This is a genomic window from Rothia sp. HMSC072B04 (genome assembly GCF_001813725.1).
In the GTDB taxonomy this organism is placed as follows: domain Bacteria; phylum Actinomycetota; class Actinomycetes; order Actinomycetales; family Micrococcaceae; genus Rothia; species Rothia mucilaginosa.
The window spans coordinates 263,335-378,677 of the sequence record NZ_KV813803.1 but is presented as its reverse complement, the minus strand read 5'-3'; the positions used below and the strand labels follow the sequence as shown (position 1 = coordinate 378,677).

Here is a 115,343-nt window from a genome sequence, read left to right as displayed (position 1 = left end):
CTCTGCGTCCGGCCCCTCCTCTCCCTGTCCCTAAGTCAGAGCGAGAGGAACGAAAGGAAGATTTCCCTTCTGTCAATTTATACTTATATATCCGTGGGCGTGGGAAAAAACCTAAATCGTATGGCCACGCTAGTGTGAACTGGGGTCTCCGTGAGAATCGTAAGAGCAAAGATGAGGCTTACTTCCAGGTTCCTGCAGAGATTGCGCGGTCAAACTTCTTTCCCAACAAAAACATGCCGTTTACGGTGTACTGCGATGATGGTGGAACCCTAACCATGCGTGTTGCCAGCGGCGATAAAAACAAACCTTATGGTAAAGATATGTCCACCCTTCCACGCAATAGCGAGCTTGGTGCGTATCTTCGTAAGCGTATGGGACTTCAATCAGGAACCAAGATTGGTATTCGTGAGTTACTTGACTACGGTCGCACCTACGTCACCTTTACACGAACCTCTGAAGGTAATTACTATATGGATTTCTCACCCGAGACTGCGGATTCCGATGAGGTCGCCATGCAAGCACCTGAGATTGTCAACGAGTTTTCCCACGAGGACAACTAGCGCCTCCCGGTGAGTGCTCCCAGATATGACGAAAGCCCTCTTGTCCTGGTTCTGTGCGAACCGGGGCAAGGGGGCTTTGCCGTGCCCGCACATTGTATCTTTCCTTGTCGAACTCTTTGTGGGGCGGCTCGAGGTTGTCTGCGGATGGGGCCGTTTTCCTTTACACTGGAGTGTGTGTTCTACGGTGAACACGCTTGTCCACTCACTTTTAAAGGAATATTGTGTTGAAAATTCACGCCGCGACCGCTGGTGTTCTTGCGGGTGCTCTGCTTCTGACTGGTTGCTCTTCGTCTGTTCGTGCTCCGAAGTCTACGCCGTCTGCGTCATCGTCGGTCTCTGCTTCGGCTAGCCCCTCTGTTTCGGCTTCCCCTACTGCTTCTTCGACGCCGAGTGCGTCTCCTTCGGAGTCTCCTACCCCGACGGAAACCCCGTCGCCTGTTCCGACGACGGAGGCTCCCGTGCAGGCTCCGTCCCAGGCACCGGCGGCTGAGGCTCCTTCTGTGGCGGCGCCGGCGGCTCCGGTTTCTGAGGCACCCGCACAGCAGGCACCGGTTCAGCAGGAGGCTCCTGTTCAGCAGGCTCCGGTAGCTACGGAGGCACCCGTCCAGCAGGCGCCGGCTCCAGCGGCTGAGGCTCCTGCTCAGCAAGCGCCCGCTCAGCCGGTGCAGCAGGCTCCGGCGCAGTCGAGTGTTTATTACAAGAATTGTGCTGCGGCTATTGCTGCGGGTGCGGCACCGTTGCATCGTGGCGAGCCGGGTTACCGTCCGGGTCTTGACTCTGATGGTGACGGCGTGGCGTGCGAGCCGAAGAAGAAGCATTAGGCTTCTGCCCCAGATATAGCGAAGCCCCCTTGTACCGAAAGTACAAGGGGGCTTCGTCATAAGCCTAGTCTGTTAGCTCAGCCGGTGAGGCTAGCGCGGCTGGTAGGCGCGGGCACGCTCCGCGCGGGCACGGCGCGCCTCCGCATCCTGCAAGACCGGCACCAGCATACGCACCACCTGGCCCATGCCACGCAGCACCAAATTCAGCCACAAACCCACAGACCACACCGCCGCCACACGCGGATGCCCCGTGCGCACCCACCGCACACCCAGAAAAGACAGCGAGTAATACAGCAGAAGCAACAGCGACTCACGGAAGCGGTGCACCTGCCGAAGAATAGGGTTCTGAGGAAGCTTCATCATGCCTCCCAGTATACCCACCGGAACCCCTCGCCGGGGCTCCCCCGCACTACCCGTAATAGTCGCGAATCGTCACCGTCTTCAACCCGCGCCGATCCAACAACGCCCGAATACGGTCCAGCTCAGACACCACACCCCGATAATTCAAATGCCCAATCACAATATGCTGAGCCAACGCATACTTCTCCGCATAGGCATACACCTCAGCCGAAGAAATATTAGACGAATCCGCCAACGACCCGTACCACAGAACCGGGCGCGTAAAACCACACGACGCCGCAGCCGCCAACACGCGCGCATCATAATACCCGTACGGCGGGCGGAAATACGGCTTCGAAGACACCCCAAACAGGCGCCTAATCTCCTCATCATTACGGGTCAACTCCTGAACAATCTGCTCATCCGTCAGGCTCGTCAACGCCGCATGACTATACGTATGGTTCGCAATCTGCAACTGGCCGCTCTTCACCAGCGGCAACAACAGGTCACGATGCTGCCTAAACGCCGGGTACTGACCGTTGATAAAGAAGGTGAGGCGCGTGCCGGTACGGCGGGAAAACTCCGCGTAGGCGCGTACCACCTCCGGGTCGGCGCCGTCATCGACCGTCCACGCAATGTACTTGCCCTCACCGGGCAGGCCGGTCTGCGGGCCAGTCCAGGCACGAGCTGCGGGAACCGGGTTCGACGAGGTCGCAGTCGCAGAAGCGGTCTTAGATGCTGCGGCGGTCGGGGATGGGGTACCCGTTGCGGAGCCAGATGCGGAAGGGGTAGCCGAGGCAGACCCACTAGCCGTTACCTCGTGGGTGGCTTCCGCCGCAGACAGGGTACAACCGGCGAGGCCAAGACCCAGCACACCGAAGCTCACCGCGCCCAGACCAAAGGTACCAACGTGTTGTAAGAGTTCCCGTCGCCCCATGGAGGCGCGGGCAGAGGCACCCGCCACCGCCCGGTCAGCGGTGGGATCAGTAATAGCGGATTGACGAGTAGTGATAGGTGTTTCTGAGTGTGGAACAGTGTTCATATTACGAGTGTATGATGAGATCGCCGTCAGCTATCGAAAAATTCAAAATATTACTTAATGATTAACAACGGCGCTATTAAAGAACCTTTATGCACTTTCAGTCCACTCACTCACCGAAGACCACGCTCAGTACACTAAGCTACCCGCACGCCAGATAATCCAGGTACAGCTACAACTCAAGGTACAGCTCTAGGTAAGCACAGCAAGGCCCCTCCCCCAGAACGCGTTCATAACGCGCCCGGGAAAGGGGCCTCAATATATAAGTTCACACAATCGTACAACCAAGTACGTGGAGAGAAACCTACTCCGACTCAGAAGCTTCCGACTGCTCCGCCTTAGCGGAATCCAGCGCGTTCAGCGCCTCCAGTGCCGCAGCCTCCGCAGCTTCTTCGGCGTCCGCCTCAGCCACACGCTCAGCATCCGACTCAGCAGAAGTCACCGCCGCCGGGTTCGTCAGAACCTTCACACCCATGCTGCGCAGCGCATCCGTGTTCGTGATCGTCTCGTCATTATCAATCAGGTACACCTTGTACCCGTCATTCCGCAGACGACGCATCAGCTCCAGGAGCATGCTCTGAGCGACCTCATCCACCGCGTACACGCGAGTCACATCCAGGGCGACCTTCGAACCCTCCATCGGGGATTCCACAATCTCACGAATCACGCGCTCCACACCCGCAAAACGGATACGGCCCTGCAACTGGATCAGGCGCATAGACTCATCGCCCGAACCAATCTGGTAGTTCGCGCGCAACGCCGAACGAGCCACGGTCGGCACGTTCATCACGTGCATGCCCATGTCATCAGAAAACTGCTCGAACAGCTCCACACCGCGCACACTGTTACCGTGACCGTCCAGACGCGGCGAGAACGTCGCCACACCCAGCTGACCGGGCACCGCACCAATAATGCCGCCGCCCACGCCGCTCTTCGCCGGCACACCCACCTGGGTCGCCCAGTCACCCGCAGCGTTATACATACCGCACGTGAACATGACGCTCAGCACCTGACGCACCACAGTCTTAGGAACCACCTGCTCACCCGTCACCGGATGCACACCATAGTTCGCCAAAGTCGCCGCCATCAACGCCAAATCCTTAACCGTCACCATCAACGAGCACTGGCGGGTATAACCCTGCACCGCCACGGTCGGGTCGCCAGTCAGGATGCCGTGGCCGCGCAGCATATGCGCAATCGCGTAGTTGCGGTGCGCGTGCTCCAGCTCAGACTCGTACACGCGCTCATTCACCGACAGGCGACGGCCCGCAAACGCAGACAAACCAGAAATGACGCGCTCCATGCGCTCGCCCTGAGTCGCGCCGGGAGGGCCCACCAGCGAATGGGTGGTAATCGCGCCCGCGTTAATCATCGGGTTCAGCGGCTTACCGGAGCCGTCCTCCAGGGACAGCTCGTTGAACGGCTCACCGGAAGGCTCCACACCCACCTTCGCAAGCACATCATCATAGCCGCGGTCCGCGAGCGCCAGGGCGTACACGAACGGCTTAGAAATCGACTGGATCGTGAACTCCACATCGGAGTCACCGGCGGCGTACTGCTCACCATCAACCATGGCGATAGACGCGGCAAGCTTGTCCGGGTCCACGGCGGCAAGTTCCGGAATGTAGTTTGCCAACTCACCGGAGGTATCAGAAGCGACCGACTCGAGGGTCTCGGTCAGGTAAGTGGCAATAGGTGAATGCATAGTGTTCCGTATCTGCTGCTAATCGTGGTTGTTCTCGTCAAAAATTCTAGGATGCGCCCGCCCGCTGTTCCGTTTCAGCTGGGCTGAGGCGCTCATCGTTGCAGGCTACCGCGGCTGCCAGACTAAAGAGCAACCAGCGGACCTGTCAAAGTGTGCGGGTGAGGAGCACCTTTTGCTCCCTAAAGAGTGTATCTTTTGCGTGTTGAAGCCACCAAATATAACGGTCACTACTCCCCCGCTATTTCAGGCTCTGGTACCTGTTCTGGTTTGCCGTTTTCTGCCGTAATTTACCGCGGCGGGCAGAACCTCCGGCGAAGCCCGGGCAAAACCTACGGGTGGCGAATCGAAGCCGGCTCGCGGCCACCCAACTCGGCAGTCTCCAGCTGGAACGTCGAATGCTCTACCGACACCTCAAAATGGCTCGCCACGCACGAACGGATACGGTCCAAAATCGTCACCGCAGACCCGTCATGGAAGCACGAATCGGCAACTACCACGTGCGCGGTCACCACCGGCAGACCGGTCGCCACCATCGAGGCGTGCACATCGTGCACCTCCACCACACCCTCAACGCGCAGCATGTGCTCACGCATCGCGTCCAAATCCAGACCGTCAGGAGTGAACTCCATGAGCACCGCAGTCGTCTGCCTCATCAGACGCATCGCACGCGGCACAATCAGCGCCGCAATGAACAGACCCGCCAGGGCGTCCGCCTGGTAGAAGCCGGTCAGCCAAATCACGATAGCCGCCACAATCACACCCAGCGAACCCAGGGCGTCATTGAGCACCTCCAGGAACGCGGCGCGCATATTGAAGTTCGCGTTCCTCGCCGTAGCCAGCACCGCAATACCAATAGCGTTCGCCACCAGGCCGACCACACCAAAGATCAGCAGCTCGGTGCCGGGCACCTCCGGCGGGGCGAACAGGCGATGCACGCCCTCCACCGCCGTGTAGATACCCACCGCCAGCAGCAGCACCGACTGCCCGAGGGCGGCAAGCACCTCAATACGGCGGAAACCCCACGTGCGGCGGGACGTTGCCGGGCGCGTCATGAGCGAAGCCGCCGTAAGCGCCACCAGCAGGCCCGAGGCATCCGTAACAGCGTGCGCCGTATCAGTCAGCAACGCAAGACTTCCGGTGACCAACGAACCAATCGCCTGCGCCAACACAATAACGACCGCCAGACTGAACGCAATCAGCAGGCGCGGACGCATCGAGGCGGCGTCCTCCGGGCTCGGGGCATGCGAATGGTCGTGGTGATGCCCGTGATGCCCGCCGTGGCCGTGATGTGCGTGCGCTCCCATGAGTGACTCCTCAACTATGAACTGTGTTGTTGACTATCGAGAGTTATCGGCAGATAGCAAAATCGCCCGATTCACAAGAACCGGGCGACAAGCTCCTCAACCGAGGAAAACGTGGAGATAAGGGGACTCGAACCCCTGACCCCCTGCATGCCATGCAGGTGCGCTACCAGCTGCGCCATATCCCCATATTCTGTTAGTGACCTCAACGAGGCAACATGAATATATTACACACACCACGGACAGCGATGCAAACCAGCGCACCCAAAAATCCAAAAAGTTCCCGGCGGGTAAGCCAAAGGCTAAGCAAGAAGGGCGGACCCCGCGGCACCATACAGCGCCAGCAGAGCCCACCCCTCATCAGCTAAAAATCAAGCAGAAGCCTATGCCTCATCCTGAGCGGGAATGATGCGTGCAGCATCTTCCTCAGTCTCACCCTCAATGTCGAAGGGAGCCTCGTTCTCAACGCCCAGCTCAATACGCGGAGCCTCAGCCCACAGACGATCCAGAGCGTAGAACTCGCGGTCCTCCTCATGCTGAACGTGCACGACAATATCGCCGAAGTCCAGCAGAATCCAACGACCCGAGGAACGACCCTCACGGCGGACCGGCTTCAGGTCAGCCTGCTCACGCAGAGCGTCCTCAACCTCATCCGCAACGGCGTTCACGAGGCGCTCATTGTGGGCAGAAACCACCAGGAAGCCATCAATCAGACCCATCGCGTCGGATGCATCCACAGCGAACAGGTTCGTTCCCTGCTTCTCCTCCGCAGCGCGGGCGGCAATGCGCAGAGCCTCAATCGAGGACTGTGCAGCAGTCATATTTTCCTTCCTTGCCGGCAGAACACCCACCGGCAGCACCCGCAACAGGGGTGCATTGTTCACGGCCTACTTAGGGCCAAAAATCATAATCAGACCAACAACGACCAGGGCGAGCAGCAGCACAATCCACAGCCACGCCAGGGAGGCCTTCTGCGCAGGCTGCAGAACCTCTTCAGCCTTCTCAACAGCGCCCTTAGAAGCGGACTCCTTGGAAGCCTCAGCGGAAGGTACCGGAGCAGACTTGGACTTAGCAACCTTAGAATCAGCAACCTTGGACTCTGCATCCTTCGCGGCTTCCTCAGACTCCTCAGCTTCCTCGGTGACCTCTTCAACCAGGGCAGCGGACTCTTCGGGATCCTGACGATCCACCATGCGCTGCAGCAGCTCCTCAACCTCATCCGGGCTCAGAGCAACAGTCGGGTCACCATCCACCGAATCCACGGTGTCACCGGCGGAGGCGCCATCCAGCACACTCAGGTCAAGACCCTGCGCGTTCACTGCGCTCACGCGGGTGGGCAGTTCGTCAGCAGACTCTTCAACCTCAGCAACCTCAGCAACCTCAACGGTCTCTTCCTCAACGGAAGCGACCTCGGTCTGCTCAGCCTCAACGTCAGAGCTGTCCAGCTCCTCAACCTTCGGCTCATCGCGCACCAAGTACTGGTGCAGCTCGGGTTCCGGCTTCTCCTCCTTGACCACGGCAATGACCGGGATCGAAGAAGTCATCGGGTTATCCACCGCGGAGGGGCTGGTCGCATCCACACGGTTCTGCGCGATCTCTTCGGGACGCAGAATACGCAGGCTACTGGTCAGAGGAGCAGGCTCGTGCAGCTTCTCCTCATCGTTCGCCTCAGTGTCAATCTTGCCCTGCGCCGCCAGCGCCGCAAAACGACGCTGAACAGCCAGAACCTGCGGGTCAATAGCGTCCGCATGAATCACGGAGCCCATATTCGCAACAGGCTTCGCGGGCTCACCGCGGCGGGCTGCACGCAGGTACTCGGCAACTTCTTCACGGTAGCGGGCAAGACGGCGCGGACCCATCACCTTAGTAGGCGGCGGCACCTCAATGCCGTCCTCGGTCACGTACGTCTCGTAGAGGTACGCTTCGTCCTCGCTATAGGGCTTCGAACCCGTAGCTTCACTCATGTGTTCCCTCATTATTCGTCGATTGGGGTGCCTGCCCAGACTCATCTTTCACGTGAGGCAAGCCGTCACGGTACGCCGTCAAAGCGTCCTTCTTGTACAGGCCGTACTTAGCAATGTACTGCACCACACCATCGGGCACCAGGTACCAGATGGGGGCGTCTTCAGCTGCGCGGCGACGAATATCGGTCGAAGAAATCGCCATCGCAGGAATCTTCAGGGTCGTAATATGACGACCCTCAGCCAGCGGCGGATCCAGATCGTGATCGGGGCGGGTCACGCCCACAAAAGTCGCCAAATCCCACAGCTTATGGGCATTGCGCCAGGTCATAATCTGGCTAATCGCGTCCGCGCCGGTAATGAAGAACAGGTCAGCATCCGGGCGCAGGGCGCGCAGCTCGTTAAGCGTATCAAAGGTGTAGGTGGCACCGCCACGGTCAATATCAATACGGCTCACCGTAAAACGCGGGTTAGACGCGGTCGCAATCACCGTCATCAGGTAGCGATGCTCAGCGTCGCTCACGTGCCGCTCCCCCACCTTCTGCCAGGGCTGACCGGTCGGAACGAACACGACCTCGTCCAGGTCGAACACGGCGGCAACTTCACTAGCTGCCACCAGGTGTCCGTGGTGAATCGGGTCGAAGGTTCCACCCATCACGCCCAGACGCACCCGACCGGGAGTGCGCGGGGGAATCGACTCGGTGCTCGGAGCACCAAAATCAAGGTGAACAGGCTGGTCAGTCACAAATGCCGTCCTTGCTGGGGACAGAGGCCGCACCACGGCAGCTAAAAAGCCACAACAGGCGCGGATGCGGGCAGGTACACAGAAGGTACGCAACACCGAAAAAGGTGCCCGCGTACATTCCCCTCTATGCTACCTTCTTACGGTCAAAAACATCGAAATGACGGGGGTGAGCTAAGCCGCCAGTGGAATACCCAGCCAGCACGCCCGACCACAGGCTCACCCGCGTGTTCCAACACGCACATCCGGCGCGAGCGGCAACCACAGAACCTACAAGAAAGCACCGCACACAAGAAAGCGCCGCGCACCGGAGCCAAACCCCGGTACGCGGCACCATTCACTGTCTAGGAAACAGCTGTCTAGGCAACAGCTACGCTTCAGCTACTAGTCGTCAATGTTCGGCATGTCGATATTCTCGTCGACCTTGCCTTCCTTCAACTTCTTGCGGTACTCAACCGACTCGGTCCACACGCCTGCAACACGCTCGGACTCCAGCTCGGCACGAGCCTCCGCCTTCGCGTCCATACGCTCCTTGTACTCCACACGCTTCTGCGCACGAGTCGGGCGAATGATCTCTTCCAGACGAGCGTCCGTACCACGCGGGGAGGACAGCAACTCAGCGCCACCGACCATGGTCGGCTCCCAATCGAAGATCACCGAGTTGTCGTTCTCACCAATCACCACGGCGTCACCGGCACGAGCACCAGCCTTGAACAGCTCATCCTCAACACCCAGGCGCGCCAGGCGGTCCGCCAGGTAGCCGACAGCCTCATCATTATTGAAGTCAGTCTGCTGGATCCAACGCTCAGGCTTCTCACCAATCACGCGGAACAGCGGCTCAAGGTTACGCTCCTCGCGGCGAATAACGAACTCTTGCTTCTTCTTACCGCGGAAGCCCTTCGGGCGAACCACAGGAGCCTCAACAACCACGCGCTCCGCTTCCTTCTCGGCAACGGCACGAGCCACACGGTCCTCTTCCACGAGCTTTGCCATCGCAAAGATCAGGGACTTCAGACCCTCATGGGAAGCAGTCGAAATCTCGAAGACCTTGAAGCCCATCTCCTCAAACTCGGGGCGAACAAACTCAGCCAGCTCACGAGCCTCAGGAACGTCAATCTTATTGAGCACCACAATCTGCGGACGCTCATGCAGCGGCACGGTCACACCCGCAGTCGGGTCAACCTCATAGTTCTGCAGCTCGCCGCGGATCACCTCAAAGTCACTAATCGGGTCGCGACCCGGCTCCAAAGTAGCGCAGTCAATCACGTGCACCAGAGCCGAAGAACGCTCCACATGGCGCAGGAAGCGGTGGCCCAGACCGCGGCCCTCCGAAGCGCCCTCAATCAGACCAGGAACATCCGCGACGGTGTAGCGAACATCGCCCGCCTGCACCACACCCAGGTTCGGGATCAAAGTGGTGAACGGGTAGTCAGCAATCTTCGGACGCGCCGCAGAAATCGCAGCAATCAACGAAGACTTACCCGCCGAGGGGTAACCCACCAGAGCCACATCCGCAATGGACTTGAGCTCCAGAACAATATCAGCCTCTTCACCGGGGGTGCCCAGCAGAGCAAAACCGGGAGCCTTACGCTTAGCCGAAGCCAACGCAGCGTTACCCAGACCGCCCATACCGCCACGGGCCGCAACATACTCGTCGCCCACACGCAGCAGGTCAGCCAAAACATTACCCTCGCGGTCCTTCACCACAGTACCCTGCGGCACGGTCAGAATCAGGTCCTCACCGTTAAAGCCGTGGTGCATATCGCCACGACCAATATCGCCATTCGGGGCGTGCTGGTGCGGGCTGTGGTGGTACTCCAGCAGGGTCGTGGTCTGGTTATCCACGCGCAGAATCACCGCGCCACCATTACCACCGTTACCGCCGTTAGGGCCGCCCAGGGGCTTAAACTTTTCACGTCGCACGGAGACGCAGCCGTTACCTCCGCGACCGCCAGATACATGCAAGACCACGCGGTCCACGAATTCTGCCACGGGTTCTCCTTATCTTGGAAAATCTTCACTTCGCCACCGCACGGCACACACCAATCATGCTGCGGATGCGGCGGCAGGCGCGACCGGGTTGGGGTGCGCCTCATCGTGGAGCCCAGCACGGGCGTCCACGGCATTCGAGGTCATAGCGAGAGGGGGTAGACTAACGCCTACCCCCTCTGCCCTAGCGGTGAGTATTACTCAGCTGCTGCCAGGATGTTAACGACCTTGCGGCCCTTGCGGGTACCGAATTCGACGGTGCCTGCTGCCAGAGCGAACAGGGTGTCGTCGCCACCGCGGCCAACGTTCAGGCCGGGGTGGAAGTGGGTGCCGCGCTGGCGAACGAGAATCTCGCCTGCGTTGACGGACTGGCCGCCGTAGCGCTTAACACCGAGGTACTGGGGGTTCGAGTCACGGCCGTTACGGGTGGAGCTTGCGCCCTTCTTGTGTGCCATTCTGTATTCCTACCTTAGGGTTGAATTCCGGTCGTTTCGATTACGCGTTGATAGCGGTAATCTTGACGGTGGTCAGCTCGGCGCGGAAGCCCTGACGCTTCTTGTAACCGGTCTTGTTCTTGTACTTCTGAATAACGATCTTCGGACCGCGCAGGTCCTCAACCTTCTCAGCAACAACCTTGGCGGAAGCCAGGGACTTTGCGTCAGCGGTGACCTTGTCACCGTCGACGAGCAGCAGCACGGGCAGCTCGATGGTGCTGCCGGGCTCGCCTGCAACACGGTCAAGGGTAACGAGGTCGCCTACGGAAACCTTCTCCTGGCGGCCGCCAGCGCGTACAATCGCGTATGCCACTATGGGACTCACTTTTCTCGACAACTTGCTTCTTGAATCTCACACGAATGAGCAGCCTGCGCTTTCATTGCTGTGCGCCCTCCCCCTCCAGTCGAATAACCGCGAACAAGGAGGAACGGCCCGTGCGTTCCGACGGGATTGCCCGCCGAAGCCAACACGCGAGGCTCACCGGTGGTGTCTCTCTCCCGCACGTTCCTAACTCAGCCGAATACTCGACCGCGCCGAAGACGATGCGGGTGGGAGCGGTGTCTCCCGCTGGCCCTGCGTCGATAGGGCTTCACTGAGATAAACACCAGTCCTTAAGGATACGGCATGATCTACGCGCCGCGCAATAGATAAATTTGCGGAACGCACGAAGTCGGCACGTGATGCTCCTCTAATACTGCACCGCACTCTTAGTAGCGCCTTTAAAATGACGCAGCACACGCACAGAAAAAAATAGCCTCGGTAGGGAAGTTCCGGCTCGCCCTACCGAGGCTATCTCATATACACACACCATCGGAATTCCGATGATCGGAAGCTAAAGACTAGTCGTCCTTACCTTCACGCTTAATGTCGGCAGCGGCAACGCCAATGCCGAACAAGACAGGAGCCGAAGCGTCATCAGCCACCGGAGCAACATCCGCAACAGAAGCGGAAGCAACCACGGAACCCTCAGCACGCTCGGATGCGTCCACGGTCACGACCTGAGCACCGGCACCAGCGCTCGAAGCCGCACGGCGAGTGCGACGCTTACGCGGGGTCGAACCGGGCACCTGAGCCGCAGGCTTCTGAGTCTCTTCAACCGGAGCCTCAGCCTCAACCGCTGCGGGAGCTGCGCCCACCACACCGGTCACAGCCGGAGCACCAATCACGCCGGTCACGACCGTGCGAGGCTCAGACTTCTCAACCTTATCAGCCTTTGCGGATGCCTGCTCAGCAGCCTGCGCAGCAGCCTTCTCGGCGCGCTTCTCATCAGCGGCGCGACGAGCACGGCGGCGGGACGCACGCGGAGTCTCACGAACATCCTCAATGCGCAGGTCCTCACGCTCAACACGCTTGGACTCCTGAGCCTTCTGCACACCCGAGTTTACCTCAGCGGAGGTTGCCTCAGCGTTCTGCTGCTCGCGGTTCTGACGCTTGGACGAACGACGCTCCTCCGAACGATCCTCACGGCCCGAACGGAACGACTCACCCTCAGTGCGGGCAAGACGGCCAGCCTTCTGAGAAGCACGAGCCTTCGCCTCACCGGCGCGAATCGCCTCAAAACGATCCGAGGAGCGGCTAAAGCGCGGGTCGAGCTCCGGGTCAACGTGGTGCTCGTCCTCCAGCGCACCCGCGCCGGAATCCTCAACAGCGGCAATATCCGCATCGGTCAGCTCACGGCGCTTACGGTTACGAGAAGACTTCTTCTCGCCACGCTTGGACGAACGACGTTCCTCCGAACGATCCTCCGAACGCTCCTGTTCAGAGTCCTTCGAGGAATCCTCAGCGGACTCTTCCACGCGGTCAAACGCGCTCGCCAGCTGCTCCAGGGAGAAACCGCCCTGCTCGCCAATCCAGTTGCCCTCGGTGACCTCAGCGACCTTGTCCTCACGCTGAGCAACCTCCGCGTGAGCCTGCTCGCTGGCGGCCTCGGCAATACCCTGAATCTCCTGCTCAAGCGAAAGCTCAGCGGTCTCCGCGCGGCGCGAACGCTTACGGCGCTTACGCTTCTTGCGGGTCGAAGCAGTCTCCTCCGAAACGTCCTCGCTCTGAGCGGATGCGGCAGCCACAGCAGCCATAGCGTTACGGCGCTCAGCCTTCTTCGACTCCAGAGCATCCTGCTTCTGCTGGTCACGAGAATCCTCGCGGGCAGCGGCACGGCTACGCTTACGGTCATTACGCTCATGGCGGTGGATGTAATCCGACGCGCCACCGCTACGACCGCTCAGCGGCTGATCGTGAACCACCAGGCCACGACCGGCACAATGCTCACAGGGCTCCGAGAAGACCTCAAGCAGACCGGTACCCAGGCGCTTACGGGTCATCTGAACCAGACCCAGCGAAGTCACCTCAGCCACCTGATGCTTGGTACGGTCACGGCCCAGGCACTCAATCAGGCGACGCAGAACCAGGTCACGGTTCGACTCAAGCACCATGTCAATGAAGTCAATGACGATAATGCCGCCGATATCGCGCAGACGCAGCTGACGGACAATCTCCTCAGCAGCTTCCAGGTTGTTCTTGGTGACAGTCTCCTCCAGGTTGCCGCCGCTACCGGTGAACTTACCGGTGTTCACGTCCACCACGGTCATGGCTTCGGTACGGTCAATCACCAGCGAACCACCCGAAGGCAGGTACACCTTACGGTCCAGTGCCTTCGCCAGCTGCTCGTTAATGCGGTAGTGGTCGAAGAGGTCGTCATCGCCGTCCCACTGCTGCAGGCGGGAAACCAGGTCCGGCGCCACGTACGTCACGTACGCCTCGATGGAATCCCACGCGTTCTCGCCCTGAACGATCATCGCGGTGAAGTCCTCGTTGAAGACGTCACGCACGGTCTTAATCATCAGGTCGGGCTCCTGGTAGAGCATTTCGGGGGCCAATACCTTGCGGGAGTTAGCCTTCTCCTGAATCTCTTCCCACTGCGCACGCAGACGGTTAATGTCGTGGGTCAGCTCCTCCTCAGAAGCACCCTCCGCCGCGGTACGAACAATCACGCCAGCACCCTCGGGCAGCTTGTCCTTCAGAATCTTCTTCAGACGCGCACGCTCGGTGTCGGGCAGCTTGCGGGAAATACCGGTCATCGAACCACCCGGCACGTACACCAGGAAGCGGCCGGGCAGAGAAACCTGGCTGGTCAGGCGGGCACCCTTGTGACCAATCGGGTCCTTGGTGACCTGCACCAGAACCGAATCGCCGGGCTTCAGGGCGTTCTCAATCTTGCGGGGTGCGCCGTCCAGACCGGTGACATCCCAGTTGACCTCGCCCGCGTACAGCACAGCGTTGCGGCCGCGTCCAATGTCAACGAACGCAGCTTCCATGGACGGCAGAACGTTCTGAACCTTACCCAGGTACACGTTGCCAATCAGGGAATCCTGCTGGGTCTTGGACACGAAGTGTTCGGCCAGCACGCCGTCCTCAAGCACACCAATCTGGATGCGGCCGTCCTTCTGACGAACCAGCATCTGACGGTCCACAGACTCGCGGCGAGCCAGGAACTCAGCCTCAGTCACGATGTGGCGGCGGCGGCCCAGGGAGCGGGACTCGCGGCGGCGCACACGCTTCGCCTCCAGGCGGGTAGAACCGCGCACACCGGTCACAGTGTTGGATGCGTGAGAGTCAGCCAGGCGCGGCGCACGCACCTTGGTGACGGTCTCAACCTCATCATCGACGCCGCCCTCAATCTCAATATCTTCGGTACCGCGGCGACGGCGACGGCGACGGTGGCTCGTCACCTCAGCCTCAGCGGCAGCCTCCTCACGGCGGCGCTCCATGCGCTCCTTACGCTTCTGCTCCTCGGCAGCGGCGCGGCGTGCTTCACGCTCCAGCTTGGCGGCAACAGCGAGCTCGCTCAGCTCCTCCGGCTCGGGTGCCATGAACAGCGGCATCGCACCCATGGGGGTACGCGAGCGCAGTTCCTGCAGCTTTTCGCGCTGCAGGTCGCTAATGGTCTTTACCGGCTCGGGAGCTACTTCAGGCTCCTCAGCTGCGGACTCCTCAGCAGACTCTTCTGCTGCGGGTGCCTCGGGTGCAGCTTCTTCGGTTGCGGATTCTTCAGCAACCGTAGCAGCCTCGGCGGGCTGCTCTTCAGCGGCAGCCTCGGTCTTCTCAGCTTCCTCAGCCTTTGCGGGGGTTACGACCTCAACCTTGGCGGTCTCTTCCTTCACCTCAACGGCAGACTCGGCAGCGGGCTCAGCCGCCTTCTTCTCAGCAACCGGCTCAGCAGACTCGGCGGCGGGGGCAACAATTTCCTCCACCTTTGCGGTCTTCTCGACGGTCTCGACCTTAGCGGTCTTCTCCTCAACAGCAGGCTCAGCCGCCTTCTTCTCAGCAGCCTCAAACAGGCTATCCAGAGTAGAAGCAACCTCGGTCTCAGACGCAGCGGGAGCGGCAACCTTCGGTGCCGGCGCGTGCTTAGCCTTAGCGTTACGCAGGTTGGTCAGGCCAGCAGCAATCGCCTCATCCAGGGGAACCTCAGGAGCCTTCTCCTTCTTCGGGCGACCCGGACGGCGGCGCTCAGTACCCTGCTGGGCGTCAGAGCTCTCACGAACATTCTTACGCAGAGTTTCACGGGTCTCTGCAGAGGCGTTCTTCTCCTCCGCGAGGGCGTTCAGCGCCTCAAAAACCCCAAGTTCGACGTTCTTCTCGTCAGACATTAATCTTCTTTCGTTACACCCTGCTCCGCACCGCAAGGATTTTAACAGCGCGCATACAGCGCAAAGCCTAGTTGCTGTCACCGCGGCTCAAGCCTCACCCTACGGCGCGCGTTCATCGGCGCTACCGGGCACTATCTCGTTCAGTGCTTCTGCCGTAGGGGGCGAGCGGGCGGAACGCAGAGCGCGCCGCGACGGTCACAGCCACCTCGCTCTCGAGCACGGCACGCTCACACCCTTCCTGGGTGCCCTGCCGGTCTTCGGGTTTCTTCGCCGAGGCGGGCGGCCCGCGCGGTGCGACAGTTATGCTCCGCGGCTTATAGCCGGCGCTCTTCGGGTACTCTCCCTCGATGCGTTGGTGGGGATCTTTATGCGCGTGCGGGGCGCACAAGACACCGTGTTCCATTATACCCGGTAGAGGGTACCTCTAAGCCACCCCGCCCATCCTATCTGGGCTTCACCTCCCGGCAGGATGCACGGGCACATTGCCGCGGGCACTCTGCGGCGGACGCATTGCGGGTACAGCAAAGCCGGGCGTGCCACTACGCACCACCCGGCTTCAAAAAACTTTCAGAGGAGGGGCTAGTCCAGACCCAGCTCCGCATCGCGCGCCTCACGAGCCTGCTGAGCAAGCTTCGGGTCGGTCGGCAGGTACTCCGGACCGGAACCGGTCGCGAACGGAACGCCCAGAATGAAAACAAACGGAGAAACAACCAGCAGAATCACCCACAGTAGCGAGAAGTGACCGGCGGTCAGCAACAGCAGAGCAGTCAGAAAAATAACAGCAGCAGCGCCCATTGCGGCAATTCCGGCAGTCTTCACGGTTCTCCTCGAAGGGGTATCAAGAATCTAGTGTCCAGCAGAACGGCAGGCAGTCAACGCCGCAGGCAAAACCCGCGGACGGCTCCAGCTGACGCCGCTCAAGAATATACCTGACCATTATACGCACCCGCGCCGCCTCCCCGCTGACCGCCGCCGGCAAAGTCACCGGCGCCTCCCCCGCTACCCGGCGCCCCAGCCCTGCGCAACCAGCCTGGCGTATTCTGCCCGACACATCAGCCCGGCATATTCTGCGCAGCCTCACCCGCCCGCAGACACAGCAACGCCCCGGCATCAACAGGTACCGGGGCGTTGCACGTTCGGGGCATCAGCCCTCAACTGCTTAGCGCATCATATTCACAATGACCTCAAAGAAGCGGATCACAATAATGCCGAAAATCAGGATCAGCCACAGGCTAATCGCAAACCACGACCAGCCGCGAGCACTCTCACGCATCGACTGCGATGCCGGAATAACACCCGCCGAAATATTGCGGACCGTAGTCTTCACAAAAAGCGTGATGGTCATAACCCACACGATCATGCAGAACAGGCACAGGGCGTTAATCTGGAACGTCGTTTGGTACCACAGCCACATAATGAATGCGGTCGCCGCCGCCAAACCAATGTCCATGCACACCCAGAACCACTTCTTGAAGCGTGCACCCGCCATGATCGCGGCACCGATAGTCACCACAATCGAGAAGCCCACCAGACCAATGAACGGGTTCGGGAAGCCGAAAGCTTCCGCCTGCGGGGTGCGCATCACCGTGCCGCAGCTGAGCAGGGCGTTGATATCGCAGACCGTGGAGTGGCCGGCATCAATGTAAATCTGCAGGCGCTCATACACCAGAATCGCTGAAGAAATGAGTGCGATCAGGCCGGCGCCAACCAGCCAGAATCCGAGCTGTCGGTCTGAGTAGCCGCCCGGGGTTCCCGCGTGCCCGTGCTGCGCTTCTTTTTCAGCGTGGGTAGGCTCGGTAGTACTCGATGCGGCGGTACTCATACGACTCCTTTAGATAGTGTTTTACGGTGGTACTGTCCCAGCAGCACCGTCTTAAGCTCTGTAGTGTTGAGGGGTGCATGCAACCGTCAACGCGGCAGACGCCGGGGACAGCTGAGGAGGTGCCGGTTAGGTCCCTCAAGGATGCGCCTCACCTCGTGCAGTAGCGGGTACGTATCGGCGCGGCATAGCCAGCACCCCGGAAGCGGTACCCCATTTATCCTAGCCTCTCACACCGCCAAATGGCACGCCATCAGCCTATATGTTCCGTTTTATGACGTGCTATTTTACACAGGTGGGCGCGTTTTCTGTGCACTTTCGGGGCATTTTCAGGGGCTCATTCCGGGCACTTTCGGGGCGTCTTGAGCACGCGAAACCCCCGGGAGGCGCCCGCAATTCAGCGGCGGGCGGAACCTTCCGAGGGTTTCAACGGGATATTTTCTAGGGCTTTATCCGGGGCATCACTTAGGGCGGTATTACCTAGGGCAGCGGGTGGGTGTACGACTCATCAAAGAACAGCTGCTCCAGCTCCACCGCGCGGCTAAAGAACTCGCGGGCACGCTGCGCATCCGACGGGCCCACACGGTCCAGTTCGCGGCGCAGGAAATCAACCAGCTCACGAAACTCCGGGTAGTCGTGAAGGCTAATCCACTCGTGGTGCACAAAAGATTCAGGACGCTTGGCGGGAGCCTTCGACGCCCAATCCAGGTACAGGCCCTCGCAAACCACCAGCACCGACAGGATCGCCGCGTAGCTGCCGCTAGCCGCCGCGTCGAGGAAGAGACGCTTGAAGCCGGTGGTCGCCTCCGTATCGGGCATGGAATCACGCTGATGCTCAGTCACGCCGAGAGTTTCAAAACAACGCAGGAAGTAGGTGTTCTCATCGCCCGCAATCTCGCCGGCAAACTGCGCCAAGCGCAGGCGACCCGCGAGAGTATCAGCGTTAGCAATCGCGCCACCAATCAGGGCGAGGAAGGTATCGAGGAAACGGTAGTCCTGCACCAGGTACCCCGCCATGACCTGCGGGGCGATCGAGCCGTCAAAAAGCTCAGCAACAAAGCGGTGATTCGTGGCGGAAAGCCAGGTGTCGAGGTTCTCCTGGCGCAGCGTCTCCGTGAACGAATCGGTGCCAATCAAATCGGTGAAGGGTGCGGGCATGATGGGTGCCTTTCACTATGTGGCATACCGTCGCTGGTATGCGTATGTGTGCGGGTGTGTTGGTGCGGCCTCAGGCGTTGGGGCCGGCGCCTCAGCGAATATAGCACCGTGACGCCAAGGCGTGCCCGGTTTTGCGCCCCGGTGCCCGCAAATTTTCGTTCTTTTCGATTTTTGGGTGGGTGAGGGCGGATGATGCCGGTCAAACTCGCGCGATTGGGGTTAGGTGAGAGCCTATGGGAACACGTGAGAAATCATGCGTTCGAGTGGGACTATGAGGGCAAAGGCATAAAAAGCGGGGGCACGAAAAAACGGGGTGCCACTCCCCCAGCCGGTAAAACCAACTAGGGGGCGGCACCCCGCCTCATGTCTGCAACCTCAACAGGTCACCTTAGTGATCCGCATCGTCCTCGGAATCATCGTCACCGAAGAAATCATCGGTGTACGAATCGCCCAGCGGCAGACCCAGCGAATCCTCCAACGAAGAACCCGCCGCCTCGCCACCCAGCTCAGCCATGATGCCGTCCAGCAGTTCATCCGGCTCAGCCGAGGCAGCCGCAGCCGCCGCGGCAGCCAGAGTCGAAGCCGACGCCGCACCCGCAGAACCCGCATAAGCACCCTCGGCGCCCAGCTCATCCGGCAGTTCCTCAGCCTCAGCGCCGGGGGTCTTCGCCTCCTCATGCGCCGCCAGCAGGGTACGCGCCTCACCAATGACCGTAATCGAACCGGTAATCAGCACACCCGCCGACTCCTGCTCAAAGAGGGCGTTCTCCATGGCGGTGGCAATCGCCTCGTCCAGGTGCTCAAACACCTCAATCGAGTCTTCGTCCAGACCCGCATCCAGCGCCAACTCGTGCAGACGCTCCGGCGCAATCGCACGCGGCGAATCCGACGCCGCCAAGTACAGGCGGAAGGTACCGTCCGAAGCGTCCACGTACTCTTCGCGCATGGTCTCAAACATGCCCAGAGCATCCTTCTCACCCAAAATACCGACCACGGAATGCAGGTGGGACAGCTTGAACGCCTCAGTCAGCGCAGCCGCGGACGCACGCACGCCGTGCGGGTTGTGGCCCGCATCCAGGATGGTCAGCGGCTCGGTGCGCACAACCTCCAGACGGCCCGGCGAGCGCACCGTCTCAAACGCGGTACGCACCACGTCCTCGGGCAGCTGACGCTGACCGCCGAAGAACGCCTCCACGGCGGCGAGAGCCACCACGGCGTTCTGCGCCTGATGCGCACCGTGCAGGGACAGCGGCACATCCGGGTACTCGCCCGCCAGGCCGCGCAGGGTCAGCAGCTGACCGCCGACCGCAAGCTCACGGGAGACAACGCCGAACTCCACGCCCTCAAAGGCGAAGGATGCTTCCTTCTCGCGGGCGGAAGCGAGCAACACGTTCGCCGCTTCCGGGTCCTGTGCCGCAGAAATCAGGAAGCCGCCGGGCTTGATGATGCCGGACTTTTCGGTCGCGATCTCAGCGAGGGTTTCGCCCAGCATGTCGGTGTGGTCCAGACCAATCGGGGTGACCACGGAAACCACGCCGTCGGCAACGTTCGTGGAGTCCCAGGTGCCGCCGATACCGACCTCGAGCACCACCACGTCCACCGGCTCATCCGCGAAAATCGCGAAGGCGAGCACGGTAACGGACTCGAAGAAGGTCAGGGCGGGCTCGCCGCGGGAGGTCATCTCTGCGTCCACAATCTGCAGGTAGGGGGCGATTTCATCCCAAATGCGCACGAAGGTGGCGTCCGGTACGGGCGCGCCGTTAATGCAGATACGTTCGGTGACGCTTTCGAGGTGCGGGCTGGTAAAGCGGCCCACGCGCAGGTCGTGGCCGAGCAGCAGCGCCTCAATCATACGGGCGGTGCTGGTCTTGCCGTTCGTGCCGGTGATGTGGATGACCGGCGCGGCACGGTGCACGTCGCCGAGGATTTCGACGGCGCGCGCCACGGCGTCCAGGCGCGGCGCCATCTTGTTTTCGGGTGCTCGCGCCAGCAGTTCACCGTAGACCCGCTCCACGCCCTCGGGGTCGGGAATTGCGGGGTAATTCTTCTCGCTCATTGTTCTCCTCACTGGGATAGCCGGCCGGTGCCGGCAGGGGCCCACCGTGCGGCGGGATAACCGTGCGGCGGGATAGACGACGGGCCGCCCCGCCCAATCAAGGGGGCGGGACGGCCGTACGGTTCAGGCGTTTTATGCCTTGGCTACGCTAATGCTCAGCTCGGCTGCTTCGCTCAGCTGCAGGGACACGGCGAGGGTTTCGCCGGTCACCAGTGCTTCGTTGGTGCGCAGAGCTGCCAGAGTTTCCTCCGGTGCCGCGATGCTCAGGTTGATGCGGTCCGCAACGTTCAGGTCGGCGTCCTTACGTGCCTGCTGAATAGCGCGGATGGTGTCGCGGGCGATACCCTCGGCAACCAGCTCGTCGGTCAGCTCAATGTTGAGGACCAGGAAGCCGCCGGGCAGAACCGCAGCCGCAGTGTGCTCAGCACCCTCAGCGTCAGCGGCAACCACGGTTGCCAGCTCGTATTCGCCTTCTTCCAGAGCCAGGCCGCCGTCCAGAGCTGCCACGCCGACCAGGACGGTACCGTCCTCGGTCACGGTCCAGTCACCGGACTTGGATGCCTTAATGGCAACCTGCACCTGCTTGCCCAGGCGCGGACCTGCCGCACGTGCGTTGACCTTCAGCTGCTGGGAGATGCCGTAGTCAGCGGGGTCGACGGTATCGGCGCTGACCAGCTCCACCTGGCGCAGGTTCAGCTCGTCCTCGACGATGTTCGCGAAGTACTCCGCGCCCTTCTCACCGAAAGCGGTACCCAGGGCTGCGAACTGCTCGGGTGCGATCGCCACGGTCATCTTCTGCAGCGGCTGGCGCACGCGGATCTTCTTTTCCTTGCGCAGTGCCGAACCGGCGGAGCAGACCTCACGCACGGTCTGCATGAGAGCCAGCAGGTCGGACTCGTCAGCGAAAGCGGATGCCTCGGGCCAGTCAGCCAGGTGCACGGAGCGTTCACCGGTGAGGCCGCGGTAGATTTCCTCGCTGCTGAGCGGCAGCAGGGACGCGGCGACCTTCGACACGGTCACCAGTGCGGTGTAGAGGGTGTCGAATGCGTCGGTGTCTTCGTTGAAGAAGCGCTCGCGGGAGCGGCGCACGTACCAGTTGGTCAGTGCGTCGGCGTACTGGCGCAGGGATTCGCAGGCGTTCCAGATGTCGTAGGAGTCCATCGCTGCGGTGACCTGCTCGATGAGTTCGCGGGTCTTGCCGAGGATGAAGCGATCCATCACGTGCTGCGAGTCGTACTTGAGCTTTGCGCTGTAGCCTTCGCCGTTGTTGGCGGCGTTAGCGTACAGGGCGAAGAAGTGGTAGACGTTCCACAGCGGCAGCATGACCTGGCGAACACCCTCGCGGATGCCCTGTTCGGTCACGATCAGGTTGCCGCCGCGCAGGATCGGGGAGGACATCAGGAACCAGCGCATTGCGTCGGAGCCGTCGCGGTCGAGGACCTCGGAGACGTCCGGGTAGTTACGCAGGGACTTGGACATCTTCTGACCGTCCGAGCCGAGCACAATACCGTGGCTGATGACGTTCTTGAACGCGGGGCGGTCGAAGAGCGCGGTCGCCAGCACGTGCAGCACGTAGAACCAGCCGCGGGTCTGACCGATGTACTCGACGATGAAGTCTGCCGGGTAGTGGTTCTCGAACCATTCCTGGTTCTCGAAGGGGTAGTGCACCTGTGCGTAGGGCATGGAGCCGGAGTCGAACCAGACGTCGAGCACGTCTTCCACGCGGCGCATGGTGGACTTGCCGGTCGGGTCGTCCGGGTTCGGGCGGGTCAGCTCGTCAATGTACGGGCGGTGCAGGTCGGGTTCGCCGTCCTTGTTCAGGGGCAGACGGCCGAAGTCTGCCTTGAGCTCTTCGAGGGAGCCGTACACGTCCATGCGCGGGTAGTTCGGGTCGTCCGAAACCCACACGGGGATCGGGGATCCCCAGAAGCGGTTACGGGAGATGGACCAGTCGCGTGCGTTCTCAACCCATTTGCCGAACTGGCCGTACTTCACGTTTTCCGGGATCCAGTTAATCTGCTTGTTCAGCTCGTACATGCGGTCCTTGAAGTCGGTGACCTTCACGTACCAGGAGGTGATTGCACGGTAGATGAGCGGGGTGCGGCAGCGCCAGCAGTGCGGGTAGGAGTGCACGTAGGACTTCTCGCGGATCAGCACATCGTCTGCCTTGAGAGCGTTGATGATGGTGCGGTTCGCGTCGAATGCCTGCACGCCTGCAATCTCAGCCAGGGCGGTGGAGCCGGAGGCGGTAGGCTCGGCGAAGAGGTTCAGGAACTTTGCGCCTTCGTCGAGGGAGAGGATCACGGGGATGCCGTAGCCTTCACAGACCTTCTGGTCGTCTTCACCGTAGGCGGGTGCCTGGTGGACGATGCCGGTACCGTCACCGGTGGTGACGTAGTCGGCGACGAGGATCTGCCAGGAGGTTTCGGTGCCCCACTTTTCGGCGTCTGCGAAGTAGTCCCAGAGCGGGGTGTAGCGCACGTGCTCGAGCTGGGAGCCGGTGTAGCGTGCGGTGACGGCTGCGTCTGCGTCCTTTTCGGGCTGGTCGCCTTCGTAGCCGAGGTCCTTGGCGTAGGAGCCGAGCAGGTCGGAGGCGATTAGGAAGGAGCGGCCCTCGAACTTGCCTGCGCCGGGTACGACGGAGTATTCAATCTCGGGTCCGACGGCGAGCGCCTGGTTGGTGGGCAGGGTCCAGGGGGTGGTGGTCCATGCGAGTGCTTCGACGCCGTCGAGTTCTGCGGCGACCTTCTCGTCAGCACCGAGGGCGGTGTCTGCGGTGAGGCGGAATGCGACGGTGACGGTCTGGTCCTGGCGGTCCTTGTACACGTCGTCGTCCATGCGCAGCTCGTGGTTGGAGAGGGGGGTCTCGTCCTTCCAGCAGTAGGGCAGCACGCGGAAGCCCTGGTAGGTCAGGCCCTTGTCGTAGAGGCGCTTGAACGCCCAGATGACGGACTCCATGTACTCGACGTTCAGGGTCTTGTAGTCGTTTTCGAAGTCGACCCAGCGTGCCTGGCGGGTGACGTACTTTTCCCACTCGTTGGTGTACTTGAGCACGGATGCGCGGGCAGCGTCGTTGAAGTTGTCGATGCCCATTTCGAGGATTTCGCGCTTGTCGGTCATGCCGAGCTGCTTCATTGCCTCGAGTTCTGCGGGCAGGCCGTGGGTGTCCCAGCCGAAGCGGCGTTCTACCTTGTGGCCGCGCTGGGTCTGGTAGCGTGCGACGAGGTCCTTGGCGTAGCCGGTGAGCAGGTGGCCGTAGTGGGGCAGGCCGTTAGCGAAGGGAGGGCCGTCGTAGAAGACGAATTCGTTTTCTCCGTTTTCGCCTGCGGGGCGGTTCTCGACGGATGCGGAGAAGGTGTTGTCCTTCTTCCAGTAGTCGAGGACTGCCTCTTCGAGTGCGGGGAACTTGGGCGATGCGGTGACGCCGCTTCCTGCGGCTTCGAAGGCGCTCGCCTTGGGGTATACATGGGACATGTGTTTGTGCGCCCTTATCTGTTGTTCTCAACGCTGAGAGGTTGGGGCGACAGGGTACGTAGCACTCGTCGTCCCACCGTTTCAGTGGGTGAGGATTGACATGACGGGTGCAAGGACGCCTGGGCATCGCTGACGTATCCGGGCTGTGCCGGGGGTCGGGATGCGGCGCGGTACCACCTTGCTTACTGATTTAACAGCTCAACGCACCGAACCCTCCCGGGGCTAGCGGGGTGTCGCGTGTCCGCGATACCTAGCCACCGGAAGAGCGGCGCGTTGGGCGGGTATCAGTCGCTTATTACAGCTATATCGGGCTTAACCGTCCGGTTCTACTGGGACTACATCTCTTCCGCTAAGACACCCTCGCCGCAGCGATTGGCGGGTGCCCGCAGGTGCGGTCCGTTCTTCCGAATTGCTCGCCGGTGATGGCCGGGTCGTTGCAAACACTAATAGTTTATGTGGCTTTTGTGTCTGTATGCAACCCCGCGGGGTGTGGGTTTGAACAGTACTTTTCAGATGTGCCGATGCCGGGGGCGTAAAACAGAATGGTTCTTCGTTCGGCGATATTTAGAGCGAGTAGGGGGTTTAAGGGGTCTTGCCTCACCCTGCACTCGGGCGTGTTTAAGGATGTATGTTTTTACATTCCTTGCGTGTTGCTTTAAGTGGGTTTCGATTTTTTCAAGGGAACCTGCGGGATTGCAGTCAGTGCAACCACAAGATATGGGGTGAACACCGATGTAATTCCACTAGATATTCACCCCTGCATGTTTTCACCCCCTCAATATCCCGTGTGGGAACCGGTTTTTCTGAATGATTCAGCAATGCATAGCGGGTGAATAGAGTGCATATTTGGGAATTGTCGAGCAGGTTTCCCCTTATTGAATCGGGCATTTCTTCTGAACTGCTGAAGGCCTCCTTGCCACCAGAAGGTTGAGCCAACCACTCTCCCCTCCCCTATCTTTCGCAAATACCGGGACGAGGCTCTTTCATTTTTCAGGCCATATATATGATTGAAATCACTTAATTTAACGTGCGCGCCACCTCTCGCCGAAGCACCCATCTCCATCAAATAGCTCCCCATCAACAGAGCATAGTCGCAATACTTTACGGTGATTGATATCTTGAGTGATCCATAGACTCACAGAGATTACTAAGGTGTATTTTCGTGCATTTTGAATTCAAAGTAGTCTAAAATGAATCGTGCAACACATCAATGATGATTCGATAGCATCTACCCTCTCACCGGAGTGTGAACATAGCAGTCTCAAAGATGAGTTCACCGCGTATCCGTTCGCTCCACCAGCAGCATGTACGCGCCCGAGGTCACTTCCGGATGTGGACTGAAACCGCGGCATTTGCCTGAAGTTTTACCCCCTTTCACGACCTCACCCAACACGCCATACAACCACGCGCCCGCCGCCGGGTGCCCCGAGCCCGCCTCGGGAATAATCAAGGAGTTCACCGATGCTCTCACCCTCTTCGAGCACCCGTTCCGCCGTTTCCCGCCTTATGAGCCGCCGTACCCTGCTGCTCGGTGGCGCGGTTTCCCTCATGGCCGGTTGCGCCTCCGATATTCGCCCGCTGAGCGAAGAAGCAAAAGCTAAGGTAGGCTCCCCCACCCCGTCCGCGAGCGCTTCCGCTTCTGCATCTAGTTCGCCGTCTGCTACCGCTACTTCCTCGGCGAGCGCTTCGGCAAGTGCCAAGAGCAGCTCGTCCAGCGCGGCACGCGTACCCGTATCTGAGGACGCACTCGTTGAGGGTTGGGAAAAGTACCCCGGCCCTCTGAAGCTGACCGGCGAATACATGGGCGAGTACCAGCCCGCAACGGATTCTTCCCCTGCGAAGAACGTACCTAAGCCCCTCAAGACCGTTCCGCACCGTGAAGAACCGACCTTCCAGGGCGCCTACGAGACGTTGCGTGCCTACTACAGTGCTCAAATCACCGCGCTCAAGGATGGCCACTATGCAGATCAGGCGATTGAGCTGACCTACCCGGCAGACAAGAGCGCCATCGACGAGGTTAAAGCAGTCAAGGAACTGTATGAGCAGAACGGCTGGTACATGGACTTCACGTGCAGCATTTCCATGCGGAATACGGAGCCTCGAACCGCCCTGAAGAACGGTGACGGCTACGTAGAAATCATGATGGACGCCAAGTATTCTGCCACCGCCATCCATCAGCCGGACGGCACCGAACGCAAGATACCGGCGATTACTCAGGTAGCCATTCCGCACGTGATGCTCTACACCGAGGGTAAGTGGTGGCGAATCGGCAACGATTATCTGAACGAGCGTCTGAATGGCGGCAAGGGCTCTTCCGACTCTTCTGGCTCCGGAGGTTCCAGTTCTGCCGGTTCTAGCGGTTCTTCGTCCTCGGGTCGCGGCTCCACTAAGGTCTAAATCCGCAGGGGTCTAATACCCTAGTCGAGAGCAGCCCGTCTCATCAATTCCATATGCACTAGCCCAAAGTCGAGGAGGCGCACCCCCCTGCACCTCACCGACTTTGGGTTATTGTGCCTTAAAGACAATGTCCAGGGTTTTTTGACGAAGTTTTAAAACCAGTCTTCTATAGTAAGAAGTGGATACTTCGTATCGCCGCAGTTCACGCTCCGGCACACCTGTATCCCGGTACCCCCCCCCCCCTGTACCGCGCACCATACAAAAACGATGAGGCGGATCCTTTCGTACGCATCACAGCGTTGTGAAGCGAGCTACCTCGATCAACCACTTTCAGGAGATACCATGTCCTTCCGGCCGAGTGCACACACCAGCTTCTCTGCTAACGACCGAAACGGATTGACCCGCCGCACCGTTCTTTTTGGCGGTCTGACCGCCGGTGCTTTGACTCTAGCAGGATGCGCCTTCAACAAGGATATTCGCCCCACCGGTAGCGGCGACACTTTCTCCGGCTCCCCGAGCGCCTCCGCCTCCCCCTCTGCGTCGGCTTCGCCTTCTGAGTCTGTCTCGGCTTCGGCATCCGCTTCGTCTTCGTCCTCGTCAAGCCGTAGTAGCGCGAAGATTATTCCGTCCGACGAGTTCTTGAAGGACTATAAGAAGTACATTGGCGACGTCAAGTACGAGTACAAGCCCGCCATTGCGCACTATGTTGAGCCGACCGACACCTCCCCCGCGAAGAACGTTCCGATCCCGGTCATTGATACGGTGGCTCAGCGTACCGTCAGTCTCGAGGGCGCCTACAAGACTCTGGCTGCTTACCAGAGCGCGTACATTGCCGCGATGTACAACGGCGACCTGCAGTACCTCAAGGGTCTGGTCCACGGCGCTGACAGCGGTCTGGTCAACAATCTGAAGGCTATTGCTAAGCTCTACGCTGCGGGTGGTTGGACTAAGGACTACGAGAGTAAGCTGAGCATCCGTGACGATCTCGATGCGAAGGCTCTTGCCTCTTCCGATTTGGCTGTTGTGGCGTTCCCCTGCCGGGATGTTGTCAAGGAGTACACCATCTACCAGAAGGGCACGGGTGAGCCTCAGAAGGCAAGCACCCTGGATGTCGTGATTTACGTGGTGTACGCCGAGGGCAAGTGGCGCGTGACCAGCCGCGAGTACTTTGTGTCGGAGTACAGCGACCGATTCCGCAAGGTCTTTGAGGGCCCCTCCTCATCGGCTTCGGCAAGCAAGTCCAGCGGTGGCGGCTCCGGCAGCTCCGGTGGCTCTAGCTCCGGTAGCAGTAGCGATTTCAAGGTCTAGGCTCTGAGATTCTAAGCTCCAAGATTAGGATTTGAGCGCAGCGCCCCTGATGAAAGCGGGGCGGGTATCAACTGATACCCGCCCCGCTTTCGTATGTTTTTGTGCCGCGGCGTTCCGGCGCAGCAATATAACCCGGCACAGCAACAGCCCCGCTCCTCGGCAACTAGGAAAACCAAGGATGCGGGGCTGTGCAATACTATCTAGCGCACCGCCTCTAGGAGGTGGAACGCTCACGCAGACGCTCGTGAACCTCGCTCACAAAGCGGTTCTGATCATCGCGAGCATAATGCACGACCTCACCGATGACGGTAATAGCCGGCGCCCTAACCGATGCGCAATCTGCCTGAGCGTTCTCAAGGGTCGTGACAGTCACGCGCTCCTTCTCAGAGAAACCGTTCTCAATGGTTGCCAGCGGCGTGTCAGCCTCAATCCCACGAGAGAGCAGAGACGCCACCGTATCGGGCAGGGTACGAACGCCCATCAGCAGCACCACGGTGCCCTGGGCGCGCAGGGTCGCCTCAACCGCCGACACTTCGGTCTCCGACAGGCCGGAGTGACCAGAAATGACGGTGAAAATCGAGGATACCTTACGCAGGGTCACCGGAATCGCCGCACGCGCAGGGACCGCGATGGCGCTGGTAATGCCGGGGATAACCTCAGCCTCCAGGCCTGCGGCGATGCACGCATCCAGCTCTTCAGCACCGCGACCGTACACGTACGGGTCGCCACCCTTCAAACGCACCACGGTCTTACCCGAAAGCGCGTAATCAATCATGAGCTGCTGAATGCGGGACTGCGGAACAGCGTGCTTACCGGGAACCTTGCCCACATCAACAATGAGGGCGTTCGGCGCGTACTCACCGTACTCCTGCGGGGCGAGGTGATCCAGAAGAACCACGTCCGCCTCACTCAGGGCACGTGCCGCACGCAGGGTCAGCAGGTCAGCGGCACCGGGGCCGCCACCCACAATGTAGACCTTGCCGGGGTTCTCAGCAGGCTCGCCGGGCAGAAGGATGCCGCGTTCCGTCACGCTATCGTCCAGGGTGTGCCCGGGCGCCCCGCCCGCGAGGATTTCGTCAATAGTGGCGAACTCGCGGGGCGGGAACGGAGGAATCTTCGGGCACATACTACGCTGCCGGGACCGGGTTGAGGTCACTGGGCTTGCCCACGGGAATCTTGGCACCGGTCAGCAGGACGGTGTTGGACTCGCCAGCTTCTGCCGCCGCAATTTCCTCGGGGGTTGCGGGGCGAATCTGCTCGCGCTCCAGCACGTACAGGTGCGAACCCTCGTCGCTGCCGTTGGGCTCGTTGATGAAGGCACGGAAGCGGCGCAGGCGGCGCTCGTCGCGCAGGGTTGCCGCCCACTCGTCCTCGTAGGAGTCAACGTGACGCTGCATGTCGCGCTCCAGATCCTCGCACACGCCCAGGGAGTCCTCAATGAGGACGGACTGCAGGTGTGCCAGACCGTCGCCGTGCTCCTCATCCAGATCCTCGAGCCAGCGAGCGGTACGCTGCAGCTTGTCTGCGGTACGGATGTAGTACATCAGGTAGCGGTCAATGTAGCGGATGATGTCCTCGCTGGAGGCGTCCTTGACGAAGAGGCGACCGTGAGCGGGGTTCGCACCACCGTTACCGCCCAGGTACAGGTTCCAGCCGTTGGTGGTTGCAATCAGACCAACGTCCTTACCCTGCGCCTCAGCACATTCACGGTTACAGCCGGAAACACCGAACTTGAACTTGTGCGGGGAACGCAGGCCGCGGTAACGGTTCTCGAGCTGGACTGCCATGCCGGTAGAGTCCTGAACACCGAAGCGGCACCAGGTCGAACCCATGCAGGACTTCACGTTACGCAGGGACTTACCGTATGCCTGACCGGACTCGAAGCCGGCATCCACCAGACGCTCCCAAATGTAGGGCAGCTGCTCCAGGCGAGCACCGAACATACCGATACGCTGTGCACCGGTGATCTTCACGTACAGACCGAACTCTTCAGCGACCTCTGCGATGACACCCAGCTTCTTAGCGGGAATCTCACCTGCGGGAATACGCGGAACGACGGAGTAGGTACCGTTCTTCTGCATGTTCGCCAGCGCACGGTCGTTGGTCTCCTGAATACCACCGCGGCCTGCGTCCAGGACGTAGGAGTTGCGGAAGGAGGAGAGAATCGACGCAACGGTCGGCTTACAGATAGCACAGCCGTCGCCACCGCGACCGAAGCGTGCCAGCACGGAGTCGAAGTCGTCCAGGCTGGTCAGGCGCACAGCTTCAGCCAGCTCAGCACGGGAGAAGTCGAAGTGCTCACACAGTGCCTTGGAGACGGTCAGACCCATCTTCTTCATCTGCTGTTCCAAAGTCTTCTGCAGCATCGGAACACAGGAACCACACTGGGTACCCGCGGTGGTGCAGGACTTCAGGGACGCAACATCGTGGTTGCCGTCAACGATTGCCTCGCGGACAGCACCGAAGCTGATGTTGTTGCAGGAACACAGGATTGCGTCGTCGGGCAGTTCGGTGTCGGGGATGCCGTCGCCGCCGCCAGCTGCGGTCAGGTAAACGTTCGGCTCAGCGGGCAGCTCGCGGCCAAGCAGGGGCTTGAGGGAGTCGAAGGGAGCGGTGTCACCGACGAACACGCCACCGAGCAGGGTCTTTGCGTCGCCGCTGGTCACGATCTTCTGGTACATGCCGCGTGCGGGGTCTGCGAACAGAACCTCGAGGCAACCCTCGGTGGTGCCGCGGCGGTCACCGAAGCCAGCGACCTGAACGCCAGAGAACTTCAGCTTGGTTGCGATGTCGAACTCTTCAACCTGAGCTTCTTCGTTGTCGTTGAGCAGGTTAGCTGCAACAGCGTCAGCCATAGCGTTAGCCGGTGCGACCAGACCCCAGGTGCGGCCCAGTACGCAGGCGACCTCACCGATAGCCCAAATGTGCTCGTCGGAGGAGTGGCATGCGTCGTTGACGAGAATACCGCCGCGCTCGCCCAGTGCCAGGTCGGCGTCGCGTGCCAGCTCGTCGTTGGGGCGAATACCGGCACCGAAGACCACCATGTCGGCGGGCAGGGTGCGGATTTCTGCATCCTCGGAGGGAGAATCTGCGATGGAGACGGAGACGACGTTGCCGTCAGCATCCTTGTTGATGCCGGAGATGTACACGCCGGTCTCAATCTCAATGCCAGTTGCCTTAATCTGGGCGTTCACGGCGTAACCGCCACCCTGGTCAACCTCAACGGAAAGCAGCCAGGGAGCCACATCCAGAATGGTGGGCTCTGCGCCCAGGTCCTTCAGACCCTCAGCTGCTTCGAGGCCGAGCAGACCGCCACCGACGACGATACCGCGGGGTGCGCGGCCCAGGGTGGACTGCAGACGGTTGACCTCGGAGACCATGTTCTTCACGTCGTCAATGGTGCGGAAGACGTGTGCGGCGTCCGAGTTAAGAATGGGGATACGAACCGCGCGGGAACCGGTCGCGAAGACCAGCACGTCGTAGGGGTACTCGTTGCCCTCGGTGTCGGTGACGACGCGGCGGGTGCGGTCAAGCTTCTCTGCGTGGCAGTTGTTGACCAGGTTGATGTTCTCTGCATTCCACAGTTCGGGGTCACCGAGGGTCAGGTCCTTCTCGGTGTCCTTGAAAATCTTCTCGATAGCAACGCGGTCGTAGGGGATGTAGGGCTCGTCGTTGAGGACGGTGATGGTGTCCGCCGCGCGACCGGCAGCTTCAGCGCCTTCGTGGTACGCGCGTACAAAACGCCACGCAGCGGGGCCTGCGCCGACAACGAGAATGTTGCGGGGAGTGTGCGACATGGATTTTCCTTCCTAGTTGTAATGCAGGTAGTTCATGGCGCTTATCTACCCTCAGTGTGCGGCTGGATCGTGCCCGGCGTTGGAACTCCTAGTTTCCGTACCGTTGGGCTCGTACCTGATGCGTACCGAGTAGTTGGAGCGCCCGCTTCTTTAGAATGCATCTGAAAATTACGAAACATTTTTGTGTGGGATTATGTTGTTTTCTTCAGGCAGTCAAAAGGCGTTTTAAACTACGACTTTTATCGTACACTCTAGCGCGGGGTCGAAGCGTCGAAAATCCGTATTTTTTGGGAAAATTTTCCAAAAAATCCGCGGAATACCGGGCTGGAATAGGGTATTCTTACCTTATCTAAACCTAATTTAGGTAAGGCTAATCTATGAAATTTGAGATCATCTTTTAGGGTAAAAATAACCTTTAGCACCCTCCGCGTGCCCCATTTCCAAATGTGGGTTTCATAAGGTAAACTCCAAACAAAGAACACACGAACCGCTATTGTGTCCTGCACCCCGCGCGGCGCAGACCACCACTTCGAAAGGAAACCCCCATGGCTGAGAACTGGGTACGCATCTGCGCCGAATCTGACCTCGAAGAAAACTGGGGTGAAGTCGCCCTGGTCGACGGCTACCAGTACGCCATCTACAAGACCAAGCACGGCATCTTCGCCGGCGACCACCTCGACCCGCACAGCCAGGCACTGGTCCTCGCACGCGGCATCGTCGGCGAGAAGAACGGCAACCCCACCATCACCTCCCCCCTCTACAAGGAGGTCTACGACCTGACCACCGGTGAGTGCGTCTCCGACCCCTCCTACTCCATCAAGGTCTACCCCGTAGAGGTCCGCGACGGCGACGTCTACCTCAAGACTGCCTAAGCACTCAGCTACTTCAGCTACATACAAAAAACCTCGGGAGAATCACCTCCCGAGGTTTTTTGTATGGATTTTCAGAAGCCCCTCATCAGGTGAGTGAACAGCGAGCGCACTAGCCTGATTTTAAGTCATCTAGGCGGCATCCAGCTGGGCAATAGCGGCATCCATGCGGTCAATAAAGCACTCCGCCACCACGGCAGCAGAAGCACCACCCTGCGCGTTCACCAGCGGCGCGGCAACCTTCACCGGCACACCGGTCGACTCAGCATCACGGCGCATCTTACCGGAGAAGAAACCATCCGCCAGCAGGTAAGTCGCGGCAAACTTAGGCTGATGTTCGGCAACGACCTCGTGGAACTTTGGATCGATAGCGGCAATAAAGCCGTGATGTACCGGAGCGTTCAGCTCGTCAGCCAGCAGCTCAGCGGCACGCTCCATATCGGCACGACCATCGGCGCGGGAAGAACCAGCGGCACCCTGCACCACAGGGCCGTCGCCGGGAGTCCAACCAGCCTCTTCCAGGCGGGCGCGGGTCAGAGCGGCAAGACGTGCATCCGGTCCCAGAGACTCGCCAATACTAATACGCTCAATACCGCTATTGCGTGCGGCACGACGCAAATCCACCTGAGTGTGGAAGCCGGTCGACAGCAGAATCGGCACGATCACGCAGGGCTCATCATTGGGCAGAGAGGCTGCGGCATCATCAACGCTGGGAGATTCCACATCCACATATGCGGCGTGGACACGGTACTCCACACCGTCATTACGCTGGGCAAGCAGGAACTTGATCTGCTCACGAATCAGCGTGATAGCTTCACGACCGGCGACCGAGTCAGTGCCGTGCGAAGTTGCGATTACATTCAGAATAGTCATATTTCCATTGTATGAAAGGAACACCCCGCTCCCCCACTCATGAACACGAGTGGCGAAGCGGGGTGTTGCACGAAGGCTAAATTTTAGCTCTTGCGGCGGCGAGCCACGACCAGTGCGGTACCCGCAGCCAGGGTGATAGCACCAGCTGCTGCGGCGAACATAGCGCCGGATGCGCCGGTCTGTGCCAGCTTGGAGGAGGAGCTACCGGAGGTCGAGGAACCACCTGCGGAAGAACCACCGTTAGAGGAACCGCCATTGGAGCCGCTCACACCCAAGTTGTCGGAGGCACCGGAACCAGCATCAGAACCGCCGTTGGAGCCACCCTTGTGGCCGGCTGCGTTCTGGTCTGCAGTGCTGCTCTCAGAAGCGGAAGCGCTCGCGGATGCAGACTCGCTTGCGGACATACTCGAAGAAGCAGACGCACTAGCCGATGCGGTCACCGATGCGCTGCTGGAGCTGCTTGCGGAGCTCGACGCGCTCACAGACGCGCTCGAAGAAGCAGACGCGCTAGCGGACGCCGATGCAGACGCGCTCACCGAGGGGGTCACGGCGGGAACGCTCGGAACTGCGGTCGGGGAAGCGCTCACCGATGCGCTCGGGGTTGCAGAAGCACTCGGGGCTACAGAAGGTGCCACGGATGCGGTCGGCAGAGACGGCGAGGTGGGCTCCTCCGAAGGCACTGCGGTGGGTTCTGCAGTCTTGGTGGGCTCAGCAGTCGGTTCTGCAGTCTTGGTGGGCTCAGCCGTTACCGAAGGCTCCACAGTGGGTTCTGCAGTTGCCGAGGGCTCTGCGGTCGCAGTGGGCTCAGCAGAAGGCGCGACGGTCGGTGCAACAGTCGGCTCAGCGGTGGGAGCAACAGTCGGCGCGACGGTAGGCTCAGCAGAGGGTGCCTCGGTGGGCGCGACAGTCGGCTCAGCAGGCTTAGTGGGCTCAACGCTCGGCTCTGCAGTAGGAGCAACGGTCGGCTCGGGTGCCTTAGTCGGCTCAGCAGTCGGTGCCACGGTCGGAGCTACGGTGGGAGCAACGGTAGGCTCAGCAGACTTAGTGGGCTCGGGAGCCGGGGTCGGTGCCGAGTTCGCTGCCAGGCGGTTCAGCCACAGCTGATCCTCGTAGGTGTTCGGGTTCTCGAAGCTGGTCGGGTAGATAATATCGCCGTTGGGCAGTTCGAGAGCGTTGTAGCCGCCGCTCTTGTCGGTCTTGCGCATCGAGGAGAGCACCACCTCGTTCACCTTGTTCAGGGTCTCATCCATGAACACCAGGCGGGAGCCGGATGCGTCCACCACAACCACGTTACCCGCGCGGGTCAGGAACATGGTGGCAACCTCGGTCTTCTCGAAGCCCTCAAGAGTTGCGGACTCGCGGACCACGCTGAAAGTGCCGTTCTCGTACTTGAGGATCTGCACCTTACCGCCGTACCAGTTGTTCCAACGGTAAATGTAGCCCTTGGGGCTGACCAGGGTCGAGGGCAGGGCGGTGTCGTAGCCTGCGGGTGAAGAGTTCGGCACCAGGGACACGCCGTTGCTGCTCATGTGCAGCAGGTGACCCTTCTGAACCACCTTTTCGCCGGCCGCATCGTAGATGGAAGTCGACGGCGCGTACACGAAGCTGCCGTCGGGCAGCGGTGCGAGGGTCACGGTGTTGTTGGAGAACGAGTCGCCGTAGTACTCGTCGAGCGAGTAGGCGTTCACAACCTGCGGGTCGATAGAGTCGGGCTTCGGCAGAGCCTGCGAGGTTGCCTTGCCGGATGCGTCAATGATGGTGAGCTTGCCGCCGCCCTGGCCGTCAATGCTGACGATACCCCAGGTGTTGTTGGCGGGGTTGTAGCCGATTGCCTTGACGGTGGTGGTGCCGAGGTCTGCGTTGGAGTAGGTGCCGGAGGAGACGAGCTTACCTTCAGCGGTTACGGTGTACAGCTCGGGCTTGTTGGTCTCGCTGTTGATGACGAGCATGCGGTTGCCGTCAGCATCCACCGCGAAAACGCCCTTGTTGGCCTTCAGTACGCCGGTGTCGGTCATCTTCAGGTTGGAGCTGGTCAGCACGGTGTAGGTGGTGTCGCCGCCGAAGCTCGGGGGTGCCACGTGCACGATGTGGTTCTGGCCCAGACGTGCGGTGTTCTGGGGCAGGTTCACGCCCGCACCGGTGTTGTAAGACTCAGCGACGCTGTAGGCGCTCTTGGGGGTGCTAGCTGCGCTGCCGGTGTAGGAGATGCTCAGCGGGTCGAGGCTGGCGCCTTCGTTGTAGAAGTCGGAGAAGGCGTGGTTACCGTCGGCGGTCAGGTTCGCGGAGATGCCGCTGATGCTGACCACGCCATCCTTCTCGCTCTGCTTGGCGGTGCCGGTGCTCAGGGTCGCCATCTTGACTTCCATGGGGCCCTCGAACTTGCCGGAGGCGTAGTTCTTGGTGCGCACGGTCATGTAGAGGGAGCCGGTGCCGTCAGCAAGGTTCAGTTCCACGCGGGGGTTGGAGAAGGTGAGGTTCAGGGCGCAACCGGTTTCGGGGTCCTGGCCTTCGGCGCAGTGGCCGGTGAACCAGAGGCGGCCGGCAGCCTGCAGGGTGACCTGCTTACCGTCTTCAGAGACGGTGGTGGAGGTCGGGGTGAAGGTGAACTGCTTTGCAGCTGCGTCCCAGGCTGCGCCGTCGGTCATTTCGCGGGGCATACCGTTGTAGGACAGGAAGGAGGCGCGCACGCCCCAGCCGAAGGACGCGCCTGCAGTTGCCTGGTCGCCTGCTGCGACGTTCTGTGCGGCAACGTTCTGGGCAGCGATATTAATGTTCTCGGCGAGAACGGGTGCCAAGGGCAGGGCGACAGCGCCAGCGACGGCGAGGGCGCAGGCTCCCTTGGAGAGGCGGGTGCCAGATGTGAAAATCTTCATTGGTGTGCATCCATACTATCGATATTGTTAGGACAGGCTTACTATATCGACAGTGTGTATATTTCTCAAGATATGCACCAAATGAGCCGTTTTATGACAAAACATCTCACAACACACCGACAGAGCAATACCCCCTCAACAGGCACCAGGGGCCGCCACTACCCCAACCCCTACGCGACTAATCCTTCTTCGAAGCGTGCATACGTGACATACCCAAAGCACCCAGAATCAGACCGCCACCCAGGGTCACCAAAATCGGCAGAAGCGGCGAGCTCTTATCCATGGTGCGGGTAATCTGCGCCTCCGTTGCCTTCACACCATTCGGCGATCCGGGATCAGTACGAACCTGAGAGGAAGAACCGTTCAGAATCGCGGCACGGCGAGACTGAGCCGCCGAATCGGTACCCGAGGGCAAATTAGACTCGGGGGTCGCCACCTCAACAGGCTGCGCCTCCCCGGTGCGGTACCCCAGCGCCGAGGAAGACGCGGTGGCAGGGCTACCGGCAGCGCGCGGAATAGAAATCGTGGCGTCATTAGTACCCGGAGCCATAGCGGTATCAGCCTGAATACCGCGGGTCTTAGACGTAGAACCCGCAGCGGGTGCCTTCGCGCCGGATGCGTTCGCAGTCTCAGAGGCAGTCGAAGGAGAGGCGGAAGAAGCCGCAACCGGCTTCCCCTCACTCTTAGACGAAGGACCGGACGATGATCCGCCACCCTCAGAGGATGCCTGAGTCACCGTAAAACGCACCGTATTGAGCTGAAGGTTACCGTCACCGGCAGCATCAAAAGCCGCCACCAGGTACGTCTTACCAATCTGTAAGGACGCACCGGGCACACCAATCACCGCTTCGAAAGCGCCCGCAGAAATCGATTCCGGACTAACGTGCACAATGGCGAGCGCGTCACCCACGGTGTTGCCGTTGGAGTCGATTTCCATGACGATCAGGTCGTAACCCTTGTCATTCTGGGGGAAGTTCGTGGCACGGACCGTAACAGGCTTCGTATCATCCCGAGAGTCACCCTGCGAGTCCTGAATGGACAGGTACGCCTTGCCCTTGCGCTGATTCATCGGGTCATACACGCTATTGTCTTCGGAGATAACGTACTGGCCAGAATCCTTGTTCTGCGGGTTGTCTACGGTACGGCGGACCGTGTCAGTAGCGGTAGGCGAAGGCAGGCTCACTGCCCCGGGGCTGGGGGTGGCAGTCTCTTCGGGGGCTCCTCCCTCTTCACGCTCAATGTCGACCGGCGGCTGAGTGGGCTTTACCTTACCGTTGCGCGGGTCAGCAGCCTGGACCAGGCGGTTCCCCTGCTCGGTCACAAAAAATTCGTAGGAGGCGCCGTGGACCGTATCCTCCAGAACGATCACGTACACGACGTTCGAGTCCGTTGCCGGGCTCATCAGGAGGTTCAGCTCCCCTTCCTTGGTTCCTTCAGAGAGGGCCGGGTTCTCCAGAATGGAGCCACCGTACTCACCGGAAGGGGTGTAGAAGTTCACGTCAACTAGAACGCTGGAGGCCTCCAAATCTTCGGGGAAGCCTGTCCAGCGTAGCAGGTAACCATCATCCTTGAGCTGCGCCTTCATGGTGATTGTGGAGGCGGCACCCTGAACCTCCGGGTTCTGTTCAGTTTGATTCGGGGTCGCGTCCAGGGTCGTAGTTTTTTGCACGGCAGAGTGCGTCGTGACGGGCGCTTCCGTTGCGACAGAGGGTACAACAAGCCCGCACTGAAGCCCCGCAACCAAAATGGTTGCGGTGACAATACGGTGCTTCGCTGAATAAATACTCATGCAATGCATCTTTTCATGGTGGAAATGTGCGTGCTACTGCCCGTTCCTCATGTGCCGCGCGGACCCCCGAGTGCGACATGCACCCGGATTCGTCGTACCACACTCCGCTTCATATTTCAGGTGAAGAGGACCTGACAACAGCTCGCATCTATTTATCGGTTATTTCAACCCTATCACGAACCTTAAGGTTCATTCACGCGAGGGTAGAGTTTTTTTGAACACCCTGAATGCACGACTCGCCCCCTGGAATCTGCACCAACAGATAGCGGGGGTGAGTGTTCCTCATGAAACAACGAATATACTATGCGATGCCGTCAAAAAGCACGGATTAGGGGCGTTAGCCGCCGAGGACTCCCCTGCGGTGAGCCAGCCACGCGGCACCAACCACCAGCGCCAAACCGGTGCCTCCAAGAGCCCAGAAAGCTACACCGTGCTGCGCGACCTCTTCACTAGCGGGAGACTCCGCCGAAGCTGCAGCCTTCACGCCATCCTGACGCTCAGCATTCGCGGTGGAGTGCACCTGAGTGGTATTCGAGTTCACCGTAGCTGAACGATTATTAGACTCCGAATGAACCACGGGGGTGAAACCCTTATTTCCGTTACCAGAAGCTGCCGACGCTGCCTTTTCTTCATCCGTCAAAGCATCCAGCTTCGCGGTAGCAGCGATAGATGCCGGATCAGAGCCCGAACTGTACGCCGAAATCTGATTGGTGCGAGTCGGCTCAAAAGCCGAACGCGGAGCCATCGTACGTGCCTGAGCCAAAGCCTGCAGAGCCTGACGCTGACGCTCAGCCTTCGCTTCCTTTGCCTTGGACATGGCGCTCACCGCATCCAGAGTGGAGCGGGGTGCGCTCGCGGCAGACTGACCCGAGCCCGACTGGGTGTCATCAGAACGAGTCGAGACGGCGCTAGTAGCAGCGGAGGGGCTATCCTGAGTGGTACCGGTCGCCTCGGCCGCATTGGTGCTGGACGTGAGCGATGCGTTTGCATCCTGGCGGGGCAGCTCATCCTTCATCAAGGAGGTTGAGTTGCCGGTCGCCTCACCACTGACCTTGAATCGCACCGAGACAACTTCTTCCGCGTACTCAGTATCGTCCGCATGCACCAGGTAGGCGGTGTACACCGAGCCGGTCTTCAGCAGAGAGCCGGGCATGCCGACCTCTTCCTTGAACGCGCCATTCACAATGCGATCAGAGCTGATGTGTGTAATGGACAGCGCATCACCCTTATGGTTGCCACTCATATCGGTTTCAACCACGATTAGGTCGTAGCCAGCCGCATTCGCGGGCAGACGCGCTGCACTGATAGTCACCGGCTTGGTTTCCTTATCAGAGCGAACCTCAGCATAGGCGACCTTCAGTTCCGCAACACTCAGGGTCTGAGTATCGCGAGAAGAGGTCGATCCGCCGGGGACCTGCTCCAGCTTCTGCGTGTGGGTTTCGAGGTTCGGGTTTTCAGCAGACTCGGAAGGCACCTCAGTCTTAACCTTATCCTTGCTACCCTTCTGATCTGCAGCCTGCTGGTTCTTCTGCTCCTCTTCACGGAGCTTTTCCATCATCTTTAGCTCGTCAATGGTCGGCACCTGGTGGGCGTTTTCCTTCTTGTCCACCATCACCTCGTCAGAGTCATCCTCAATCGGGATAGCGTGCGGAACGAGGGAACCCTCAGAAATCATGAATTCGCCATAGCCCGCGTCGGAGGTCGTCAGGTCCATGACGCTCATGGAGTAGTAGCCTTCCTGGGGCATCTGCGGCATCTCAAAGGTGACGAGCATCGAGCCGTCATCAGCACGCTCAACCTGCATTGCGGAGGGCTCGTAGGTGTCAGATCCAAGCAACGTGCCAGTGGCGTCGTAGTACTGCATTACCAGGTACACCCTAGAGGCATCGCCCACGTAGCCGCCCTCATAGAGGGGCGCGAGCTTAATGGTTGCCTGACCGTCCTTGATGGACTGAATCTGAATCTCAATAGTATCGACCTCAATTTCGAGGTCTTCGTAGGGGCAGCTTGAATTAAACTCGCTATTAATCAGAGCCGCCAGGCAATCATTCACGTTAATTGCTTCAGCCTCTACTGCGGAGGCGCCAGGAAGCATAAAAGTGCTTGCACCTAAAGCGGCTGCAAGCGAAAGAGCATGAATGCGTTTCGGAAGTCGAGTGATAGTCATGTGCGCCATTTCGATCGATGTAGGCGCAAAGCCTGGACTAGGGAAGGCTCACCACAAGCCCGGTGTTTCTATCCAAGTATTTGCGCACCAGTACGTCGGTTACACCCTAGCCTAACACGGATATTGCACTTAATGTTGCATTGCATTCATGTGCTAAAACTTTATGTCGCAATAATTACCGAAATAAAAGGGAATTAATTACTTTACTGAGATATAAATAACGCAAAATTCGAATGTCAAAATATATTCTCCAGAGTGCACCAAAAAGAGATTATTACACCGCCCCAAGGCGCACCAGACCACCGCGCAATAGAGTCAAACATCCGGGCACGCAGAAGGCGCCCCACCGAACACGCACCCACACGGCACGCACCCGACAGAGCGCCTCCCACTCAACAACTCCCCTACAGAGAGCCACGCCTCACAGCGCTAAGCGGCAAATAGCTGAACTACTCAGCACCCAGTTCCTCAGCACCCTCAAGGCGGCGACGATACACATTAACCGCAACAGCAGTACCCACAAAGGCAACCGAACCCAGCAGAGCAATACTCAGCGGCAAGGTACCCTCCGGCAGCGGGCCATTATCCTGAGCGCTCGCCTCCAGCTTCGAACCGGCAGAATCACCGCGCGACTTCGAGCTACGCGTATAGAAACTACCCGAACCTGCAGCACCCACATTCTCCTGAGGCGAAGCAACAGTCACCGTCTCCCCCTCAGCAGACTGGTAACCCAACAGGTTCACCACGGTACGCCCCGGCAACATCACCGCATAACCAGACATCACCATCGTCGAAGGAACCACCGCAGTCTCAGCCACAGAACTACGAGCCTGCGCGGTAATCGCACGCGCCGACTGCTGCGCCTGCACAATATAGCCCAGAGCGCTATCCACCGACGGGATCTTAGCAACAGAATCAGTCACCAAATCTTGAGCATCCGCAGAGGCACCTGAAGAATCCACAGTGCTCACGCGACCCGAAGGGGCCGAAGGGCTCACACGCTGATTCGCATCAGAAATCATCGGGATCTGCGGGTGAACAACAGTATTCGTAGGCTTCGGAACCGGATCAACAGGAACCGCACGCTGAATCATGCTCACACCAAATGTACTGGTCGCCATGAGTTGTAGCTCCTCAGTGGAGTTACCACCCACCACAACCACACGGTAGCGCTTACCCGCATTCAAAGAGGTGCCGGAAACCTTCAAATCAGCAGAGAAAGAATCATCAGTCACCTGCTGAGGACTCACATGCGTGGTCGCCAGCGGTGAACCCACGGCACCGCCGTCAGCAGGCATTTCAAAGACCATCACGTCATAGCCCAGGCCACTCTCCGCAACGTTCCTAGCGCGCACGCTAATCGGCTGCAGCTCATCCGATCCGCGCAGCTCTGCGGTAGAAATTTCCAGGGTCGCCTCACGGGTCTCCGCGGGAGCCCGATCGGAGCGGGAGTGCACCAGCAGACGATCCTCGGTCACCTCAGCAGGCGCCACATCATCGGTAGAAGAACTCGCCGAAGCGGACGCACTCGCGGACGCACTTACCGAGGCGCTAGCAGATGCACTCGCAGAAGGACGAGCCGAAACTTTCTGCGATGCAGACGGCGCTTCAGAAGGTACCGGGGCGACCGTCGGGCGCGGGCTATCCTTCGCGGCGCTCGGGGATGCACTGGGGCTCAGGGACACCTCGGGGGCGGGATTCGCCTCCACGCGGTTAGCACGGGGAACGCCAGGGGTGTCAGGGAAGAAAATGTTCTGGCGGCTCGCTAGAATCTCGTCAACGGTCGCACCCTGTTCGGGCATGAACTCAACCGAAATAGCATCCTTGGTGCTCAGGTTCTGCACCTCAACCATGTACGGCTGCTCAACGTTCAGGCGCTGGTGAATACTGACCTCTAGCGCACCCTCATCGTTCAGAGAGGCAGTCATCTGGGAGGCAGGCACGGTCATCGCCGCCACGATACCATCGTCAACGGAAATAGCAACCAGGCGAACCCTCAGATTCTCCAAAGAGGTTACACCGGTCAACGACAGCAGGGTGTAGTCATTGCTCTGAGCAACCAGGTCCAGGGTAATGTCGTGGCTAACCACATCGGTGGCAACGGCGATGGGAAGTTCAGGCTTCGGGGTCTGCTGAGTCTGCGCGTGAGCGGCAGAGGCAAAGGTGGTGGGGGCCAGAGTTGCAGGCGCGACGGAGCCGCCCAAACCGAGGGCGGCAGACGCTACTAGCGCCGCGCCGCGAGCAGTTCGCTGCGTGGAAAACATGGTCACCTATTTTCGTGAGTGAGTGTGATGAATCGTCGTGTGACTCCTGTGCCCAAAGGTCGGAAGTAGGCACAGAATAACGGTTCTCTGATATCGGTGACCGGAGGCGCTTCACAGCGACTCCTCACCTCGGGTGAACGAGGTGGTAAAGAGTGATAGTACCGTCTATGACAGCACTCTAAATTATAGGTATAACCTTAGAAAAAGTTAAAGATGTAGGGACGCCCGAATCTTGCATTTCGGACGTCCCTGCATCTATATGCGTATTTTGCCTAGTGGGGCAATAATTGGCCCGTTTTAGCGGCGAGAACTGAGCTGCATCTCACTACGGCGACGGCGGCTCAAACGCATACCGGCAAGCAGTGACAGCGATCCAGCGGCACTAATGACCAACATATTGGAGGCGCCAGTAGCCGCCAACTGCTCACGCTTCTGCTGGGCACCGGAGGCAACCTTCTGGGAGCCAGATGCCTGTGCTTCGACCTTCTGCGCGTTGCCCTTCTGCGCTTCAGTCTTCTGCACAGAGGTATTCTGTGCAGAAACATTCTGCGCGGGAGCACCCTGAACACCAGCCGGAGCGTCCTTCTTCTGCTCAGCACCGCTCTCCCCCGCCTTCTGCTCGGTAACAGAAGCCTGATCAGCCGCAGGCTCAGTAGGCACCGAAGCATCGACCGCGGGAGTCTCGACAGCGGGCGCATCCTGCTCAGGGGTAGTGGGCAGGCTATCCACGCTATCGCGCTCGACGGTAAAGCCGCCATTGACCATGCGCACAGTACCCTGCTCATCCTCCGCCACAGCACTCACACGATAGGTGGCACCGGACTTGAGCTCCGAGCCGGGAATCTGCACCTGTGCGGTGAAAGCACCGGAGTCGTCAATCTCAGAGACGTCAGCCGACGCAATCACGCCGCCGGTAGCCACTCCGTATTCATCGATAGCGCTAACCATCAGGTGCACCGAGCTGACGCCGGTGAAGCCCTCTCCACGCAGGGTCAGGGTCTTTGCGGAATCGTTTTCGGGAACTACGGTTTCTTCTACGTGCAGGCGGGCGGTCATCACGGGGCTAGCGGTGTCGTTGGTCTGTTCTTCGGTAGTGTCTTCTTTGGTGGTGTCATGGACGCGGTCAAAGAGGGTGTTACGCGGCAGGTCGTAGTGGCGGCGCGGATCATCCTCGGGCAGCACGTGGTCGAACTGCTCGGCAGTATTCGAGGAGGCCACCTGCTCGGACTGAACACCCTGAGTCGGCTGGGTAGCCTGCTCGGGCTGCGCTTCCTCTGCAGACTGCTTCTTCTTGAACTGTGCCTGCTCCGCCATTGCACGCTCAGCGGTGGCAACCGGAGCGGAGCCATTCTGTACATTCCAACCATTCATGAAGGGAACCTCAACTTCCTGGGCGGTGTAACCATTAGCTGCAGAGGGAGCCACCTCAACGCTCAGCACGTAACGCAGATTCTCGTGGACGTTCTGAACTTCTTCCAGCATGGATCCGGGCACCTCAATGCCATCCAGGAGGGTACCGTTCACAACGTCGGCGCGCGCGGGAGAAACAGCCAGCAGCATGCGGTTACCCTGGCTATCCAAGGCGTAGACGTAGGTCATCACTTCAAATGCCTGCGCTTCACCCAGGCCGGTGACCTTGTAAACCACCAGGTTCTTCTCCTGTGGAATTTCCATCTGGCCCGAGAGAATCTGAGCATTCAGCGGCTCATCCTGAGTATTTGCGGGCAGCAGCTCCAGCGGTGCAGAGGAGTTGTAGGAGGGATCCTCCGTCGCGTAGCCCTTGGCAGGGTCAACCACGGCAGTTGCGACGACGTACTGCTGGTTGGGGTCGAGGGTACCTGCAGGCAGGGTCAACTGGGTGCTGAAACGGCCACCGTCCACATCGAGTTCGGGCACGAGGGTCATCGTCACTGCAGAGCCGCGGCCCAGTGCGTAGAGGGGGTACTGGCGGTATTCGCTCACGTACACTGCCACACCGTAACGTTCAACGGCACCGCCGGTAAAGCCTTCACCGGTGACGGTGATGCTCTGGGAACGTGCCGGGTTAATGACGACGCCCTGCTCGACGTACACCTGCGGGGAGGTTTGGGTGGCAACGTTTTCGATGGGGGTTGCGTTTGTTGCGGAGGGGGGATTGTCGGGTTCTACCGCAGTCGATGAAGCAATTCCGCCGGTATTTTGCACCTGCACATCTGCGTGCGCAGTACCAACACCGGTAACGGACAGGACGGATGCAGCAATAGCGGCTGTTGCTCGGGTTTTTGAGTGAGCGGGTTCGGGCATGGAACACACCTTTTCTGTGAGTGTGAACGATACCCTCCGGAGGGTGCCACGGATTGAAGATGGTTGGGTACCTCTTCAGGAATGAACGCTATAACGCACGGACTAGTCATAACATTCATGTAATGGTGGAAGTTACTGCGAAGGGAATCGCTCTATTTATCGGTAATTCCACACTAACAATACTTTTTAGGTTATTGCTGTAAATACGCTTTACGTCCTGACTATTTTCTTGTGCAATAACCCACATGGAATATTTTTTACTCTCCGGAACAGTATCAAGAGCATTCAAATTGCATGGACTAGGCGAAATTTTTCAACTCTCCCTTGAGGTTCAAGGTTTTATTGCATGCATATGCAGTTTTAATGGATTTAAGATAAAAATAATTCTGCACATTCATGCATTTAATTTATTTCTTTTAAGTGAAAAAATGCAGGTCACAGCGCCTTTTCCCGCACATTGATTAAAAGCGTGCGTACCAATAACCACGCACAAAATAAGTCGACAGAATCATTCCGCTACACCACCCCACCCCAGCACCCTCAGTAATAAACTCCCTATGAATCGGTAATACGAACGACTCTCTTGCCGCGCGTATGGCCAGCCTTCAAATCGCGGTATGCTGCATGGACGTCCTCAATCGTGAACCCGTACACGCGATCCAGCCGAATTGACACCTTTCCCTCGGTAACCAGCTCGGCTAGGGCTTCAAAATCCCCGTGTTCCGAGTGGCGGGGGCCCGTAAACTGCGCTCCCCTGATCATGACCTTGGGCGAGGGAACGAGAGTTCCAATGTCTTTACCCTTCAGACCCAGCGAGAATGCCAAGCTGACGTAGTCGCCACCATAGCAGTCCAGGAACTTCGTCACGCGGCCCTCAGCAGCCTTGAGCACACGCTCCCTAACGCCCTCACCGTAGGCAACCGGAACAGCACCCAGTGACCTAACAAATTCGGCATTCACAGCCCCCGCGATTCCGACGACCCGTGCGCCACGAGCCACCGCATACTGCACAGCGGTGGACCCAATTCCGCCCGAGGCTGCAGAAATGACCACAGTATCGCCCGCACCCACGCCAATATGGCGGAAGGCTCCTCCCACGGTCAAGGCCGCGACACCCATTGCAGCGGCATGGTCAAAATCAATGGAGGCGGGCTTAAGCGCAATATCACCGGTATTCACGCAAATTTCCGTAGCCAGAGATCCCCGCTTAGTACCCAGACCGGGGGCGCTAACAATGGTTCCGAAGACCTCGTCACCCACATGGTAACCCGATACGCCGGGCCCCACTTCGAGCACCGTACCGGAGAAATCACGCCCTACTCCACGAGGGAACTGCGATTTCTTTGATTCAAACCAACGGCGGGGGTTCCTGATTTTCATGGCGCGCGAGAGCATCCTGAGCTGCGGAGAGCCCTCAAAGATCTTATAGTCCACAGGATTCAGGCCGACCGCACGCACCGCAATCTTTACCTGCCCCTCTTCGGGGTTCTCCCCCGGTACGTTCGCGAGCTTCAGATTCTCCACGGGCCCAAAGCAGTCATACTGCACCGCCTGCACGCTCATCGTTTCTCGTTCCTTTCTTCCCGATTCGGGACTCCAAAACTCACAGGCTCAGGAAACCCGCAACAAACAAATCTGCACCGGCTTGTCCAACTATCGCGATTGTTATGTTTCGCAAAATACCGCTTTGCACGTTGTTCCCACTGTTCTGAACACACAGAAACGCCCTCGCGGTCTCCAGGAATATTTTAATCCCAAGGAAACCACGAGAGCGTTTCATAAGACTCTATGTGAAAGGATAAACCTTAGAGGCTGCGGCGGCGCAGGAGCATCAGTGCGGCACCAGCAATCAGAGCTGCGGCACCAACGCCAGCGATACCTGCAACACCCTCAGCACCAGTGTGAGCCAGCTGCTGCTTCGAAGAGGAAGAAGAGGTCGAAGACGAACCCTGGTAACCGGAGGTACTCAGGCCGTGACCCTTCGACGAGGTAGCAGCAGATGCGTTGCCAACCTTAGCCTTGGGTGCCTGAGAAGAAGGCATGCGGGTCTCGGTTACGACAACCGAACCATCTTCGCGCATCTCAGCGGTGAAGACGCTGGTGGTGCCGTCGCCGTTATCACGAACGGTGGTGTTGTCACCCTCGGTAGCTGCCGGTAGGGTGGGCGCCGGGTGGTCTGCATCGCTCACAACAGCAGTGGTTACTGCTACCTGGTGTACCAGACCGTTGGGGTCGCTGGTTGCCACCATTGCGTAGGCGTAACCGGGCTGCAGGCGCTCGGACAGGATGCTGACCTTCGCACGGAAGGTACCCTCCATGATTTCGGAAGCAGGCACATCGTAGGTTGCCAGAGCCTCGCCGGTGATGTTGCCGTCAGCATCCAGGCGGTAGATGTTAATCTGAACGCCCTGAGCAACAGACTCGTGGGTGAAGCCGGAACCATTGATAGTCAGAACGTTGTACTGGTCGTTCGGATTCAGGGATGCATCCTCGGTGGTGAGGGTTGCGTTCTCGGGTGCTGCGGGAGCCTCAGGAGCGGGGGTCTCGTCAGCCTTGGGGGTCTCAGCCTTGGGTGCCTCCGGAGCAGGAGTTTCTTCCTTGGGGGCCTCGGTCTTGGGAGCCTCGGGTGCCGGGGTCTCGTCAGCCTTCGGGGTCTCGGGCGTCGGGGTTACGGGAGCGGGAGTCTCGTCAGCCTTGGGGGTCTCAGTCTTGGGAGAGGTGGACTCAGTGACCTTGAAGGAGGAGAGAGCCACAAGCTTCTGCTCGGGCTGACCCTGCGGGTTGCTGACAGCAACCAGAGCGTAGGATGCGCCGGCGGGCAGCTTGCTTGCCTCAACAGTGAAGGCGGTCTTGAAGGAGCCGTCCTGAATCTGGTCTGCAGACACGGAAACGGTTGCGATAGCATCGCCGGTGACCTGGTTGTTTGCATCCAGTGCGTAGATGCTGACCTGAACGCCGGGGCCAACCTTCTCGCCATAGAAGCCGGTTGCAACAACGCTCACGGTGTTGAACTGTGCGTCACCGGGGAAATGAGCGTTCTCAATAACGACGGAGGGGTCAGCCTGCTTTGCCTCGGGGGCCGGGGTTGCAGGGGTGGTGGGCTCGGGGGCTGCCGGAGCAGTGGGGGCAGGAGTCTCAGCCTTGGGAGCCTCGGTTGCCGGAGCAGTGGGGGCAGGAGTCTCTGCCTTGGGGGTTTCAGCCTTGGGAGCTTCGGTTGCTTCAGCCTTAGGAGTCTCTGCCTTGGGGGTCTCTGCCTTAGGTGCCTCGGTAGCCGGAGCAGTGGGGGCAGGAGTCTCTGCCTTGGGAGCCTCGGTTGCTTCAGCCTTAGGAGCCTCAGCCTTGGGGGTTTCAGCCTTAGGAGCCTCGGTAGCCTCAGCCTTAGGGGCCTCGGTCTTAGGAGCTTCAGCCTTAGGAGCCTGGGTTGCCTCAGCCTTAGGGGCCTCGGCTACATTGCCACCAGGCAGGGAAGAAGTCTGCGCAGTTGCCTTCTGATCGACAACCTGCTGCTGCTGATCAGCGGGTGCTTCTGCCGCGAAGGTTGCCGGGATTGCTGCCACGGAACCAGCCGTAAAGGCTGCCGCTGCTGCGATCTTGTAAACGCGACGGGTAGTCTTCGACATTTTTCCTCGATCTCTGATTATCGGTGTTGAGCCTACCGTAGTACGCCTCCGTCTTTGAAGGTGCAGTAGGCCCATACATGGGTGTGACTGCTAAAAGGCTAGCATTTGCCCCTGGAGGTTTAGCCCGCTTACCACCGCCTTTGCGCAACTGTAATGAAATCGTTATAAAACCACCCCTTAAGTTGAAGTTTAATGCAGACCAATTCAGGGATTTTGCGCCCATCTAGTGACACACGAGGGCATATAACCCTATCTTTTGATTGCGTTTGAAGAAAATATAGGGTGTTCCATAGGTGATTTCGACTCACCATTTTCATCTAAGTGAACCTTAAAGTCTCACGTACCACTTTATAGTTCCCTCAAGTTCTCCTTCATACCTCGCCCCTGCCCTCCAGAACCCCTTAGGTACCCCCTGTATACCTTCTATATAGGGCCCCGAGAACACAGAGAAAGCCCCGCCCACATCCAACACACGAGGATGCAGGCGGGGCTATCAAAGCCTCGCTGAGGCTCAAGCGTCACGGCGCGCCGCGAGCTTAGCTCTCCTTACGAATCACCTTGAACTGACTCGGCTGGGCCACCGGGCGAATCGTAATACGGTCAAGGTTCACATGGTGCGGAACGTTCAACGCAAAGGTCACGGTCTGCGCCACGTCCTCTGCGGTCAGCGGCTTCTCAACGCCCGCGTAGACGCGCTCGGCTGCTTCCTTGGACCCCAGGCGGTTTAGAGAGAACTCTTCGGTGTGCACCATGCCCGGGCAAATCTCAATCACGCGAATATTATTCTCCGCCTCCTCCAGGCGAAGCGCCTCGGTCAGGCCGCGAGCACCGAACTTCGCCGCGTTATACCCGGCGCCTCCCTCATAGCCGTGCTCGGCAGCGGTGGAGGTCAGGTTCAGAATCGTGCCGTAACCATTCTGGCGCAGCGCCTCTGCGAAGGCACGCACCATGTGCAGAATGCCAAGCACATTCATCTGATACATCTTCAGATAGTCATCAGGCTTACCCTCTGCAACCTTGTCCACACCGATAGCACCGCCAGCAATATTGACCAGGGCATCAATGGTGCCCTGCTCTTCCAGGATCTGCTCGGCTACGAACTGAACGGACTGCTCATCGGTCACATCGCAGGTCACCGGATGAGCGCCGGTCTCCGCATAAAGGGTGTAAAGACGGTCGGTACGACGAGCCAGGGCGTAGACGGTCCAGCCACTTGCTACTAGCTGCTGTACGGTGGCTCGGCCAATACCGCTGGATGCGCCGGTCACCACGGCGACTTTGCCGTCACCGATATGGGGCAGGAAAGGAGATGCAGGAATGTGGGTGTTCTCAGTCATACTTTAATCCTAGTAGAGTGATGCCCGCGGGTGCTCAGTTCGAGCAGACTCGCGGGCATATATTTTGAAATTTTCGATAGTGAGATAGGTACCCGCCGCCGTTCAGAACAAACGATACAGACACCATCACCCGTGCTACTTGCGGCGGCGCGGCAGACCCCAGCGGCTCCTGCCGCCGTCACGGAATCCGAGGCGATGCTCAAAGTACACGGGCGAGCTACTGCCGGTCTTAATCGTGTCCGGAGGGACCGTACCTTCACGCGCAGACAGCAGATAAAGAACCGCGGCGCCGGGCATGAACATAATCAGCGGTAGCACGAAACGCATACGCGCCTCACCATAGCCGCTACGCACCGTCAAATGCCAGACGCACAACGCAACCAGCACCAGGTGCAGTATCAGCAGAACAGTTTCAGACGTGCCCAAACCAAAAATACTCAGAGAACTCATTGGCAACTCCTCAAAGGTCGTGTACTTTCAGTCTACGCCGTGCCCGCGCCCCTGAGAAGGATTCGCCGACTGTTGATACTGCGGATTTTCGTGCCTACACTGCAGGTAACCGAGAGCGGCATATTAGGGGGCTCTCTCCCCATTTCCGTTTTTCACTGAGCTCACCGCTGAATCGCCGATTACTCCTCATATTGGGAACCTCCACATGACAGCAATACCGCACCAGCGCATCACCTCTCTTAAAGAGCAGCGCCAAGCACTCCAGCAGCGGGCGCGCACTATCCGTGCCGCCACCGGAACCCCCTATAGTTCTGAGGTGCATCTGCTGCTCGGGCAGAGCTACCTCGACCCCGCCAGCTGGCAGGAAATCACCGCCTCCAAAGGGGTACGCGCCGCAGTACGCAGGGCACAATTTGCGCGCCGATACAAGCCCCTCCTGGCACGTCTAGAAGCCGCAATCAAGCAGTACGAACAGGCAAGCACAGCGCAGAATTCCCCTGGAGCTGAGAGAACGCCGTGAATATGAGAAAATAGCCGTTATGGCTGAAAACATTTTGGGCTCAGACTCGCCCGTACAGATTAACGTTCCCGACCGCCCCGCCCTCGAAGGCCTCGAAGAGAAGCTCTCGCAGCGCTGGGCCGACGAGAAGACCTACGCATTCGACGAGAACACCACTCGCGAACAGGTCTACTCCATTGACACCCCGCCGCCGACCGCATCCGGCTCCCTGCACGTGGGTCACATGTTCTCCTACACCCAGACCGACGTCATTGCACGCTACCAGCGCATGACCGGCAAGAACGTGTTCTACCCCCTCGGCTGGGATGACAACGGCCTGCCTACCGAACGCCGCGTTCAGAACTACTACGGCGTTCTCTGCGACCCCTCCGTGGCAGACAACGACTCCTTCCGTGACCTGATCACCTGGAAGGCAGACGGCACCCCCAAGCCCGACCGCAGTCAAGCAAAGTGGCCGCGCATTTCCCGCAACAATTTCATCGAACTCTGTGAAGAACTCGCGGTTGAAGACGAGAAGGTCTTCGAAAACCTCTTCACCACCCTGGGTCTGTCCGTTGACTGGTCGCGCACCTACCGCACCATCGACGCACACTCCCGCAAGGTCTCCCAGCTCGCCTTCCTGAAGGACCTGGAAGCAGGCAACGCCTACATGGCTGAAGCACCGACCATGTGGGACGTCACCTTCCGCACCGCAGTGGCACAGGCTGAGCTGGAAGACAAGGAACGCCCCGGCGCGTACCACCGCATCAGCTTCCACCGTCCCAACGGCGAGAAGGTCTGGATTGAGACCACCCGCCCCGAGCTGCTGCCCTCCTGCGTGGCTCTCGTGGCGCACCCGGACGACGAGCGTTACAAGCCGCTGTTCGGCACCACCGTCACCTCCCCGCTGTTCGGCGTTGAGGTCGAAATCAAGGCGCACCCGCTGGCACAGCCCGACAAGGGTGCCGGTATCGCCATGATCTGTACCTTCGGTGACACCACCGACGTCACCTGGTGGCGTGAACTGCAGCTGGACACCCGCGCCCTCATCGGTCGCGACGGCCGCTTCTCCCGCGAAACCCCCGAGTGGATCACCTCCGCTGAGGGTCGCGAGCGCTACGAGCGTATGGCAGGCACCACCGTCTTCACCGCACAGAAGACCGTCGTGGAAATGCTGGTTGAGGCTGGCGAAATGGACGGCGACCCCAAGCCGATTACCCACCCCGTGAAGTTCTACGAGAAGGGCGACAAGCCCCTCGAAATCGTTGCTTCCCGTCAGTGGTACATCCGCAACGGTGGCCGTGACGCTGCACGCCGCGAGAAGCTCATCGAGCGCGGCCGTGAGATGAACTGGTACCCCTCCTTCATGCGTAGCCGCTACGAGAACTGGGTTGAGGGCCTGAACGGCGACTGGCTGATTTCTCGCCAGCGTTTCTTCGGCGTTCCCTTCCCCGTCTGGTACCCGCTGGACGCTGAGGGCGAGCCGGACTACGAGAACCCGATTCTGCCTTCTGAGGACATGCTGCCGGTTGACCCCGCCTCTCAGGCTGCTCCCGGTTACACCGAGGATCAGCGCGGCGTAGCGGGCGGCTTCATCGCTGACCCGGACGTTCTGGACACCTGGGCTACCTCCTCCCTGACCCCGCAGATTGCGACCGGCTGGGGCGTGGACCCGGACCTGCACGCGAAGACCTTCCCCATGGATCTGCGCCCGCAGGGTCACGACATTATCCGTACCTGGCTGTTCTCCACCGCTGTTCGCGCGGAGAACCTGGCTTCCTCCGTGCCGTGGTACAACACCGCGCTCTCCGGCTGGATTCTCGACCCGGACCGCAAGAAGATGTCCAAGTCTAAGGGCAACGTTGTGGTCCCCAACGAGGTTCTGGAGAAGTACGGTTCGGACGCTGTGCGCTACTGGGCTGCTTCGGCTCGCCTGGGTGCTGACACCGCCTACGACGAAGGCCAGATGAAGATTGGCCGCCGCCTTGCCATCAAGCTGCTGAACGCATCCAAGTTCGTGCTGAACCTGGGCGCTACCGAGAAGTCCGTGATCACTTCTCAGGCTCAGGGCCGCGTGCTCATCAACGCTCTGGACCGCTCCCTGCTGGCTCGCCTGGCGTACCTGATTGAGGAAGCAACCGCAGCGTTCGAGAAGTACGAGTACGCTCGTGCCCTGCAGATTTGTGAGAGCTTCTTCTGGTCCTTCACCGACGACTTCGTTGAGCTGATCAAGGACCGTGCGTACGGTGCTCGCGGCGAGCAGGAGCAGGCTTCTGTTCTGGCCGCGCTGGCAACCACCCTGGATGCTCTGCTGCGCCTGTTCGCACCCTTCCTGCCGTTCGTGACCGAAGAGATTTGGTCCTGGTGGCGTGCAGGTAGCGTGCACCGCGCCGAGTGGCCGCAGGCACTGCCCATTCTGGAGGGTACCCTGCTGGCTGAGTACTCTGCACAGAACCCGACTGCTGGCATTTCTGCTCAGTGGGTCCTGGCGGACGCTGACCCGGCTCAGATTGAGTCGCTGAAGCAGATTCTGCCGGATGTTGCTGAGGCTCTGGGTGGTCTGCGTAAGGCTAAGAGCGACGCGAAGGTTAAGCAGCGCACCGAGGTTGAGTCCGCAACTATTGCGGCTCCCCAGGCTCAGCTGGATCGCATTGCTGCTGGCATGGCTGATTTGAAGGCTGCCGGTAACGCTCGTGAGCTGTCCCTGGTGGCGGCTGAGGGCGAGCTGGAGGTTCGCGATGTGGTGCTCGTTGTGGAAGAAGCAGCTGAGTAATCGCGTCTTAGCGTTTATCGCTTGATTTTATGACGCCACTTTGGTGTTGGTAACGGGGCGGTACTGGTTTTCAGTACCGCCCCGTTTTCTGTGCCTGCTGTTCGTTGTAGCTCGCCGGGTGTGAGATTCCGACTGCGGACCTATACGGTGCTGACTTTGGGTTTTATTTCTGTGGGGCCCGCAAGTACCTGCGTCTGATTCGAAGAGCTTTCCCTAGCTTCCTTCCCCAACGATGTGGGTTTAGCCTGCTAATCTGTGGGGATTCTGTGGGATTTCCAACCCCTTTTTATATTCATCAATGTGCAAAGAGCATAATCAACCTTATGAGATTGACTGTCACTTTATGTATGATTGTTGATGCGAGGGTTTTACCATCAGGAACAACCCTCTATTCAACTTCAGCAACAGACAAATTACCGGTACGAGTAACGACATACCCCGACCAACCGCACGACAGTAAACCACCCGTCAGGCGCAGCGATGCGTCCTGACTCTGACCCGCGCCAAAGTAGGCGCACCCATAATTACTATGAATTCACGTTCTTCATCTTCCGGATTACCGCAAGAGCCTCAGGCGAGGCAGAGCTCAACCCCGAGCTCACCGCCAGGAGCGCAAGCAAACATTTCCCCCGACCAGCTTCAGCACTATCACACGAGCCTGAACGAATACATCAGCCAGGCACGTGAGCACGCCCAGGCGCTACGTGCCAGCTACACCAACGAGGTGTACGAGCTCTGGCATCAGCATATTTCCACCAGCGCCGCCACCGATGAGGCGAGCATCGCCTCCGGCTCGTTGACCGCTCAGCAGCTTGAGGAGCTGACCCGCAAGTGGGTGCGCCTCATGCGTGAAAGCCGCGACATGCTACATCACGAAAGCACTATTGCTGCGGCACGCGCCGCGGTTGAGACTAAGCCCCTCCCCGAGTAGGAATTCTCACTGTGGGAATTCCCCACGCAGTACATGCCTGCACAGTACATGCCTGCTTTGGGAAGGTACAAATAGGGCTAGCACTCCCCCTGTTTCTTCTATTGTTCATTTCTCCCTTTATTCAACGTACTTTCAGCGCACGCTCTGTACGTTGAAGCACCCCGCGATTCCGTCGCATTTCCGTGGCGGGGCGATCGAACCAAGCGATTAAGCCCTGCCCGGAATGCGTACTTCACACAACCTGCCCCCTTGCTATAGTTATGGATATTCAAAGACCCTAACTATGTTGCAGAAAGGGCGGGAATGTCCCACCAAAAACGCGTCCTGCGGCCTATACGTAGCGATGTTGCTCCCCCAGTTACTTCCCCACCGGTTTACCGTGGTGATATTGACGCGCGCGGCACGGCGCAAGACCTCGTCCCGCGCAGCTTGTGGGTCGATTTCTGGGACACTCTCTTCTTTATCTTCGCCGGCATCGCGGCCCTCGTGCTGACCTTCATGATTCTGGCGAATACGGTTGGCCATTCTTTCTGGGGTTTCCCTATTGCCTTCATTTTCTGGGCGGTCACCGCGTACCTGACGCTACCGCGTTTTCACGCCATCATGACCCGCATCTATGTGCCCGACTACTTTATTGGGCGCACCCGCACCCCGGACGGCCTGCTCGGCGACCCGGTCAATATCGGTCTGATTGGTACCGAGGAGCAGATTCACCAGGTCATGCAGGACGCAGGCTGGACCCGCGCTGACAACGTCACCCTCGTCTCTTCCTGGAAGATTATTCTCTCCACCATCACCCGCCGCTCCTACGCGGAGGCGCCCGTCTCCCCGCTGAAAATTTTTGGTAAGACGCAGGCTTTCGCCTACCAGAAGGAAGTGGACGGCAACCCCGAGAAGCGCCACCACGTGCGCTTCTGGAAAACCCCGGACGGCTGGCTTCTGCCAGGCGGTCACCAGGTGGATTGGTTGGCGGCGGGCACGTACGACTCTGGTGTGGGTTTCAGCTTCTTCACCCTGCAGGTCACGCACCGCATTGATGCTGAAACCGACTTTGAACGCGACTACATTGTGGAGTCCATTCAGTACGCCCACCCGGAAACTCACGTTGAGATTCTGCACGATTTTTCCTCCGGCTACCACGCCCGTAACGGTGGCGGCGACGCGATCCGTACGGACGGCGCACTCCCGGTCATCGTCCTGAACAATGAGGGCCTGGAGCCGCAGGAGCAGGAAGAAATTCACCTCTCCAGTGCGCACGACCTGGCGTACCGCATGCCGCTGAGCCTGCTGGTTGGTTCGGGTATGCTCATCGCTGTGACCCTCGCCGACATTGTCAACAGCGTCATTTTGGCGCTCAGCCGCCCGGCACTTCGCGCCAAGCTGTTGGAGGAAGGTTCCGGCAACGACATTGAGCTGCTGGACCTCTTCGATCAGGTGGATAGCAACGTGCTACTCACCATTACCGGCACCGTGCTGGTGGGTTTTGTAGCAATTTATTCGGCGGTGCACCTGTTCCTGCTGTGGAGTACGTTGCGCGGCTCGTCGAAGGCTCGTCGCCTGGCTCTGCTGTTGACAGCGTTGAACTTCGCAGCGATTACCGGTGGTGTGCTGTGGGGCCATCAGTCCCTGCCGCTGTCCACGATTTTCTTCCAGCTGGGCGTTGCGGTGTTTGCGATGTTGGCGTTCACCTCGGACGCGGCGGTCCAGTACACGGCAACCCGCACCTTCCATATGCGCGATACGAAGATTGTGCAGCGGGCAACGCACCCGAAGGTTCTGGAGCACAGGGCTCAGCGCAAGGCTCAGAAAGCGCTGAAAGCACAGAAGGCGCACAAGGCTACCTCTGCAAGTAGCGCTCACCGCGCGTAGATCGTACGTTTCAGCGCAACATAGTGAATAGAAAAGTACCGCCCGGTCAGTACTGACCGGGCGGTACTTTTTTGCTCTACGACCGCAGACTCTACCGAGCCTGCGTGCATTGCAGGATTCTCAGCACATTGCAGGGTTCTTAGGCTTCGCCGTTTTCGCCGTGGAAAATCGGGCCCACGTTACGGGGGCGCTTGAGCTCAAAGAAGCCGGGGTAGGAAGCCAGCGCCAGGGCGCCGTCGAAGAGCTTACCAGCCTCTTCACCGGCGGGGCTCGGGGAGATGACAGGGCCGAAGAAAGCGGTGCCGTTAATGGAAATCAGCGGAACACCCACATCGGTGCCACCCACGGTCTCCAGTGCCAGGTCCAGGGAGGCGCGCATCTGCTCATCGTACTGGTCGGTGAAGGCGACGTCCACCAGCTCTGCGGGCAGGTTGACCTCCTCCAGCGCCTTGACGATTGCGTCGCGGTAGGAATCAGCCTTGTTCTTGTTGTGGTGAATCTGCTCGCCCAGAGCGTCATAGAGGGGCTTGATGACCTCATTGCCGTGCAGCTCACGCACAGCGGTAATGAGGCGGGTCGGCGCCCAGGACCGGTCCATCATTGCCTGGTAGTCGGCGGGCAGGTCGCGGCCCTGGTTGTGCATGGACAGGGAGAAGGGACGCCAGGTCACCTCAACGTTGCGGACCTTCTGCACCTCGCCAATCCAGCGGGAAGTAATCCAGCACCAGGGACAAATCGGGTCGAACCAGAAATCAATCTGTGCGGGTGCGTTCTCAGTCATGAGTGTTCCTCTCTCATACGGTTGCGCCAGCCGCTTCTATGAGCCGGCGCTTATTCTTCGGTACACGCTCATCAGGACACGCCAGCGAGAGCAGTACCTGCTAGTGAGCCGTCACCCCGTATAACCGGGGCGACGGCTTCTTTATTCCCTAGCCTATCGGCTGGAAGTATTCGGTTATGCCGCCTGACGGTCCGCTTCCTTCAGGGAGGCAGCCTTCGCCTCCCCCTTCACGGTGCGGGTGGTCTCGGTTTCGGGGTCGGGTGCCTGCAGCACGTAGCGGGGTTCCGTGCCGTTGAGCACGGTGTCCTCACCGATGACGATGGACACCACATCGGTGCGGTCCGGGATGTCGAACATAATCGGCTGCAGAATCTGCTCCATCATGGCGCGCAGGCCGCGGGCACCGGTGCCGCGTTCGGCGGCGAGGCGGGCAATAGCCGCAATCGCAGCGTCGTCGATGACCAGGTCCACGCCGTCCAGGGCGAAGAGGTGACGGTACTGCTTGAGCAGCGCGTTCTTCGGTTCGGTCAGCACGCGAGCCAGCTCTTCTTCGTTGAGCTCACTCAGGGTCGAGATGACCGGCAGGCGGCCAATCAGCTCGGGGATAATGCCGTAGTGCGCCAGGTCCTCGGGCATGATCTGGTCCAGCGGGTTCTTCACGGAGCCACCCAGTTCAGCACCGAAACCGATACCGCCGGCACCCACGCGGGCTGCGATGCGGTCGTCAATATTGTCGAAGGCGCCAGCCACGATGAAGAGAATGTTCGAGGTATCGATCTCAATATTCGCGTGTGCCGGGTGCTTGCGTCCGCCCTCCGGCGGTACGGTCGCCACGGTGCCCTCAATAATCTTCAGCAGCGCCTGCTGCACGCCCTCACCGGACACGTCGCGGGTGATGGAGAGGTTCTCGCCGCCCTTGCGAGCAATCTTGTCAATCTCGTCAATGTAGATGATGCCGCGCTGAGCCTTAGCAATATCGCCGTCAGCGGCGTTGATGAGGCGCAGCAGAATGTTCTCCACGTCATCACCCACGTAGCCCGCCTCGGTGAGAGTGGTTGCGTCGACCAGGGCGAAGGGCACATCCAGCTTCTTCGCCAGGGTTGCCGCCAGGTAGGTTTTACCGCAGCCGGTCGGGCCGAGCATCAGAATATTCGACTTGCCCAGCTCCACCTGCTCCCCCGCGGTCGCCGAAAGAATGCGGGAGGTCAGCACCGGGTTATCAATATCGTGGATGCGCTTGTAGTGGTTGTACACCGCCACCGCCAGGGTGCGCTTCGCCGCGTCCTGACCGATGATGTAGTCGTTGAGGTAGCTGTAAATTTCGCGCGGAGTAGCCAGCTGAGATGCAGGCGCCGCCGCGGAGGCTTTCACCTTCAGACGCTCTTCAGCGAGGATCTCTTCGCACAGCTCCACGCATTCGTCGCAGATGGAAACATTCGGGCCGAGCACAATCTTGAAAACCTGCGCGCGAGTCTTCTTGCAGAAGGAGCATCGCATGCTGGCGTTGGGCTGTTCGGGAGGCACAATGATGTCTGTGGCCACGAAGATTCCCTTTCGATCGGCGTGGTGAAATCGGTGCAGAAGGGTCAGTGACCTGATGTCTGCGGTGATTCCTCAGGAGGGGCACCGGCGGGTGGTGGGCGCCGTGGTTTGAGTGAGAAACCGGTATGAAATACTCGAATTTTCTCCTTCTCTAAGGCTACCGGAGTTCACCCCGGAACTCAGAATTACGCACCGCAAATGAACGGACTTACCGGGCATATGACAAAGCGCGTCTTTTATGACGGCGGCGGGGCTGATACTCCGGCATATGACGGTAGGTATGTGACGCTAAAGCCCGGTAAGAAAGCGCAGGTCAACACCACATATTAGCTTGGTTCACCGCCCCCACCCGGCGGGCGCAAAAAGGGCGGCACCGCACCGCGCACCAGCCCGAAGGCTCGCACACGGAGCGATGCCGCCCCTCCCCCGAAAAACGCTCGGGGTATTCCTCAAAACTAAAGTTTAGGTGTGGGAAATAGCGGTGTTGGTCGCAGGCTTACGCAACTTACGAGACTCCAGCACCTTATCGACCAGGCCGTACTCCAGGGCAGCAGCCGCAGTCAGAATGTTGTCACGCTCAATGGAACGGTCAACTTCCTCGTAGGTCTTGCCCGAGTGCAGTGCCAGGGTCTGTGCAGTCCACTCACGCATACGCATAACCTCGTTCGCGTGAATCTCAATGTCAGATGCCTGACCGCCCTGCTGGCCGCTCAGTGCGGGCTGGTGAATCAGCACGCGAGCGTTCGGCAGTGCCAGACGCTTGCCGGGGGTACCGGCAGCCAGCAGAACCGCCGCAGCGGATGCCGCCTGGCCCAGGCACACGGTCTGGATCTCGGGGCGGATGAACTGCATGGTGTCGTAGATAGCGGTCATTGCGGTGAAGGAGCCGCCGGGCGAGTTAATGTACAGGGTGATGTCACGCTCGGGGTCCTGTGCCTCCAGAACCAGCAGCTGAGCCATGATGTCGTCAGCGGATGCGTCGTCCACCTGGGTGCCCAGGAAGATGATGCGGTCCTCGAACAGCTTTGCGTACGGGTCCTGACGCTTGTAACCGTAGGGGGTGCGCTCCTCGAAGCTGGGGAGCACGTAGCGGTTGCTCGGCATAGCCGGCGCCGAGGTGGTGATATCGTTCGGCAGGTAGTTCATGTGCATCTCCCTTATGCGTTCTTCGATTCGGGCAGCTTACCGGCGGTGGTGGCAATGTGGTCGAAGAAGCCGTATTCCAGGCCTTCTTCCGCGTTGAACCAGTTGTCGCGGTCGTTATCCTTCAGGATGGTCTCGAGGCTCTTGCCGGTGCGCTCAGCGGTGATCTCTGCCAGGCGCTTCTTCATGTCCAGAATCAGCTCAGCCTGGGTGCGGATATCCGATGCGGTACCGCCAATACCGCCGAGGGGCTGGTGCATCAGGATGCGGGCGTTCGGGGTTGCGTAGCGCTTGCCGATGGTGCCTGCGGTGAGCAGGAACTGACCCATGGATGCTGCCATACCGGTCACCACGGTCACCACGTCGTTCGGGATGAGCTGCATGGTGTCATAGATAGCCATGCCGGCGGTGACGGAGCCGCCGGGAGAGTTGATGTACAGGTAGATGTCTGCCTCGGGGTCTTCAGCCGAGAGCAACAGCATCTGGGAGCAGATGAGGTTGGCGTTGGAGTCGCGCACCTCGGAGCCGAGCCAGATAATGCGCTCCTTCAGGAGGCTGTTGTAGACGTAATCTTCCTGGGCACCAACGATGGGGGTTGCCATAGACGGCGCGGGCGCCACGCCGGCTGCCTGGGAGGCGCCGATGGGCAGAGGCATGTAGCTGGACATTCTTCCTCTTCTTCTCTAATGGGTCTTCGCTGCATCTTTGCGCGATTTACGCGCCGGAGCGCACGCGAAAAGTTTCGTTGCTACTACCTTACCGATAGTTGCTCTCCCCCGCTTCCCTTCGGGTTGTTCGTTCGCCAGGGGGTGAAGCAGAGGCGAAAACCTCGGTACGGAATAACTTGAGGGCGGAATAGTTTGGGGTGAAAAGAGCCTCAGCGGGCACCCAACCGGTAATTCGGTGGATGCCCGCTGAGGCTACACGTTTCAAGCAATCAGCGCACGCCCTCTAGCGGGGTGGCTTCTTGCAGACCGTGGCGGGGATTTAGGCAGCTGCCTCTTCGCCCTCGCCCAGGTACTTGGACAGGTCAACAACGTTGCCCTTGGTGTCCTTGACCACTGCGGTCTTCAGCACTGCTGCCAGAGCCTTGGAGCGGCGAACCTCGCCGACCAGTGCGCCTGCCTGGCCGGAGCCGTCCAGCATCTGTGCGAACTGGTTGGGGTCCATGCCGTACTGGGAGCTCATGGTGATGATGTAGTTGATCATCTCAGCCTGGTCGACGGTCACTTCTTCCTTGTCCGCAACAGCGTCGAGAACCATCTCGTTCTTGAATGCGGTCTCGGTGTTCTCGCGAACCTCGGCGCGGTGCTCCTCGGTGTCGTGGTCTGCTTCAGCGTTGGGGTTGTTGAAGTGCTGCTCGAGCTGGTCCTCGATAACCTTCTCGGGGACGGGGATCTCGACGAGCTCAACGAGCTTTGCGAGGACCTTGTCGCGTGCCTGGGTGCCCTGCTCGGCAACCTTAGCTTCTGCAACCTGCTTCTTGATGTCTTCCTTCAGCTCGTCGATGGTGTCGAACTCGGAAGCCAGCTGTGCGAACTCGTCATCAGCTGCGGGCAGCTCGCGCTCCTTGACTGCGGTGAGCTTGACCTTGATGACTGCCTGCTCACCTGCGTGCTCGCCGCCGGAGAGCTTGGTCTCGAAGGTTGCGTCCTCGCCAGCGGACAGGCCGGTCAGAGCCTCGTCGATGCCGTCGAGCATGGTGCCGGAACCGATCTGGTAGGACAGGTCGTTTGCTGCATCTACCTGCTCGCCGTCGATTTCTGCGGCGATGTCGATGGTCACGAAGTCCTTGTCAGCTGCGGGGCGCTCAACGGTCTTCAGGGTGCCGAAGCGCTCACGCAGAGCGTCCAGTGCCTGAACCTCGTCCTCAGCGGTGACCTCTACCTCGTCAACCTCAACCTCGAGGCCCTCGTAGTTGGGCAGCTCGATTTCGGGGCGGACGGTGACGGTGATGGTCAGCTTGACGTCTGCCTCACGGTTCTCGGTGGAGGGCTGGGACTGAACGTCCAGCTCGGGCTGTGCCAGGGGGGAGAGTTCGTTCTCGCCCAGTGCCTGTGCGTAGTAGTCGTTCAGAGCGTCGTTCAGGGATGCCTCGACGATGTAGTCGAAGCCCGCACGCTGCTCGATGAGCTGCTTGGGCAGCTTACCCTTGCGGAAGCCGGGAACGCTGATCTGACCCGAGAGGTTCTTGTAGGTGCGGTCCAGGTAGGGCTTGAATTCTGCGAAGGGAACCTCGACCTCAATCTTTGCGAGGGTCGGGTTGAGCTTCTCGACGGCGGTCTTCACGTCCGTGATCTCCTCATATAGTTTCGGTGCGGCACGAATCGTGTGTGCCGCGGTTGCTTAGTGGAAAGAGCGCCACGACCTTGTAGCGTCGCGGCAACCGTTTCACGTCGGGGCGACAGGATTCGAACCTGCGATCTCCTGCTCCCAAAGCAGGCGCGTTAGCCAAGCTACGCCACGCCCCGTGAAACCGACCGTGTTGCGCACTTGCGTGTTTAACACAGTCAGTGCCCTAGTTTACCTGTTTTCCCGCTAAATGCCCAACACAGCAGCTCGTGCGCGGTTTATTTCCACTGAGCGCGTACTCCCCTAATAAGGATGCGCAGACCGGCACAAAAAGAGGAGGCGAGCGCCCACAAGAACAGGCAAAGGCCACCACGCAAAACCGCACCAACACGCCTAAGAGTTTGACAGCACAGATGGAACCTCGCTACTATGGTCAAGTTCCAATTCGGGGATGTAGCTTAATGGTAAAGCCTCAGTCTTCCAAACTGATTACGCGGGTTCGATTCCCGTCATCCCCTCGCACAATCCCCCCGACGTTGTCGGGGGGATTTTTTGTGCTCGGGGATGCCGGGAATCGCTTACGGGCGAAAATGCATTCCCTCGCGCGCTCGGGATTTTCGCCCTCCAGCCCGTCATCCCCTCGAGAACTATCCTGAACGAATCGTGGGAACCGCTTCCGCATGCGGATTTGTTTCCTCGCGCGCTCGGAATCCGCACGCTCCAGCCTAACTTACATATACTTCTCAAGCACCTGCTGCGCCGAGACAATCGTGGCGAATTCATCGCGCAACGCCGCAATATTGTAGAGGTGCACCATCTCCGGGGAAAGAAAATCACCGGCACCATCAGAAAGAGCAAAGGTTACGCAGGCATCCTCAACAAGAGTCACCTGAAAACCATAATTTGCCGCCATCCGCACAGTGGTAGACACACAATGCGGCAGCGTACAACCCATCACCGTGAGCCGATCAATCCCGCGTTCACGCAGATAGGCAAGCAGATTTGTACCAATAAATGCGCTATTCACATTTTTTGTAAATACCTTCTCCCCCACACGAGGCTCAAATCCGCTCTGGAACCTAATATTTTCCTCATCGTAAAAGAAGGAGCTCGAATCCGTTCCCCGATGCTGAATATGGATTATTTCGCGCCCTGAACAGCGGAAATCCTCCATAATCTTCTGCATCTTCTCTTCCGCACCGTCATTATTTCTAGCCGGTAGCTGCGGATGCAGAAAACCCCTCTGAACATCCACCACCAATAGAGCCTCAGCCATTGTTCTTCTCTTCCTGTAGCTACTTCTGGCAGCCGGGGCACCAGTAGAGTTTGCGGCCGGCGATTTCTTCCATGCGGATGGTGGTTCCGCAGCGGTGGCAGGGCTCGCCGTGGTGCATGTACACGTAGTTGGCGTGGTCGGGCCACGCTTCGGTTTCGGGCACGCCGGGGCGGTCTTCGGGTTCGGTGGTGATAATGCGCCCCACGCGCACGCCGATGACCAGCAGGTGCTTATTGTCTTCCCAGAGTCGCTCCAGTTCCTCGTCGCTGAGGCTCTTGCCGGGTCGTAGTGGGTCAATTTCCTGGCGGTACAGCGATTCGGCGCGGAAGATATTGCCCACGCCGGAGATTGCCGCCTGGTCCATCAGAATCACGCCAATCGGGCGGGAGCTCTTGCGTGCCGCGCGGTAGAACTGTTCGGGGTCGGCATCCGGGTTGAGCGGGTCGGGGCCGAGCTTGGAGCGGACGGTGCGCACCTCCTCCGGCGTGAGGGTGCGGCAGATAGTCGGGCCCACCAGGTCCGCCCAGCCGTGCTCCGAAACAATACGGCAACGCACCGTGCTCTTCGGTTCGGGAGGACCGGCGTAGGGTTCCCCCTCCCCCGCCGCGTATTCTTTTTCGCCGATCTTGCGGGGCGCACCAATGCTCGAAGCACCCGTGAACGTCTCGTCCCCGCCGAAGCTCCAGTTACCGTAAATACCCAGGTGCACGTTCAGGGTCAGGTCGTTCTTGAAGGTCACGAACAGGTGCTTGCCATGCGCGTACGCCCCGGTGATGGTGTGCCCATCCAGCAGGGCGGCACCCTCAGCGTAGCGGCCCTGCGGGGAGGAAACCTGCACGCGCTCGCCGGTGAAGACGTCACTGATTTGGCGGGCGATACGGTGGATGGAGTGGCCTTCAGGCACGGGTTCTCCTCGAAAACTTGTCGGCTAGAAATAGTGCGGATTATATGGGGTGCAGAGACGACTGAGGCGCATAGCCTGCACTATGCGCCTCAGATTTTAGAGCTTAGGCAGCGTCAATCTGCTTGCCGGCAATGTCGCCGGTCTGCTCGTACTCAGCCAGCTGACCGATACGGCGTGCGTGACGCTCCTCGTTGGTCCAGGGGGTAGCCAGGAAGATCTTGATGATTTCCAGTGCTTCTTCCTTGCTGTGCTGGCGGCCGCCCACAGCTACAACCTGTGCGTTATTGTGCTCGCGAGCCAGCGCCGCGGTGTCGTGGTTCCATGCCAGAGCCGCGCGGATACCATCAACCTTGTTCGCAGCCATCTGCTCGCCGTTGCCGCTACCGCCCAGCACAATACCCAGGGAGTCCAGGCCAGCCTCGCGGTCACGCTTCACGCCAAGGGCTGCGTTAATGCAGAACGAGGGGTAGTCGTCCAGCGGGTCGTAGTCGGCGGGGCCGTGGTCAATCATTTCGTAGCCCGCAGCGGTGAGGGACTCGATCAGGTAGTGGCTCAGTTCGAGGCCAGCGTGGTCGGTTGCGATGTGTACGCGCATGGTACTCTCCTGGTGATTTTGTCTTGGTGTGACGTGCGTTTGTGCGTTCGTGGGAGGCGCCGGTTCTCAGTTCTGAGCGCCGTTGCTAGAGTGCGCCGCGCATCCATCAGGTGGGATACGCTCCCCGTTTGGGTTTTTTCTGTCTTAACTGTATCGAATTCGCGCGGGTTCGGGTAATGCGGAGCCTTCTAGACCCCCAGCTATACGGTAGACTGTGGGGTATGGCACTTTTTGGTGTCCCGATTCGCCGCGCCCAAACTTGAACGCCTCCAGCGCTACGTATGCAGCGTCGCAGGAGCCGCGCACCTCGGGAACCAGCGCACCATGACAGGGCGTGTCAACACGGCACGCTATTCACATCTAAGGAGAGGGAGCTGTATGCCCGGCCTGAACCTAACCCGCAATGAGGCAACCGAACGCGCATCCATTATTAAGCGCGTGCACTCGTACCGTATTGAACTTGACCTTCCGAAGGACAAAGACGTCTTCTCCTCGAAGGTTGAGATTCGCTTCGACGCTCAGGAAGGTGCCTCCACCTTCATTGACGCCATCACCTCCTCGGTCAAGTCCATTAACCTCAACGGCGAAGAGCTGAGCACCGACCTGGCGGACGGCGAGCGCATCCAGCTGCCGAACCTTGCTGCTGAGAACACCCTGGTCATTGACGCAGAGATGTTCTACACCAACACCGGTGAGGGTCTGCACCGTTTCGTGGACCCCGCCGACGGCGAAGTGTACCTGTACTCCCAGTTTGAGGTGCCGGACTCCCGCCGCGTGTTCCCCGTCTTTGAGCAGCCCGACCTGAAGGCTGAGTTCGAGTTTATTGTGCGCGTTCCCTCGCACTGGGTGGTTGTGTCTAACCAGCCCGAGGTGAAGGTTGAGGAGAAGGAGTGCGGTTGCGGCCGTGCGAAGACCTGGTTCTTCAAGCCGACCCCGCGCATGTCTTCGTACATTACCGCGATTGTGGCTGGCCCCTACGAGAAGGTCACCAGCGAGCTGACCAACTCTGAGGGTCGCGTGATTCCGCTGGGCGTGTACGCCCGCAAGTCCCTCATGCCGTTTGTGGATGCTGAGGACATGTTTGAGCTGACCCGTCAGGGCTTCGAGTTCTACGAGGAGCAGTTCAAGACCCCGTACCCGTTCGAGAAGTACGATCAGCTGTTCGTGCCCGAGTTCAACGCCGGTGCGATGGAAAACGCTGGCTGCGTGACCTACCTGGAGACTTACGTCTTCCGTTCCAAGGTTGCGGAGGCTCTGCGTGAGCGCCGCGCTATCACCGTTCTGCACGAGCTGGCTCACATGTGGTTCGGCGACCTGGTCACCATGAAGTGGTGGAACGACCTGTGGCTGAACGAGTCCTTCGCTGAGTTCATGTCGACCCTGGCTGCTGCGGAGAACACCCGCTACGCGAAGGAGGCGTGGGCTACCTTCGCCGCGTCGGAGAAGACCTGGGCATACCGTCAGGATCAGCTGTCTTCGACTCACCCGATTGTGGCTGAGATTCGTGACCTTGCCGATGTTCAGGTGAACTTCGACGGCATTACGTACGCGAAGGGCGCTTCGGTGCTGCGTCAGATGGTGGCGTGGGTTGGCCAGGAGAACTTCATGGCTGCTCTGAAGGTGTACTTCGATAAGCACAGCTGGGGCAACACCGTTCTGGATGACCTGCTGGTTGAGCTGGAGCGCACCTCCGGCCGTGACGTGCGTGCGTGGAGCGCTAAGTGGCTTGAGACCGCTGGCGTGAACACTCTCGCCGTTGAGGTTGAGAATGATGAGGCGGGCAACATTTCGAACCTGGGCATCCGCCAGTCCTACGCTGAGGGCTTCGAGACCCTGCGCCCGCACCGTGCGGTAATTGGTTTCTACAACTTGGTGGACGGCAAGCTGACCCGCACCGACCGCATCGAGCTGGACATTGACGGCGAGCTGACCGTGGTTGAGGAGGCTATCGGCAAGAAGCGCCCTGACCTGCTGCTGCTGAACGATGAGGACCTGGCGTACGCTAAGATTCGCCTGGACGAGCGTTCCATCGAGACCGCTATCAAGCACCTGGGCGACATTGATTCGTCCGTGGCTCGCGGCGTGGTCTGGGGTTCGCTCTGGGATACTGTGCGTGACGCTCAGATGCCGGCACGTAAGTACGTTGACCTGGTGCTGAACAACATCGGTAAGGAGACCAACTCCACCGCTCTGCGCACCCAGATTAACAACCTGTCCGCTACCCTGCACTCCTTCGTGGCTCCTGAGGCTCGCGAGGAGACCCGTCACCGTGCCGCTGACCGTCTGTGGGAGCTGGCATGCGTTGCAGAGCCCGATTCGGATGCTCAGCTGCAGCTGCTGCAGGCGTTCATCAACCAGACCCGCACCGAGGAGCAGTACGACAACGTGCAGCGTCTCTTCGAGGGTGAGCTGACCCTTGAGGGTCTGGACATTGATGCCGACCTGCGTTGGAATCTGGTGTGCCGTCTGGCTACCGGTGGCCGTTTCTCCGCCGAGCAGATTGCTGCGGAGCTGGAGAACGACAACACCGCGAACGGTCAGCAGTACGCCGCTCAGGCATACGCGTCGATTCCGACTGCTGAGGCTAAGGCTGAGTACTGGAACAAGATCATGGTGACCGGCGAGCTGTCGAACATGATTCAGCGTTACGCTATTTCCGGTTTCAAGTCCGGCAAGCCCGAGCTGATTGCCCAGTACGATGAGCCGTACTTCGAGCAGATTGAGGGTATTTGGCGTTCGCGTTCGCACGAGATTTCCATGCAGATTATTGGTGGCATGTACCCGAGCGAGCCGACCGCTGAGCTGCTGGAGCGTACCGAGGCGTACCTGGCGTCTCTGCCTGAGGATGCTGCGGCTCTGTACCGTCAGATTGCGGAGGCACGCGACGGCGTGGCTCGTGCGCTGAAGGTTCAGGCGGCTGACATTTAACAATGCTTGTGAGCTGAGGCGGGTTCGCCACCTGCTCTCATAGGTTTTTGCTCATGGGTTTTTATTCGTCCCCTTCTACCCCGATTCGGGGTGGGAGGGGACGTTTTGCATCAAGAGTCTAATTCTTGTCACTGCGGTGCATATTTTTTGTTATTTTCATTTGAATATCCCTCAAAAGCTCTCTACTTGGGGTTGCGCCTATCGTATACTGTTGTGCATGCCTTCTATCAAGTCTCCTATCGCGAAAGTTTCTCTGACCGGCACAATCCTTGCTGTGGTTGCCGCCGGTTCCTTTGGCGTGTACTCCGCAGGAGGCTTCATCGCGCCCGGTGGCACCGCCGCTACCGCTGCTGCGGGCGCCGAGCCTACCCAGTCGGCGCAGGAAAGCCCCAGCGAGTCCCCCTCCCCCGAGCCGACTCCGGAACCGACCACCCCGGTGCAGAAGATGGAACGCACCGCGCAGAACGCCTTCGGCAAGGAGGGTGCGCAGGCAACCGGTGAGATTCAGGCGCCGTTCCCCACCTCCGCTGATGCCGCCGACATGCTGGTTCAGCAGTTCAAGGGTGGCGTGGTCATGTACACCCCCAAGTACGGTCCGGTTGCGGTGGAATCCGGCGTCTACGAGCACTGGTGGAAGCAGCGCGGGTACAGCGACTTTGCCGGTTGGGAGGGTCTGCCGGTGAGCTGGCGATCCAAGAAGGGCGTTCTGTACACCAAGTTTGAGAAGGCTGAACTCTACTGGGATAAGGCGAACGGTCTGCCGCGTAACACCAATGTTCTTGGCGCTAAGGATGCCCTGGTGATTGGTGACTCGCAGGTGACCGCAACCTCCTGGGTTGGTTTGGGTCTGAAGCAGGCAGGTTTCGTCCCGTACCTGTTCCGTTGCGGCGGCATCGGTTTTGTGACTGCCCGCGAGGGTGTGTGCCCCTCCTACTATCAGGGTGTGATGGGTGGCCGTTGGGCTCTGCCGAGCGGTAACCCCGGCGTGATTTACCTGGACGCCTCCGGCAATGACATTTACATTCACGAGGATGAGACGAAGGCGCGCGAGCACGTGAACGCTCACCAGACTCAGGTCATTGAGCAGCTGCGACGTATGTACCCGTCGTCGAAGATTGTGTTCGGTGGTGTGGTGTCTATGGATGAGGCGTCTGCACCGGATAAGCAGGTGGCGCATAAGCGTCACGTGGCAAACGAGGTGGCAAGGCAGGGTGCCCGCGAGACCGGCGTGCTGTTCATGGACACCTCGGGCTGGCAGAGCCTCTACCTGGCTGAGGGTGACATGGCTGATGGCGTGCATCTGAAGGAGAAGGCGCACCATAAGCTGGCGGGCCCCTTTGCGACTCGTCTGCGTGAACTGCTCGGCACCGCGTAAACTAACTGTGTAATCAGCCGAGTACATCAGCTTCGATCAACGCATATAGCATTAGAATGAGGCGCCGGGAGGATTGAATCCTTCCGGCGCCTCATTCGTTTGAGTGGGTTACCCACCGCAGCTCTCAAGTTAGTGTGCGGGTTTTATGCCGCGACGTTTGCCTGGCGTTCCTTCGCCTCGGCCTTCTGGTGTGCGAGCACGCCCTCCGCAAGGCGACGCTTCTGACGCTCACGAGCGGCTTCCTTCTCACGCTGCTCGGCAGCCCAGGCGACCGGGTCAATGTCGATCGACTCGTAGTGCCATTCGCCAATGTAGTCGCGAATCGGGGCGACCCAGGTGACGGGAATGCCGTGGCGCAGGTACACCTCGTGGTCGGTGTCTTCAAAAGCGTGGATAATGCGGTTGCCGTCAGCAATCAGGGACTCAATGATGGAGTCCTTCCATGCGGGGCTGTTGGAGCCGTCGTTGCCGGGCTTAGCGAACACGTGCTTGGGTTCCAGACCTGCGCGGGCGATGAACTGGTTCAATTCCTTCATGTAGGTGCCATCGCGGCCGGTAATTACTACGACCTCTGCGCCGGTGTCTGCCGCGATTTCGCGAACACGGTCGGCAATTTCAACATTGACCGTGGCGTTGCGGATGGCCTTGAAGAATCGGCGGTTGCTTGCGAAGAAACCGGTCAGGTACTTGTCCATCTGATCTCGGTTGCTGGCAAGGGTACCGTCAATGTCGACTGCAATCAGATCCATATAGGTCTCACTTTCGATCCGTACGGGAAGAATGCGCCTGGTGAGGGCGCGGCGGAAGAGTTCCCGTGCGGTGTGGCTGGTAATCGGTGTGTCAAAGACGCCCCGGTGAAAGGGCGTAGTCTTTCTAGAATACCCTATTTCCGTAAAGTAATGCCCTATCGAATGTCATTATTACAACTACCCCGTTGATGTCATACGGCATAGAAAAACCGCTGGTGGCGCAGGCAAAGAGCCCACACCACCAGCGTAAAAAGTATAGAAATGTCTCGAGGAAAGTTAGAGTAGCGAACCGGAACCGCGGCGCACCAGCACCATACCGGCGGGCGCCACAATGCGCAGCCACTCCTCCGAACCTACATGCGCAGCGAACAGCGGCAGATCGCCCGTGAAGCCTTCCGGGATGAAACCGAACACGCGCAGGGCGAATGCCGCGCCAGTCGGTACAAGCACGGTATCGAACTCAGGTAGGTACTCCAGCACCATATCGGAGGACCAAATACGCGAGCGCACCGTGGAAAGCACAGCAGCGCCGGGGTTCTCGGGCAGGGCGCGTTCTACCGCCTCCAGGCCTTCTGCGGTGGCGCGGTGGAACTCTTCAACCGGGACGGTACCAACCTCGTACCAGCCGCTGAGCGGGGCTGACTTGCCAGCCCAGCTGGCGTTGACGGTCACCGGCGGCATGAACAGCACCAGCTGCGGGTTCTCTTCGTTGATCTGTTCTTCTGCCTGCTTCTGCAGACGCGCCAGACGGTCCAGCAGCGACTGCGCCTGAACGGTCATGTCCAGGGTCGAGTCAGCCAGCAGGTGCAGGGCTCGCAGACCCATAATAACCGGGGCGTCCGAGGAGGCGTCCTCCGGCTCCAGGGAGCAGGCGAACACCGCCACCACGCGACCGCGCGCGGTCAGGCGGATAGCCGCATCCGGGTTTACGGCCAGAGCGCGGGAGATGTAGGTGGCAAGATCCTTGACGACTGCGGCACCCTGCGCGCCGCCGGGCAGGATCAGGTAGGGCTCCTCCACGCCTTCGTGGGGGTTGTACTTGAGCTCAATGGGTGCTGCCGCGTTCGATGCGCTGTTCTGGTCGGGAGCGTTCTCCTGCACGGGGGTATTGTCAGGGGTGGTTTCAGACGGCGTAGTCATTTCTGCTCCTTTTCGGCGTAGGCCTGCTCGGTGGCAAGGGGTGGGTGATATCTGCGATGGTGTGTTAGGCAGACGTTCCGGATCGACAATCCGGGTCATCGTTCCTAGTCAATGTTCCGAATCAACCTGTCGTGGTTGTCTCAGAGTATGCTCTCCCACTCTACGCCAGAAACCGGTTCATTGAAAACGTGCGAGAATAAAACCATGACCAAGCCCACTGTGACCCAAAACCTCATGCGGATGCTGGACCTCTCCCCCGTGGAGGCGGCGCCCGCCTCCTTCGGTAGTGATGAAGTGTCTACCGGCGTGACGCTCACCCGCGAGCAGCCGCGTACTTTCGGTGGTCAGGTTCTTGCCCAGTCGATTATTGCCGCCGACCGCACGGTGGAGGGCAAGGACATCCACTCGATTCACGCCTATTTTCTGCGCCCCGGCGATATTGAGCGTGAACTGTTCTTCGCCACTCAGCGCCTGAACGATAGCCGTTCCTTCTCGACCCGCCGAGTGCAGGTGTTCCATGATGAGGCGCCCATGTTCTCGGCGATTATGTCTTTCCAGTCTGATAGCCGCGGCCCGGAGCACACCGCAGTGACCATGCCGGAGGTGCCGGACCCCGAATCGCTGCCGATGGTCAGCGACTACCTGGGCCAGCTCCCCCACCCAATTGCACAGGCGGTCGCGTGGGAACGCCCCATTGATATGCGACACGTGGACGCACCTCTGTACACTCAGGCGGATGCCTCCTCGACACAGCCGCGTGCCTGCGTGTGGTTCAAGACCTTTGACCGCCTGGTGCATGCTGATGGTTCTGAGGCGTCGGAGGCGGAGCACCGCGCCGCTATCGCCTACGCTTCGGATTACCTGCCGCTGGAGCCTGCTCTGCGTCGTCACGGCAAGTTCTGGCTGGAACCGGGCCTCAAGAGCGCCTCGCTGGATCACGCGATGTGGTTCCACCGCCCGGCGCGCGCCGACGAGTGGCTGCTGTACGTGCTGGATTCCCCGAGCGCGCAGGGCGGCAGGATGCTCGCGCAGGGTTCGATTTTCAATCGTTCCGGTGAGCTGGTGGCGACCGTGGCGCAGGAAATGATGTTCCGCCTGCCGGAATATCGATAAAGCAGAGCACCGCTAGGACTACCGGAAGGCGTCAGGCGAACCTGGCAGAGCATACAGAAAGACCGTGTGAGGTGGTTGTCTCACACGGTCTTTCTTATGTTCTAGTGTACGGTCTAGAAGCCGTTTGGAAGCTCTTATTTAGCTTCGCCGTCAATCACACCGTCCGGGGAAATGTGCACGGTGCTCTTGGTGCGGCGGGAAACAAAGAAGTCACCCACGAATACCAGACCGGTCACCAGAAGACCCAGTGCTGCCATCCATACTGCCGCCACGCCGTAGATTATCGGGAACAGCACCACGAGCAAGCCCAGAATAAGGGTACCAATAGCAGAGAGCTGCAGGTGGCGTCCGGCGGCGTAGCTCAGGTATTTCACGCCCTGGGCAGTCATCAGACGAATCAGCGCCCACATAATCATCCACGTACCCACAATGGTCGGGATGAAGGTTGCCTGTGCACCCACCGAGGCAGTCAGCAGAATCAGGCCAGCCACCACGGTCAAGATGCCGTCAACCAGGTCCCAGCCGGTACGTGCCTGCTTTGGCGTGCCGAAGTAACGTACCAGTTCAAACACGCCACCAAGCCACACCGAAATGGAGAACACATAACCCAGAACTACCAGCGGAATAGCGGGATTGGCGAACATGTAGATTGCCGCTGCAATCAGCAACAGACCGGTAACCAAGGACATCCAGTTATATTTTGAAAGCATAATGCTCTTCTCTTCGTAATCACATGTGTCAGTTGTACTTACGCACATACCCATTATAAACCGTAAATATGAAGTCCGCCACGATATATCGGTCGCCACTGAGCGAACTATTTCTACCGACGAATAACCCACCACGTAGCGGAACAACACGTGAGATAGCAGGACTATACCCCTTCCCCAGCAGACACAGCAAAGCCCCGCCTCCTCACGCTTCAACAGCGCAGGAGGCGGGGCTTACTACCGAACCAAACCCTATCGGGTCAGCTTGCGGTGCACCACGCGGTGCGGCTTAGCAGCCTCGGGGCCGAGGCGCTCAATCTTGTTCTTCTCGTAGGACTCGAAGTTACCCTCGAACCAGTACCACTGATCCGGGTTCTCATCGGTGCCCTCCCACGCCAGGATGTGGGTTGCCACGCGGTCCAGGAACCAACGGTCGTGAGAGACGACCACTGCACAGCCGGGGAATTCCAGCAGCGCATTTTCCAGGGATGCGAGGGTCTCAACGTCCAGGTCGTTAGTGGGCTCATCGAGCAGCAGCAGGTTACCGCCCTGCTTGAGGGTCAGCGCCAGGTTCAGACGGTTACGCTCACCACCGGAGAGCACACCCGCCTTCTTCTGCTGGTCCGGGCCCTTGAAGCCGAACGCGGAAACGTACGCACGCGAAGGCATTTCAACGTTGCCAACCTGGATGTAGTCCAGACCGTCAGAGACGACCTCCCAGAGGCTCTTCTCCGGGTCGATGTTCGCGCGGTTCTGGTCAACGTACGAGATCTTCACGGTCTCGCCGACCTTCAGCTCGCCGCCGTCCAGGGGCTCCAGGCCAACGATGGTCTTGAACAGGGTGGACTTACCCACACCGTTAGGACCAATCACACCCACGATGCCGTTACGGGGCAGGGAGAAGGACAGGCCGTTAATCAGGGAGCGACCGTCGAAGCCCTTCTGCAGGTTCTCAGCCTCAATAACGACGTTACCCAGGCGGGGTCCCGGAGGAATCTGAATCTCTTCGAAGTCAAGCTTGCGGGTCTTCTCAGCCTCCGCAGCCATCTCCTCGTAGCGTGCCAGACGAGCCTTCGACTTAGCCTGGCGGCCCTTAGCGTTGGAGCGGACCCAGTCCAGTTCCTCGCTCAGGCGCTTAGCGAGCTTAGCGTCCTTCTTGCCCTGAACTTCGAGGCGGGCGCGCTTCTTCTCCAGGTAGGTGGAGTAGTTGCCCTCGTAGGGGTACAGGTTACCGCGGTCAACCTCGGCGATCCATTCTGCCACGTGGTCGAGGAAGTAACGGTCGTGGGTAATCGCGATGACGGCACCCTCGTAGGACTGCAGGTGCTGCTCCAGCCAGAGCACGGACTCTGCGTCCAGGTGGTTGGTGGGCTCGTCGAGCAGCAGCAGGTCAGGCTTCTGCAGCAGCAGCTTGCACAGTGCCACGCGGCGGCGCTCACCACCGGAGAGGTGGGTGACGGGCATGTCAGCGGGCGGGCAGCGTAGCGCCTCCATTGCCTGCTCCAGCTGGGAGTCGAGGTCCCATGCGTTGGCGGCATCGATAGCTTCCTGCAGCTGACCCATTTCTTCCATGAGGGCGTCGAAGTCAGCGTCGGGCTCAGCCATGAGGGCGGAGATTTCGTTGAAGCGGTCCAGCTTGGACTTGATTTCGCCCACGCCTTCTTCAACGTTGCCCAGAACGGTCTTCTCTTCGTTCAGCGGCGGCTCCTGCATGAGGATACCCACGGTGTAGCCTGCGGTCAGGCGTGCCTCACCGTTGGAGGGCTGGTCGAGGCCAGCCATGATCTTCAGGATGGTCGACTTACCCGCACCGTTCGGGCCAACCATACCGATCTTGGCGCCGGGGAAGAACGACATCGTCACGTCGTTAAGGATGACCTTGTCGCCCACAGTCTTGCGGGCCTTGATCATCTGATAAATAAATTCAGCCATAGTTACCTATTTTAGCGTGGATTCGGCTGAGGGTACGAGAGTTTTAGGTTGCATGCTATGCGAAGTACCACGCGGGTACTAGACTCGAAGCTATGAGCACAAACTCCTCCCCCAAACTTCTGGCGCCCGAAGACCTCGCACATGCCGTTGACTGCCTCGCGCTCGCCATGCCGCTGGCAACGCGCGATCAGCCGTTCGGGCCCGAGCACACGGTGTACCGGGTGGGCGGCAAGATCTTTGCCATGTACACGGAGGGCATCAGCTACCCCATCGTGAACCTCAAAACCGACCCGGAAGAATCCGAGGTGCTGCGGCGTATCTACCCGAGCATCATCCCGGCATGGCACATGAATAAGCGGCACTGGATTTCCGTGGGCGCCGGCGAAGGCATAACCGAGCGGGTACTAGAAGAGCTGGTGGAGGATGCGTACCTGCGCGTCATGTACTCGCTACCCAAGGCGAAGCGACCCATCGAGTTCCGCGAGCGCCCGGTACCCGAAAAGCACTAGACAGAGAAACATGACGAGCATAGAAGGAACGACTTACCAAAGGCAACGTTTAACAGCGGAGCGGGTGAGCACCGGTCCGGACCACCGGCTTGCTCACCCGCTTTGCAAAGCACTTTCCTATCCACGGTTAGGAGGGTCATCAACCACAATGAACGCTCGAACCACCAAGCTCCCATCCCATATATTGCGGGGTTTAGTACCATGCACCACATGTGTGAATACGTGATAGTTGAGTCGGCACCCTTGCCAGACCTCCTATGCAGAGGAGGCGCTGACCTGGGTGCACTGAATATTCCCTTGAGTGACTCAGCTACGTCATGCGATGCAGCTGAGAGGGGATCGCTGTCCCCGCCCGAACTACCGACTCGGGCGAAGCGTGCTCTCGGGAACAATAATAACCTTTTTGCACCCTGGTGTCACTTTTTGATTGAGGTATTCCACCGGTTCCTATTGAGCGTATTTCAGGTGTTTTATAGTGCCGAACCCACATATCCAATCACAGCGAAATACCTGCGGATTTTAAGCCCCGAAAAATCAAGGAGGGGCCGCCCTAAACCCTCCTTATTTTGCCTCCACATGGGCTAATACCCACTTAAAGCAATATACAGAAAAGTTAGTGCGGCCCCTCACTATTTGAGATAAAAATGAGATAAACCCCTACTCAGAGCGATTACCGATGGGGTTTACCTATTAATTCCCCAGAGTGACCGGTTACTCGCCGCGACCCGTTAGTCGCTGAACTCCACCTTCTCGAAGCTCATGGTGCCATCAGCGTGAGAAACAACAGTATTCGGGTCACGCTCACGACGAGCCGCCGCGTACGCATCATGGCTTGCCTCATCAACCCAGCGGGTCACCACGAAATAGTCGCCGCCCTCATCCAGGGGGCGCCACAGCTCAAAACCCTCAAAGCCGGGGAAAGAGTCAGCGATGTGGCGGGCAGCGGCGAAGCGCTTCTCCAGCTCAGCACGGTTGTCGCCAACGACAGCCAAACGGTGAACCTTAACAACGGACATGTGTCCTCCTTCTGTTGAGTACGTGCTTTCAACGATGAAAGCGGGTTATAACCTCGCACCAGCTATAGGTGAGCTATGTTCTTAGCGAGGTTAACCTCAGAATAACGGGTCGCGGGCACAAAAAATAGGGGTTAGCGCCAACTAACAGTTATATGACGCTAACCCCCATTCAGAGAATCACGAGGCACCCACAGGCACCCGTTCGAAGCTTAGGATTCCGGCTGGGTCTGCACGGTATTAGGCTGCACGGTATTAGACTGTGCAGTATCAGGCTGTGCCGCCTGAGCCGCGCTATCAGCCTGCGGCGCGGGGTTCTTCTTCGCCTTCTTCTGAGCCGCCTTCGCCGGGTTCGCAAAATGCACCCCGCGCTCAGCCAAGAAGCGGCGATCCTTCTTATCCCACTGCTCCACCGGGTACGCCTCCAGCAGATCCGGGCGGCGCTCCAGGGTACGCTCAATCTGACGGTCACGACGCCAACGCGCAATCGCACCGTGATTACCCGACAGCAGCACCTCCGGCACCTCACGGTCACGCCACACCGCGGGCTTCGTGTACACCGGATACTCCAGCAGACCACCCGTATGCGATTCCTCCTCCAGGGAGGCGGGGTTACCCATCGCGCCCGGAATCAGGCGGGTGATAGCCTCAATCATCGCCATGACCGCAACCTCGCCACCGTAGAGCACGTAATCGCCCAGGGACACGGGCATCACGCGGAAGCTCTCCTGCGCCCAGTCCAGCACACGCTCGTCAATGCCCTCGTAGCGCGCCGGAGCGAAGACAATATGCTTCTCCTCCGCCAGCTCATACGCCATCGCCTGATCGAAAACGGCACCCGCCGGGGACGGGACAATCAGCAACGGGCGGGTATCAGCGGCGGGCTCAGTGCCCTCAGACTTGGCACCCTCAGTAGAGTCTTCGGAAGCGTTCAGAGGGGAGGCGGCAAGCACCTCATCCAGCGCCAAACCCCACGGCTCCGCCTTCATCACCATGCCAGCACCACCGCCGTACGGGGTGTCATCCACCGTGCGGTGACGGTCAAACGTGTACTCACGCAGATCGTGCAGGTGCAGATCTACCAGACCCTTCTCACGAGCCTTCCCCAGCAGGGACAGCTTCAGCGGCTCCAGGTATTCGGGGAAAATCGTGACCACATCGTAGCGCACGGACTACTCCCCCGCCTGCTCAGTCGCCTGCGCAGAATCCTGCTCAGCGTCCTCGACCAGGTCAATCAAACCCGCCGGAGGGGTCAGCAGCACAAAGCCGGGCTCATCCTCGGTCGGGGGAACCACCTCAGGCACAATCTCCTCAACAAAAGGAATCATGATCTCTTCACCCGCGCCGGAGGCAAGACGCGGCGAACGAGCCAGCTTAATCAGCAGCAAATCCTGAACCGGCATGGTCTGCAGACCGGTCACCTTGCCCAGCGGCTTACCCACAGCCGGATTATCCACGGGGCTCTCACCCTCGGGCACGTCCGCGAGCAGGTACACGGGCAGGTTCACCAGCTCCTGCTCGTAGAAGCCCTCTTCGTCGCCCTCATCCTCGGGAACCTCGTAGACCAGGCGGCTACCGCGCAGCTCCTCAGCCTGGTTGCGGGTAGTCACCTCATCAAAACGGACCACCAGAATCTTCTTGTTCCAGCGGGCACCGGCAACCGTCAGCTCACCGGTGGGCGCCACAGAAGCGGCAGCAGAGCCGGGCTTGAAATTCTCGATACCGAGCACCTCGCCGCGGGCAAAACGCTCCTGCGGGGCATCAGTAAAGAGCTGAACCGTCACCTCACCACGAATACCGTGAGGCTTACCGATACGAGCCACCACAACCTGCATAATTTTCCTCCGCTGGATACAAGCTAAAAACCTACGCCGTGCACGTGCACGGCTCCCACTATTCTACCGGGCACTTAGGACGGGCGCATTCTGCCGCCCGCACTACCACCGGGACTCGGGTACGCGAAAGCCCCCGCCTTCCGGAAAAATTCCGGGAGCGGGGGCTTCAAGCGTTTACGAGCTAGCGTCGCTTTTTGTCGGTGTCGATAATGTCGATACGCATCGGCTCGCCATCAGAAATAGCGTCCATCACCAGACGGATGCTCTTGGCGGTACGACCAGACCTGCCGATAACTCGGCCCAGGTCATCCGGATGCACACGAACCTCAAGGGTTTCACGGTGACGCTGAGTGCGCAGGCGCACCTTCACGTCCTCCGGACGATCGACAATCCCTCGAACCAGGTGTTCGAGTGCGTCAGCCAACATAATTACTCAGCTGCTTCCTCAGCCTCAGCCTCGGGTGCTGCTTCCTCAGCAGCCTCTTCAGCCTTCTCAGCCTTGGGGGTGATAGCCTCGGGCAGGATCACGGAACCCTTTTCGGGAACAACGAACTCAGCCTTAGCCTCGACGGGCAGAACCTTGGACTCTGCCTTCTCGCCCTTGAATGCAGCCCAGTCGCCCGAGAGCTTCAGCAGAGCCAGAACCTGCTCGGTCGGCTGTGCGCCGACGGAGAGCCAGTACTGAGCACGCTCAGAGTTGATCTCGATACGCGAGGGGTGCTCGGTCGGGTGGTAAATACCGATCTCTTCGATGGTCTTACCGTCGCGCTTGACGCGCGAATCAGCGATCACGACGCGGTAACGAGGATCGCGGATCTTACCCATACGCTTGAGACGAATCTTAACAGCCACTTTAGTGGTTACTCCTGTTTCATAATTTGGTGCGAGGCACGCGGTTCAGCACCCGTGGGGCGGGCCATTCACGGCGCCTCTATGGACACAACGGCGCGCGAAGAGAGGGGTCGCGCGTCGCCGGGTACTCAGCTAGGGTATCAGAGCCCAAGATTTTAAGCTAGCGACACGGAAAAATAATTGCCGCAGGCACCGAACATCACTTTTAAACAGCGTTCTGTAACAGCGTTCTGTGCCCAGTGATGCGCCCGGCCGCTAGTCGAGGTTGCTCATCTCCAGAGTCTCCCCCGTCTCCAGGGCGCGGTAGCACTCACGCAGACGCTCCACCATCGACGGACGCACGTAGCCTTCCAGGTTCTCCGGAGCAACCCACTCATAGGTCACCAGCTCAGCATCCTGCAGGGTAATCTTCGTATCCGCCGCAATCACGCCGCCGTCATACATGTAGTAGGTCGAATCGCCCCACACACCCAGCGACAAGCCGTGGAAAATCAGCAACACACGACCCAGCTTCACATCCAGGCCCAGCTCCTCCACAATCTCACGCTCACAACCGGGCTTGGGCGCCTCGCCAGCCTCCACGGTGCCGCCGGGAAGAATCCAGCCGTCCTTATAGTTCGGCTTCACCAGCAGCATCTCGCCGCGCTCATTACGAATCAGCGCGCCCGCCGCCAAACGGCGCGTAGGCAGGGTCGCGATAAAAGCCTTCAGCTCTTCATCGCTCAGATAGGAATCCTTCATGGCTTCTTTCCTTTAGCGGTCGGTTTTCTTCGCAGCGCGCTGCCTGATGCTACGCACTATACCCAGGGCACGCTCATGCAGTCCAGAGGGTGCCTGCTCCGTGGACGGGGCGGCATCCTCCACCGTGCGGTAGTGGCCCTCACGCAAATCATCAATCAGAGTGCGCTTCTTGGTCGAGGGCTGCTCCCCTGCGGTGTCACCCGGATGCACCAACTCAGCATCCGCCACCGGGCGGGCATGCTTCTTCATCTGAGTCTGCTCAAATGAACGCAGAACCGTCGGAATCAGAGCCGACTCAACCGTAGCGTTCAGGGCGAAGAGTGCTGCCGCCACCGAGAACTTACGGCTCGCCTTACCCTGAGCACGGCGGCGGCGCGCCACATTCGCCAAGGTCAGAGCGATAGCGCTCTGAGCCGTCACATCCGCACCCAGGACAAGACCCACACGGCGGGTCTTCGCACGAATCTGCTCCGGGGTCAGGCGCTTGCGGCGCGAACGAGGCGCGGGACTCTGAGCGGAAGAGCCCTGAGCGGAGGTGCTCTGCGGTGCGGGGGCCTGGGGTGCAGGACTCTGATCTGCAGAGCTTGAGGAAGCATCGGGCACGGTCTCAACGCTCGGGGCGGCTTCGTTCTGAGGTGCGAGCGCGGCAGAAGGCTCGGGAGCCTGCTGGCTTACCTTTGCCTCGTGCGATGCCTGCTCCTCGGTAGGCGAAGAGTCAGCCTCGTGCAGGGCGCTGTCAAGAGACAGGTAGCCCTCTTCGGTCTCCACGAAGGAATCCGGCGCAGAACCCTCCGGCGAACCCATGTGCGTGTACTCGTAGGGGATGTGCGCGTTGTTGAGAGCGTCCATCCACTCGGAGAGGGTCACGCGGCGGCCGGTCGCCACCAGGCGGTAGCTACGGTCCAGGGGCGAGGTGTAGCCGCCCGGGTAGGGTTCAATCTCCTCATCGTCAAAAGAAGCATCCTCGGCGGGAGTACTCTCGGAGAAGGTAGCCTCAGCATCAATAGATTCGGTCGCATCGGCGGATTGCGCGAGCTCCTCATCCTCGTTGCCGAACACGCGAGACGTGCTAATCGACGCCACATCAAAACCGGTGGTCGGAACCAGCGCCAGCTCCGTGGGAACATCCAGCAGCTGCAGCACCGACTCCAGCGCCAGGATATTGCTCGTATCGCGCAGGTACGCGTTCAGGCGGCGGCCGGTAATGGAATCAGCCTCCACACCAAACATCGCCATGACATTAGCGATGCCCTGCTCGATTTCTTCCTCATCGGAACCGAAAATCTTCGAACCCGAAAGCTCCGGGGCGCTACCGGGAAGCTCCGACAGCAGATCCTCCAACACGCCGCCAAAACGTGCGACTTCCTCACGGCTGAGGGCACGGTTCAGGCGCTTAGGCACACGCTGCCAGGTGAACTCCTCCACGATATTCTCGTAGGGTTCACCGAACGCCTCCAGGTACCACTCCTCATCCGAGTAGGGTTCGCGGGCGGGCTCCTCATAGACCACCAGGTGCTGCTGGTTCGCGTTACCCTCAGCAATCAGGGCGTTGCAGTTCAGCAGGCCCAGCAGTGCCATCAGATCCACCGGGTCGGCAGAAATGAGGGTCCACTCCCCCGCCGGCGCGGCAACAACCTGCCGGGTACCGGCAGGAAGGTACGCCAAAAGAAGCCCGGTAATCATGTCAATGGGCAGGTCAACGAGCATGGCGGCGTCACCGTCCACCAGGAACTCCAGCTCACCCTGACCACCGGGAAGCTCCTCCCACACGGTCGCCTCACCCTCAAGGGCGGCACCAGTAACCGGCAGCTGATCCACCAGCTGCGCCACGTAATCCTCAACGGGGGTACCCACGTGCAGGTGGCCGTCAGCGACCTCCAGCACGTTCATGTAGCCCTCATCATCCACGGCGCACAGCACGTAGAGCTGCACCTGATGCTCCCCCATCTCGTAGGCAATCAGCTCCGGGGAGGCGGCAGTCGCCTCAATGAGGGCGGCAATCAGCTCCTCATCGGTGGTGGAACGAGCCATGATGCGGCGGCGCTGAATCGTCTCCTCCAGCTCCATGGTCTGCTCGATGCGCTCATTGCGCTGCTTCTCGGCGGTGCGCTCCTCATCCTGGGCGCGCAGGTACTCGGGGCTATCCGACTCACCGCTACCGGCGGGCGCGGGGGCACCGTCCCACATGTCGGTGAGCTTATCGACGGTCCACTCTTCGCTCTCCAGGGCGGCGGCGAGGCGGTCAACCTTCGTGCGGTCGTTCCAGGCGCGCTGCTTATCGGGATCTTCCGCCTTCACCTCATCGTGCATGCTGCGGGCTTCACGAATCAGGTTCAGAATGGTTGCGGCAACGTCGTCGACTGCGGGGTCGTCGCTCTCGCTCGAGTAGACGAGGTCGCCAGCCAGTTCGGCGGAGTGCTCACCGTACTCGAGGGCAATACGCGCCCAGACGGGAGTGTACCCGGGAAGGATGCTCGAATCATCGTCGAAATCGCCCACGAGGTCTTCCGAGAACTCGCATGCAGGCTCCTCTACAAACTCAGCGGCAGATGCGCCGGCAGGGTCCTCTACAGCATCATCAGCGAAGGCGCGCTGAGACCACGGCGTGACCTGCTCATTCAGCTGATCATCCGCGTTCTCTCGATCCCAGTTCTGCTCGTTCTGAGCCATTGATACCTTCCCTTCACACCCATTCATGCACCCAAACCGGGCACCATACCGGTACGGGTGCGCCCGTCACCACGTGCGCACCCGTACCACCCCTTACCGGGCTCATATTTGCTCTTACTGCAGGAACTTCTCGAAGCCCTTCGGCAGGTTCATGCTGGACAGATCCATCTCCTGGTTCTGAGCCTGCTGACCGAATGCAGCACCGGCGCGAGCCTGCTGCGCCTTGGCTGCTGCCGCCTCCTGCGCCGCACGCTTCTGCGGGTTGCCGGAGCGAGCCTTCTTCTTCTTGTTGTTCTTCGCGTTCTTACGAGCGCCACCGGCCGCAGCCGCCATGCCGGGCATCTGCATACCACCGGGCATGCCGGGCATCTTGCCCGAAGCGAGCTTCTTCATCATCTTCTGAGCCTGAGCGAAACGCTCCATCAGCTGGTTCACCTCAGACACAGTCACACCCGCGCCCTTAGCAATACGGGCACGGCGAGAACCGTTAATGATGCGCGGAGCCACACGCTCATGCGGGGTCATGGAGCGAACAATCGCCTCCACGCGGTCAATCTCGCGCTCATCAAACGCTTCAAGCTGCTGACGCATCTGAGCCGCACCGGGCATCATCATGAGCAGCTTCTTCATGGAACCAAGCTTACGAATCTGCTGCATCTGAGCCAGGAAGTCCTCAAAAGTGAAGTCTTCCTGATCGATGAACTTCTTCGCCATGCGGTCGGCTTCAGCCTTATCCCACTGAGCTTCAGCCTGCTCAATCAGAGTCAGGATGTCACCCATATCCAGGATGCGGCTTGCCATACGGTCCGGGTGGAACTGCTCAAAGTCAGTGACGTTCTCACCGGTGGACGCGAACATAATCGGCTTGCCGGTCACCGAAGCCACCGACAGCGCTGCACCACCGCGGGCGTCACCATCAAGCTTAGACAGGACCACACCGGTGAAGTCCACACCCTCGTTGAAGGCGTTAGCGGTGTTCACGGCGTCCTGACCGATCATCGCATCGATGACGAACAGAACTTCGTTCGGTTCAATAGCGTCACGAATGTTACGTGCCTGCTGCATGAGCTCAGCGTCAACACCCAGACGACCCGCGGTATCGACAATCACCACGTCGTGCAGCTTAGCGCGAGCCTCAGCCACACCGTCACGCGCCACCTGCACGGGATCGCCGGTGGGTACGTCAAACTCGCTGGTCACACCGGGGTGCGGCGCGTACACGGGCACGCCCGCACGCTCACCAACAACCTTCAGCTGGGTCACCGCATTGGGGCGCTGCAGGTCGGATGCAATCAGCATCGGGGTGTGGCCCTGGCCCTTCAGCCAGTGAGCCAGCTTGCCCGCCAGGGTGGTCTTACCGGCACCCTGCAGACCCGCCAGCATGATGATGGTCGGGCCGCTCTTCGCCATGTTGATGCGGCGGGTCGAACCGCCGAGGATGCTCACCAGCTCCTCGTTCACAATCTTGACGATCTGCTGGGAGGGGTTCAGCGCCTCGGAAACTTCCGCACCAAGAGCGCGTTCCTTCACGTGGGCGGTAAATTCGCGGACCACGGGGACGGCGACGTCAGCGTCGAGCAGGGCGCGGCGGATTTCGCGGACGGTTGCATCAATGTCTGCCTCGGAGAGGCGGCCCTTGCCGCGCAGGTTCTTAAAAGTTGCCGTCAAGCGGTCGGAGAGAGAATTGAACACGAGCCGTGATCACTTTCTTAACGTTGAGGTGGCCCCCAGCCGCGAAGGCGAACGGGGATGGTTAGTCAGTCTTTAAGGATACAGGATACGCGCTTTCTCCCCCGCCTCCGCCTGTGGATAAGTGGCGCCGGTTCACCCTGAGCTCAGGATTTACGCTCAGGATTTACACTCAACATCCCCTCCCGCACCCCTCAGCAAATGCGCGGCAGGTACCAGACATCCCCGTGTAGAGGCGCAACAGAAACCCTCAGCAAATGTTCCGCACCCCGCCTCAGGTTGCTCAACACGTCAGATAGATTAGATTTTCTAGACAGCCTGGGTTAGAATTCTAAAGGTGTTACGCACAAATGCGTGATACGCCCGAGTGGCGGAATTGGCAGACGCGCCTGACTCAAAATCAGGTTCTTCGGAGTGTGGGTTCGAGTCCCACCTCGGGCACCAACGCAAAAGCGGCGGGAAAGCTTGAAGCTTTCCCGCCGCTTTTCTGTATCCGCTTCTGTACCCCACCCGCACATCGGATGCGGCAACAATAAAGGCACAAGAAAGATAAAGACACAATAAAGCTAAAGACGTAAGAAACCGCCGCCCGGCCGTGAGAGTTCACGACCGGGCGGCGGTTCTATATACCTAGCGTGCAGGCTGAGGATTACCCTCAGCTACACATCGAAAAAGATTGGTGAGCGGCTTAGCGCTTGACCTCGTCCTCCTCGTAAGGACGCAGAGCCTCGCGCTCGCCCTCAGCACCGTGGACGCGGTGTACCTGAACCATGTTGGTGGTACCTGCGCGGCCTGCGGGAGCACCGGCAGCAACGACGACCAGGTCGCCAGCTTCTGCCAGACCGTTCTTCAGCAGGTACTCGTCCACGAAATGGAACAGACCTTCCTGATCGGTGATCATCTCAACCTGCTCAGCGTCAACACCCCACAGCATGGACAGGAAGGAGCGAACCTTCGAGCTGGTGGTGAACGCAACAATCGGGGTCTCGGGACGCAGACGTGCCAGACGACGTGCAGAGTCACCGGACTGGGTGAAAGTAACGATGAGCTTTGCGTCCAGCTGGTCAGCGATGTTCACTGCTGCGCGGGTGATTGCGCCACCGCGGGTGCGGGGCTTGCGGTCCAGCTCGGGCACGCGGTACAGGCCGCCCTTTTCGGTATCCTGAACGATTGCAGCCATAGCCTGCAGGGTCAGGATCGGGTACTTACCGACCGAGGTCTCACCGGAGAGCATCACAGCGTCTGCACCGTCGAGGATTGCGTTAGCGCAGTCAGAAACCTCTGCACGGGTGGGGACGGGGTTGTCGGTCATGGACTCGAGCACCTGGGTTGCCACGATGACGGGCTTTGCCCAGCGGCGTGCCATGTCGATAGCCTTCTTCTGGACGAGGGGAACCTCGGAGAAGGGCAGCTCAACACCGAGGTCACCACGAGCGACCATGATGCCGTCGAACTTGTCGATGATGTCCTGCAGGTTCTCAACTGCCTGGGGCTTCTCGATCTTGGCGATGACGGGTACGCGGATACCCTCTTCTTCCATGATCTTGTGGACGGGGTCAACGTCTGCACCGGTACGGACGAAGGAGAGTGCAATGATGTCTGCACCCATCTTCAGTGCGAAGCGCAGGTCGTTTGCGTCCTTCTCGGTCAGCGCGGGCAGGGAGACTGCTGCGCCGGGCAGGTTGATGCCCTTGTTGTTGGAGATGGGGCCACCGACGACCACGCGGGTGCGAACACGGGTGGGGGTTACCTCAATAGCTTCGAGGCGGATCTTACCGTCGTCGAGCAGGAGCTTGTCGCCGAGCTTTACGTCGCCGGGCAGACCCTTGTAGGTGGTGCCACAGATTTCTGCGGTACCTTCAACGTCTTCGGAAGTGATGGTGAAGTCTGCGCCGGGCTCAAGGTATTCCTTGCCGTTTGCGAAACGCTCAAGGCGAATCTTGGGGCCCTGCAGGTCGGCGAGGATAGCAACGTCCTTACCGAGCTTTGCAGACTCTTCACGGATGGTGTCATAGCGTGCCTGGTGCTCGGCGTGGTCACCGTGGCTCATGTTCAGACGGGCGACGTTCAGGCCAGCCTTGATTGCCTCGGAGATCTTCTCGGGGGACTCGATTGCCGGACCGATGGTTGCAACGATTTTTGCGCGCCTCATGTACCTAACCTTTGTGTGTTGTTTTGTGTGACCCCTCAGGGGTCACACTGATTTTCCGGGGAAGACTAACGTCAAATTCCCAATTATTCCCACGTGTTCTAACAAGTAACCACATGCCGGATGCGTGGGACTCTTTCTCAATTATAGGGGTTTTGCGCCCTCTTGGGTATGTTTCTCCCAACTCTTTCCACCGAAGAAATTGTGTTTCACGTCGCATTTTAAATATCGCCCCTTCCCCATCGAGTACACCACAGAAAGCCGGTTTTCACCCCCACCACCCCCGCCTCGCCCGGAAAGTAAATTAGGGTACTTTTTACCCATAGATAGCCAGCACTGCACAATATTTAGTCGCACTCGAGAACGTTCGAGCATATTTCAAAAACATAGAGACACTCAGAGTGGGCTATGAGAAGATAGATAGGGCATCCAAGAGCTAGGCGATTTCACATTTTCGCGCGCCTAGCCTATATTGGAACCCATAATTAGTATTTGAAATGCGAAATATATCTGGAAGGTTCACAGATGACTACTCGCGTGCTGATTATCTTCGGCTCCACCTACGGCTACACCGAACAGTACGCCACCTGGCTGGCAGAAGATCTGCGTGCGCTCCCGCAGGCTCCCGAAGTTGAGACTGTCCCCGCCTCCAAGGTCACCCCCGAGCAGGCAGAGGCATTCGATGCTTTCGTCATTGCCGGCAGCGACTACGGTGGATTCCTCAACGGCGCACCGGCACTTCGCAAGAAGATTCTGCCGATTATTGCGCCCAAGAAGAACCGCACCGCCTTCTTCACCGTCTCCTTCACCGGTGAGTACTCGAAGAAGCTGCTGGACAAGGCCGTCGCCAAGAGCTACACCCCCGAGCTGACCGAAGGTCGCCCCGTCTACCACCTGCGTGGCGGTATCGACTTTGACAAGATTTCGCTGGCTCACAAGACTGCTCTGAAGGGCCCGGTCCGCGCATGGCTCATGGCCAACCCGAACCCCAACGAGGGCATCAAGCAGATGCTCGAATGCTACAAGACCGGCAAGGCTGAGTACATCGACCGCGAGACCCTCAAGCCGCTGGTCGAGGACATCGCCAAGTTCCTCTAAGCCCTCGAAATTTTAAAAAATTCGAGGAAAAATAAACTTTCGCCTCTTCCCTCCCGATCTTTCAGCCGGACACCAGAACCTGAAAGAGCGGGCGGGAAGAGCCGAGAAAAACGTGCCAACAGGCACCATATACGTGGTCGATGACTCTTCATCTCTCCTGCATCGACCATGAAACTCCGGGTACCGGTGCGAGGCCGCGCCAAATACAGTACCCGGAACATGAGGGGTGGGTCTTTGTGTGTGCGGCCCACCCCTTTCCTTATGCCCAAAAGCCGACTCAAAAGTCGCAAGAGGCACCGCCCGGCGCATCAGCACCCGACTGCATCCCGGCAACGTAGCTCTAGATGCTGCGGCCCACCCTGAACAACGAACCGACACAGCAACACCCCAATACAGCAGTCCACAGAGTGAAATTCGCAACGCCCCGGCGTGTCGCGTGCCTAAAATTTTGTCCCAAAAACTTGAGCCAATAAATGCACCAACAAGCCACAAAGTAAAACAGGCACCCCAAAGATTCTAGGTTACTGTGCACTCTGCGAAAGATATGCCGCCAGAATGACACCCCAAATCATTGCGCACATCGGTGCAGGTACCGTACGCTGTTAGCTGTGTCAGCCGCTTGACATACCCGGCAGCCGACACACACATCACTTCAACTACCCCACATATTCACTCGTGTCAGAAGCCCCCACACAGGGCCACATCGACACATCCACCTCTCAAACACAGGCAAAATCTATGAAGAAACTCCAGACTGCCGCACGCTCCGCGGCAGCCCGCTCCATCATGGCGTCCGCAGGTGCACTCTCCCTCGTCGCCGCATCCCTCACCTCCGTTCCCGCAGCCTTCGCCGCCCCCAGCGCGAGCGCAGCCACAGAGGTCAACCCCAACGCATCCTACGAGGAGCTCACCTACGCCCCCGCCCCGGATGCATCCCTGGTCGAACGCTCCAACCCCGCCATGGGTGCGGGCGAGCGCGAACGCCTGGGCACCGCCAACGCGCGAACCGGCGCCACCTCCCCCGCTTCCACCGCGACCCTGAGCGGTATTTCCGCGACCCAGAGCTCCGCGCAGGGTCTGGGAGCTGGTCGAGCTCCGGCAGCCGGTCAGGCACTGGCACCCGGTCAAGCGCTGGCACAGGGCCGCTCCGCATGGACCCCCTCCGGCGGCACCCTCGGCATGGATGTCTCTTCGCACCAGCAGAACGTGGACTGGGCGAGCGCCTACGCCGCAGGTTCCCGCTTCGCCTACGTGAAGGCAACCGAGGGCGGCTACTACGCCAACCCCTACTTCGGTCAGCAGTACAACGGTTCGGCACAGGTCGGCATGGTGCGCGGCGCCTACCACTTCGCAAACCCCCGCACCTCCTCGGGTGCCGATCAGGCACGCTACTTCGTGCAGAATGGTGGCGCGTGGACTGCCGACGGCAAGACCCTGCCCGGCCTGCTGGACATCGAGTTCAACCCCTACCCCGCCTACGGCAACACCTGCTACAACATGACCCCGGCGCAGCTGACCGCCTGGACCCGCGACTTCGTGGACACCTACCGTTCGCTGACTGGTCGCGACCCGATGGTGTACACCGCAACCTCCTGGTGGTCGCAGTGCGTGGGTTCGCAGCAGTTCGGCACCCTGCCGCTGCACCTGGCGAGCTACTCCACCGTGGTCGGCGCTATCCCTGCAGGTTGGAGCGGCTACGACATTTGGCAGTTCACCGATTCGGGCCCGTTCGTGGGTGACTCGAACTTCTTCCCCGGCACCGTGAACGATCTGAAGGTTCTGGCGAAGAACCCGAAGGCTGTGCACCGCAACTGGTCGAACGGCCAGGACCGCGCTGTGGAAGACCGTGCGGCAGAAGATCGCACCGCTCAGGATTCTAACGTGGTGACCACCGCGACCGGCTCCATTGATATTCGCACCGGCATCGGCAGCTACTGGAATGAAAACCGCTCCTTCTACGGCAACCCGATCGGTACCGAGTACACCCTGACCAACGGCGTGTACGCGCAGAAGTTCACCAACGGTAAGACTATCTACTGGACGAACTCCCACGGCTCGCACTGGCTAGTCACCAACGGCGGCCTGGATCAGAAGTTCCGCTCTGATATTGCACGATTCCGCGGTCTAACCACCAACGAAGAAACCCGCTCCGACACCATCGCGGTCTCCTTCGCCAACGGTGAGGGTGGCTACTGGTCCAACGCATACGGAACCCACATCCTCAACGAGCGCGGCGCCATCTATGCAACCTGGCGCAAGGCAGGCATGAAGGGCGCGCCCACCACTGATGAGCAGAATCTGGGCAACGGCATCATCAAGCAGGAATTCACCGGCAGCACCACCTACGTGTGGTCCGCACAGACCGGCACCCACCGCCTGCACACCGGCGGCGCGTTCTACCACCGTTTCCTGCACACCGGCGGCACCTGGGGTGCACCGGTGACCGACGAAACCGCCACTTCCACGGGTGCTCAGGTGCGATTCGCCTCCGGCAAGGTGCTGCTCTGGTCGGATGCATACGGTGCGTACGAGACCAACGGTAACGGCGCAATCTTCAAGCACTGGGAGAAGAATACCGCTCGCTACGGTGCAGCACGCGGCGACGAGTCCTACACGAACGGCGTGTACTACATGGACTTTGAGCGCGGCACGATCCGCTGGACCGCGCAGCGTGGACTCTACTAAACAGCGCGGCAGCTGCTAAACACTGCAACGCGCATATAAAAACGAGGGGCACCTGGCAGAGGTGCCCCTCGTTCTTTTGCTACAGGAAGCATCTTCTGAACAACACAAAAATCAAGATGCGTTCTGCAGCGGGTGGGTTACCGAGTGAGTAGAGAACCCGGCTATGTTACCCGTGCCGGCAGGTAAATTTATAGCGTGGCGGGCGAACCACCACGAAGTCATGCAGTGTCCTAAAAGCCCCGGATTAGTGTGGCGGACATAGTCCCCATTGACTATGTCCGTGGGGCCCACACTAATCGTTGGTGAGACCTCAATCCGAAGGTGTCTAGAGGGGCGCCTGGCCGGAATTAAGGACTCAACGGTGAATAACGGCACGGTACGAAGATGCTGAAATTCACCCGGGTATGGCGTTCTGGGAGAAGGAATCGATATCTAGGAGGGCCGAAACCTTCACACGTCATATCCCGTTACATCTAGGGTAGGTGCAGGGGCGTTCGAAACCTATCTCTTCGGCAAATATTACGCTTCAACCAGTGGTTGAATGTTTACAATACAAGTATGCATTTTGAGGCCTATAGATGTCAAACAAAATGCTATATTGAACTAATTTTGTGAAAATTTTGAGATATTCCCCGATATTTTCAAAAATAAATTCCCGCGTATATTACGTTTAGGTGTCTAGTACTCACAGAGGTTTTCAGCTCCTCACGATAACGGCTCTCAAAACTCGGAACCTTAAAACGCCGCGTTAAAAACACTAAGGCGCACCCCGCGTCGTATGCACAGCAGAAAGAGTACCCCTACTCCCCCGCCACACGGGATGCGCCCTAGGCGCTATAACCATCGAAACTACCGGCAAGACCCCAGCCGAGTGAGACCTTGAAGCCCTACCGGGCGCCTCGACCCATCCGCTAGCTTAGAGGCTAGCGAAGTCCAGAACCATACGGCCGGTAATCTTACCCGCCGCCATTTCCTCGAAGACAGCCGGTGCCTCGTCAACCTCACGCAGCTGAACCACCGGAACCACGATGCCGTCAGCACCGAACTGGAATGCCTCCGCCAAATCCTGACGGGTACCCACCAGGGAGCCCACCACGCGGATGCCGTCCAGAATAATCTTCACAATGGACAGCTCCATCATCTCCGAGGGCAGACCAACAGCCACCACGGAACCGCCCGCACGAACCGACTCGACAGCCTGGTTGAACGCAACCTTCGATACCGCGGTCACCACAGCAGCGTGAGCGCCACCGCCGGTCAGCTCGCGAATACGAGCCGGAACGTCCTCAACCTCACGACCGTTGATGACGTAATCAGCGCCGGTCTCACGAGCCAGAGCCAGCTTGTCGTCGTTGATATCAACAGCGATAACCTTGGCGCCGAAAACCTTCTTAGCGTACTGAACAGCCAGGTTGCCCAGACCGCCCGCACCGTAAGCAACCAGCCACTCACCGGGGCGAACCAGCGACTCTTTAATTGCCTTGTAGGTGGTCACACCAGCGCAGGTAATGGAGCTTGCCTGTGCCGGGTCAAGGCCCTCGGGAACCTTCACAGCGTAATCAGCGGTCACCAAGGTGTACTCACTCATGCCGCCATCAACCGAGTAGCCTGCGTTCTTCACCGAACGGCACAGGGTCTCACGGCCCGAGGTGCAGTACTCACAGTGGCCGCAGCCCTCGAAGAACCAAGCCACCGACACGCGGTCCCCTTCCTTCAGGGACTCAACGCCCTCACCGACCTTGACGACACGGCCGATGCCCTCGTGGCCCAGAATACGACCCGGAACCTCACCGAAATCACCGGAAGCCACGTGCAGGTCAGTGTGGCACACGCCCGAGTACTCAATCTTCACGAGCGCCTGGCCGTAACCGACAGCCGGAACGGGAACCTCACGGACAACAACCGAACCGTCAACCTTCTCAGGGACAACAACAGCCTTCATGGTTTCCTTGCACATGACCTAAACTCCTTAGTCATCGGTGGCCGCGCTCAAGCCGCAATCTGCAATCTGCGCTGTGCAACCTAGCGGGGTGAGCGCGCGTATTCTTTACATTTCCACCGTAAAATGATGAGCCGCCAATCTAAAGGACCTTCCCCGAATATGACAGAGGGGTTAGATAGAGGCGTTCTCACGAGCAAGGATGAGCTTTCGATAAGGTCCATTCCGACCAATGCGCTAAACCGCCAAAGGTTGATATGACGCTATGACGAAACAACACAGAAGATGAGAATGCCTCCCAAACAAGCGGCTTGGGAGGCACTCAGAAAAAATTTAAATATTAAGTTTGAGGCGCATACCACCCTAAAGAAAGGGTTCAATCTGCACCTATACGATTCCTACAGGCTCACAGGAACTCTTAGCCGATGAGACTTAGCTGCCTAGAAGCAGAAAGCAACCTCAATATAGCCGGCGCCGCGCTCACCCGGACCATTCGGAGCATTCAACGCCCAACCCAGATCCATGATGCGCACCGTAGAATCCATGAACGTACCGCCGCCAGCGCCACCGCCAGCCAGCTGCACCGAACCCACCGCATAGCGGGCACGAGCCGAATCGTTATTCCACTTCTGCGACACCACACGAGCCGAAACGCTCAACGCAGCGCCGGAACCGCCGCCGCCATAACCGGCGCCACCGCCTCCAGAAACCACAGACTGGTAGCCGTTAAACAGCTCGCCAGCGTTCGACGGGCGGTTATCGGTACCCTCCGGAGTCTGATCCCACTGGTACGAATAGCTCGCCACACCATCGGCGCCCTTCGCGCGGAAACCGCTCGCACCCGCCGCACCGGCAGTCGCAGTGCTCACCAGCTTCTGGGTGGAGGTGCTCGAAAAACCAATCACCGGACCATTGACAGTCGGCGGGTTCAGCTTCTCACCGCCAGCACCGCCCACACCACCGGCGGCACCCGAACCCGGGTTCACCATCAGAATCGGATCAGACTGCGCCTCGTACGAGGTGAAACCAACAAAACCGGGCGAACCGTCGCCGTCACCCGAACCAGCGCCACCACCGGTGCTGAACTGGTGCTCGCCACCGGAGCTATCAAGCGAATAGTGCGCGGTCGGGCGCACAGCACCCGCCTTCGCGGGATTCGGCAAAACCGTCGCATACGACGCCAGAACGCCAGCACCGCCGCCACCACCGGCAACAATCATCGGCACGCCATCCACCTCAATAGCGGAGGAACCACCGCCGGACGCCGAATACAGCACAGCGCTCATGCCGCCGCGACCGGTCACACCGCCAGAAATGCGGGTCAAATCATTAATCGCAGAAACAACGTTCGCGGGAACCGGCGAAGAAGCCTTCGAGGAGCCGCCCACGCCGTAGCCGTCGCCGCCCTCAGCGGGCTTCAGCTCACCATTACCGATACCGCCCGAACCGGCAGTCAGAGTAATAGTCTGGCCGCCGCGCACAGCCATAGAACCCTCCACCATGGCACCGGAACCGGCATCAGCCACAGTGTAGTTCGTGCCGCCAGCACCACCCACAGCGGTAAAACGCATACGCTTAGCGCCCGCAGGAACCGTCAGCACGGCAACCTTCTTCACGCCATCACCGGCAGTGATCATCGTCGAATCCTCGTAAGGGCCGGTGCACTCGCCTTCCTCATCAGAAGCCGCATACGCCGGAATCACCGACGACGCCACAACAACCGGGGTAGCCCACGCCGCACCAGCCACAAGACGACGACGGGTCAGACCCGGACAAGAAGAAGGAGAAACGGGGCGCGAAGAATCGCCGGCAGAAGAGCTCACGATAAAAATCCTGTACGTTGAGTGGGTGTTTCTAAACGCAGACGCGACGGGCGCTCAAAGAGCCTCATGCTCCTTACACGGAGCCTCATGCCCCTTACGCGGGCACCCGCCACACGCAATACCTCTATTATGCCTTCTCAACAGCCTAAATCCGTACAGGGCCCCGGCATATGCCACCATGAGAACATCCACCAGCAAGAAACAGACAGCAAGCACAAATAGCGGGCATAAAAAACCGCCGGACAGGGGCGCTCCCCCGTCCGGCGGTTTTTCTATGAAATTTAGATAGAGCTAGAAGATGAAAGCTAGGAGCCCTTCGTCGAAGACTCCGAAGAGTCAGAATCCTCGGCGGGCTCTGCCTTCTCAGATGCCTTCTCTTCAGCGCCATCTGCAGGCTCATCTGCGGCAGGCTTCGGAGCAATCTCTGCAGGAGCCGGCTCAATACCCGCAGCAGCCTTCGCCACAGCACGACGACCAGCCACCACAAAACCAGCAGCACCCAGCAGAACCAGCAGCAGAGCAGTCCACACGTGAATACGAACGCCCCAGAGCATCTCCGAGGTATCAATACGCAAGAACATCTCAATGAAGAGGCGACCCACGCCGTAGTAGAACACGTACAGCCACAGGGTCTGACCCAGCTTCAGCACGCCCTTACGGCTCAGCCACAGCAACAACGCCACGCCCAGCAGGTTCCACAGCGACTCGTACAGGAACGTCGGATGGAACAGCGTGCCGGCCGGATACTGCGAGGGGAAATTACCGCTCGACGCGCTAATCTCCAGACCCCACGGCAGAGTCGTCGGCTTGCCGAACAGCTCCTGGTTGAACCAGTTACCCCAGCGGCCAAACGCCTGCGCCAGCAGAATACCCGGCGCTACCGCATCCGCAAAAGCCGGGAAATTCATGCCGTAGCGGCGACAACCATACCAGGCGCCCAACGCGCCAACCGACACGGCACCCATAATGCCGATGCCGCCCTCCCAAATCTTCAGGAAAGCCCACGGATCAGCAACATTCGGACCGAAATAGCTACCCGGGTCAGTAATCAGCACGTGGTAGGCGCGGGCACCAATAATGCCCGCCGGAATAGCCCACATCGCCACGTCAAAAACGCGCTCAGGGGTACCACCCGCCGCCTTCCAACGGCGAGAACCCAGCCACAAGCACACCGCCATACCCGCAAGAATACACAGGGCATAGAAATGCACACGGAACGGGCCCAGCTGCAGGTACGAAACGCTTGGAGAGGGAATCGAAGCCAGCACGTTAGCTACCGGCACGCTCGCCAGCGACAGCACATCAGACATTAGCCTTCACGCCCCGCCAGCTCACGGGTCAGCTTAGCCACCGCCTCAACACCGCCAGAAGCCAAAGCCTTCACCAGTGCGGTACCGACAATCACGCCGTCCGCATACTCGCCGATCTCCTCAACGTGGGCACGAGTCGAAACGCCCAGACCCACGCACGCACGAGGCGCACCGGCAGCCTTAATGTCCGCAACCAGGGTGCGAGCCGCCTCCGACACGGAGGTGCGGGCACCGGTCACGCCCATCACCGACACGGCGTACACGAAGCCGCTCGACGCCTTCGCAATAGTCGCCAGACGCTCCGGCGAAGAAGACAGAGCAGCCAAGAAAATACGGTCCAGACCGTACTCATCAGAAGCTTCAAACCACGACGACGCCTCATCAGGCACCAGGTCCGGGGTAATCATGCCCGCACCGCCGGCAGCCGCCAAATCACGCGCGAAATTCTTCACACCGTACGCCAGAACCGGGTTCCAGTACGTCATCACGACAACCACCGCGTCGGTCGCCTCGGTAATGCGGCGGACCGCCTCAAACAGCTGAGGAAGCTTGAAACCGTTCTCCAGCGCCACGCCGGTAGCCTTCTGAATCACCGGGCCATCCATGACCGGATCAGAATAAGGCACGCCCAGCTCAATAATGTCCGCGCCGTTATTGCCCAGAGCAATCGCCGCGTCAATCGACTCGTCCAGGGTCGGGAAGCCCACCGGCAGGTAGCCAATCAGCGCCGCACGGCCCTGCTTCTCGCACTCAGCCAAACGAGCCGCCAGAGGCGACTGCGCATTCGGAGCGGGGAAAGAACCATCCAGCACCGTAAAAGGTGCCGACTGAGAAATAGCGTCCTGGTAGCTCATTACTTAGCCTCACTTTCAGCCTGTGCGTTCTGTGTAGCGGATGCGGCAGCTTCCTTATTACCGGTCATCAGGGTCGAGGACGGAATCGCCTTACCCAGGCCGAACCACTTCAGTGCGGTCTCCATGTCCTTATCGCCGCGGCCCGACAGGCAGACAATCATCGTCTTCTCGCGTGCCGCCTCCGGATCCTCAGCAGCCCAACGTTGGCACACGCGCAACGCGCCCGCCAGAGCGTGTGAGGACTCAATCGCCGGGATAATACCCTCGGTGCGGCAGAGCAGACGCAGAGCGTCCATCGCCTCGGTATCAGTCACCGGCTCGTAGGTCACGCGACCAATATCGGACAGGTAGGAGTGCTCCGGACCCACACCCGGGTAATCCAGACCAGCAGAAATCGAATGGGACTCAATGGTCTGGCCGTCCTCATCCTGCATCAGGTAGGTCATCGCGCCGTGCAGCATGCCCGGGCGGCCCAGAGTAATGGTCGCCGCGTGGCGGCCGGTCTCCACGCCGTCGCCGCCAGCCTCAAAACCGTAAATCTCAACCGAAGAATCGTCCAAGAACGCGTGGAACAGACCAATCGCGTTCGAACCGCCACCCACGCAGGCAGCAATACCATCGGGCAGGCGGCCGGTCTCAGCCAGAATCTGCTCGCGCGCCTCCTCACCGATAGCGTCGTGGAAGAAACGCACCATCGCCGGGAACGGGTGCGCACCCGCAGCGGTACCCAGCAGGTAGTGGGTGTTCTCAACGTTCGAAACCCAGTCGCGCAGCGCCTCATTAATGGCGTCCTTGAGGGTGCGGGAACCGTTCTGAACCGCAATCACCTTCGCGCCCAGCAGCTGCATACGAGCCACGTTCAGCGACTGACGCTCAGTGTCTTCCTCGCCCATGTAGACCACGCACTCCATGCCGAAGAGCGCAGCCGCGGTCGCAGTCGCAACACCGTGCTGACCCGCACCGGTCTCAGCAATCAGACGGGTCTTACCCATACGCTTAGCCAGCAGAGCCTGACCAATCACGTTATTAATCTTGTGGCTACCCGTGTGGTTCAGGTCCTCACGCTTGAGGAACACACGCGCACCAGCATGCTCAGAGAACTTCGGAACCTCAGTCAGCAGCGACGGACGGTTCGAATACTCAGCAGAAAGACGCTGGAACTCAGCAATGAACTCGGGGTCGTTCTTCGCCTCGTTAAAGGTTGCCTCCAGCTCATCCATGGCGGCAATCAGCGACTCGGGCATCCACCGCCCGCCGTACTCACCAAAATAGGGGCCGGGGGCATTCTTCAACGACTCGCCGTTGAGGAAAGCATCTGCCAGGTTCTCGCTCATCACTATTCCTTCCCTGGATGGTTGCCGCCGGATGCGCACCGCGGGTAGGGCGGGGCATCAGGCCTGATCACAACGAAACACCACGCCAACCGCGAATAGGCGGGCGGTGTTCGCACATATCCCCCTATAGTACCCGGGTACAGGCGGTGACCTGTACCCCGGGGTGCACATGACCATTCCTAGGACATGTGACGTTCGCCGGGGTGGGTGTGCTCGCGGGTATGGGCGGCTCGCATGGGAAGGTTTAAACGCTGGGAAGAAGCGGCGAGGCAGGGGCGCTCGGCTGGGTCTGGCCGGGTCGGGCAGGGTCTGGCAAGCGCGGCGGGCTACAGCAGCTCGCGCAACTCCTCCATCTGCTGAGAAAGCACCGTCGACACACCACCGCGCATCGACACCCCGTACAGGGTCTCCGCAATCTGCATCGTGCGCTTCTGATGCGTCACCACAATCAGCTGCGAACGCTCCCCCAACTCACCAATCACCTGCAGCAGGCGCGAGAGGTTGCGGTCATCCAGCGCCGCCTCAACCTCATCGAGGGCGTAGAACGGCGACGGGCGAGACATATAAATCGCAATCAACAGCGCCAGCGAAGCGAGCGAACGCTCACCGCCAGACAGCAGCGACAGGCGCTTAACCTTCTTACCCGCCGGGCGCGCGTGAATCTCCACACCCGAATTCAACGGATCGGACGGGTCGTCCAGCTCCAGGTGGCCCTCGCCTCCCGGGAACAGGGTCTCAAAGATGCGGCGGTAGTGGGTGTTAACGTCCTCCATCGCGGCGGTGAACACCTCCGCAATGTGGCTGCTGACCTCGTCCATGACCGTGTTCAGGTCGCGGCGGGTCGCTTTCAAATCCTCAATCTGCTGGTTCAGGTAGGCGTGGCGTTCGGACAGTGCCTCGTACTCCTCCAGCGCCAGCGGGTTAATGGCGCCCAGCGCCTCCAGTTCGGCGCGGGTTGCCTTGAGGCGAGCGCGGACGCTCTCGGTGGAGGCTTCGGTAGTCTCTGATGCCGTTTCGGTAGCAGTATTTTCGGGAGCGTCGTTTTCGGAGGCAGCATTTTCGGAAGCCTCATCTGCGGGCAAGTCAACCGGCAGTTGCTCGGAGTACTCCTCCTCCAGCTGCTCCAGGGTCAATCCCGTCACCAGGCGGGCACGCTCAGCCAGCGCCTGCACGCGCTCCTGCACGCGCGCCGCCTCCGTCTGAGTGCGCGCCAACAGGGTCAGTGCCGCCGCGTGCGCCGCCTGCAAATCCTGCACCTCATCATTCGTGCTGGTCAGGCCCTCCTGAGCGTTCTTCAGGGCGCCGCTCAGCTCGTGCAACTGCTGCTCACGCTCGCTCACCTGTTCGGCAAGCACCTCACCCAGACGCTGGGCGCGGCGCTCAATTGTCGCCGCGGGAGCCTGCTCCCCCGTGCCCGCCAGGTAGGAATCCTCGCGGGTGCGCGCCGACTCGTAGGCGGTGCGCGCTTGTGCCACGGATTCCTCTGCGGCGGTGAGGCGCTCGTTCAGTCGGGCGCGCTCATTCTGAATGTTCTGCGCGGAGGCTTCCAGGGAATCCGCCTGGGCGCGGGCGCGGGCATGCTCGGCGCTCGCCACGCCCGCCGCCTTCGCCGCCTCGCGTTCTGCTTCGACCGCCGATTCTGCCGCGGTCTGAGCCTGCTGAACGGCATGTTCGGCTTCGTCCAGTTCGGCGCGTGTGCGGGTCACGACCTGGGAGGCGGCGCGGTATGCGGCGGCAAGTTCCAGGGGGCTGGCGCCCTCAGCCGGGTAGAGCAGGCTGTAGCGGGTGTGCTCGGTGCCTGCGGGGTCAAAAATACGCCATATAGTGCGCTGACCTGCGAGGGTATTCTCTGCGAGCAGGTGCAGGGCTTGCTCTGCGGAGGCGGCATCCGGCGCGAACAGCACGCCCGCCAGGCGCTCACCCAGCGCCGCGGTGACGCGCGCCAGGGCGTGCTCGTCGATGCCTGCGAGCGCGGCGGCGTCCTCGCTGAGCGGTTCAATCATCTCGGTGGCGGGGTGGACACCCAGCTCGCGCAGCTCAGCGGCGCAGGAATCGGGCAGGGTGGTTTCGGGCAGTTCTGTTGAAAGTTCCGTCGCGGCAGATTCGCTGCTTTCATCACCCTTACCACCACGCAGCTGCGACACCTCGGCGCCCTCAACCGGCACGCTCAACGCCGCGGTCGCCAGCGAGGTCAGCGCCGCAGATGCTGCACGCGCGTACTCGGGGTCAATCTGCACGGCATCCAGCACGCGCAGCAGGCTCGCGCCCTCGCTCGAAGAATCCAGGAGCTCGCCGGTCTCGGGGTCGAACACCGCCTCAGCAGATTCAGTGTCCAGCTCGGCGGGTTCCTCGCCCAGGCTCTGACCCAGCGCCTCACGCAGGGTTGCGGCACGCTCAGCCGCCGCCGCGTAGGCGCGGGTCGCCTCCACCGCAGCGGCGCGGGTGGCATCCAGCTGGGCCTGCGCGCGGGCACGAGACTGCGCGGCCTCACCCGAGGCGCGCTCAGTCTGCGCCACCTCGGACGCCGCCTTCTCAACGTTCTTCAGCGCCGCATCGTAGCGCTCCTCAAAGCTGGCGTAGCTTTCCACCGCGCGCTCTGCCTCTTCGCGGCGCTCCTCCAGCAGTTCCAGGGCGCGTTCGTATCCGGCGCGGGCGGCGGCGGTCGCCTCGGTCAGCTCCACGCGGTAGGTGCGCACGCGCTCGGTGGCGATGGACTGCACGGTGCGCACGCGCGCAGCGGACTCGCGCAGGGTCGACACGGCCTTCTGGCAGGCGGTGACCTCGGCGTTCAGGCGGTTCTGCTCCTGCTGATGCTTCGCGGACGCTGTACGTGCCGCCTCCAGTTGTTCTTTCAGGGTTTCGGCGCGGCGGGTACCTTCCGCCTCGGAGGCGAGAGCCTGCGCCTGCTCAGCCTGCAGAACACCCAGCTGACGAGCCAAAAGTACCGCCTCCAGCTGGCGGATGCGCGCCTGCAGCTGGCGCGCGGTCGCGGCGGATTCTGCCTGCTCGCTCAGCGGCTGCAACTGCGAATCCAGCTCGGCAACCAGGTCGCTCAGGCGGGTAACGTTCGATGCCACAGACTCCAGCTTGCGGCTGGTCTTCTCCTGGCGGCGGCGGTACTTGACCACGCCCGCCGCCTGCTCGATCATGTCGCGGCGCTGCTGCGCGGTGGCGTGCAGGACCGCATCCAGCTGACCCTGGCCGACGAGCACGTGCATCTGCTGACCCAGACCCGCCTCCGAGAGCAGGTCCTGAATGTCGGCAAGGCGCGCCGGGGAGCCGTTAATCTCGTACTCGCTGCCGCCGGAGCGGAACATGGTGCGCGAAATCTGCACCCGGTCAGCGGGAATGCTGAGGGTGCCATCAGAATTATCGAAAGTCAGGGTGACTTTGGCGCGGCCCAGGGGTGCCCGCTGGGCGCCGTCGCCCGAACCAGCCTCGCCGGAGCCCGCGAAGATAACGTCCTTCATGCTGCCGCCGCGCAGGCTCTTAGCGCCCTGCTCACCCATAACCCAGGCGAGCGCATCCAGCACGTTGGACTTGCCGGAGCCGTTGGGGCCGACCACCGCGTTAATGCCGGGGGTGAACTCAAAAGTGGTTGCGGAGGCGAAAGACTTGAACCCGCGCAGGGTCAGCGACATCAGGTGCACAAGGGGCCTTTCTGCAGAAGAACTGGTGTGTGCCGGGCACGTTCTGTGGTGCGTGGCGGCATCCCTCTAGTGTACGCGGTGCGGCGGGCGGGCGGCGTGAGTGTGCACGGGGTGAAGGGGGTTCAAAGTTCCTCATTCTGCATCATCTTACGCGCGGGGTGAACGGGCGCGTTCATATTGGGTCTACGGATACGGGTTCGCCCGGTCGGTGCGGTAGATTGGAATGAGCATCACGAATTCTGCGGGGCCGCTGTTCGCATCCCCGCGTTTTTCTATGTATCCCACTGACTTCTATTTTCAAGGGCCACACCATTGATGAATGCATCCGCCGATAAGGTCGGCACAAACTCTGACATTCGCCACGCTAACGCAGCTCTGCTGTCTATTACCCATGAGCTGCCTCCGGAGGTCGTCACGAGCGACTACTTCGATGAGCAGCTGGCCCAAACCTACAAGCGTCTGCGCATGCCGAAGGGCCTGCTGGAGCGTCTTGCCGGTATTAGCACTCGCCGCGGTTGGGCTGAGGGCCAGACCTTCGAGGACGGCGTTGTTGCCGCAGCCGAGAAGGCTATCGAGCAGGCGGGTATTGACCGCTCCCAGATTGGCCTGCTGATTAACGCTTCGGTGACTCGCGATAACTTTGAGCCCGCCGTTTCGGTGGGTGTGCACGACCGTCTGGAGCTGCCGCGTCACGCCCTGAACTTCGATATTACGAACGCCTGCCTGGGCTTTGTGAACGCGATGACTGTCGCCTCCACCATGATTGATGCGGGCGCTATCGACTACGCTCTGATTGTCGCTGGCGAGGACCCCTCCCCGTGGCACCGTACCGCGGTGCGCATCCTGAACAACCCCGATTCGACCCGCGAGGATGTGCTGGCTCAGTTTGCGACCCTGACCCTCGGTTCGGGCGCGGCGGCGGCTGTGATTGGTCGAGCTGACCGCCACCCGGAGGGTCACCGCATCGTCGGTTCGGTGTCCCGCGCGGGCACTGAGCACCGTAATCTGTGCATCGGTGGCGAGGCGGATCAGGGTATGAACACTGACGCCGAGGGCCTGCTCAAGCACGGTCTGGAGCTGGTGGCGCAGGCGTGGGAGCAGGCGCATCAGGACGGTTGGGAGTGGAACGACATGACCTCCTACGTGACCCATCAGATTTCTAACGCCCACACGAACGCCATTATTGAGGCGGTCGGTATTGAGCGTGAGCGTATCCCCCTGACTTTCCCGAAGTGGGGCAATGTGGCTGCGGCGGCTCTGCCGATGACTCTCGCCGAGTGCGCGCCGACCTACACGGAGGGCGACCGTATTCTGTGCATGGGTGTGGGTTCCGGCCTGAACACTGCCCTGCTTGAGATTCAGTGGTAACCCGGTATCCAGCAACCTTTAGCCGGTAACCCGTTAGCTTTTGCGGTAGACATTCACCGATTCGATCCGGAAGGATTCCCAGCATGCGCCATTTGAACTTCCCTAAGGCTCAGCCCCCGTATAACCCGGAGGAATGGGCGGGCGTGAACCCGCGCTACTCCCACCTTCTGGAGGTGCCCACCTCCGCCCCCATTGAGCAGCGGGCGCAGCAGGCTGGCGCGCGCCGCTGGCACTACCTGGATAACCTTCCGGTGCTGGTCGAGCAGGGTTTGGAGCCGATTGGCACGATCCTGTGCGTGCACGGTAACCCGACCTGGTCGTACCTGTGGCGTACCGTGCTGGATGCGGGCGTGAATGAGCGCGCCCCGTGGCGTGTGGTTGCGGTTGATCAGATTGATATGGGTTATTCGGAGCGCACCCACCTGGATTTGGAGGGTGAGCGCCGCTCCCTGACCGACCGTATCGCTGACCTGGGTGATTTCACGAAGGCGCTGGGCCTGGATGAGACCGATAAGCCGGTCGTGACTCTCGCCCATGACTGGGGTGGGCTGGTGTCCTTTGGCTGGGCGCTGGAGCATCGTGAGATTCTTTCGGGCGTGATGCTGACGAACACCGCGGTCTACCATGACGGTATTGAGAATATCCCTGCTGCCCTGCGCCTGGCGTTGGGTGTGCACGAGTGGGGTACTCACGATTCGACCGCGTTTATTGATGTGACCTTGGGTTTGGCTCAGAATGAGGGCCGCCTGCCCGCGCCGGGTTCTGTCGGTGCCGGGGCGCTTGATGGTGCCCTGCCGCAGCCGGTGGGTCAGCAGCCCAAGCGCCTGTACCCGAGCCCTCTGAACGAGGCGATTTACCGTACGTACCGTGCGCCGTACGCTCATTCGGCGTGGCGTGAGGGTGTGCGTAATTTTGTGGGCGATATTCCGACCGGCACCGATATTCCTTCCTATACGCCGATGCAGCGTATTGCCGAGCAGATCCGTGACCTGGATGTGCCCGCGTTCTTCCAGTGGGGCACGAAGGACCCGGTGTTCCAGCGCCGCTACCTGTTCGACCTGATGGAGCGCATGCCGCAGGCGAAGGTGCACCGCTACGAGAAGGCCTCGCACCTGGTCATTGAGGATTACGATATTGCCTCCCCCATGATTTCGTGGCTTGCGCAGACTTTCGGCACGCTGGAGGACGGCATGCTGGTTCCGGCGCGTAATGCGGAGGCGGAGCATCGTGCCGCCCGCGCGCGCCGCCACGGTCTTACTGCCGGCGAGGGCGCTACCGCTGAGGGCGCTGTTCCCGCGGCGTTCCGCCCCATGCTCGCCGCCCTCACCGAACGCGCCAACGACACCTCCGTAGCCGTGGTGGACATGGACCCCAAGGGTGACGGCACCTCCGTCTCTGTGACCCTGACCTGGGCTGAGCTGAACCAGCAGGTCAACGCCGCCGCGACCCGCTTGCATGCCCTGGGTGTGCGTCCGGGTGACCGCGTGAACCTGATGGTGCCTCCGGGTGCCCGCCTGACCACCCTGATTTACGCCTGCATGAAGCTGGGCGCGGTCATTGTGGTGGCTGATACCGGCCTGGGCCTGCCGGGTCTGACTCGCGCGCTGAAGGGCGCTAACCCGAGCTTCCTGGTGGGTATTCCCGCCGCGCTCAGTGCCGCCCGCACCCTGCTGTGGCCGGGTGTGCGTATTTCTGTGGAACCGCTGGGTTCGGTGCAGGAGAAGCTGCTGGGCGTTGTCGGTTCGGTGTTTACCGCTCCCGCCGCCGATGGCACTCCGGGCGCGCCGGTGCCCACCCCGACCGTGGTGGAGTTCCCCTCCCCCGTGCCGGATGCTGATGCGGCGGTGCTGTACACCTCCGGTTCGACCGGCCCGGCTAAGGGTGTGGTGTACACGCAGCGTCAGCTGGCTGGTATGCGCGACGCCATTGCGAACACGTACGGTTTTGCGCCCGGTAGCGGCCTGGTGGCTGGCTTCGCGCCGTTTGCACTGTTGGGCCCGGCGCTGGGTGCTACCAGCGTGACCCCGACGATGGATGTGACCCGCCCGAAGACTCTGACGGCCTCTGCTTTGGCGTCGGCTGCGGCGGCTATTGATGCGTCGGTCGTGTTTGCTTCCCCCGCCGCCCTGGTAAATGTGGTGGCGACTGCCGATGAGCTGAACGCTGAGCAGCGTGCGGCGTTGGCTAAGGTTCAGACCGTGCTTAGTGCTGGCGCGCCGATTCCCGTGCCGCTACTGGAGGCGCTCTCCGCGCTGGTGCCGAACGCATCCCTGCACACCCCCTACGGTATGACCGAGGGTCTGCCGGTGACCGATGTGTCTTTCGAGATGATTCGCCAGGCGATTGCTGAGGGCACCCCGAATGCTGCCGGTGAGGTGCTCGACCCGTTCGCCCGTGACGGCGTGTGCGTTGGGTTCGCGGTGTACGGTGCGGCGGTGGCTATTGCGCCGCTACTGCAGGACGGTTCGGTGGCGGATGAGCTGACCCATGAGCCGGGTGTGACCGGTGAGATTCTGGTGTCGGCGCCCCATGTGAAGGACCGCTACGACACCCTGTGGGTGACTGAGGAGCAGTCCATTAGCACTCCGGGTTGGCATCATACCGGTGACGTTGGACACTTGGACGCTTCGGGTCGCCTGTGGGTTGAGGGCCGCCTCGCGCACGTGCTGCTGACTTCGCAGGGTGTGCTGACCCCGGTTGCGGCTGAGCAGTCCGCCGAGTCCCTGCCCGAGGTGCGCCGCGCCGCCCTGGTGGCGGTGGGCCCTGCAGGTACTGCCGCCCCGGTGCTGGTCATTGAAGCTTCCGCAAATACTGCCGCGTTGGAGGCGCGCCAGTCGGCGTCGGGTCTCAAGCGTGCCCTGCTCGATCGCGTGCCCGGCGCTCGCCGCTTCCCCATTGCGGAGGGTGTGGCGCCCTTCGAGCTGTCGCAGCTGGTGCGTCAGAAGGTTGCCGAGGATACCGGCGTGGAGCTTGCCGCAGTGCTGGTGGTGCACGAGCATCCGACCGATATTCGCCATAATTCGAAGATTGACCGCCCCGCCCTGGGTGAGTGGGCGTCAAAGGTCCTTGCGGGGGCGTAAGCGCCTGCCGGATCCCTATGTCTAAGGAGTATGATGTCCCCTCATTCTTCGCGTGAGTCCTCTTCCCACGAGTCCGCACCCCGCTTGTCTGCGTCCCGCCTGTCAACTTCGCATGCGGTGACCTCCCCGACGGCTCGGTTCCGCAAGCCTGCGCAGCCGCTGGCGGCGCGCTACACCGACCCCGCCCCGCGTTCGCTGCGCCCGATTGAGGAGCCCGATTTCGCGCCGCGTATTGGCGAGCGCATCCTCTTTACCGGTGCCAGCGGTCTGCTGGGTCGTGAGAGCGTGCTGGCGTTGCTGCGTGCCGGCTATGATGTGCGCGTTTTTCAGCGTGGTGATTCGGGTATTGCGGCGCTTCTGCCCGATTCGATTCGCCCGCGTTTTGAGCAGGTGCGCGGCGATATTACGAACGCGCAGGCTGTGGATTTGGCGATGACCGGCGTGAACGGCGTGGTGCATGCCGCGGCGAAGGTTTCGGTCAGCGGCGAGTGGGCTGATTATGAGCGCATCAACATTGAGGGCACCCGCACCCTGTTGCAGGCGGCATTGAACCATTCGGTGGGTTCGTTCCTGTACATTTCCTCGCCGTCGGTGGCTCATGCCGGCGCGGCAATTGTGGGTGATGGTGCCGGCGTGGCGTCCCCGGAGCATGCGCGCGGTAACTATGCGCGTTCGAAGGCTGCCGCTGAGCTTCTGGCGCTGGAGGCGAACAGCACTGCCCTGCCCGGTGGCGGGGTTTTGCGCGTGGGTGCGTTGCGTCCTCACCTGATGTGGGGCCCGGGCGATACCCAGCTGGTCGAGCGCATTCTGGAGCGTTCCGCCGCGGGCCGTCTGCCGCTGCTCTCCGGCGGTACGGGCCTGATTGACACGCTCTACATTGATAACGCCGCGGACGCCGTGGTGCGCGGCTATCAGCGCCTCGACGCTTTTGCGGGCAAGGCGCTGGTGGTGACGAACGGCCAGCCGCGCACTATCGCCGAGCTTCTCGGTGGTTTCTGTGAGGCGGTGGGCGTTCCCGCCCCGCGTTTCTCGGTTCCGGCGAAGGTTGCGGCCCTGGCGGGTAAGGTCATTGAGCGCGTGTGGGAGCGTCTGCCGAAGAACGTAACCGCCGGTGACGAGCCGCCCATGACGGAGTTCCTTGCCGAGCAGCTGTCGACCGCGCACTGGTTTGATCAGCGCCGCACCCGCGAGCTGTTGCAGTGGGAGCCCTCCGTGTCGATTGAGGAAGGCTACGAGCGCCTGGGCCTGTTCTACGGGGATAGGTACAGCCGCTAAGTCGCTTCTTTTTGGGTCGGCTCCCCCAGCCCTTTCCCAGCCCAGCTTTAAACGAATGACGGCATAGCTACATCCCCCGTGTGGGAGGAACGTAGCTACGCCGTCATTTTTGCGCCGGAGCGTCTATCTAGCGTGATGCTTTACGGAGCCTTTATCTAGCGTGCGCTTTTACCTAGCCCGCGCTTTTGTCTAGCCCGCACCTATACCTAGCGAGAGCGCGGCGCCCGCTGGCAGTGCGGGCAGCGGTAGGAGGAGCGGTTCTGAAACGGCTCTCGCACGATGAGGGAGGTGCGGCCCGCCTCCGCGCAACGGTGGCAGGGCTCCCCGGCACGACCGTAGGCGTTCAGCGAGCGCTCAAAATAGCCAGACTCCCCCAGCACGTTCACGTACAGGGCGTCGAAGCTCGTGCCGCCAGCCGCCAGGGACTCGCGCAGCACCTGCGTGACCGCCTCCAGCAGTTCGCGGGTCTGCGCGGCGCTCAGGGAGCGTGCGGGCTTCGCGTAGTGCAACCGCGCACGCCATAGCGCCTCGTCGGCGTAGATATTGCCCACCCCGGAGATCACCGATTGGTCCAGCAGTACCTTCTTAATGCCGCTGGAGGTGCGCAAAAACTTGCGGCGCACCGCCGCGGGGTCGAAGAACTCATCCAGCGGGTCGCGGGCAATGTGCTTGACCGCTTCCGGCACTAGAAAACGCTCGGTTACGGCGCTAAAATCGGTGCCGCCCTCGGGCGCTGATTCACCGGGCGCTGCTTTATTCGTTGCAACCGCCGCGGGTACGTCCGGTACCAGCGGGCTGAGGAACATGCCGCCGAAGATGCGCTGATCCACGAAGAGCAGCCGCTGCCCGGTGCTCGCCCGGTTGATGCTCGCCGCGCCACCGGTAGCTCCCGCAGCGCTGGTAGCTCCTGCCGGTCCCAGTTCTAGCGCCACGCGCAGGTGCCGCGGATGCTCGTCAAAGGCCGCGCGAGCCTCCGAATCACTACCCGAGTCACTGCCGGAATCACCGTCCGGCTCATCGCGCACGAGCAGCTGACCGCTCATGCCCAGATGCACAACGAGCGCCTCATCGGCAAGCGCGCCGTCCGCCTCGCTCAGGGTCAGCCACAGGTACTTGCCGCGGCGGTAGGCACCGCGCAGCGCCCTGCCGGTGAGTGCCGCCTCAAAGTGGGTGGGACCGGGCAGGTACCTGCGCAGCGAACGGGCATCGACCACGCGCACCGCCCGCACGGGCCGACCCAACGAATGGTCGGCGATACCTGCACGAACGGTTTCCACCTCGGGCAGTTCGGGCATGATTCCCTCCAATCAGCGGGGCTGCAGAATCAAGAGACCGCAGAGCTAACAGACCTGCAGGATGCTTGAATGAGCCTAAACCAGAACGCGGTACGCCTGCTCAGCGGCAAGACGCTCCGCCTCCTTCTTGCTCGGACCCACACCGGTACCGGTCTGCTGGTTTGCCACAATAGCGACCGCAGTGTACACGCGCGCGTGATCGGGGCCCTCGCCGGTAACCTCGTAGCGCACGTCTCCCCAACCGCGGGCGGTGGCGAGGTTCAGCAGCTCGGTCTTCCAGTCGCGTCCAGAGTTCAGGACCTTCTCATCGTCAAGCAGCGGGGCAATCAGGCGCAGCACCAGGTCACGAGCCGCCTCGCGACCGCACTCCAGGTAGGTCAGACCGAAAATCGCCTCCATGGTGTCGGCAAGAATCGAGTCCTTATCGGCGCCGCCGGTGTGAATCTCGCCCTTACCGAGCAGGATGTACCTGCCCAGATCCAGGTCGCGCGCCACCTTCGCCAACGCCACCGTAGACACCACCACGTGGTGCAGCTTCACGAGCTCACCCTCGGGCAGGTCGGGGTAGCGTCGGTACACTTCTTCAGCGATCGCCAGGGAAAGCACCGAATCGCCCAGGAACTCCAGGCGCTCATTATGCTCCACTCCGGGATTCTCGAAGGCGTAGGAGCGGTGGGTTAGGGATAGCAAAAACGTCTCGGCGTCGATATCGACTCCGAGACGTTTACGCAACTCCCTAGTATCAACACTAGGAAATTCAGTCATAAGGATTCACCGCTTCTTAGGCGTCTGCAACCTTACGGCCCTTGTACTCCAGGAACAGGGCGTTGCCTGCAGCGTCGGTTACAACCTTTGCCTGGTGGGGCAGGCTGTAGGTCACGCGACCGTTTTCAACGGTCTTAACCAGCTGGGGCACGGATGCCTTCCACTGGGAACGGCGTGCGCGGGTGTTAGCGCGGGACATCTTGCGCTTGGGAACAGCCACAGCTATCTCACAATCTCTAGTAACAACAATTTAGTTTTCGGTATCTGCACCGAGCAGGCCCTGCAGGGCCGACCAGCGCGGATCCAACACCTCGTGATGATGCCCGGGGTCATCCTCCAGGCGCGCACCGCAATCGGCGCACAGACCCTGGCAGGTGTCCCTACAAACAGGCTGGAACGGCAGTTGAAGGATTACTGCGTCCCGCAGAGCCGGTTCAAGGTCGATGGAATCATCCTCAACGGCGTACTGCTCATCTACTTCGTCTTCGGGGCCGCCAGCCGGGGCCTTCTCAAAGACGAAAAGCTCTTGAATATTGGCCGACATCTCGTAATCAATCGGATCCAAGCAGAGGCTACACTCGCCGTGTACATCCACAACGACGGAGCCGGTAACTAGGATACCATCAACAACAGACTCCATACGAATATCGAGGTCAATATCCGAACCCTCTTCCACGCCGATGAGCGTGTTACCCAGGTCTGCCGGTGCGGGCAGAACCTCAGTGAGAGTTTCCATGGTGCCGGGGCGGTGAATCAGGTTAGTAACCGATACCACCAGCGGCGATGCGTCTGCACGTGAAATGGCGTTTCTCCTTACGAAATGTATAAACCAAAGTCCCATTTTAGGGGTCATTCGCACCGTTAATCAAGATTAAGCGCCTTTTAAATCTCTTTAAGTGGCGCTCACCTCTTAAATATCCCCTTAAGGAGGCGCCGCGCGGCACTTAATCGGCCGGTCGGGGCTACTACTGGGGGACTTAAGTGCCCGGTCGGCGGTGCGAGTTGCCTGGTTAGCGGTAGTTTGCCTTGTCGGTGGGCATGTCGGGCGTGTCGGATGGGCGCGCCCGCCGGTTTTGCCGGGCTCTCTACTAGGCGTTTTTCAGGGCGCGGGCGACCGCCTCCGGCACGAAGGGAGTCACGTCACCACCCAGCGACGCCACCTCACGAATAATCGTGGACGACACCGCACCGTAGCGGTCCTCACCCGCCAAGAACACCGTCTCAACCTGCGCCAGGTGGCGGTTCATGCTTGCCATCGGAGCCTCATAGCTGTAGTCCGTCGCCGAACGCAGACCCTTCACCAGCACCTTCGCGCCACGCTCCGCCGCGTACTCGGCAAGCAGCACGCCCGGCGGAATCGGCTCCACGCTCACACCCTCAATGCCGAGCTCCTGCAGAGACTCACGCACCAGCTGCACGCGCTCCTCCAGGGAGAAACGGTACTTCTTGGAGCTATTGTGCGCCACGCCCACGATCACCTTGTCAAAGAGCTGAGCGGCGCGGGCAATGATTTCCAGGTGGCCGTGGTGCACGGGGTCAAAAGATCCGGGGCAGAGGGCAATCATGGCGGTCCCTTCACGAATAAATATCAGAGGTTGGAATGAGTAGATGCGGGCGAATTTAAGATGCGGGTTAGTGGCATGCGGACGAGCGCAGGCTGAGGTAGCAAGATCGGGCGGTGAGATGCGGCGGCAATCTTAGGCGGCGAGCTCTTCAGCATCCTCGCCAGATTCGTTGCCGAACTCGTCGCCCGCCTGCTCCTCCACCTCGTCAGGCTCCACATAGTAGAGAACCGTCTCACCGTGCTGACGGGTCGAAAAACAGTACAGGCCCTCGCCCCACACCGGCTCCGGGTCGCGTGAAGAACGCTCCACCACGACCACGGCACCCTCGGCAAGCTTGGGGGTGAGCGCCTCCAGCAGCTCACTGACCTGCTCATTCGGCATGGCGTAGGGCGGGTCAACAAACACCAGATCCCACGGCCCGGAGGCGGACTTCACGTAGGTCAGCGCCTGAGACTGCTGCACGCGCGCCGCAGAACCGGTAGCACCAGAAGAACCGGTGCGGCCCATCGCCTTCTCCACCGCGGCAACGTTCTTGCGAATCACCGCAACAGCCTTCGGGTACGTATCCAGCAGAGTCACGGAGGCGGCACCGCGTGAGAGTGCCTCGCAGCCCAGCGCACCCGAGCCACCAAAGGCGTCCAGCACGCGGGCGCCACGAATAATGTCGTAGCTCTCCAGCTTGGAGAAGAGGGATTCCTTCACCCGGTCGGTGGTGGGGCGAGTATTATCCCCCGGAACCGAGGCAAGGCGAACGCCTCCGGCAGCACCGGAAATAATACGGCTCATAGGTCTCTCCTCTTAACTAGTGCGGTGTGTTGACGTCAGGGTTTCAGCGAGTGGTGGGCAAGGCTGGTTGATGGGCGGAGCGGGCAGAGCGTTCTGCCCCGTTGGGCGCTTATCCCCTGCCGAGGAACGCCTCACGGTCAGCGTCCAGAGCGCGGTCAATCGTACGCGCCAACGACGGGTGCTTAGCCAGCGTCGGGTCCTTCTCCACCACCGAGCGGGCATCCTCGCGGGCACGCTCAATAATGTCGGCATCGGCGAGCGCCCGCAAGAACCGCAGGGTACTCTTCGAGCCCGATTGTGCAGCACCCAGAATATCACCCTCACGGCGCTGCGCCAGGTCGATGCGGGAAAGCTCAAAGCCGTCCGTGGTGGAGGCGACCGCATCCAGACGCTCTCGGGACACGCCGCCCTCCTCCTGGCGGGTAACCAGCAGGCAGGTGCCCGCATAGCCGCCGCGGCCCACACGACCGCGCAGCTGGTGCAGGCCAGAGATGCCGAAACGGTCGGCGTCCATGATGATCATGAGCGTGGCGTTCGGGACGTTCACGCCCACCTCAATGACGGTGGTGCTGATGAGCAGGTCAATTTCGCCGCGCTCGAAAGCGGTCATGACGGCGGTCTTCTCCGCCGGGTCCATGCGACCGTGCAGGGTGCCGATACGCACGCCGACGAGGGCGTCCTCAGCGCTCAGGTAGGAGTACATTGAGGCGACCGAGGTCAGCTGAACCTTGCCATCGCTACTAGCGCTACCGCCCTGACCGAAATAGCCCTGGGCAGAGTTGCCCGCGCCAGTTCCAGAGCTGTTGAGGCTGGATGCGCCAAAGAACGCGGCGCCCTCCTCCAGGCTGTCGCCGTCCTCCCCGATTTTGGGTACGACAACATACACTTGGTGGCCCGCGTCGATTTCTTCGCGGGCGCGCCTCCACAGCCGGGACGCCCAGGCGGGCTTCTCGGCGAGGGGCACCACGTGCGTTGAGATTTTCTGGCGGCCGGCGGGCAGGGTGTCGAGCACGGACACGTCCAGGTCACCGAACACGGTCATGGCGACGGTGCGCGGAATAGGCGTTGCGGTCATGACCAGGCGGTGCGGCAGGGCGCCGTCGGTGCCGCGCAGACCGTCGCGCTGCTCCACGCCGAAACGGTGCTGCTCGTCCACGACGACCAGACCCAAATCGTGGAAGCTCACCTCGTCGGAAAGCAGGGCGTGGGTGCCAATCACAATCTGGGCGGTACCGTCGGCAAGCTCCTGCAGTACCTTGCGCTTGGCGCGGGTACCCATGGAGGCGGTCAGCAGGCGCACACGCACACGGTCGGGTTCCTCCTCGCTCCCCGCGGGGATTCCCTCGGCAGAACCGGCGGAAGAATCGTCAGAGTCTTTGGGCGCCGCCATATCCCCCAGGATGTCCAGCACCGAACGCAAATGTTGCTCGGCAAGCACCTCGGTCGGGGCGAGCATCGCGGACTGGCCGCCCGCATCGGCAACCTGCAGCATGGCGCGCAGAGCCACCACGGTCTTACCGGAACCCACATCACCTTGCAGCAGGCGGTTCATGGGCGATTCACTCGACAAATCCGCGGCAATCTCAGCGCCCACCTTCTGCTGCCCTTCGGTCAGCTTGTAGGGCAGAATCTGAAGCAGCCGATCGGCGAGGCCGCCCTCCACGGCGGGGCGCGGCTGGGTCAGGTGCGCGGCACGCACCGAATGCAGGCGGGCGAGCGCGCTCTGCAGCACGAACGCCTCGCGGTAACGCATCTGCGCCTGCGCGGCACGCCAGGTGTCCTCCGAGTCGGGGGTGTGCAGGGCGCGGTACGTCCACTCCAGCGAGGGCACCTTGCGGGCGCGACGAATCGTGTAGGGTACCGGGTCTTCAAGTTCTTTGAGTGGCACCTTTTCGAGCAGCTGCGCCATGTAGCCGCTAATGCGGTCGGTGGGCAGCTTCACGGGGGCGCGGTAGACGGGCACGGGGGCGGTGGCGGCGTCGGTGACGTCCGCGCCGGAGGCGTCCTTCGAGAGCAGGGCGTAGTGCGGGTTGGTGAGGGTGTACTCGCCGCGGTAGATGCCGACCCTGCCGGAGAACATCATGGTTTCGCCCTCGTGGATTTCACGGGCGGCGGTCCAGGCGTTGAAGAAGGAGAGCTTCATCTGCGAGCCAATGAGCGCACCCACACCGGGGTTCGTGCTCGGGCTGGGTGCGGGCACGCCAAAGAGGCCTCCCTGCACGAAGCTATCCTGTGCAAAACTATCCTGGCCGTAGCTATCTGCGTAGCCGCTATAGGAGGCGGGCTGGGCTCCCCTGCCTTGGGCGGTGTTAGCGAGCGCGTTAATGCGCGGGTTGTGCATCCCGGTCGCCTGCCAATTCTGCGCGGGCACACCGGATACGCTGGATGCACTGGATGAACCGGGTCGGTTAGCTCGTCCGGGCACCACGGATACGGGACCGCCAGCCCCGTAACCAGCAGCACCAAAACCGGCAGGTGCGTCCTGCCCGGTTGCGTCGGAGAGCCGGTCGGTGATGGTCACTTCCGTGATTTTGCCTCGGCGTGCCGCCATGGTTCGGGTGCTCACGTGCACCACGCGGGCAATGATGGTGACGTCCTGACCTTCGACGAGTTCGGCGAAGGAGCTGAGCTCACCGCGCGGCAGGTATTTGCGCGGGAAGTATTCGAGCATCTCCCCGACGGTGTGCAGATCCAGATGCGTGGCGATTGCCTTGGCGCTGGGTGCGGGCAGGTACTTTTTGAGCGGCGCATTTTCGATGCGGTCTTCGGAGGCGTAGCGCGCCAGGGCACGGCTTTTAGCCTCCGCGGCGGCTGATGTGGAGGCTGCAGTGGGCTTCTCAGCCGCAACCTTCTTGGAAGCGGCCTTCTTCGCGGAAGTCTTCTGGGCAGGAGCTTTTTTCGCAGGGCTTTTCTGTGCAGTGGTTTTCGGCTTTGCCGGGGTTTTCTGCGCAGGGGTTTTCTGCGCAGTGATCTTGGAATCAGCTACCTTCTTCGCCGGGGCTTTAGAGGTGCCCGATTCTTTGGCGGTCTCAGCCGGCGCCTTCTTGGTGGTCTTCTTGGTCGTAGCAGGTTGAGCGGCAGGCGTGTTCTCTGCGGAAGCCGTTTTCTTCGCTACGGTCTTGTTGGTCGCGGGCTTTTCAGCTTCTACCTCGGGCGTGCTCTTCTCCGCAACGGGCACCTTCTGCGCAGACTTCTGCTCGCCCTCTTCGCTCGCTTTCGATACCTTCTGCGGGCGCGCCGAAGCAGCCCGCACGGGAGCTTCACTCTCCTGCGGGCTCGGTTCGTTCTGAACTAGTTCTTTCTGGGCAGGTGCCTTCTGAACCGTCTTCATCTGGGTAGGGTTCTTCCGCGCGGGCGCTTTCTGAGCGGGCGCTCTGCGGGTTGACTTCCTCTGGGCGGAATCCTCAGTCTGAAGCGCTCCCGGCTGAGCCGTCTGTCGTGCCGCCAACGCAATATCGACCAGCTCGTAGAGAGCGTCGTCGGTCATGGTGTGCGCGGCGGGGCCCAGCGAATGCTTGAGGGCCTTGAGCGCCTTACGGTAGGGTGCACTGGCGCGCTGTGCAGCGCGTTCGCTCAACTCGGCGCGGCTCACCTCGCCTCGGGCGTAGGCGGCAAGATCGCGCACGGTCAGCTCGGCGGTGGTGCGGAGCTGCTCATCGCTCAGTAGCGGCGCACCCTTTGTCGCTCGCTGAGCTTGGGTCACAGGCTCAGTACGGGTCGCAGATGCGGCGCGGGTAAGCTCCACAGCCGTTGAGGCTACGGGTTCGCGCTGCGCTACCTCAGCCTGCACTGCCTCAGACTGCTCTACCTCAGCCTTAGCAGGCTTAGTCTTTGCCGGTGCAGTCTTGGTGGGCGCAGCTTTGACCGGGGCAGTCTTGGCGGGAGCAGACTCAGGAAGCCCCAAGTCCAGGGCTTCCTGTTGTGGATTTACGGAACGTCGGGCGGGGCTCATGCTCCGCCCTCCGCACCGCACGCGTGGTCGGCGTGACGACCGTCCGTCAGGGAGGAAATACGCTCATCCGACCACTGACCGTAGCCCATAATCAGCTCGCGGGCGGGGTCGATGTCGGGCACGTGCACGTGCAGCGCCCAGAGTCCAGCCGCCATGTCCAGGGGCGTAATGAGCAGGCTGTCGCCCATGGCTTCAAGCTCCGGGCGCAGTTGCGCCAGGGCGAGGGGCTCGCAGGTCAGCGTACCCATAAGCTCCCAGCCGCTCTGCTCCGCGTGTTCTGCGTGCTCGGCAGGTTCAGCGCCCGCCTGTTCAGAACCCACTCGTGCCGCAGAACCGGCTACAGAAGTCACACCGGTAGAGGGTGCACGCAGCATGGATTCCACCTGCGCCTCATGCAGGGTCGCACCCTCCCAACGCGG

At 60.3% G+C, this 115,343-nt stretch carries 81 protein-coding genes and 4 tRNA genes (2 of these 85 only partly in view); 20 read left to right on the top strand and 65 right to left on the bottom strand.

Going from position 1 to position 115,343, the window contains the following annotated elements; translation table 11 throughout:
• On the top strand, positions 1 to 560 hold the 3' portion of the coding sequence (locus HMPREF2928_RS05905) for a restriction endonuclease PLD domain-containing protein (RefSeq protein ID WP_070687673.1). 625 nt of this gene lie to the left of the window's left edge; only the last 560 of its 1,185 coding nucleotides appear in the window; its start codon lies beyond the left edge, outside the window; it ends in the stop codon at positions 558 to 560.
• A gap of 221 nt (positions 561 to 781) precedes the next feature.
• The gene (locus HMPREF2928_RS05900; protein ID WP_141754953.1) at positions 782 to 1,381 is read left to right on the top strand and encodes an excalibur calcium-binding domain-containing protein; all 600 of its coding nucleotides are present in this window, start codon (positions 782 to 784) and stop codon (positions 1,379 to 1,381) included.
• A gap of 90 nt (positions 1,382 to 1,471) precedes the next feature.
• Here the strand turns inward: HMPREF2928_RS05900 and HMPREF2928_RS05895 are convergent, their stop codons facing one another.
• The 17 genes from HMPREF2928_RS05895 to ileS form a co-directional block, all read right to left on the bottom strand.
• Positions 1,472 to 1,744 carry a hypothetical protein gene (locus HMPREF2928_RS05895; RefSeq protein ID WP_246823570.1) on the bottom strand — a complete coding sequence of 91 codons (273 nt, stop codon included), beginning with the start codon at positions 1,742 to 1,744 and terminating at the stop codon, positions 1,472 to 1,474.
• A gap of 46 nt (positions 1,745 to 1,790) precedes the next feature.
• Positions 1,791 to 2,762 carry a polysaccharide deacetylase family protein gene (locus HMPREF2928_RS05890; protein WP_070687671.1) on the bottom strand — a complete coding sequence of 324 codons (972 nt, stop codon included), beginning with the start codon at positions 2,760 to 2,762 and terminating at the stop codon, positions 1,791 to 1,793.
• 301 nt (positions 2,763 to 3,063) lie between these two features.
• The gene (locus tag HMPREF2928_RS05885; RefSeq protein WP_049362735.1) at positions 3,064 to 4,464 is read right to left on the bottom strand and encodes a glutaminase; all 1,401 of its coding nucleotides are present in this window, start codon (positions 4,462 to 4,464) and stop codon (positions 3,064 to 3,066) included.
• Between the two features lie 329 nt (positions 4,465 to 4,793).
• Positions 4,794 to 5,768, bottom strand: coding sequence for a cation diffusion facilitator family transporter (locus tag HMPREF2928_RS05880; protein ID WP_070687669.1), 975 nt, complete (start codon positions 5,766 to 5,768; stop codon positions 4,794 to 4,796).
• Positions 5,769 to 5,880: 112 nt separating this feature from the next.
• Positions 5,881 to 5,953 (bottom strand) — tRNA-Ala (locus HMPREF2928_RS05875).
• A gap of 195 nt (positions 5,954 to 6,148) precedes the next feature.
• Positions 6,149 to 6,586, bottom strand: coding sequence for a ribosome silencing factor (rsfS, locus tag HMPREF2928_RS05870; RefSeq protein WP_005505774.1), 438 nt, complete (start codon positions 6,584 to 6,586; stop codon positions 6,149 to 6,151).
• A 66-nt stretch (positions 6,587 to 6,652) separates the two neighbouring features.
• A complete protein-coding gene (locus tag HMPREF2928_RS05865) occupies positions 6,653 to 7,729 on the bottom strand; it encodes a sulfite reductase subunit alpha (RefSeq protein ID WP_070687667.1) in 1,077 nt (358 codons plus the stop codon).
• Complete coding sequence (gene nadD, locus HMPREF2928_RS05860; protein ID WP_049360451.1) at positions 7,722 to 8,471, bottom strand: nicotinate-nucleotide adenylyltransferase; 750 nt, start codon at positions 8,469 to 8,471, stop codon at positions 7,722 to 7,724. Before nadD ends, HMPREF2928_RS05865 begins: the two co-directional genes overlap by 8 nt.
• A gap of 381 nt (positions 8,472 to 8,852) precedes the next feature.
• Positions 8,853 to 10,460: a GTPase ObgE gene (obgE, locus tag HMPREF2928_RS05855; RefSeq protein ID WP_070629466.1), complete on the bottom strand. Its 1,608-nt coding sequence runs from the start codon at positions 10,458 to 10,460 to the stop codon at positions 8,853 to 8,855.
• A gap of 194 nt (positions 10,461 to 10,654) precedes the next feature.
• Entirely contained in the window at positions 10,655 to 10,912 is a 258-nt protein-coding gene (gene rpmA / locus HMPREF2928_RS05850; RefSeq protein ID WP_005505766.1) for a 50S ribosomal protein L27, read from the bottom strand.
• A 40-nt stretch (positions 10,913 to 10,952) separates the two neighbouring features.
• The gene (gene rplU / locus HMPREF2928_RS05845; protein ID WP_005505764.1) at positions 10,953 to 11,264 is read right to left on the bottom strand and encodes a 50S ribosomal protein L21; all 312 of its coding nucleotides are present in this window, start codon (positions 11,262 to 11,264) and stop codon (positions 10,953 to 10,955) included.
• Positions 11,265 to 11,791: 527 nt separating this feature from the next.
• Positions 11,792 to 15,601: an Rne/Rng family ribonuclease gene (locus tag HMPREF2928_RS05840; RefSeq protein ID WP_070687665.1), complete on the bottom strand. Its 3,810-nt coding sequence runs from the start codon at positions 15,599 to 15,601 to the stop codon at positions 11,792 to 11,794.
• 579 nt (positions 15,602 to 16,180) lie between these two features.
• On the bottom strand, positions 16,181 to 16,420 hold the full coding sequence (locus tag HMPREF2928_RS05830) for a hypothetical protein (RefSeq protein ID WP_005505761.1): 240 nt from the start codon (positions 16,418 to 16,420) through the stop codon (positions 16,181 to 16,183).
• Positions 16,421 to 16,760: 340 nt separating this feature from the next.
• The gene (locus tag HMPREF2928_RS05825) at positions 16,761 to 17,423 is read right to left on the bottom strand and encodes a vitamin K epoxide reductase family protein (RefSeq protein ID WP_070615855.1); all 663 of its coding nucleotides are present in this window, start codon (positions 17,421 to 17,423) and stop codon (positions 16,761 to 16,763) included.
• 477 nt (positions 17,424 to 17,900) lie between these two features.
• The gene (locus HMPREF2928_RS05820) at positions 17,901 to 18,578 is read right to left on the bottom strand and encodes a TenA family protein (RefSeq protein WP_005505759.1); all 678 of its coding nucleotides are present in this window, start codon (positions 18,576 to 18,578) and stop codon (positions 17,901 to 17,903) included.
• Between the two features lie 388 nt (positions 18,579 to 18,966).
• Complete coding sequence (locus HMPREF2928_RS05815) at positions 18,967 to 20,634, bottom strand: bifunctional folylpolyglutamate synthase/dihydrofolate synthase (RefSeq protein WP_070687663.1); 1,668 nt, start codon at positions 20,632 to 20,634, stop codon at positions 18,967 to 18,969.
• A 132-nt stretch (positions 20,635 to 20,766) separates the two neighbouring features.
• Positions 20,767 to 24,108, bottom strand: coding sequence for an isoleucine--tRNA ligase (ileS, locus tag HMPREF2928_RS05810; protein ID WP_070615860.1), 3,342 nt, complete (start codon positions 24,106 to 24,108; stop codon positions 20,767 to 20,769).
• A 1,461-nt stretch (positions 24,109 to 25,569) separates the two neighbouring features.
• Here ileS and HMPREF2928_RS05805 point away from each other — a divergent pair.
• Together HMPREF2928_RS05805 and HMPREF2928_RS05800 are read left to right on the top strand one after the other, a co-directional pair.
• The gene (locus tag HMPREF2928_RS05805) at positions 25,570 to 26,505 is read left to right on the top strand and encodes a DUF6318 family protein (protein ID WP_070687661.1); all 936 of its coding nucleotides are present in this window, start codon (positions 25,570 to 25,572) and stop codon (positions 26,503 to 26,505) included.
• 342 nt (positions 26,506 to 26,847) lie between these two features.
• On the top strand, positions 26,848 to 27,813 hold the full coding sequence (locus HMPREF2928_RS05800; protein WP_070629464.1) for a DUF6318 family protein: 966 nt from the start codon (positions 26,848 to 26,850) through the stop codon (positions 27,811 to 27,813).
• A 214-nt stretch (positions 27,814 to 28,027) separates the two neighbouring features.
• Here HMPREF2928_RS05800 and cobA read toward each other — a convergent pair whose 3' ends face one another.
• Together cobA and nirB are read right to left on the bottom strand one after the other, a co-directional pair.
• A complete protein-coding gene (gene cobA / locus HMPREF2928_RS05795) occupies positions 28,028 to 28,939 on the bottom strand; it encodes a uroporphyrinogen-III C-methyltransferase (protein ID WP_070629463.1) in 912 nt (303 codons plus the stop codon).
• Between the two features lies 1 nt (position 28,940).
• Positions 28,941 to 31,610 carry a nitrite reductase large subunit NirB gene (nirB, locus tag HMPREF2928_RS05790; RefSeq protein ID WP_005509080.1) on the bottom strand — a complete coding sequence of 890 codons (2,670 nt, stop codon included), beginning with the start codon at positions 31,608 to 31,610 and terminating at the stop codon, positions 28,941 to 28,943.
• Between the two features lie 545 nt (positions 31,611 to 32,155).
• Here nirB and nirD point away from each other — a divergent pair.
• Positions 32,156 to 32,482, top strand: coding sequence for a nitrite reductase small subunit NirD (nirD, locus tag HMPREF2928_RS05785; RefSeq protein WP_005505749.1), 327 nt, complete (start codon positions 32,156 to 32,158; stop codon positions 32,480 to 32,482).
• Between the two features lie 129 nt (positions 32,483 to 32,611).
• Here the strand turns inward: nirD and HMPREF2928_RS05780 are convergent, their stop codons facing one another.
• From HMPREF2928_RS05780 to HMPREF2928_RS05735, 10 genes are all read right to left on the bottom strand, one after another.
• Positions 32,612 to 33,352 (bottom strand): sirohydrochlorin chelatase, encoded by a 741-nt coding sequence (locus tag HMPREF2928_RS05780; RefSeq protein ID WP_246822811.1) that lies wholly within the window; start codon positions 33,350 to 33,352, stop codon positions 32,612 to 32,614.
• Between the two features lie 83 nt (positions 33,353 to 33,435).
• Complete coding sequence (locus HMPREF2928_RS05775) at positions 33,436 to 36,225, bottom strand: HtaA domain-containing protein (protein ID WP_070687659.1); 2,790 nt, start codon at positions 36,223 to 36,225, stop codon at positions 33,436 to 33,438.
• Positions 36,226 to 36,403: 178 nt separating this feature from the next.
• Positions 36,404 to 37,894, bottom strand: a complete 1,491-nt coding sequence (locus tag HMPREF2928_RS05770; protein WP_246823569.1) for an enoyl-CoA hydratase — start codon at positions 37,892 to 37,894, stop codon at positions 36,404 to 36,406.
• Positions 37,895 to 38,351: 457 nt separating this feature from the next.
• The gene (locus HMPREF2928_RS05765; RefSeq protein ID WP_246823568.1) at positions 38,352 to 40,109 is read right to left on the bottom strand and encodes a hypothetical protein; all 1,758 of its coding nucleotides are present in this window, start codon (positions 40,107 to 40,109) and stop codon (positions 38,352 to 38,354) included.
• Between the two features lie 521 nt (positions 40,110 to 40,630).
• Positions 40,631 to 42,445, bottom strand: a complete 1,815-nt coding sequence (locus HMPREF2928_RS05760; RefSeq protein ID WP_070687653.1) for a propanediol dehydratase — start codon at positions 42,443 to 42,445, stop codon at positions 40,631 to 40,633.
• A gap of 297 nt (positions 42,446 to 42,742) precedes the next feature.
• On the bottom strand, positions 42,743 to 44,728 hold the full coding sequence (locus HMPREF2928_RS05755; RefSeq protein ID WP_070687651.1) for an adhesin: 1,986 nt from the start codon (positions 44,726 to 44,728) through the stop codon (positions 42,743 to 42,745).
• Between the two features lie 555 nt (positions 44,729 to 45,283).
• Positions 45,284 to 46,291, bottom strand: a complete 1,008-nt coding sequence (locus HMPREF2928_RS05750) for an NADP-dependent oxidoreductase (RefSeq protein ID WP_070687649.1) — start codon at positions 46,289 to 46,291, stop codon at positions 45,284 to 45,286.
• A 242-nt stretch (positions 46,292 to 46,533) separates the two neighbouring features.
• The gene (locus HMPREF2928_RS05745; RefSeq protein WP_070687648.1) at positions 46,534 to 48,348 is read right to left on the bottom strand and encodes an LPXTG cell wall anchor domain-containing protein; all 1,815 of its coding nucleotides are present in this window, start codon (positions 48,346 to 48,348) and stop codon (positions 46,534 to 46,536) included.
• Between the two features lie 536 nt (positions 48,349 to 48,884).
• On the bottom strand, positions 48,885 to 49,685 hold the full coding sequence (locus HMPREF2928_RS05740) for an SDR family oxidoreductase (protein ID WP_070687646.1): 801 nt from the start codon (positions 49,683 to 49,685) through the stop codon (positions 48,885 to 48,887).
• Between the two features lie 135 nt (positions 49,686 to 49,820).
• Entirely contained in the window at positions 49,821 to 50,135 is a 315-nt protein-coding gene (locus HMPREF2928_RS05735; protein WP_005508144.1) for a hypothetical protein, read from the bottom strand.
• A gap of 205 nt (positions 50,136 to 50,340) precedes the next feature.
• On the opposite strand from HMPREF2928_RS05735, the gene HMPREF2928_RS05730 reads away from it, so the two are divergent.
• The 4 genes from HMPREF2928_RS05730 (at position 50,341) to HMPREF2928_RS05715 (ending at position 56,207) form a co-directional block, all read left to right on the top strand.
• Positions 50,341 to 50,655 (top strand): hypothetical protein, encoded by a 315-nt coding sequence (locus tag HMPREF2928_RS05730; protein ID WP_070687644.1) that lies wholly within the window; start codon positions 50,341 to 50,343, stop codon positions 50,653 to 50,655.
• A 19-nt stretch (positions 50,656 to 50,674) separates the two neighbouring features.
• Positions 50,675 to 53,407 (top strand): valine--tRNA ligase, encoded by a 2,733-nt coding sequence (gene valS / locus HMPREF2928_RS05725; RefSeq protein ID WP_070687642.1) that lies wholly within the window; start codon positions 50,675 to 50,677, stop codon positions 53,405 to 53,407.
• Between the two features lie 529 nt (positions 53,408 to 53,936).
• A complete protein-coding gene (locus HMPREF2928_RS09085) occupies positions 53,937 to 54,338 on the top strand; it encodes a hypothetical protein (protein WP_141754952.1) in 402 nt (133 codons plus the stop codon).
• 303 nt (positions 54,339 to 54,641) lie between these two features.
• Entirely contained in the window at positions 54,642 to 56,207 is a 1,566-nt protein-coding gene (locus tag HMPREF2928_RS05715; protein WP_070687638.1) for an LssY C-terminal domain-containing protein, read from the top strand.
• Between the two features lie 139 nt (positions 56,208 to 56,346).
• Here HMPREF2928_RS05715 and HMPREF2928_RS05710 read toward each other — a convergent pair whose 3' ends face one another.
• The 6 genes from HMPREF2928_RS05710 to HMPREF2928_RS05685 all read right to left on the bottom strand — a co-directional run bounded on the left by HMPREF2928_RS05710 (position 56,347) and on the right by HMPREF2928_RS05685 (position 62,144).
• Entirely contained in the window at positions 56,347 to 56,988 is a 642-nt protein-coding gene (locus HMPREF2928_RS05710; RefSeq protein ID WP_070687637.1) for a DsbA family oxidoreductase, read from the bottom strand.
• Positions 56,989 to 57,162: 174 nt separating this feature from the next.
• Entirely contained in the window at positions 57,163 to 58,485 is a 1,323-nt protein-coding gene (clpX, locus tag HMPREF2928_RS05705; RefSeq protein WP_180950417.1) for an ATP-dependent Clp protease ATP-binding subunit ClpX, read from the bottom strand.
• Positions 58,486 to 58,992: 507 nt separating this feature from the next.
• Positions 58,993 to 59,682, bottom strand: coding sequence for an ATP-dependent Clp protease proteolytic subunit (locus HMPREF2928_RS05700; protein ID WP_012903382.1), 690 nt, complete (start codon positions 59,680 to 59,682; stop codon positions 58,993 to 58,995).
• 5 nt (positions 59,683 to 59,687) lie between these two features.
• Positions 59,688 to 60,341, bottom strand: a complete 654-nt coding sequence (locus tag HMPREF2928_RS05695) for an ATP-dependent Clp protease proteolytic subunit (protein WP_005505718.1) — start codon at positions 60,339 to 60,341, stop codon at positions 59,688 to 59,690.
• Positions 60,342 to 60,660: 319 nt separating this feature from the next.
• Positions 60,661 to 61,962 (bottom strand): trigger factor, encoded by a 1,302-nt coding sequence (tig, locus tag HMPREF2928_RS05690; protein ID WP_070506103.1) that lies wholly within the window; start codon positions 61,960 to 61,962, stop codon positions 60,661 to 60,663.
• Between the two features lie 107 nt (positions 61,963 to 62,069).
• Positions 62,070 to 62,144: transfer RNA gene (locus HMPREF2928_RS05685), tRNA-Pro, on the bottom strand.
• 268 nt (positions 62,145 to 62,412) lie between these two features.
• Between HMPREF2928_RS05685 and HMPREF2928_RS05680 the strand changes: the two genes are divergently transcribed.
• Positions 62,413 to 62,483: transfer RNA gene (locus HMPREF2928_RS05680), tRNA-Gly, on the top strand.
• Between the two features lie 212 nt (positions 62,484 to 62,695).
• On the opposite strand, the gene HMPREF2928_RS05675 is transcribed toward HMPREF2928_RS05680, so the two are convergent.
• From HMPREF2928_RS05675 to HMPREF2928_RS05665, 3 genes are all read right to left on the bottom strand, one after another.
• A complete protein-coding gene (locus HMPREF2928_RS05675) occupies positions 62,696 to 63,241 on the bottom strand; it encodes a cysteine hydrolase family protein (RefSeq protein ID WP_070687633.1) in 546 nt (181 codons plus the stop codon).
• Between the two features lie 19 nt (positions 63,242 to 63,260).
• On the bottom strand, positions 63,261 to 64,145 hold the full coding sequence (locus HMPREF2928_RS05670) for an Fpg/Nei family DNA glycosylase (RefSeq protein ID WP_070687631.1): 885 nt from the start codon (positions 64,143 to 64,145) through the stop codon (positions 63,261 to 63,263).
• A gap of 103 nt (positions 64,146 to 64,248) precedes the next feature.
• Entirely contained in the window at positions 64,249 to 64,740 is a 492-nt protein-coding gene (locus HMPREF2928_RS05665) for a ribose-5-phosphate isomerase (protein ID WP_049354541.1), read from the bottom strand.
• Between the two features lie 378 nt (positions 64,741 to 65,118).
• Between HMPREF2928_RS05665 and pepN the strand changes: the two genes are divergently transcribed.
• Entirely contained in the window at positions 65,119 to 67,668 is a 2,550-nt protein-coding gene (pepN, locus tag HMPREF2928_RS05660) for an aminopeptidase N (RefSeq protein ID WP_070687629.1), read from the top strand.
• A 217-nt stretch (positions 67,669 to 67,885) separates the two neighbouring features.
• Positions 67,886 to 69,043: an SGNH/GDSL hydrolase family protein gene (locus HMPREF2928_RS05655; protein ID WP_070687628.1), complete on the top strand. Its 1,158-nt coding sequence runs from the start codon at positions 67,886 to 67,888 to the stop codon at positions 69,041 to 69,043.
• Between the two features lie 143 nt (positions 69,044 to 69,186).
• Here HMPREF2928_RS05655 and HMPREF2928_RS05650 read toward each other — a convergent pair whose 3' ends face one another.
• The gene (locus tag HMPREF2928_RS05650; protein ID WP_070687626.1) at positions 69,187 to 69,792 is read right to left on the bottom strand and encodes an HAD family hydrolase; all 606 of its coding nucleotides are present in this window, start codon (positions 69,790 to 69,792) and stop codon (positions 69,187 to 69,189) included.
• A gap of 276 nt (positions 69,793 to 70,068) precedes the next feature.
• On the bottom strand, positions 70,069 to 70,932 hold the full coding sequence (locus HMPREF2928_RS05645; protein ID WP_070687625.1) for a DUF8185 domain-containing protein: 864 nt from the start codon (positions 70,930 to 70,932) through the stop codon (positions 70,069 to 70,071).
• Positions 70,933 to 71,136: 204 nt separating this feature from the next.
• Here HMPREF2928_RS05645 and HMPREF2928_RS05640 point away from each other — a divergent pair, with 204 nt between their 5' ends.
• Entirely contained in the window at positions 71,137 to 72,045 is a 909-nt protein-coding gene (locus tag HMPREF2928_RS05640; RefSeq protein WP_070687623.1) for an acyl-CoA thioesterase, read from the top strand.
• Positions 72,046 to 72,179: 134 nt separating this feature from the next.
• Here the strand turns inward: HMPREF2928_RS05640 and HMPREF2928_RS05635 are convergent, their stop codons facing one another.
• Positions 72,180 to 72,755 carry an HdeD family acid-resistance protein gene (locus HMPREF2928_RS05635; protein WP_135007788.1) on the bottom strand — a complete coding sequence of 192 codons (576 nt, stop codon included), beginning with the start codon at positions 72,753 to 72,755 and terminating at the stop codon, positions 72,180 to 72,182.
• Between the two features lie 252 nt (positions 72,756 to 73,007).
• Positions 73,008 to 74,687 carry an energy-dependent translational throttle protein EttA gene (gene ettA, locus HMPREF2928_RS05630; protein WP_070599850.1) on the bottom strand — a complete coding sequence of 560 codons (1,680 nt, stop codon included), beginning with the start codon at positions 74,685 to 74,687 and terminating at the stop codon, positions 73,008 to 73,010.
• 92 nt (positions 74,688 to 74,779) lie between these two features.
• Between ettA and HMPREF2928_RS05625 the strand changes: the two genes are divergently transcribed.
• Positions 74,780 to 75,196 (top strand): MmcQ/YjbR family DNA-binding protein, encoded by a 417-nt coding sequence (locus HMPREF2928_RS05625; protein WP_070687621.1) that lies wholly within the window; start codon positions 74,780 to 74,782, stop codon positions 75,194 to 75,196.
• A 728-nt stretch (positions 75,197 to 75,924) separates the two neighbouring features.
• Here the strand turns inward: HMPREF2928_RS05625 and HMPREF2928_RS05620 are convergent.
• The 8 genes from HMPREF2928_RS05620 to ffh form a co-directional block, all read right to left on the bottom strand.
• Positions 75,925 to 76,212, bottom strand: a complete 288-nt coding sequence (locus tag HMPREF2928_RS05620) for an antibiotic biosynthesis monooxygenase family protein (protein WP_049327787.1) — start codon at positions 76,210 to 76,212, stop codon at positions 75,925 to 75,927.
• Between the two features lie 209 nt (positions 76,213 to 76,421).
• Positions 76,422 to 77,378, bottom strand: coding sequence for a tRNA (guanosine(37)-N1)-methyltransferase TrmD (gene trmD, locus HMPREF2928_RS05615; RefSeq protein WP_070687620.1), 957 nt, complete (start codon positions 77,376 to 77,378; stop codon positions 76,422 to 76,424).
• Positions 77,379 to 77,381: 3 nt separating this feature from the next.
• Complete coding sequence (rimM, locus tag HMPREF2928_RS05610) at positions 77,382 to 78,044, bottom strand: ribosome maturation factor RimM (protein WP_005508123.1); 663 nt, start codon at positions 78,042 to 78,044, stop codon at positions 77,382 to 77,384.
• Positions 78,045 to 78,225: 181 nt separating this feature from the next.
• The gene (locus tag HMPREF2928_RS05605; protein ID WP_005505691.1) at positions 78,226 to 78,471 is read right to left on the bottom strand and encodes an RNA-binding protein; all 246 of its coding nucleotides are present in this window, start codon (positions 78,469 to 78,471) and stop codon (positions 78,226 to 78,228) included.
• 2 nt (positions 78,472 to 78,473) lie between these two features.
• Positions 78,474 to 78,896, bottom strand: a complete 423-nt coding sequence (gene rpsP, locus HMPREF2928_RS05600; RefSeq protein ID WP_005505689.1) for a 30S ribosomal protein S16 — start codon at positions 78,894 to 78,896, stop codon at positions 78,474 to 78,476.
• 255 nt (positions 78,897 to 79,151) lie between these two features.
• Positions 79,152 to 79,637: an NUDIX domain-containing protein gene (locus HMPREF2928_RS05595; RefSeq protein WP_012903358.1), complete on the bottom strand. Its 486-nt coding sequence runs from the start codon at positions 79,635 to 79,637 to the stop codon at positions 79,152 to 79,154.
• Positions 79,638 to 79,649: 12 nt separating this feature from the next.
• The gene (locus tag HMPREF2928_RS05590; RefSeq protein ID WP_070687617.1) at positions 79,650 to 82,307 is read right to left on the bottom strand and encodes a hypothetical protein; all 2,658 of its coding nucleotides are present in this window, start codon (positions 82,305 to 82,307) and stop codon (positions 79,650 to 79,652) included.
• A 114-nt stretch (positions 82,308 to 82,421) separates the two neighbouring features.
• Positions 82,422 to 83,999, bottom strand: a complete 1,578-nt coding sequence (gene ffh / locus HMPREF2928_RS05585; RefSeq protein ID WP_049360643.1) for a signal recognition particle protein — start codon at positions 83,997 to 83,999, stop codon at positions 82,422 to 82,424.
• Between the two features lie 358 nt (positions 84,000 to 84,357).
• On the opposite strand from ffh, the gene HMPREF2928_RS05580 reads away from it, so the two are divergent.
• Positions 84,358 to 84,440: transfer RNA gene (locus HMPREF2928_RS05580), tRNA-Leu, on the top strand.
• A gap of 244 nt (positions 84,441 to 84,684) precedes the next feature.
• On the opposite strand, the gene pyk is transcribed toward HMPREF2928_RS05580, so the two are convergent.
• The gene (gene pyk / locus HMPREF2928_RS05575; protein ID WP_070615941.1) at positions 84,685 to 86,148 is read right to left on the bottom strand and encodes a pyruvate kinase; all 1,464 of its coding nucleotides are present in this window, start codon (positions 86,146 to 86,148) and stop codon (positions 84,685 to 84,687) included.
• 522 nt (positions 86,149 to 86,670) lie between these two features.
• Here pyk and HMPREF2928_RS05570 point away from each other — a divergent pair.
• Both HMPREF2928_RS05570 and HMPREF2928_RS05565 read left to right on the top strand, forming a co-directional pair.
• Entirely contained in the window at positions 86,671 to 87,243 is a 573-nt protein-coding gene (locus tag HMPREF2928_RS05570; protein ID WP_044150346.1) for a flavodoxin domain-containing protein, read from the top strand.
• A gap of 738 nt (positions 87,244 to 87,981) precedes the next feature.
• Positions 87,982 to 89,928 carry a GH25 family lysozyme gene (locus tag HMPREF2928_RS05565; protein WP_070687616.1) on the top strand — a complete coding sequence of 649 codons (1,947 nt, stop codon included), beginning with the start codon at positions 87,982 to 87,984 and terminating at the stop codon, positions 89,926 to 89,928.
• 916 nt (positions 89,929 to 90,844) lie between these two features.
• Here the strand turns inward: HMPREF2928_RS05565 and adhP are convergent.
• From adhP to HMPREF2928_RS05535, 6 genes are all read right to left on the bottom strand, one after another.
• A complete protein-coding gene (adhP, locus tag HMPREF2928_RS05560; protein WP_083311385.1) occupies positions 90,845 to 91,885 on the bottom strand; it encodes an alcohol dehydrogenase AdhP in 1,041 nt (346 codons plus the stop codon).
• A gap of 422 nt (positions 91,886 to 92,307) precedes the next feature.
• The gene (locus HMPREF2928_RS05555; protein ID WP_070687614.1) at positions 92,308 to 93,690 is read right to left on the bottom strand and encodes a phosphoenolpyruvate synthase; all 1,383 of its coding nucleotides are present in this window, start codon (positions 93,688 to 93,690) and stop codon (positions 92,308 to 92,310) included.
• A gap of 305 nt (positions 93,691 to 93,995) precedes the next feature.
• A complete protein-coding gene (gene lgt / locus HMPREF2928_RS05550; protein ID WP_070615948.1) occupies positions 93,996 to 95,000 on the bottom strand; it encodes a prolipoprotein diacylglyceryl transferase in 1,005 nt (334 codons plus the stop codon).
• Positions 95,000 to 95,854 (bottom strand): tryptophan synthase subunit alpha, encoded by an 855-nt coding sequence (gene trpA, locus HMPREF2928_RS05545; protein ID WP_049327777.1) that lies wholly within the window; start codon positions 95,852 to 95,854, stop codon positions 95,000 to 95,002. Before trpA ends, lgt begins: the two co-directional genes overlap by 1 nt.
• Complete coding sequence (trpB, locus tag HMPREF2928_RS05540) at positions 95,854 to 97,188, bottom strand: tryptophan synthase subunit beta (RefSeq protein WP_070615949.1); 1,335 nt, start codon at positions 97,186 to 97,188, stop codon at positions 95,854 to 95,856. Before trpB ends, trpA begins: the two co-directional genes overlap by 1 nt.
• A 326-nt stretch (positions 97,189 to 97,514) precedes the next feature.
• Positions 97,515 to 100,829 carry a chromosome segregation SMC family protein gene (locus tag HMPREF2928_RS05535; RefSeq protein ID WP_083311394.1) on the bottom strand — a complete coding sequence of 1,105 codons (3,315 nt, stop codon included), beginning with the start codon at positions 100,827 to 100,829 and terminating at the stop codon, positions 97,515 to 97,517.
• Positions 100,830 to 101,153: 324 nt separating this feature from the next.
• On the opposite strand from HMPREF2928_RS05535, the gene HMPREF2928_RS05530 reads away from it, so the two are divergent.
• From HMPREF2928_RS05530 to HMPREF2928_RS05520, 3 genes are all read left to right on the top strand, one after another.
• Positions 101,154 to 102,206, top strand: coding sequence for a 3-oxoacyl-ACP synthase III (locus HMPREF2928_RS05530; RefSeq protein WP_005505662.1), 1,053 nt, complete (start codon positions 101,154 to 101,156; stop codon positions 102,204 to 102,206).
• Positions 102,207 to 102,289: 83 nt separating this feature from the next.
• Positions 102,290 to 105,286, top strand: a complete 2,997-nt coding sequence (locus HMPREF2928_RS05525; protein ID WP_070687611.1) for an alpha/beta fold hydrolase — start codon at positions 102,290 to 102,292, stop codon at positions 105,284 to 105,286.
• Between the two features lie 33 nt (positions 105,287 to 105,319).
• Entirely contained in the window at positions 105,320 to 106,561 is a 1,242-nt protein-coding gene (locus HMPREF2928_RS05520; RefSeq protein ID WP_070687609.1) for an NAD-dependent epimerase/dehydratase family protein, read from the top strand.
• 206 nt (positions 106,562 to 106,767) lie between these two features.
• On the opposite strand, the gene mutM is transcribed toward HMPREF2928_RS05520, so the two are convergent.
• From mutM to HMPREF2928_RS05480, 8 genes are all read right to left on the bottom strand, one after another.
• A complete protein-coding gene (gene mutM / locus HMPREF2928_RS05515) occupies positions 106,768 to 107,856 on the bottom strand; it encodes a bifunctional DNA-formamidopyrimidine glycosylase/DNA-(apurinic or apyrimidinic site) lyase (RefSeq protein ID WP_070687607.1) in 1,089 nt (362 codons plus the stop codon).
• 75 nt (positions 107,857 to 107,931) lie between these two features.
• Positions 107,932 to 108,621: a ribonuclease III gene (gene rnc, locus HMPREF2928_RS05510; RefSeq protein WP_005508108.1), complete on the bottom strand. Its 690-nt coding sequence runs from the start codon at positions 108,619 to 108,621 to the stop codon at positions 107,932 to 107,934.
• 16 nt (positions 108,622 to 108,637) lie between these two features.
• On the bottom strand, positions 108,638 to 108,841 hold the full coding sequence (gene rpmF, locus HMPREF2928_RS05505) for a 50S ribosomal protein L32 (protein WP_005505656.1): 204 nt from the start codon (positions 108,839 to 108,841) through the stop codon (positions 108,638 to 108,640).
• A 30-nt stretch (positions 108,842 to 108,871) separates the two neighbouring features.
• On the bottom strand, positions 108,872 to 109,480 hold the full coding sequence (locus HMPREF2928_RS05500; RefSeq protein ID WP_012903341.1) for a YceD family protein: 609 nt from the start codon (positions 109,478 to 109,480) through the stop codon (positions 108,872 to 108,874).
• Between the two features lie 229 nt (positions 109,481 to 109,709).
• Positions 109,710 to 110,186 (bottom strand): pantetheine-phosphate adenylyltransferase, encoded by a 477-nt coding sequence (gene coaD / locus HMPREF2928_RS05495; protein ID WP_070687605.1) that lies wholly within the window; start codon positions 110,184 to 110,186, stop codon positions 109,710 to 109,712.
• 132 nt (positions 110,187 to 110,318) lie between these two features.
• Positions 110,319 to 110,972 (bottom strand): 16S rRNA (guanine(966)-N(2))-methyltransferase RsmD, encoded by a 654-nt coding sequence (gene rsmD / locus HMPREF2928_RS05490; protein ID WP_012903339.1) that lies wholly within the window; start codon positions 110,970 to 110,972, stop codon positions 110,319 to 110,321.
• Between the two features lie 109 nt (positions 110,973 to 111,081).
• Positions 111,082 to 114,924: an ATP-dependent DNA helicase RecG gene (locus HMPREF2928_RS08980; protein ID WP_083311384.1), complete on the bottom strand. Its 3,843-nt coding sequence runs from the start codon at positions 114,922 to 114,924 to the stop codon at positions 111,082 to 111,084.
• A protein-coding gene (locus HMPREF2928_RS05480) for a DAK2 domain-containing protein (protein WP_070687603.1) crosses the window boundary here: on the bottom strand, positions 114,921 to 115,343 show its end. 918 nt of this gene lie beyond the right edge of the window; 423 of the gene's 1,341 nt are visible here — the last part of the coding sequence; the start codon falls outside the window, past its right edge — the gene reads right to left on this strand; it ends in the stop codon at positions 114,921 to 114,923. The genes HMPREF2928_RS08980 and HMPREF2928_RS05480 overlap by 4 nt, the downstream gene beginning before the upstream one ends.

Bases quoted from the DNA above. Each gene is read 5' to 3' on its own strand.
- HMPREF2928_RS05880 (WP_070687669.1), bottom strand. From the start codon at position 5,768: ATGGGAGCGCACGCACATCACGGCCACGGCGGGCATCACGGGCATCAC.
- ettA (WP_070599850.1), bottom strand. From the start codon at position 74,687: ATGGCTGAATTTATTTATCAGATGATCAAGGCCCGCAAGACTGTGGGC.
- HMPREF2928_RS05620 (WP_049327787.1), bottom strand. From the start codon at position 76,212: ATGTCCGTTGTTAAGGTTCACCGTTTGGCTGTCGTTGGCGACAACCGT.
- HMPREF2928_RS05625 (WP_070687621.1), top strand. From the start codon at position 74,780: ATGAGCACAAACTCCTCCCCCAAACTTCTGGCGCCCGAAGACCTCGCA.
- rimM (WP_005508123.1), bottom strand. From the start codon at position 78,044: ATGCAGGTTGTGGTGGCTCGTATCGGTAAGCCTCACGGTATTCGTGGT.
- HMPREF2928_RS05815 (WP_070687663.1), bottom strand. From the start codon at position 20,634: ATGAGCGAGAAGAATTACCCCGCAATTCCCGACCCCGAGGGCGTGGAG.
- HMPREF2928_RS05565 (WP_070687616.1), top strand. From the start codon at position 87,982: ATGAAGAAACTCCAGACTGCCGCACGCTCCGCGGCAGCCCGCTCCATC.
- rpmA (WP_005505766.1), bottom strand. From the start codon at position 10,912: ATGGCACACAAGAAGGGCGCAAGCTCCACCCGTAACGGCCGTGACTCG.
- pyk (WP_070615941.1), bottom strand. From the start codon at position 86,148: ATGAGGCGCGCAAAAATCGTTGCAACCATCGGTCCGGCAATCGAGTCC.
- HMPREF2928_RS05675 (WP_070687633.1), bottom strand. From the start codon at position 63,241: ATGGCTGAGGCTCTATTGGTGGTGGATGTTCAGAGGGGTTTTCTGCAT.
- HMPREF2928_RS05650 (WP_070687626.1), bottom strand. From the start codon at position 69,792: ATGGATCTGATTGCAGTCGACATTGACGGTACCCTTGCCAGCAACCGA.
- HMPREF2928_RS05535 (WP_083311394.1), bottom strand. From the start codon at position 100,829: ATGTCGCTGACCCTGCGCGGGTTCAAGTCTTTCGCCTCCGCAACCACT.
- HMPREF2928_RS05780 (WP_246822811.1), bottom strand. From the start codon at position 33,352: ATGACTATTCTGAATGTAATCGCAACTTCGCACGGCACTGACTCGGTC.
- HMPREF2928_RS05765 (WP_246823568.1), bottom strand. From the start codon at position 40,109: ATGCTTCCTGGCGCCTCCGCAGTAGAGGCTGAAGCAATTAACGTGAAT.
- trpA (WP_049327777.1), bottom strand. From the start codon at position 95,854: ATGAGCTACCAGGACGCTATTTCTCAGTCGGCACCTTTTACGGTGCTG.
- HMPREF2928_RS05640 (WP_070687623.1), top strand. From the start codon at position 71,137: ATGACCAAGCCCACTGTGACCCAAAACCTCATGCGGATGCTGGACCTC.
- cobA (WP_070629463.1), bottom strand. From the start codon at position 28,939: ATGTGCCCGAAGATTCCTCCGTTCCCGCCCCGCGAGTTCGCCACTATT.
- lgt (WP_070615948.1), bottom strand. From the start codon at position 95,000: ATGTCTGATGTGCTGTCGCTGGCGAGCGTGCCGGTAGCTAACGTGCTG.
- trpB (WP_070615949.1), bottom strand. From the start codon at position 97,188: ATGAGCGAGAACCTGGCAGATGCTTTCCTCAACGGCGAGTCGTTGAAG.
- HMPREF2928_RS05715 (WP_070687638.1), top strand. From the start codon at position 54,642: ATGTCCCACCAAAAACGCGTCCTGCGGCCTATACGTAGCGATGTTGCT.
- HMPREF2928_RS05605 (WP_005505691.1), bottom strand. From the start codon at position 78,471: ATGTTGGCTGACGCACTCGAACACCTGGTTCGAGGGATTGTCGATCGT.
- HMPREF2928_RS05530 (WP_005505662.1), top strand. From the start codon at position 101,154: ATGAATGCATCCGCCGATAAGGTCGGCACAAACTCTGACATTCGCCAC.
- ileS (WP_070615860.1), bottom strand. From the start codon at position 24,108: ATGTCCCATGTATACCCCAAGGCGAGCGCCTTCGAAGCCGCAGGAAGC.
- HMPREF2928_RS05635 (WP_135007788.1), bottom strand. From the start codon at position 72,755: ATGCTTTCAAAATATAACTGGATGTCCTTGGTTACCGGTCTGTTGCTG.
- HMPREF2928_RS05570 (WP_044150346.1), top strand. From the start codon at position 86,671: ATGACTACTCGCGTGCTGATTATCTTCGGCTCCACCTACGGCTACACC.
- HMPREF2928_RS05710 (WP_070687637.1), bottom strand. From the start codon at position 56,988: ATGACTGAGAACGCACCCGCACAGATTGATTTCTGGTTCGACCCGATT.
- HMPREF2928_RS05885 (WP_049362735.1), bottom strand. From the start codon at position 4,464: ATGCATTCACCTATTGCCACTTACCTGACCGAGACCCTCGAGTCGGTC.
- nirB (WP_005509080.1), bottom strand. From the start codon at position 31,610: ATGTCGCACACTCCCCGCAACATTCTCGTTGTCGGCGCAGGCCCCGCT.
- HMPREF2928_RS05805 (WP_070687661.1), top strand. From the start codon at position 25,570: ATGCTCTCACCCTCTTCGAGCACCCGTTCCGCCGTTTCCCGCCTTATG.
- pepN (WP_070687629.1), top strand. From the start codon at position 65,119: ATGCCCGGCCTGAACCTAACCCGCAATGAGGCAACCGAACGCGCATCC.
- rsmD (WP_012903339.1), bottom strand. From the start codon at position 110,972: ATGAGCCGTATTATTTCCGGTGCTGCCGGAGGCGTTCGCCTTGCCTCG.
- HMPREF2928_RS05745 (WP_070687648.1), bottom strand. From the start codon at position 48,348: ATGTCGAAGACTACCCGTCGCGTTTACAAGATCGCAGCAGCGGCAGCC.
- HMPREF2928_RS05665 (WP_049354541.1), bottom strand. From the start codon at position 64,740: ATGCGCGTACACATCGCAACCGACCACGCTGGCCTCGAACTGAGCCAC.
- nirD (WP_005505749.1), top strand. From the start codon at position 32,156: ATGGCTGAGAACTGGGTACGCATCTGCGCCGAATCTGACCTCGAAGAA.
- HMPREF2928_RS05775 (WP_070687659.1), bottom strand. From the start codon at position 36,225: ATGAAGATTTTCACATCTGGCACCCGCCTCTCCAAGGGAGCCTGCGCC.
- HMPREF2928_RS08980 (WP_083311384.1), bottom strand. From the start codon at position 114,924: ATGAGCCCCGCCCGACGTTCCGTAAATCCACAACAGGAAGCCCTGGAC.
- HMPREF2928_RS05590 (WP_070687617.1), bottom strand. From the start codon at position 82,307: ATGGCTCAGAACGAGCAGAACTGGGATCGAGAGAACGCGGATGATCAG.
- clpX (WP_180950417.1), bottom strand. From the start codon at position 58,485: ATGCGATGCTCCTTCTGCAAGAAGACTCGCGCGCAGGTTTTCAAGATT.
- rsfS (WP_005505774.1), bottom strand. From the start codon at position 6,586: ATGACTGCTGCACAGTCCTCGATTGAGGCTCTGCGCATTGCCGCCCGC.
- HMPREF2928_RS09085 (WP_141754952.1), top strand. From the start codon at position 53,937: ATGAATTCACGTTCTTCATCTTCCGGATTACCGCAAGAGCCTCAGGCG.
- HMPREF2928_RS05820 (WP_005505759.1), bottom strand. From the start codon at position 18,578: ATGCCCGCACCCTTCACCGATTTGATTGGCACCGATTCGTTCACGGAG.
- HMPREF2928_RS05655 (WP_070687628.1), top strand. From the start codon at position 67,886: ATGCCTTCTATCAAGTCTCCTATCGCGAAAGTTTCTCTGACCGGCACA.
- HMPREF2928_RS05700 (WP_012903382.1), bottom strand. From the start codon at position 59,682: ATGCACATGAACTACCTGCCGAACGATATCACCACCTCGGCGCCGGCT.
- HMPREF2928_RS05865 (WP_070687667.1), bottom strand. From the start codon at position 7,729: ATGAGTGAAGCTACGGGTTCGAAGCCCTATAGCGAGGACGAAGCGTAC.
- adhP (WP_083311385.1), bottom strand. From the start codon at position 91,885: ATGTGCAAGGAAACCATGAAGGCTGTTGTTGTCCCTGAGAAGGTTGAC.
- mutM (WP_070687607.1), bottom strand. From the start codon at position 107,856: ATGCCCGAACTGCCCGAGGTGGAAACCGTTCGTGCAGGTATCGCCGAC.
- HMPREF2928_RS05840 (WP_070687665.1), bottom strand. From the start codon at position 15,601: ATGTCTGACGAGAAGAACGTCGAACTTGGGGTTTTTGAGGCGCTGAAC.
- HMPREF2928_RS05525 (WP_070687611.1), top strand. From the start codon at position 102,290: ATGCGCCATTTGAACTTCCCTAAGGCTCAGCCCCCGTATAACCCGGAG.
- HMPREF2928_RS05760 (WP_070687653.1), bottom strand. From the start codon at position 42,445: ATGTTTTCCACGCAGCGAACTGCTCGCGGCGCGGCGCTAGTAGCGTCT.
- rnc (WP_005508108.1), bottom strand. From the start codon at position 108,621: ATGACTGAATTTCCTAGTGTTGATACTAGGGAGTTGCGTAAACGTCTC.
- HMPREF2928_RS05735 (WP_005508144.1), bottom strand. From the start codon at position 50,135: ATGAGTTCTCTGAGTATTTTTGGTTTGGGCACGTCTGAAACTGTTCTG.
- HMPREF2928_RS05740 (WP_070687646.1), bottom strand. From the start codon at position 49,685: ATGACTGAGAACACCCACATTCCTGCATCTCCTTTCCTGCCCCATATC.
- coaD (WP_070687605.1), bottom strand. From the start codon at position 110,186: ATGATTGCCCTCTGCCCCGGATCTTTTGACCCCGTGCACCACGGCCAC.
- HMPREF2928_RS05695 (WP_005505718.1), bottom strand. From the start codon at position 60,341: ATGTCCAGCTACATGCCTCTGCCCATCGGCGCCTCCCAGGCAGCCGGC.
- HMPREF2928_RS05750 (WP_070687649.1), bottom strand. From the start codon at position 46,291: ATGAGCGTGCAGGCGGTGCAGTATGACTGCTTTGGGCCCGTGGAGAAT.
- HMPREF2928_RS05645 (WP_070687625.1), bottom strand. From the start codon at position 70,932: ATGACTACGCCGTCTGAAACCACCCCTGACAATACCCCCGTGCAGGAG.
- valS (WP_070687642.1), top strand. From the start codon at position 50,675: ATGGCTGAAAACATTTTGGGCTCAGACTCGCCCGTACAGATTAACGTT.
- HMPREF2928_RS05730 (WP_070687644.1), top strand. From the start codon at position 50,341: ATGACAGCAATACCGCACCAGCGCATCACCTCTCTTAAAGAGCAGCGC.
- HMPREF2928_RS05520 (WP_070687609.1), top strand. From the start codon at position 105,320: ATGTCCCCTCATTCTTCGCGTGAGTCCTCTTCCCACGAGTCCGCACCC.
- HMPREF2928_RS05755 (WP_070687651.1), bottom strand. From the start codon at position 44,728: ATGCCCGAACCCGCTCACTCAAAAACCCGAGCAACAGCCGCTATTGCT.
- HMPREF2928_RS05800 (WP_070629464.1), top strand. From the start codon at position 26,848: ATGTCCTTCCGGCCGAGTGCACACACCAGCTTCTCTGCTAACGACCGA.
- HMPREF2928_RS05595 (WP_012903358.1), bottom strand. From the start codon at position 79,637: ATGAAGGATTCCTATCTGAGCGATGAAGAGCTGAAGGCTTTTATCGCG.
- HMPREF2928_RS05895 (WP_246823570.1), bottom strand. From the start codon at position 1,744: ATGATGAAGCTTCCTCAGAACCCTATTCTTCGGCAGGTGCACCGCTTC.
- HMPREF2928_RS05825 (WP_070615855.1), bottom strand. From the start codon at position 17,423: ATGAGTACCGCCGCATCGAGTACTACCGAGCCTACCCACGCTGAAAAA.
- HMPREF2928_RS05890 (WP_070687671.1), bottom strand. From the start codon at position 2,762: ATGAACACTGTTCCACACTCAGAAACACCTATCACTACTCGTCAATCC.